This is a genomic window from Vibrio sp. TBV020 (assembly GCF_046056895.1).
GTDB lineage: Bacteria > Pseudomonadota > Gammaproteobacteria > Enterobacterales > Vibrionaceae > Vibrio.
This window is the reverse complement of the sequence record NZ_JBEEAQ010000003.1, coordinates 1-115,343: the sequence shown is the minus strand read 5'-3', so window position 1 is coordinate 115,343 and position 115,343 is coordinate 1. Positions and strand designations below refer to the sequence as shown.

General features: G+C 44.8%; 96 protein-coding genes, 11 tRNA genes, 6 rRNA genes, 1 pseudogene and 1 riboswitch (1 of these 115 running past the window's edge). Of the genes and pseudogenes, 76 read left to right on the top strand and 38 right to left on the bottom strand.

The annotated features are described in order from the left end of the window. Window positions 1-420, top strand: partial view of a ketol-acid reductoisomerase gene (gene ilvC / locus AAFX28_RS08410; RefSeq protein ID WP_004745409.1) — the 3' portion only. 1,065 nt of this gene lie to the left of the window's left edge; only the last 420 of its 1,485 coding nucleotides appear in the window; its start codon lies off the left edge, out of view; its stop codon occupies window positions 418-420. Window positions 421-821: 401 nt separating this feature from the next. Here the strand turns inward: ilvC and ubiK are convergent, their stop codons facing one another. The 4 genes from ubiK to AAFX28_RS08390 form a co-directional block, all read right to left on the bottom strand. After that, complete coding sequence (gene ubiK / locus AAFX28_RS08405) at window positions 822-1,073, bottom strand: ubiquinone biosynthesis accessory factor UbiK (protein ID WP_126575583.1); 252 nt, start codon at window positions 1,071-1,073, stop codon at window positions 822-824. Window positions 1,074-1,220: 147 nt separating this feature from the next. Next, window positions 1,221-4,343 (bottom strand): multidrug efflux RND transporter permease subunit, encoded by a 3,123-nt coding sequence (locus AAFX28_RS08400; protein ID WP_408687048.1) that lies wholly within the window; start codon window positions 4,341-4,343, stop codon window positions 1,221-1,223. A gap of 11 nt (window positions 4,344-4,354) precedes the next feature. Next, window positions 4,355-5,461, bottom strand: a complete 1,107-nt coding sequence (locus AAFX28_RS08395) for an efflux RND transporter periplasmic adaptor subunit (RefSeq protein WP_408687047.1) — start codon at window positions 5,459-5,461, stop codon at window positions 4,355-4,357. Window positions 5,462-5,479: 18 nt separating this feature from the next. After that, window positions 5,480-6,046: a TetR/AcrR family transcriptional regulator gene (locus AAFX28_RS08390; protein ID WP_408687046.1), complete on the bottom strand. Its 567-nt coding sequence runs from the start codon at window positions 6,044-6,046 to the stop codon at window positions 5,480-5,482. A gap of 221 nt (window positions 6,047-6,267) precedes the next feature. Here AAFX28_RS08390 and rep point away from each other — a divergent pair, with 221 nt between their 5' ends. Beyond that, the gene (rep, locus tag AAFX28_RS08385; RefSeq protein WP_408687045.1) at window positions 6,268-8,286 is read left to right on the top strand and encodes a DNA helicase Rep; all 2,019 of its coding nucleotides are present in this window, start codon (window positions 6,268-6,270) and stop codon (window positions 8,284-8,286) included. 101 nt (window positions 8,287-8,387) lie between these two features. On the opposite strand, the gene AAFX28_RS08380 is transcribed toward rep, so the two are convergent. Next, window positions 8,388-8,801, bottom strand: coding sequence for a c-type cytochrome (locus AAFX28_RS08380; RefSeq protein ID WP_408687044.1), 414 nt, complete (start codon window positions 8,799-8,801; stop codon window positions 8,388-8,390). Between the two features lie 308 nt (window positions 8,802-9,109). Here AAFX28_RS08380 and AAFX28_RS08375 point away from each other — a divergent pair. From AAFX28_RS08375 to AAFX28_RS08330, 10 genes are all read left to right on the top strand, one after another. Continuing rightward, a tRNA-Arg gene (locus tag AAFX28_RS08375) sits at window positions 9,110-9,186 on the top strand. Window positions 9,187-9,221: 35 nt separating this feature from the next. Then, window positions 9,222-9,297 (top strand) — tRNA-His (locus AAFX28_RS08370). A gap of 54 nt (window positions 9,298-9,351) precedes the next feature. Further along, window positions 9,352-9,428, top strand: a tRNA-Pro gene (locus AAFX28_RS08365). Window positions 9,429-9,470: 42 nt separating this feature from the next. Further along, window positions 9,471-9,546, top strand: a tRNA-His gene (locus tag AAFX28_RS08360). 54 nt (window positions 9,547-9,600) lie between these two features. Then, window positions 9,601-9,677 (top strand) — tRNA-Pro (locus AAFX28_RS08355). Between the two features lie 711 nt (window positions 9,678-10,388). Continuing rightward, window positions 10,389-12,104 carry a dipeptide ABC transporter ATP-binding protein gene (locus AAFX28_RS08350; protein ID WP_408687043.1) on the top strand — a complete coding sequence of 572 codons (1,716 nt, stop codon included), beginning with the start codon at window positions 10,389-10,391 and terminating at the stop codon, window positions 12,102-12,104. Window positions 12,105-12,197: 93 nt separating this feature from the next. After that, on the top strand, window positions 12,198-13,751 hold the full coding sequence (locus tag AAFX28_RS08345) for an ABC transporter substrate-binding protein (protein ID WP_408687042.1): 1,554 nt from the start codon (window positions 12,198-12,200) through the stop codon (window positions 13,749-13,751). A 131-nt stretch (window positions 13,752-13,882) separates the two neighbouring features. Next, on the top strand, window positions 13,883-14,860 hold the full coding sequence (locus AAFX28_RS08340) for an ABC transporter permease (RefSeq protein ID WP_408687041.1): 978 nt from the start codon (window positions 13,883-13,885) through the stop codon (window positions 14,858-14,860). Between the two features lie 2 nt (window positions 14,861-14,862). After that, window positions 14,863-15,801, top strand: a complete 939-nt coding sequence (locus AAFX28_RS08335; protein WP_408687040.1) for an ABC transporter permease — start codon at window positions 14,863-14,865, stop codon at window positions 15,799-15,801. A gap of 213 nt (window positions 15,802-16,014) precedes the next feature. Beyond that, entirely contained in the window at window positions 16,015-16,923 is a 909-nt protein-coding gene (locus AAFX28_RS08330; RefSeq protein WP_408687039.1) for an SPOR domain-containing protein, read from the top strand. 66 nt (window positions 16,924-16,989) lie between these two features. Here AAFX28_RS08330 and gorA read toward each other — a convergent pair whose 3' ends face one another. Next, window positions 16,990-18,345, bottom strand: coding sequence for a glutathione-disulfide reductase (gorA, locus tag AAFX28_RS08325; protein ID WP_053440754.1), 1,356 nt, complete (start codon window positions 18,343-18,345; stop codon window positions 16,990-16,992). A 312-nt stretch (window positions 18,346-18,657) separates the two neighbouring features. Beyond that, the gene (locus AAFX28_RS08320) at window positions 18,658-19,497 is read right to left on the bottom strand and encodes a 23S rRNA (adenine(2030)-N(6))-methyltransferase RlmJ (RefSeq protein WP_408687038.1); all 840 of its coding nucleotides are present in this window, start codon (window positions 19,495-19,497) and stop codon (window positions 18,658-18,660) included. 218 nt (window positions 19,498-19,715) lie between these two features. Here AAFX28_RS08320 and prlC point away from each other — a divergent pair, with 218 nt between their 5' ends. Continuing rightward, entirely contained in the window at window positions 19,716-21,758 is a 2,043-nt protein-coding gene (prlC, locus tag AAFX28_RS08315) for an oligopeptidase A (protein ID WP_408687037.1), read from the top strand. 69 nt (window positions 21,759-21,827) lie between these two features. Here the strand turns inward: prlC and AAFX28_RS08310 are convergent, their stop codons facing one another. The 4 genes and pseudogenes from AAFX28_RS08310 to AAFX28_RS08295 form a co-directional block, all read right to left on the bottom strand. Continuing rightward, a complete protein-coding gene (locus AAFX28_RS08310) occupies window positions 21,828-22,283 on the bottom strand; it encodes a DoxX family protein (RefSeq protein WP_408687036.1) in 456 nt (151 codons plus the stop codon). An 11-nt stretch (window positions 22,284-22,294) separates the two neighbouring features. Then, window positions 22,295-23,059 carry a DNA-binding domain-containing protein gene (locus AAFX28_RS08305; RefSeq protein WP_408687035.1) on the bottom strand — a complete coding sequence of 255 codons (765 nt, stop codon included), beginning with the start codon at window positions 23,057-23,059 and terminating at the stop codon, window positions 22,295-22,297. Further along, window positions 23,056-23,912: pseudogene (locus tag AAFX28_RS08300) on the bottom strand (DUF692 domain-containing protein). The gene AAFX28_RS08305 and the pseudogene AAFX28_RS08300 overlap by 4 nt, the downstream one beginning before the upstream one ends. A 79-nt stretch (window positions 23,913-23,991) precedes the next feature. Further along, window positions 23,992-24,252: a DUF2282 domain-containing protein gene (locus AAFX28_RS08295; RefSeq protein ID WP_408687034.1), complete on the bottom strand. Its 261-nt coding sequence runs from the start codon at window positions 24,250-24,252 to the stop codon at window positions 23,992-23,994. A 323-nt stretch (window positions 24,253-24,575) separates the two neighbouring features. On the opposite strand from AAFX28_RS08295, the gene uvrD reads away from it, so the two are divergent. Beyond that, entirely contained in the window at window positions 24,576-26,747 is a 2,172-nt protein-coding gene (uvrD, locus tag AAFX28_RS08290; RefSeq protein ID WP_408687033.1) for a DNA helicase II, read from the top strand. 66 nt (window positions 26,748-26,813) lie between these two features. On the opposite strand, the gene tpx is transcribed toward uvrD, so the two are convergent. The 5 genes from tpx to rarD all read right to left on the bottom strand — a co-directional run bounded on the left by tpx (window position 26,814) and on the right by rarD (window position 32,485). After that, the gene (gene tpx / locus AAFX28_RS08285; RefSeq protein WP_408687032.1) at window positions 26,814-27,311 is read right to left on the bottom strand and encodes a thiol peroxidase; all 498 of its coding nucleotides are present in this window, start codon (window positions 27,309-27,311) and stop codon (window positions 26,814-26,816) included. Window positions 27,312-28,103: 792 nt separating this feature from the next. After that, on the bottom strand, window positions 28,104-29,852 hold the full coding sequence (gene ggt, locus AAFX28_RS08280) for a gamma-glutamyltransferase (protein WP_408687031.1): 1,749 nt from the start codon (window positions 29,850-29,852) through the stop codon (window positions 28,104-28,106). A gap of 111 nt (window positions 29,853-29,963) precedes the next feature. Continuing rightward, window positions 29,964-30,632, bottom strand: coding sequence for a LysE family translocator (locus AAFX28_RS08275; RefSeq protein WP_408687030.1), 669 nt, complete (start codon window positions 30,630-30,632; stop codon window positions 29,964-29,966). 72 nt (window positions 30,633-30,704) lie between these two features. Then, the gene (locus tag AAFX28_RS08270) at window positions 30,705-31,499 is read right to left on the bottom strand and encodes an AraC family ligand binding domain-containing protein (RefSeq protein WP_408687029.1); all 795 of its coding nucleotides are present in this window, start codon (window positions 31,497-31,499) and stop codon (window positions 30,705-30,707) included. A gap of 71 nt (window positions 31,500-31,570) precedes the next feature. Continuing rightward, a complete protein-coding gene (rarD, locus tag AAFX28_RS08265) occupies window positions 31,571-32,485 on the bottom strand; it encodes an EamA family transporter RarD (RefSeq protein ID WP_408687028.1) in 915 nt (304 codons plus the stop codon). Between the two features lie 162 nt (window positions 32,486-32,647). Here rarD and recQ point away from each other — a divergent pair, with 162 nt between their 5' ends. From recQ to AAFX28_RS08250, 3 genes are all read left to right on the top strand, one after another. Further along, window positions 32,648-34,486, top strand: a complete 1,839-nt coding sequence (gene recQ, locus AAFX28_RS08260; protein WP_408687027.1) for an ATP-dependent DNA helicase RecQ — start codon at window positions 32,648-32,650, stop codon at window positions 34,484-34,486. Continuing rightward, window positions 34,479-34,799 carry a DUF3630 family protein gene (locus tag AAFX28_RS08255; protein WP_408687026.1) on the top strand — a complete coding sequence of 107 codons (321 nt, stop codon included), beginning with the start codon at window positions 34,479-34,481 and terminating at the stop codon, window positions 34,797-34,799. Before recQ ends, AAFX28_RS08255 begins: the two co-directional genes overlap by 8 nt. Before the next feature lie 199 nt (window positions 34,800-34,998). Further along, window positions 34,999-35,670: a 7-cyano-7-deazaguanine/7-aminomethyl-7-deazaguanine transporter gene (locus tag AAFX28_RS08250; protein ID WP_408687025.1), complete on the top strand. Its 672-nt coding sequence runs from the start codon at window positions 34,999-35,001 to the stop codon at window positions 35,668-35,670. A 75-nt stretch (window positions 35,671-35,745) separates the two neighbouring features. Here the strand turns inward: AAFX28_RS08250 and AAFX28_RS08245 are convergent, their stop codons facing one another. Next, a complete protein-coding gene (locus tag AAFX28_RS08245) occupies window positions 35,746-36,330 on the bottom strand; it encodes a mechanosensitive ion channel domain-containing protein (RefSeq protein ID WP_408687024.1) in 585 nt (194 codons plus the stop codon). Between the two features lie 375 nt (window positions 36,331-36,705). Here AAFX28_RS08245 and AAFX28_RS08240 point away from each other — a divergent pair, with 375 nt between their 5' ends. Next, window positions 36,706-37,476 (top strand): TerC family protein, encoded by a 771-nt coding sequence (locus AAFX28_RS08240; RefSeq protein WP_408687023.1) that lies wholly within the window; start codon window positions 36,706-36,708, stop codon window positions 37,474-37,476. Here AAFX28_RS08240 and AAFX28_RS08235 read toward each other — a convergent pair. The 3 genes from AAFX28_RS08235 to rhlB form a co-directional block, all read right to left on the bottom strand. Further along, window positions 37,460-38,917 (bottom strand): winged helix-turn-helix domain-containing protein, encoded by a 1,458-nt coding sequence (locus AAFX28_RS08235; RefSeq protein ID WP_408687022.1) that lies wholly within the window; start codon window positions 38,915-38,917, stop codon window positions 37,460-37,462. The genes AAFX28_RS08240 and AAFX28_RS08235 overlap by 17 nt on opposite strands. A gap of 159 nt (window positions 38,918-39,076) precedes the next feature. Beyond that, window positions 39,077-40,567 carry a guanosine-5'-triphosphate,3'-diphosphate diphosphatase gene (gene gppA, locus AAFX28_RS08230; protein WP_408687021.1) on the bottom strand — a complete coding sequence of 497 codons (1,491 nt, stop codon included), beginning with the start codon at window positions 40,565-40,567 and terminating at the stop codon, window positions 39,077-39,079. A gap of 7 nt (window positions 40,568-40,574) precedes the next feature. Next, complete coding sequence (rhlB, locus tag AAFX28_RS08225; RefSeq protein ID WP_408687020.1) at window positions 40,575-41,879, bottom strand: ATP-dependent RNA helicase RhlB; 1,305 nt, start codon at window positions 41,877-41,879, stop codon at window positions 40,575-40,577. Window positions 41,880-41,991: 112 nt separating this feature from the next. Between rhlB and trxA the strand changes: the two genes are divergently transcribed. The 18 genes from trxA to AAFX28_RS08135 all read left to right on the top strand — a co-directional run bounded on the left by trxA (window position 41,992) and on the right by AAFX28_RS08135 (window position 59,249). Beyond that, complete coding sequence (gene trxA / locus AAFX28_RS08220; RefSeq protein ID WP_138971474.1) at window positions 41,992-42,318, top strand: thioredoxin TrxA; 327 nt, start codon at window positions 41,992-41,994, stop codon at window positions 42,316-42,318. Window positions 42,319-42,516: 198 nt separating this feature from the next. Next, entirely contained in the window at window positions 42,517-43,776 is a 1,260-nt protein-coding gene (gene rho / locus AAFX28_RS08215; protein ID WP_038209963.1) for a transcription termination factor Rho, read from the top strand. A 108-nt stretch (window positions 43,777-43,884) separates the two neighbouring features. Further along, window positions 43,885-44,880 carry a hypothetical protein gene (locus AAFX28_RS08210; RefSeq protein WP_408687019.1) on the top strand — a complete coding sequence of 332 codons (996 nt, stop codon included), beginning with the start codon at window positions 43,885-43,887 and terminating at the stop codon, window positions 44,878-44,880. Between the two features lie 91 nt (window positions 44,881-44,971). After that, window positions 44,972-46,828 carry a 4-hydroxy-3-polyprenylbenzoate decarboxylase gene (gene ubiD / locus AAFX28_RS08205; RefSeq protein WP_408687018.1) on the top strand — a complete coding sequence of 619 codons (1,857 nt, stop codon included), beginning with the start codon at window positions 44,972-44,974 and terminating at the stop codon, window positions 46,826-46,828. Continuing rightward, a complete protein-coding gene (locus AAFX28_RS08200; protein WP_408687017.1) occupies window positions 46,825-47,094 on the top strand; it encodes a 2Fe-2S iron-sulfur cluster-binding protein in 270 nt (89 codons plus the stop codon). The genes ubiD and AAFX28_RS08200 overlap by 4 nt, the downstream gene beginning before the upstream one ends. A 13-nt stretch (window positions 47,095-47,107) precedes the next feature. After that, window positions 47,108-47,821, top strand: a complete 714-nt coding sequence (fre, locus tag AAFX28_RS08195) for an NAD(P)H-flavin reductase (RefSeq protein ID WP_408687016.1) — start codon at window positions 47,108-47,110, stop codon at window positions 47,819-47,821. 514 nt (window positions 47,822-48,335) lie between these two features. After that, a 16S ribosomal RNA gene (locus AAFX28_RS08190) occupies window positions 48,336-49,888 on the top strand. A gap of 65 nt (window positions 49,889-49,953) precedes the next feature. Continuing rightward, window positions 49,954-50,030, top strand: a tRNA-Ile gene (locus tag AAFX28_RS08185). A 39-nt stretch (window positions 50,031-50,069) separates the two neighbouring features. Beyond that, window positions 50,070-50,145, top strand: a tRNA-Ala gene (locus tag AAFX28_RS08180). Between the two features lie 277 nt (window positions 50,146-50,422). Next, a 23S ribosomal RNA gene (locus AAFX28_RS08175) occupies window positions 50,423-53,312 on the top strand. A gap of 81 nt (window positions 53,313-53,393) precedes the next feature. After that, window positions 53,394-53,509, top strand: a 5S ribosomal RNA gene (gene rrf, locus AAFX28_RS08170). Window positions 53,510-53,824: 315 nt separating this feature from the next. Beyond that, window positions 53,825-55,377, top strand: a 16S ribosomal RNA gene (locus AAFX28_RS08165). Window positions 55,378-55,465: 88 nt separating this feature from the next. Then, window positions 55,466-55,541 (top strand) — tRNA-Glu (locus tag AAFX28_RS08160). Between the two features lie 2 nt (window positions 55,542-55,543). Next, a tRNA-Lys gene (locus AAFX28_RS08155) sits at window positions 55,544-55,619 on the top strand. Between the two features lie 30 nt (window positions 55,620-55,649). Beyond that, window positions 55,650-55,725: transfer RNA gene (locus AAFX28_RS08150), tRNA-Val, on the top strand. Window positions 55,726-56,054: 329 nt separating this feature from the next. After that, window positions 56,055-58,944: ribosomal RNA gene (locus AAFX28_RS08145) — 23S ribosomal RNA — on the top strand. An 81-nt stretch (window positions 58,945-59,025) separates the two neighbouring features. After that, window positions 59,026-59,141 (top strand): 5S ribosomal RNA (gene rrf / locus AAFX28_RS08140). The 16S, 23S and 5S rRNA genes sit together here with 6 tRNA genes alongside, the layout of an rRNA operon. Before the next feature lie 31 nt (window positions 59,142-59,172). Next, window positions 59,173-59,249, top strand: a tRNA-Asp gene (locus tag AAFX28_RS08135). Between the two features lie 368 nt (window positions 59,250-59,617). On the opposite strand, the gene AAFX28_RS08130 is transcribed toward AAFX28_RS08135, so the two are convergent. The 5 genes from AAFX28_RS08130 to hemC form a co-directional block, all read right to left on the bottom strand. Beyond that, a complete protein-coding gene (locus AAFX28_RS08130) occupies window positions 59,618-59,953 on the bottom strand; it encodes a c-type cytochrome (RefSeq protein WP_408687015.1) in 336 nt (111 codons plus the stop codon). A gap of 142 nt (window positions 59,954-60,095) precedes the next feature. Further along, window positions 60,096-61,283, bottom strand: coding sequence for a heme biosynthesis protein HemY (locus tag AAFX28_RS08125; RefSeq protein WP_408687014.1), 1,188 nt, complete (start codon window positions 61,281-61,283; stop codon window positions 60,096-60,098). Then, entirely contained in the window at window positions 61,283-62,503 is a 1,221-nt protein-coding gene (locus AAFX28_RS08120; RefSeq protein ID WP_408687013.1) for a uroporphyrinogen-III C-methyltransferase, read from the bottom strand. Before AAFX28_RS08120 ends, AAFX28_RS08125 begins: the two co-directional genes overlap by 1 nt. A 3-nt stretch (window positions 62,504-62,506) precedes the next feature. Continuing rightward, the gene (locus AAFX28_RS08115; protein ID WP_408687012.1) at window positions 62,507-63,250 is read right to left on the bottom strand and encodes a uroporphyrinogen-III synthase; all 744 of its coding nucleotides are present in this window, start codon (window positions 63,248-63,250) and stop codon (window positions 62,507-62,509) included. A 6-nt stretch (window positions 63,251-63,256) separates the two neighbouring features. Continuing rightward, window positions 63,257-64,195, bottom strand: a complete 939-nt coding sequence (gene hemC / locus AAFX28_RS08110) for a hydroxymethylbilane synthase (RefSeq protein WP_408687011.1) — start codon at window positions 64,193-64,195, stop codon at window positions 63,257-63,259. Window positions 64,196-64,529: 334 nt separating this feature from the next. Between hemC and AAFX28_RS08105 the strand changes: the two genes are divergently transcribed. Continuing rightward, on the top strand, window positions 64,530-67,058 hold the full coding sequence (locus AAFX28_RS08105) for a class I adenylate cyclase (protein WP_408687010.1): 2,529 nt from the start codon (window positions 64,530-64,532) through the stop codon (window positions 67,056-67,058). A 61-nt stretch (window positions 67,059-67,119) separates the two neighbouring features. On the opposite strand, the gene cyaY is transcribed toward AAFX28_RS08105, so the two are convergent. After that, window positions 67,120-67,434, bottom strand: coding sequence for an iron donor protein CyaY (gene cyaY / locus AAFX28_RS08100; protein ID WP_408687009.1), 315 nt, complete (start codon window positions 67,432-67,434; stop codon window positions 67,120-67,122). 75 nt (window positions 67,435-67,509) lie between these two features. Between cyaY and lptM the strand changes: the two genes are divergently transcribed. The 7 genes from lptM to AAFX28_RS08065 all read left to right on the top strand — a co-directional run bounded on the left by lptM (window position 67,510) and on the right by AAFX28_RS08065 (window position 74,671). Next, the gene (lptM, locus tag AAFX28_RS08095; protein WP_408687008.1) at window positions 67,510-67,629 is read left to right on the top strand and encodes an LPS translocon maturation chaperone LptM; all 120 of its coding nucleotides are present in this window, start codon (window positions 67,510-67,512) and stop codon (window positions 67,627-67,629) included. A gap of 29 nt (window positions 67,630-67,658) precedes the next feature. After that, window positions 67,659-68,912, top strand: coding sequence for a diaminopimelate decarboxylase (gene lysA / locus AAFX28_RS08090; protein WP_408687007.1), 1,254 nt, complete (start codon window positions 67,659-67,661; stop codon window positions 68,910-68,912). Between the two features lie 10 nt (window positions 68,913-68,922). Beyond that, complete coding sequence (gene dapF / locus AAFX28_RS08085) at window positions 68,923-69,753, top strand: diaminopimelate epimerase (protein WP_408687006.1); 831 nt, start codon at window positions 68,923-68,925, stop codon at window positions 69,751-69,753. A 34-nt stretch (window positions 69,754-69,787) separates the two neighbouring features. Beyond that, window positions 69,788-70,492 carry a DUF484 family protein gene (locus AAFX28_RS08080; RefSeq protein ID WP_408687005.1) on the top strand — a complete coding sequence of 235 codons (705 nt, stop codon included), beginning with the start codon at window positions 69,788-69,790 and terminating at the stop codon, window positions 70,490-70,492. Beyond that, a complete protein-coding gene (xerC, locus tag AAFX28_RS08075) occupies window positions 70,464-71,396 on the top strand; it encodes a tyrosine recombinase XerC (protein WP_408687004.1) in 933 nt (310 codons plus the stop codon). The genes AAFX28_RS08080 and xerC overlap by 29 nt, the downstream gene beginning before the upstream one ends. Beyond that, window positions 71,393-72,115 (top strand): 5-amino-6-(5-phospho-D-ribitylamino)uracil phosphatase YigB, encoded by a 723-nt coding sequence (gene yigB / locus AAFX28_RS08070; RefSeq protein ID WP_408687003.1) that lies wholly within the window; start codon window positions 71,393-71,395, stop codon window positions 72,113-72,115. The genes xerC and yigB overlap by 4 nt, the downstream gene beginning before the upstream one ends. A 93-nt stretch (window positions 72,116-72,208) precedes the next feature. After that, window positions 72,209-74,671, top strand: a complete 2,463-nt coding sequence (locus AAFX28_RS08065; RefSeq protein WP_408687002.1) for an EAL domain-containing protein — start codon at window positions 72,209-72,211, stop codon at window positions 74,669-74,671. On the opposite strand, the gene AAFX28_RS08060 is transcribed toward AAFX28_RS08065, so the two are convergent. Both AAFX28_RS08060 and AAFX28_RS08055 read right to left on the bottom strand, forming a co-directional pair. Beyond that, entirely contained in the window at window positions 74,655-75,299 is a 645-nt protein-coding gene (locus tag AAFX28_RS08060; protein WP_408687001.1) for a tRNA-uridine aminocarboxypropyltransferase, read from the bottom strand. The genes AAFX28_RS08065 and AAFX28_RS08060 overlap by 17 nt on opposite strands. After that, on the bottom strand, window positions 75,296-76,831 hold the full coding sequence (locus tag AAFX28_RS08055; RefSeq protein ID WP_408687000.1) for a COG3650 family protein: 1,536 nt from the start codon (window positions 76,829-76,831) through the stop codon (window positions 75,296-75,298). The genes AAFX28_RS08060 and AAFX28_RS08055 overlap by 4 nt, the downstream gene beginning before the upstream one ends. Window positions 76,832-76,869: 38 nt before the next feature. Between AAFX28_RS08055 and AAFX28_RS08050 the strand changes: the two genes are divergently transcribed. Beyond that, window positions 76,870-77,340 carry an EVE domain-containing protein gene (locus AAFX28_RS08050; protein WP_408686999.1) on the top strand — a complete coding sequence of 157 codons (471 nt, stop codon included), beginning with the start codon at window positions 76,870-76,872 and terminating at the stop codon, window positions 77,338-77,340. Between the two features lie 53 nt (window positions 77,341-77,393). On the opposite strand, the gene AAFX28_RS08045 is transcribed toward AAFX28_RS08050, so the two are convergent. Together AAFX28_RS08045 and AAFX28_RS08040 are read right to left on the bottom strand one after the other, a co-directional pair. Next, window positions 77,394-78,215, bottom strand: a complete 822-nt coding sequence (locus AAFX28_RS08045) for a Cof-type HAD-IIB family hydrolase (protein WP_408686998.1) — start codon at window positions 78,213-78,215, stop codon at window positions 77,394-77,396. 110 nt (window positions 78,216-78,325) lie between these two features. Then, the gene (locus AAFX28_RS08040; RefSeq protein ID WP_408686997.1) at window positions 78,326-79,312 is read right to left on the bottom strand and encodes an alpha/beta fold hydrolase; all 987 of its coding nucleotides are present in this window, start codon (window positions 79,310-79,312) and stop codon (window positions 78,326-78,328) included. Window positions 79,313-79,398: 86 nt separating this feature from the next. On the opposite strand from AAFX28_RS08040, the gene rhtB reads away from it, so the two are divergent. The 7 genes from rhtB (at window position 79,399) to AAFX28_RS08005 (ending at window position 85,682) form a co-directional block, all read left to right on the top strand. Beyond that, window positions 79,399-80,016: a homoserine/homoserine lactone efflux protein gene (rhtB, locus tag AAFX28_RS08035; RefSeq protein ID WP_408686996.1), complete on the top strand. Its 618-nt coding sequence runs from the start codon at window positions 79,399-79,401 to the stop codon at window positions 80,014-80,016. Between the two features lie 30 nt (window positions 80,017-80,046). Next, window positions 80,047-81,273 carry an EAL and HDOD domain-containing protein gene (locus AAFX28_RS08030; protein ID WP_408690843.1) on the top strand — a complete coding sequence of 409 codons (1,227 nt, stop codon included), beginning with the start codon at window positions 80,047-80,049 and terminating at the stop codon, window positions 81,271-81,273. 110 nt (window positions 81,274-81,383) lie between these two features. After that, on the top strand, window positions 81,384-81,725 hold the full coding sequence (locus tag AAFX28_RS08025) for an ArsR/SmtB family transcription factor (protein ID WP_408686995.1): 342 nt from the start codon (window positions 81,384-81,386) through the stop codon (window positions 81,723-81,725). 18 nt (window positions 81,726-81,743) lie between these two features. Continuing rightward, entirely contained in the window at window positions 81,744-82,745 is a 1,002-nt protein-coding gene (locus AAFX28_RS08020) for an ArsJ-associated glyceraldehyde-3-phosphate dehydrogenase (RefSeq protein WP_408686994.1), read from the top strand. Window positions 82,746-82,757: 12 nt separating this feature from the next. Next, complete coding sequence (locus tag AAFX28_RS08015) at window positions 82,758-83,249, top strand: cyclin-dependent kinase inhibitor 3 family protein (protein WP_408686993.1); 492 nt, start codon at window positions 82,758-82,760, stop codon at window positions 83,247-83,249. A gap of 99 nt (window positions 83,250-83,348) precedes the next feature. Further along, on the top strand, window positions 83,349-84,569 hold the full coding sequence (gene arsJ / locus AAFX28_RS08010; protein WP_408686992.1) for an organoarsenical effux MFS transporter ArsJ: 1,221 nt from the start codon (window positions 83,349-83,351) through the stop codon (window positions 84,567-84,569). A 99-nt stretch (window positions 84,570-84,668) separates the two neighbouring features. Then, window positions 84,669-85,682 carry an acyltransferase gene (locus tag AAFX28_RS08005; RefSeq protein WP_408686991.1) on the top strand — a complete coding sequence of 338 codons (1,014 nt, stop codon included), beginning with the start codon at window positions 84,669-84,671 and terminating at the stop codon, window positions 85,680-85,682. On the opposite strand, the gene AAFX28_RS08000 is transcribed toward AAFX28_RS08005, so the two are convergent. Next, window positions 85,679-86,008, bottom strand: a complete 330-nt coding sequence (locus tag AAFX28_RS08000) for a DUF2500 domain-containing protein (RefSeq protein WP_408686990.1) — start codon at window positions 86,006-86,008, stop codon at window positions 85,679-85,681. The two genes, AAFX28_RS08005 and AAFX28_RS08000, sit on opposite strands and share 4 nt — an antisense overlap. Window positions 86,009-86,272: 264 nt before the next feature. On the opposite strand from AAFX28_RS08000, the gene AAFX28_RS07995 reads away from it, so the two are divergent. The 4 genes from AAFX28_RS07995 to AAFX28_RS07980 all read left to right on the top strand — a co-directional run bounded on the left by AAFX28_RS07995 (window position 86,273) and on the right by AAFX28_RS07980 (window position 89,192). Continuing rightward, entirely contained in the window at window positions 86,273-86,638 is a 366-nt protein-coding gene (locus tag AAFX28_RS07995; RefSeq protein WP_408686989.1) for a DUF4145 domain-containing protein, read from the top strand. Between the two features lie 916 nt (window positions 86,639-87,554). Further along, the gene (locus AAFX28_RS07990) at window positions 87,555-88,178 is read left to right on the top strand and encodes a lysoplasmalogenase (protein WP_408686988.1); all 624 of its coding nucleotides are present in this window, start codon (window positions 87,555-87,557) and stop codon (window positions 88,176-88,178) included. 62 nt (window positions 88,179-88,240) lie between these two features. Continuing rightward, the gene (locus AAFX28_RS07985) at window positions 88,241-88,477 is read left to right on the top strand and encodes a YecH family metal-binding protein (protein WP_408686987.1); all 237 of its coding nucleotides are present in this window, start codon (window positions 88,241-88,243) and stop codon (window positions 88,475-88,477) included. A gap of 130 nt (window positions 88,478-88,607) precedes the next feature. After that, a complete protein-coding gene (locus AAFX28_RS07980) occupies window positions 88,608-89,192 on the top strand; it encodes a YhgN family NAAT transporter (RefSeq protein WP_053441660.1) in 585 nt (194 codons plus the stop codon). Window positions 89,193-89,226: 34 nt separating this feature from the next. On the opposite strand, the gene AAFX28_RS07975 is transcribed toward AAFX28_RS07980, so the two are convergent. Beyond that, complete coding sequence (locus tag AAFX28_RS07975; protein ID WP_408686986.1) at window positions 89,227-89,493, bottom strand: DUF1145 domain-containing protein; 267 nt, start codon at window positions 89,491-89,493, stop codon at window positions 89,227-89,229. Window positions 89,494-89,506: 13 nt separating this feature from the next. Further along, window positions 89,507-90,106, bottom strand: coding sequence for a 16S rRNA (guanine(966)-N(2))-methyltransferase RsmD (gene rsmD, locus AAFX28_RS07970; RefSeq protein ID WP_408690842.1), 600 nt, complete (start codon window positions 90,104-90,106; stop codon window positions 89,507-89,509). Window positions 90,107-90,315: 209 nt separating this feature from the next. Between rsmD and ftsY the strand changes: the two genes are divergently transcribed. From ftsY to glpG, 6 genes are all read left to right on the top strand, one after another. Beyond that, window positions 90,316-91,548, top strand: a complete 1,233-nt coding sequence (gene ftsY / locus AAFX28_RS07965) for a signal recognition particle-docking protein FtsY (RefSeq protein ID WP_408686985.1) — start codon at window positions 90,316-90,318, stop codon at window positions 91,546-91,548. Between the two features lie 54 nt (window positions 91,549-91,602). Further along, window positions 91,603-92,277 (top strand): cell division ATP-binding protein FtsE, encoded by a 675-nt coding sequence (gene ftsE / locus AAFX28_RS07960; RefSeq protein WP_408686984.1) that lies wholly within the window; start codon window positions 91,603-91,605, stop codon window positions 92,275-92,277. Then, on the top strand, window positions 92,267-93,235 hold the full coding sequence (ftsX, locus tag AAFX28_RS07955; protein WP_408686983.1) for a permease-like cell division protein FtsX: 969 nt from the start codon (window positions 92,267-92,269) through the stop codon (window positions 93,233-93,235). The genes ftsE and ftsX overlap by 11 nt, the downstream gene beginning before the upstream one ends. Window positions 93,236-93,417: 182 nt before the next feature. Further along, a complete protein-coding gene (gene rpoH, locus AAFX28_RS07950) occupies window positions 93,418-94,275 on the top strand; it encodes an RNA polymerase sigma factor RpoH (RefSeq protein ID WP_408686982.1) in 858 nt (285 codons plus the stop codon). 411 nt (window positions 94,276-94,686) lie between these two features. Continuing rightward, the gene (gene glpE, locus AAFX28_RS07945) at window positions 94,687-95,013 is read left to right on the top strand and encodes a thiosulfate sulfurtransferase GlpE (RefSeq protein ID WP_408686981.1); all 327 of its coding nucleotides are present in this window, start codon (window positions 94,687-94,689) and stop codon (window positions 95,011-95,013) included. A 4-nt stretch (window positions 95,014-95,017) separates the two neighbouring features. Further along, on the top strand, window positions 95,018-95,854 hold the full coding sequence (gene glpG / locus AAFX28_RS07940; RefSeq protein ID WP_408686980.1) for a rhomboid family intramembrane serine protease GlpG: 837 nt from the start codon (window positions 95,018-95,020) through the stop codon (window positions 95,852-95,854). Between the two features lie 53 nt (window positions 95,855-95,907). Here glpG and AAFX28_RS07935 read toward each other — a convergent pair whose 3' ends face one another. Further along, window positions 95,908-96,315: a flagellar basal body-associated protein FliL gene (locus AAFX28_RS07935; protein ID WP_408686979.1), complete on the bottom strand. Its 408-nt coding sequence runs from the start codon at window positions 96,313-96,315 to the stop codon at window positions 95,908-95,910. 165 nt (window positions 96,316-96,480) lie between these two features. On the opposite strand from AAFX28_RS07935, the gene AAFX28_RS07930 reads away from it, so the two are divergent. Beyond that, window positions 96,481-97,020 (top strand): chorismate lyase, encoded by a 540-nt coding sequence (locus AAFX28_RS07930; RefSeq protein ID WP_408686978.1) that lies wholly within the window; start codon window positions 96,481-96,483, stop codon window positions 97,018-97,020. Beyond that, entirely contained in the window at window positions 97,021-97,875 is an 855-nt protein-coding gene (ubiA, locus tag AAFX28_RS07925) for a 4-hydroxybenzoate octaprenyltransferase (RefSeq protein WP_408686977.1), read from the top strand. 54 nt (window positions 97,876-97,929) lie between these two features. Here ubiA and plsB read toward each other — a convergent pair whose 3' ends face one another. Then, the gene (plsB, locus tag AAFX28_RS07920; RefSeq protein ID WP_408690841.1) at window positions 97,930-100,371 is read right to left on the bottom strand and encodes a glycerol-3-phosphate 1-O-acyltransferase PlsB; all 2,442 of its coding nucleotides are present in this window, start codon (window positions 100,369-100,371) and stop codon (window positions 97,930-97,932) included. Window positions 100,372-100,574: 203 nt separating this feature from the next. Here plsB and AAFX28_RS07915 point away from each other — a divergent pair, with 203 nt between their 5' ends. The 7 genes from AAFX28_RS07915 to AAFX28_RS07885 all read left to right on the top strand — a co-directional run bounded on the left by AAFX28_RS07915 (window position 100,575) and on the right by AAFX28_RS07885 (window position 106,746). Beyond that, window positions 100,575-100,937 (top strand): diacylglycerol kinase, encoded by a 363-nt coding sequence (locus AAFX28_RS07915; RefSeq protein ID WP_408686976.1) that lies wholly within the window; start codon window positions 100,575-100,577, stop codon window positions 100,935-100,937. 86 nt (window positions 100,938-101,023) lie between these two features. Next, complete coding sequence (gene lexA, locus AAFX28_RS07910) at window positions 101,024-101,644, top strand: transcriptional repressor LexA (protein WP_408686975.1); 621 nt, start codon at window positions 101,024-101,026, stop codon at window positions 101,642-101,644. Window positions 101,645-101,730: 86 nt separating this feature from the next. After that, window positions 101,731-102,543 (top strand): class I SAM-dependent methyltransferase, encoded by an 813-nt coding sequence (locus tag AAFX28_RS07905; protein WP_408686974.1) that lies wholly within the window; start codon window positions 101,731-101,733, stop codon window positions 102,541-102,543. Window positions 102,544-102,584: 41 nt separating this feature from the next. Continuing rightward, window positions 102,585-103,922 (top strand): MATE family efflux transporter DinF, encoded by a 1,338-nt coding sequence (gene dinF / locus AAFX28_RS07900; protein WP_408686973.1) that lies wholly within the window; start codon window positions 102,585-102,587, stop codon window positions 103,920-103,922. Between the two features lie 216 nt (window positions 103,923-104,138). Continuing rightward, window positions 104,139-105,287: an S-(hydroxymethyl)glutathione dehydrogenase/class III alcohol dehydrogenase gene (locus AAFX28_RS07895; RefSeq protein ID WP_408686972.1), complete on the top strand. Its 1,149-nt coding sequence runs from the start codon at window positions 104,139-104,141 to the stop codon at window positions 105,285-105,287. A gap of 189 nt (window positions 105,288-105,476) precedes the next feature. Continuing rightward, entirely contained in the window at window positions 105,477-106,316 is an 840-nt protein-coding gene (fghA, locus tag AAFX28_RS07890) for an S-formylglutathione hydrolase (RefSeq protein ID WP_408686971.1), read from the top strand. 97 nt (window positions 106,317-106,413) lie between these two features. Then, window positions 106,414-106,746 (top strand): DMT family transporter, encoded by a 333-nt coding sequence (locus AAFX28_RS07885; protein ID WP_408686970.1) that lies wholly within the window; start codon window positions 106,414-106,416, stop codon window positions 106,744-106,746. Between the two features lie 67 nt (window positions 106,747-106,813). On the opposite strand, the gene sthA is transcribed toward AAFX28_RS07885, so the two are convergent. Further along, a complete protein-coding gene (sthA, locus tag AAFX28_RS07880) occupies window positions 106,814-108,244 on the bottom strand; it encodes a Si-specific NAD(P)(+) transhydrogenase (protein WP_408686969.1) in 1,431 nt (476 codons plus the stop codon). Window positions 108,245-108,499: 255 nt separating this feature from the next. Between sthA and fabR the strand changes: the two genes are divergently transcribed. After that, a complete protein-coding gene (gene fabR / locus AAFX28_RS07875) occupies window positions 108,500-109,141 on the top strand; it encodes an HTH-type transcriptional repressor FabR (RefSeq protein WP_408686968.1) in 642 nt (213 codons plus the stop codon). Then, window positions 109,141-109,527 (top strand): YijD family membrane protein, encoded by a 387-nt coding sequence (locus tag AAFX28_RS07870; RefSeq protein ID WP_408686967.1) that lies wholly within the window; start codon window positions 109,141-109,143, stop codon window positions 109,525-109,527. Before fabR ends, AAFX28_RS07870 begins: the two co-directional genes overlap by 1 nt. Window positions 109,528-109,589: 62 nt before the next feature. Here the strand turns inward: AAFX28_RS07870 and trmA are convergent, their stop codons facing one another. Then, a complete protein-coding gene (trmA, locus tag AAFX28_RS07865) occupies window positions 109,590-110,699 on the bottom strand; it encodes a tRNA (uridine(54)-C5)-methyltransferase TrmA (RefSeq protein ID WP_408686966.1) in 1,110 nt (369 codons plus the stop codon). 199 nt (window positions 110,700-110,898) lie between these two features. Further along, window positions 110,899-111,102, top strand: a riboswitch (cobalamin riboswitch). Window positions 111,103-111,156: 54 nt separating this feature from the next. Here trmA and btuB point away from each other — a divergent pair. The 3 genes from btuB to murI are packed head-to-tail and all read left to right on the top strand — an operon-like array spanning window position 111,157 to window position 114,554. Further along, window positions 111,157-112,992 (top strand): TonB-dependent vitamin B12 receptor, encoded by a 1,836-nt coding sequence (btuB, locus tag AAFX28_RS07860; protein ID WP_408686965.1) that lies wholly within the window; start codon window positions 111,157-111,159, stop codon window positions 112,990-112,992. Between the two features lie 49 nt (window positions 112,993-113,041). Beyond that, entirely contained in the window at window positions 113,042-113,722 is a 681-nt protein-coding gene (locus AAFX28_RS07855; RefSeq protein ID WP_408686964.1) for an ATPase, read from the top strand. A 37-nt stretch (window positions 113,723-113,759) separates the two neighbouring features. Beyond that, entirely contained in the window at window positions 113,760-114,554 is a 795-nt protein-coding gene (murI, locus tag AAFX28_RS07850; protein WP_408686963.1) for a glutamate racemase, read from the top strand. Here the strand turns inward: murI and AAFX28_RS07845 are convergent. Continuing rightward, entirely contained in the window at window positions 114,520-114,969 is a 450-nt protein-coding gene (locus tag AAFX28_RS07845; protein ID WP_408686962.1) for an RNA recognition motif domain-containing protein, read from the bottom strand. The two genes, murI and AAFX28_RS07845, sit on opposite strands and share 35 nt — an antisense overlap. Window positions 114,970-115,343 lie beyond the last annotated feature (374 nt).

Sequence of the window (115,343 nt, the reverse complement as noted above, 5' to 3'; positions counted from 1 at the left end):
GACAACGGTATCCTACTAGTAGCAATGGTTCGTGCAGGTGTTGAACTAGCATTCGAAGCAATGACAGCATCAGGCATCATCGATGAGTCAGCGTACTACGAGTCACTACACGAGCTACCACTAATCGCAAACACAGTAGCACGTAAGCGTCTATACGAAATGAACGTAGTAATCTCAGACACAGCGGAATACGGTAACTACCTATTCGCTAACGTAGCAACTCCGCTACTACGTGAGAAGTTCATGCCTTCAGTAGGTACAGACGTTATCGGTAAAGGTCTAGGCGAAACGTCTAACCAAGTAGACAACGCAACGCTAATCGCTGTGAACGATACTATCCGTAACCACCCAGTAGAGTACATCGGTGAAGAGCTACGTGGTTATATGACGGATATGAAGAACATCGCAGTAGGCGGCTAATTACTTGTCTTAAGGTTCCATTTCGGTGTCGAAGGTGCTCATTTACTATCGTAAACTCCGCGCCTTCTCCTAGAAATGAAACCTTAATCCCACGTAATTCACTAACCTAAATAGTAGGTTAGTAAGAACTCCAGACAGACTGGGGTTATAAATACAAAATAAAACACAACATCTAATTAAAAGGCTTGGTCTCCGTTGACCAAGCCTTTTTTGTTTTGCATTTGAGCCAAAGTGATCAGCGTTATTCCATAGAGTGACGAAGGAGCGAGTAGGGAATCTCCAATAGTTCTAAAGCTGCTGTAAGAAAACCCCAACTCATTCACTCCTCGTTCTTGAGGAGCATGGCAATAAAAAAGGCCGACGTTTTTACGTCAGCCCTTAGGGTTCTCTAGCTTCTCAGCTTATTTGTCCGCTAGCTTCTCTTCAAGATCTGCTAGTTTCTTTTCCATCTCTGTTAGCTTTTGACGAGTGCGCAGTAGAACCTGAGTCTGTACGTCGAACTCTTCACGGCTTACTACATCTAGCTTGTTCAGTTGGCCTTGGATAACTTGACGAACTTTTTGGTCTACGTCTGAACCAAGCTCTTTTACTGGCGCAGGCATAGAATCATGAATTTGTTTAGCAATTTGCTCTAGTTTCTTTGGGTCAAACATGTGACTAAAACTCCTTTCGATTTGTCCTCATTCTATGTAATTGATACGGGAAAGTCGCTACTTTGAGAGTAAAAATTCGAAGCTAATAGCGACAAATGACAGGCAATAAAAAAGGCCACCGAAGTGACCTTTTCATTTTCTCGCAAATTATTTGTTGTCTGCTAGTTCACGATGAGCCGCTTTAGCTTCATCAACGCGTGCAAGCTTTTCCAAATCTTTGTCTTCTACAAACACTGGTAGTGGCTTGTGTTTCTCAGCTAAGTAGCTGTAAATCACAGGCAGTACGAACAGTGTGAAGATAGTACCAATTGCAAGACCAGCAACGATTACGATACCGATACTAAAGCGCTGAGCAGCACCTGCACCAGTTGCGTACATTAGCGGGATAAGACCAGCGATCATTGCCGCAGTTGTCATTAGGATAGGGCGTAGACGAACTTTCGCCGCTTCCATTACCGCTTCTGTCTTACTCAGTTTATTGTGTAGCTGCTCTTCTTTTGCAACTTCACAGATCAGGATACCGTGCTTGGTGATAAGACCAACCAGAGTAATCAGACCAACCTGAGAGTAGATGTTCATAGACGCTGCGCCCCATGCTAGAGCAATTAAGGCACCACAAATTGCCAATGGTACAGATACCATGATAACCAGTGGGTCTTTCACCGACTCGAACTGAATAGCCAGTACTAAGAAGATGATCGCTAGTGCTAGACCGAACGTTGCGTATAGTGCGCTACCTTCTGTTACGTACTGACGGGCTTCACCCATGTAGTCATGGTTGTAGCCGCTTGGTAGTTTGTTTGATGCGATGTCTTCAAACCATGTAATTGCATCACCCATAGCTGCGCCTGGAGCTGGTACAGCACCGATAGTTGCAGAGTTTAGCTGGTTGAAGTGAGGTAGAGAGCGAGGCTCTGCTACAACATCAATCGTAATCAAGCTACCTAGAGGAACCGCTTTGCCATCTGCAGCGCGAACGTAGTAGTTGTTCATCGACTCAGGGTTTAGACGCCATTTACGCTCAACTTGAGGGATAACTTCGTACGAACGGCCATTTAGGTCGATACGGTTTACGTAGCCATCAGCCATCATCGTCGATAGCGTAATACCAATGTCTTGCATGGTTACGCCATACGCACCAGCTTTATCTTTGTCGATGTTAATTTTCATCGTTGCCGAGTCGTAGTTCAGATCAAGGTCTGAGTAAACGAACATTGGGCTCGATTTAACTTCAGTCAGTACATCTGTCGCGATAGAGAATAAGCTCTCAAACGCATTCGGTGTAGTGATAACAAACTGAATTGGAAGACCTGAACCTGCACCTGGTAGTTCTGGCATCTGGAATGCTGTTACTGCCATTCCCGGTACGTTAGAAACTAAACCACCAACACGGTTTGCTACTTCAGACTGGCTCGCTTCACGTTCACTCCATGGCACCATGGACGCAATACCAAATGCTTGGTTTGAGTTAGGTACACCAGTAAACACCTGAGCAAACGCGACTTCTGGTTGATCTGACAGAATCTTGTTCACATCATTCATGGTGTTCTGCATGAAGTCTAAGTTTGCGTTTGATGGCGCAGTACCCATTAGCATGATTACACCTTTATCTTCAGAAGGTGCAAGCTCACTTGGGATGAACTTAAACAGCATCGGTAAGCTACCGAATACGATAACAGCGAAAGCAATAACTACAGGGCGATGATTCATAACAGCGCCAAGCATTTTCGCATAGCGGTTAGTCATTCCATCCAGTACGTGGTGAACTTTCTGCTCAAATTTGCTTGGCTGTTCGTTAGCCTTAAGCATTTTTGAACACATCATCGGTGATAGCGTTAGTGCCACGATACCGGATACAAATACCGAACCTGCTAGGGTTAACGCGAACTCTTTAAATAGTGAGCCAGTAATACCACCCATTAACGCGATTGGTGCATATACCGCACCTAGCGTCAGTGTCATAGCAATAACTGGTACCGCGATTTCACGTGTACCGATAATCGCTGCGCGGAATGGTGATTCACCCAGTTTGATGTGGCGGTCGACGTTCTCAAGTACAACGATCGCATCATCTACTACCAGACCGATCGCCAGTACCATTGCCAGTAGCGTCATCAAGTTCCAAGAGAAGCCCATTGCTTGCATTACCATTGCCACACCAATCAAAGAGAGTGGGATAGTAACGATAGGAATGATTACCGCACGGAACGAGCCTAGGAACAATGTGATCACTACAAGTACGATAAGAGCCGCTTCAACAATGGTTTTAACAACTTCATTGATTGACTCGTTGATCGCGATAGTAGAGTCGTACATCACATTCATCTTGATCGTGCTTGGCAGGTTACGCTCTAGCTGAGGTAGAAGTTCAAGTACGTCTGCGGCAATGTTGATCGGGTTAGCACTTGGCGCGGCGTTAATCGCTGCAACCACGGCTTCTTGACCGTTCGCACTTGCACGGTAAACATCGTGACTCTTCTCTAGTGTTACCTTAGCGATATCACTTAGACGAGTAATGTCACCTTCGTCAGAACTTACGACTAAGTTTTCTAGTTCAGCAACGTTTGATACCTGGGTATCAGCACTACCGTTGTAAAGTACGAATTCACCCACAGCCTGACCAGTTGCTGACTGGTAGTTGTTGGCATTCAACACGTTCATTACGTCAGTCGCCGTTAGGTTTAATGCCGCCATTTTGGCAGGATCAAGCCAGATACGTAGTGCGTATTTCATACCACCGTATAGATCAACTTTAGAGACACCGTTTACGGTGAATAGCTGCGGGTTGATTACACGCTCTAGATAGTCAGTAATTTGGCTAGATGAAAGCTCATCACTGGTGAAACCGATGTACAGTACCGCTGTTGTTGAACCTGTCGACATAGTTACAGTTGGATCTTCAGCCTCTTTAGGTAGCTGTGAACGAACCGAGTTTGTCTTGGCCAGAATGTCAGACAGCGCTGCATTTGGATCGGTATTCAACTTCATGTTTACGGTAATGGTAGAGCTACCAAGCACCGATGATGAGGTCATGTAGTCGATATTATCTGCTTGCGCGACGGCTTGTTCCAAGGGCTGAGTAATAAAGCCTTGGATCAGGTCCGCACTAGCACCGTAGTAACTGGTCGTAACCGTTACTACTGTGTTTGTCATTTCAGGGTATTCTCGAACCTGCATCTTGAACACCGCTTGTAAACCAAGCAGGGCAATCAAGAAACTGATCGATACCGCTAAAACTGGACGTTTAATAAAAACATCAGTAAAGCGCATGAGGCCTCCAATTACAGCATTGGTGTTTCAGCTGGTGGAGTAGTTGCATCGCTTTCTACTACACGAACTTTAGCGTGGTTACTTAGACGTACCTGACCAGAAGTTACGATCACATCACCAGGTTTTACTCCCTCAAGGATGTGCGCAATATCTTGAGTACGTTCACCCACTTTTACCACTTGCTGCGTTACACGCTTCTCGCCATCTTTTTCAGATACGATGTAGACGTTGTCGCCGTATAGAGTAAATGTGATTGCCGTTTGTGGCAGAGTTACTTGGTTCTCAAGCTTAGGTAGGATGATGTTCGCACGTGCAAACATACCACTACGTAGCTGACCGTCACTGTTAGGGATGTCTGCTTGAACCTGAATTAGACCACTTTGGATGTTAACTGCAGGCTCAATTGCTGAGATAGAACCTTTAAATGGCTTCTCTGGGTAAGCATCAACAAAGATATCAACTTCTTGGTCAAGGCTGATGCGAGAGATATCTGTTTGAGGAACAGTAAAGCGCAGGCGCATAACTGTTGTATCTTCAAGGCGAACGATATCTGTACCCGCTTGTAGGTACTGACCTAGGTAAACGTTACGAATACCAACAACACCAGCAAATGGAGCTTTGATTTCACGACGGTCGATAGATGCTTTTAAGCTTTCAATATCAGCTTGAAGAGAGAAGTAGTTTGCTTCTGCTTCATCGAAAGCTTCTTTTGAAATAGAGCCTTTCTTGTATAGACCTTGGTAACGCTTGTACTTCGCTTGTGCTGCTGGCAGCTTAGCTTGTGCGCTTTTTAGGTTTGCTTTCTCAACTTCAGAATCAAGCAGCACAAGTGGCTGGCCTTCTTCTACTTGAGTACCCGAATTGAATGAAATCTTATCGATGACACCGCTAGTTTCGTTTGCAACCGTTACACCTTGGTTTGGCTCAATGAAACCGATCGCTTCAATAACAGGCACCCAATCAACGGCTTGAACCTCGGTTACCGTAACCGGGAACTCAGGCTCAGGTCGATTCGCCATGTATTCAGCGATCTTCTGTTGTTTAAATAGATTGAAACCTATCACGCTGCCAAATAGCAGTACCGCGATAAGTAACATAAAGAAAGTCCACTTTTTCATTCTAATTAGAACTCCAAGTTAATGTGTAATGATTGCATCCCAGCTGGCTTCAATTGCCGCGTCGATGGCATTTTGATCCAGTTGGTAATATCCAAGCGATTGTTTACGAGCCAGAGTGACACTGACTTCTAAACTAAGTGCAGCCAACACTGGGTTGTCTAAGGGTTTAAATACCCCAGTCTCACGCCCTTCCGTGAAAAGTTGATCTACCTTGCTAAACATCTTTCGCTCAATCTCTTTCGTCTCATGGCTACGAACACAAGGTAAAGAGTCGTATTGCGCACGATTCTTTAAATTGTCGATGTTCGACACCGAGAGATCGAAAATGTTTAACCACATTTTGCGAAAACGTTCCTTTATTGGCATTGATTCGTCAACGTCACGCTGAATAGCTTCGGCATTGCGTTGAGCAACCTCTAAACGAACCTGTTGCAGTAAATCTTCTTTGTCAGAGAAGTAGCGATAAATCGTTCCTGCTGCGACCCCAGCTTCTTTGGCCAACTTATGCATCGAGAGTCCTTGAAAGCCTGATTCTGCAATCAGAGTTTCTGCGGCATCTATGATTTTTTGTCTTTTATCTTTCATTGAAACAGAACCAGACAGTAAGCATATAGCGGGTTGATGAATGAACGTTCATTCATTATAGCCTAAAGAGTCGCCACTTATGCAACAAACTATTGCATTATTTAGGCAAAAAAATTGTGAATAAGGCTCACTGATGACCGTTTAGCTTTTTGAGTAAACATAGCAATCTGAGTGTTGCACTATTATTATATGCGCCACCTTTTTGTTCTTCAGAGATAGCCATGAAGCTGAACCCCAATCAAGACGAAGCAGTCAAGTACGTATCAGGCCCATGTTTGGTGCTTGCAGGCGCTGGCTCGGGTAAAACACGTGTAATTACCAATAAGATCGCTTATCTGGTTCAGCAGTGTGGTTACAAGGCTCGAAATATAGCAGCGGTAACCTTTACCAATAAAGCAGCTCGAGAAATGAAAGAGCGTGTTGGACAGACTCTAGGCAAAAATGAATCGAAAGGCTTGATGGTTTCGACCTTCCATACACTAGGTCTTAACATTATTAAGCGAGAGTATAAGTCGCTTGGATTAAAGTCGGGCTTTTCATTATTTGATGACCAAGACCAGATGGCGCTGTTGAAAGAGCTGACAGAAAAGCAGCTTGATGGTGATAAAGATTTATTGCGCCAGCTGCTCAGTACTATTTCTAACTGGAAAAACGATATGCTGACCCCTGACCAAGCGAAAGCTCAGGCGAAAGGGGAACAACAGCAGCTATTTGCATTCTGTTTTGAAATGTACCAAAAGCAGATGAAGGCATATAACGCATTGGATTTTGATGACCTTATCTCTCTGCCGGTATTACTGCTTAAAACCAATGAAGAAGTGCGCCAGCGTTGGCAAAACCGTATCCGTTATCTATTGGTCGATGAGTACCAAGACACCAACACCAGCCAATATGATTTAGTTAAGCTTATTGTTGGGGAACGTGGCCGTTTAACTGTAGTTGGCGATGATGACCAGTCTATCTATTCATGGCGTGGTGCAAAGCCGCAAAACCTAGTGTTACTTGGTGAAGATTATCCAAATTTGCGTCTTATTAAGTTGGAACAAAATTATCGTTCAACCAGTCGTATTCTGCGCGCAGCGAATATCCTGATTGCCAATAACCCACACGTTTATGAAAAGTCACTGTTTTCAGAGATCCCAGATGGTGAAAAGCTGAAGGTGTTGTTGGCGAAAAACGAAGAGCACGAAGCAGAGCGTGTTACTGGTGAGTTGATTGCTCATAAGTTCCTTAACCGAACTGAGTACAAAGATTATGCCGTGCTTTATCGAGGAAACCATCAATCTCGCTTAATTGAAAAGTCATTGATGCAAAACCGTGTGCCTTACAAATTATCAGGCGGTACTTCTTTCTTCGCGCGAGCTGAAATTAAAGACATCATGGCGTACTTGCGTGTGTTGGTGAATCCGGATGACGACAATGCCTTCCTACGTATAGTGAATACACCGCGTCGTGAAATTGGCCCAGTGACGCTAGAGAAGCTAGGTAGTTATGCCAATATGCGTGGTAAGAGTTTGTTTGAAGCCAGTTTTGAAATGGGGCTTGAGCAGACACTTTCAGGCCGAGGATTAGAGAACCTACGTCGCTTTACAGCTTGGTTGGTAAAAATAGCAGATCAAGCTGAGCGTGGAGACACGGTTGAAGCGGTTCGCTCGCTTGTGCGTGATATTAACTATGAAGATTGGCTGTACGAAACCTCCTCTAGCCCAAAAGCGGCAGAAATGCGCATGAAGAATGTGTCGGATTTGTATTCATGGATTGTGGCTGACCTTGAAGGGGATAACTACGACCAAGAAGAGAAAACCATTAAAGAGGTTGTTCAGCGCTTAACCTTGCGTGACATGATGGAACGTGGTGAGGAAGATGAAGACAGTGATGCCGTTCAATTGATGACATTGCATGCTTCCAAAGGTCTTGAATTCCCATATGTTTACTTGATTGGTACAGAAGAGGGCATCTTGCCGCACCAAACCAGCATTGACGAAGACAATGTTGAGGAAGAGCGTCGTCTTATGTATGTGGGTATAACTCGAGCTCAACGTGAGTTGACCTTCACTATGTGTAAAGAGCGTCGTCAGTTTGGTGAGTTGATTAAGCCGACACAAAGTCGATTCTTAGATGAACTGCCATTTGATGATGTTGAATGGGAACAAGTGAAAAAGCCAGTAACGCAAGAAGAACGTATGGCAAAAGGCCAAGCACATATTGCGAACTTGAGGTCTATGTTCAACAAGAAATAGTGACTAAAAGTTAGCGGATGATTTAGGTTGCCCACTATCAAAAAGACAAAAAAAAGAAGGGCTTGGTCACTGACCAAGCCCTTCTTCTATATAAAGAGGAGTTACAGGCCTTCAATCATGTGCTGAATAGCGGCAATGATTTCATCATCTGAACAGTCCATACATGAACCTTTCGCCGGCATTGCGTTGAAGCCGTTAATCGCGTGGTTGTTCAACACATCTTGACCTTGAGCAATACGAGGAGCCCAGTCGTCAGCGTTACCTGTCTTAGGCGCACCGCTCACACCAGATGCGTGACAAGCAATACAGAATGTGCCGTAAACAGTTGCACCATCACGTGGGCCAGTTGGCTCTGCTTTAACTGGTTCTGCACCTGCTAGGTAAACATCACCAACAGGCTTAATACGTTCTGCAATTGCATCATATTCTTCTTGGCTTACGCTTGCTGCAAAAGAGGCGCTAGAAAAAGTGATTGCAGCGACCAAAGCGGTTAACATTTTTCGAGACATATCCATTAAACTCACTTTACATTCCTGAAGGTAAGTTCGTGCTTACCCATTATTAGAGTGTGATTTGATTTAGGGTGACAAATGACGCTAAAAGCGAAACTTGCTGTTAAATCAATGTAAATAATGGGTGATTATATCCTGTTAACTTGTTGCAATAAACAGCAAGTTACCTCCTTCATATCAGTTATCTAATGGGAAATAGGGGTTTATCACACTTTAATTGTCGAAAAAGGCGCCAAACGATAAAAAAAGTTGAAAAAGTACTAGACGGCATAGTGTGATATACGTATTATTCCACTCCGCCGATGGGGCATGCGCCCGTAGCTCAGTTGGATAGAGCGTTGGCCTCCGGAGCCAAAGGTCGAAGGTTCGAATCCTTTCGGGCGTGCCATTCGTCTTAAGGTTTGTCGGTAAAAAATATCAGTGGTGGCTATAGCTCAGTTGGTAGAGCCCTGGATTGTGATTCCAGTTGTCGCGGGTTCAAGTCCCGTTAGCCACCCCATTATTCAGGTAGCTTTGCTCCCTTTCTTGATTAAGTTCGAGATAAAACATAAGTCGGTGAATAGCGCAGCTTGGTAGCGCATCTGGTTTGGGACCAGAGGGTCGGGGGTTCGAATCCCTCTTCACCGACCACTATTTCGTTTAACGCAATAGCGGTAAACAACAAAGTTAGCGGTGGCTATAGCTCAGTTGGTAGAGCCCTGGATTGTGATTCCAGTTGTCGCGGGTTCAAGTCCCGTTAGCCACCCCATTATTCAGGTAGCTTTGCTCCCTTTCTCGATTAAGTTTGAGATAAAACATAAGTCGGTGAATAGCGCAGCTTGGTAGCGCATCTGGTTTGGGACCAGAGGGTCGGGGGTTCGAATCCCTCTTCACCGACCACTATTGAAGCCCTAGTCGAAAGACTAGGGCTTTTTGCATCTGGAGTTCTAAACTAGGGCTTCAGAAAAGCCTCAACTAGCCGTCCGCGTCAGAAATGACGAGGCCTTTTGCTTTCTAACGCCTGTTAATACTTTCCTATAACAGCAGATTCGTCTAAATCGATGGCTCATTAGTCTTGGCTTTTAACCTTCGATCTTGTTGATTCTCTCTCTTCATACTTACGCACTGCATTTAGAACTGGCGAGACTATTTGTCAGAATTATCTCTAGGTAATTAATCTAAATTTTTTATTCTTCATGTTGGTTAAATTCTATCTAGTAGTCTATTTTTAAATTAATCGACCATTTTGTGGTTTTGTGATGGTTGTTTGTTTTAAAATTGTTAACTCTATCTTTGCTTTGGTATGTGAATTTATATTCATTTTGCTTATTGTTAAAAGTTGTATGAAATAGCCAGAAGTTTAGTTTCTGCTTGGTTTTTCTGGTGCTTTTCATCAGGTTAGACCAAACGATGATCTAACCTTATTGCATATTTATTTTGATAAGCTGCTTGGTTTTTGCTCGAATTCAACTTTTTCCCCTATATTTGTTGCTTTTCTGTGAATTTTTTGCCAAATTGATGAGCTTATAAATTACCAGAACGATATTCTGGTAAGAATGGATTCACTTTTCAGACAGGGCAGAAAGCTGCCGAAGCAGTAGAGGTCTGGTAATGTCACTTTTAGAAGTTAAAAATCTTCGAATAGAGTACCCTTCGCGTCATGGTGTTCATGCCGCAGTAAAGTCGCTTTCTTTTAATATTGAGCGTGGAGAGATCGTTGGTGTTGTTGGCGAATCTGGTGCAGGTAAGTCAACCGTTGGTAATGCCGTGATCGATCTACTTAGTCCCCCTGGTCGAATTGCTAGCGGTGACGTCTATTTGGATGGCGAGCAGATCTCGGGTCTTACTCCGGAGCAGATGCGCAGTGTGCGTGGCTCAAAAATTGGATTTATCTTCCAAGATCCAATGACCTCCCTAAATCCACTATTCACAGTAGAGCAGCAATTGAAAGAGACGATTCATGCCAATATGAAAGTCTCTGATGAAGAAGCGTATAAGCGTGCGTTGTCACTGATGGAGCAGGTGGGGATTCCTCAACCAGAGAACCGTTTAAAACAGTATCCACACCAGTTTTCAGGCGGTATGCGCCAGCGTGTCGTTATTGCGATTGCACTAGCAGGTGAGCCGGATCTCATCATTGCCGATGAACCAACGACTGCACTGGATGTATCGATCCAAGACCAAATTCTTAGCTTAATCCGCGAACTGTGTATTAAGAACAATGTGGGTTGTATGTTGGTTACCCACGATATGGGTGTGGTGTCGAACGTAACTGATCGCGTTGCAGTTATGTATCGTGGTGATTTGGTAGAGTTTGGTCCTACGGCGAAAGTACTTGGTGATCCAGACCACTCTTACACACGCAGCCTAATTTCTGCGGTTCCGCGTTCTGATATGAAGCTTGAGCGTTTCCCACTAGTTAGCTACATCGAAGAAGCTCACGAGATGGAACCACTGGATGTGAAAAACCACTGGTTAGGTCAGAGCCAAGATCATCGTGACTACACGGGTTCTCTGCTGAATGTTGAGAACGTCAATCTGCGCTTCGTGACCAAAGATTCTCTATTTGAAAGCCGCCGTGAATATGTTCAAGCATCGAACAACGTCAGCTTTGAGGTATTTGAAGGTGAGACGTTTGGTCTCGTAGGTGAATCTGGTTCGGGTAAATCGACTATTGCACGAGTGATTGCAGGTCTGTATGCGCCGAACTCGGGCAAGGTAACGTTTGAAGGCATTGATTTGACGTCATTGAAGTCAGAGAAAGAACGTCGCCCGCTTCGCCGTCAAATGCAGATGGTATTCCAAAACCCATATACTTCGATGAACCCGCGTATGAAAATTTTCGACATCATCGCGGAGCCGATTCGTTTCCACAAATTAACCAATAGTGAAGCAGAGACTCGGCAGATCGTTAACGATCTACTTGATCATGTTGGTTTGGGCAAAATGGCGGGTGTTAAGTACCCACATGAATTCTCGGGTGGTCAGCGTCAACGTATTTCGATTGCTCGTGCATTGGCAACACGCCCACGTCTACTTATCTGTGACGAACCAACATCAGCATTGGATGTTTCGGTTCAGGCTCAGATTCTTAACTTGCTGAAAGATCTACAAGATGAGTTAAATCTCACCATGTTATTTATCAGCCACGACTTACCGGTTATTCGCCAAATGTGTGACCGAGTGGGTGTGATGCAGATGGGTACGTTGCTAGAGGTTGCACCAACAGAGCAACTATTTACAGCACCACAGCATGAATACAGTAAGCAGCTTATTTCCCTAATGCCTGAATTTACGGGCTTAAGAGAAGAAATAAAAACGGCGTAAAGTCGTAACCTTTCCTGACACAAGTAGAGTCAGGTGTTTAACAGACGCAAATACAACAACTAGGGATAGAAATCCCGCATAAGGAGTTATGCAATGAAAACCATGAAAAGCAAACTAGCAGTGGCTTTAATGGCAGCTGGCCTTAGCTTTGGCGCAGCGGCAGCAGATATTACCGTCGCTTATGACGCAGACCCAGTGTCACTTGACCCGCATGAGCAACTGTCTGGCGGTACACTGCAAATGTCTCACATGGTATTTGATCCGCTAATCCGTTTTAACCAGAAGATGGAATTTGAACCACGATTGGCTGAATCTTGGGAACGTATTGATGGCGAAACGATGCAATTTAATATTCGCCAAGGTGTTAAATTCCACTCAGGTAATGCACTAACTGCAGATGACGTAGTGTGGACATTTGACCGTCTGAAAAGCTCACCTGACTTCAAAGGTATCTTCGGTCCTATCGTTTCGATCACTAAAACTGGCGATTACACAGTTGAAGTGAAAACGGAAGGTGTTTACCCACTAGTAGAAAACGTAATGACTTACCTGTTCCCAATGGACAGCAAGTTCTACTCAGGTAAGACAGAAGATGGTAAAGACAAAGCTGAGCTAGTTAAGCACGGTAACTCTTACGCATCGACTAACGTATCTGGTACAGGTCCTTTCATCATCACTCAGCGTGAGCAGGGCGTAAAAGTAACGTTTGAGCGTTTCAACGATTACTGGGACAAAGAGTCTGACGGTAACGTAGACAAACTAACGCTAGTGCCAATCAAAGAAGACGCGACTCGTGTTGCTGCACTTCTTTCTGGCGACGTAGATATGATTGCTCCTGTTGCTCCAAACGACTACAAGCGTATTAAGAAAGCAGACAGTGTTGACCTATACACTATGCCTGGTACGCGCGTAATCACGTTCCAAATGAACCAAAACAGCAACCCTGCATTGAAAGACGTACGTGTACGTCAAGCGATTACCTACGCAATCAACAACGAAGGTATCACTAAGAAAGTAATGAAGGGTGCGGCAACAGCTGCAGGTCAACAGAGCCCAGTTGGTTTCGTTGGTCACAACGCAGACCTTAAACCTCGCTACGATCTTAAGAAAGCTAAAGAGCTGATGAAAGAAGCAGGTTACGAGAATGGCTTCACGCTAACTATGATGGCGCCAAACAACCGTTACGTGAACGATGACAAGATTGCTCAAGCTTCTGCAGCAATGCTGTCTAAAATCGGTATCAAGGTTGATCTGAAGACAATGCCTAAAGCTCAGTACTGGCCTGAATTCGATAAGTGTGCAGCAGATATGCTAATGATCGGTTGGCACCCAGATACAGAGGATTCAGGTAACTTTACTGAGTTCCTAGCAATGACGCGTAATGCTGAAACAGGTAAAGGTCAGTACAACTGTGGTCACTACTCAAACGCTGAAGTTGATAAGTTGATTGTAGAAACTAACACGATGACTGATCTAGAGAAGCGTAGTGCATCGCTTAAGAAGGTAGAAGAGATTCTATACAACGAAGCAGCATTCGTACCTCTACACTGGCAAGATCCATCATGGGCAGCAAAAGGTAACGTTGAGATTGGTCCAATCATCAACGGTATGAACTTCCCATACTTCGGTGACCTAGTGGTTAAATAATCACAAGTGAACTAGACCAAGTATTCATGCTTGTGTGAGTACTTGGTCGATTTTTGGTGCTTAGCTTTGTTTCAGTCGGGCTAAGTACCATTTTTAAGACTGAAATCTATGGAAAGTTTAAGGGGCAAGGAATGTTTTCGTTTCTGGTCAAGCGCCTGTTTCAGGCACTGATAGTGATGTTTGTGATCAGTCTAGTGGCGTTTGCCATTCAGGATAACCTAGGCGACCCATTACGAGAGTTGGTTGGTCAGTCGGTTTCAGAAGCCGAGCGACAAGCACTGCGTGATGATCTAGGTCTGAATGATCCCTTCATTACAAAATACACTCGCTTTGTCGGCAATGCGCTACAAGGTGATTTAGGTACATCTTACTTCTTCAAGCGCCCAGCGGTTGAAGTGATTCTTGATAAATTAGTAGCAACACTTGAGCTGGTATTTGGTGCCACGCTAATTATTGTGTTCTGTTCGATTCCTCTTGGCGTTTACTCAGCAATTCATCCAAAAAGCTTCTTCACTAAAATTGTAATGGCAGGCAGCAGTATCGGTATTTCGATTCCTGTTTTCTTAACCGCTATCATGCTGATGTATGTGTTCTCTATTGAGTTAGGCTGGCTACCATCTTATGGCCGAGGCGAAACCGCCAATGTATTTGGCTGGGAATCTGGGTTCTTTACTCTTGATGGTTTAGCTCACCTTGTTCTGCCATGTATTGCTCTGGCATCTATTATGTTGCCGCTATTTATCCGCCTAGTACGTTCTGAGATGCTTGAAGTGTTGAGCTCTGAGTACATTAAATTCGGTAAAGCAAAAGGCTTAGCTCTAAACAAAATTTATTACCAACATGCTTTGAAAAACACTTTACTGCCAGTACTGACGGTAGGTGGTGTTCAGATTGGTACTATGGTGGCTTATACCATCCTGACTGAAACGGTTTTCCAGTGGCCAGGTACAGGCTTCCTTTTCCTTGAAGCAATCAACCGTGTAGATACTCCACTGATCACGGCTTACGTTATCTTCGTTGGTCTGATTTTCGTGGTAACCAACACGATTGTTGACTTGCTATACGGCATCATTAACCCGACCGTAAATCTAACAGGTAAAGGAGCATAATCATGAGTCAAACAGCAGCAGCTCCTTCTCGTTGGGAGCGTTTTAAACAGTCGGATTTCTTGTATTACTTCAAGCGCGATAAAGTCGCGATGGCAAGTTTTACTGTGTTCATGCTTTTCTTGGTCATGGCACTCGCGGCTCCAGTTTTATCACCAACTGACCCATATGACTTATCATCGATTGATATTATGGACTCAGAGCTTCCACCATCATGGATGGAAGATGGTGATGAGCGATTCCTACTTGGTACGGATGAGCAAGGCCGTGATATTTTATCGACCATTCTTTACGGTTCGCGTCTATCACTAACGATTGGTTTCCTAGCGGTTGGCTTACAGCTAATTCTAGGTATCGTAATTGGCCTGTCTGCAGGTTACTTCGGTGGCCGTATCGATAGCTTCCTGATGCGTTTTGCCGACGTACAACTGTCGTTCTCAACTATGATGGTTGCGATCATTGTTTCAGCTATCTTTAAAGCCAGCTTTGGTAGTGACTTTTACAGTCAATATGCAGTTGTTATGCTGGTGGTGATCATTGGTGTTGCAGAATGGCCTCAGTATGCACGTACTATTCGTGCTTCGGTACTGGCTGAAAAGAAGAAAGAGTATGTTGAGGCGGCGCGTGTGATGGGCTTTAAGGCACCTCGCATTATGTTCCGTCACATTCTGCCAAACTGTTTATCACCAATCTTGGTTATTTCGACGGTACAGGTGGCAAATGCCATCATGTCTGAAGCGGCACTTTCTTTCCTAGGTTTAGGTTTACCAGTAGACCAACCATCACTAGGTGCTCTAATCAGCATTGGCTTTAACTACATCTTCTCTGGTGCTTGGTGGATTACCGCCTTCCCAGGTATCGTATTGGTAACATTAGTATTAGTTATCAATCTGTTGGGTGACTGGTTACGTGATGTATTTAACCCGAAAATCTACAAAGGGTGATCCAAGCCTAAGATTTGATTAGCAAACTATCACTACACTAAGAGCCGTACATTGTTACGGCTCTTTTTTTGCATTCACTTTTTCTCAACAGTGAACCAGTAATAATGTCACTATATTTGTTTATATCAGCCGGGATAGATAGGCGGTCAAATATTTATCATGGTTGGTATGTTAGGCAGATAAAAGAATGAAGTTTAAGGAATGGGTATCGATATGGCCTTAAAGCCAAAGCAATCTTCTTTAACCAAGTTGGGTATGCTCGCACTATTAGCATTGCCAGTTTGGTCTGCGCCAGCTATGGCTGAAGAATTTCTGTGTGATGCAACGCAAGCCTCTAGTAACGAATTGCCTTTATTAGATAAAGCCTGTCCTATCGGAAAGGGGCTATGGGGCAACTCTAAGCCTCGTGGTACTGAGTCAACATTTTGGATTCAGTGTGGTGTCTTTAATAAGCCGCTTTCGCTGGAAAAAGCGAAACAACTTTATAAGCATATTGGTACCGATGTCTGGGCCAAGCCTGAAGCAAAAGGCACGCGCTGTTTGATTGGTCCATACACTGACTTCTCAGAAGCTAAACAAGACCTTGCTAAAGTGAAAACAGAAAAAGGTTACAAGGAAGCGTTTATCCGTGAGGTCGTTGGTGGGGCTCCTGCACGTACGTCGTCACCAGCTGCGAAGTCTAAACCGGTCAAACAAACAACCACTCAATCTACAACGGTTATCCCAGCACCGGTTAAAGCGTCCCCTCAGCCAGCGCCGATGAAAACGTCAAAACCGAAAGCGGCGCAGCAAGAGATCGCCATTCGTTTGGCGACCAGCATCAATGGTGTGGAATATAAAGTCCCTTATGTGATGTTTGCCGATGACCAGTTCTATATGGAACACTCTCTGCCGTGGAATCGTATGGATTATGAGGCGGCATACAAAACCTGTTATCGCCTAGGGATGAACCTTGCTACTCGCGAGCAATGGCAAGCGTTGCTTGATTCCGGTGAAATGGAAAAATCCCAATGGCCAATGCATCTACCATATTGGGGTACTAACAAGGTGGGGCTATTTACCAGCGGTAAAACCAACCAATTGAAAGGAACCTCATTACTGAATGTGATGTGTGTGAAGTAAGATTTTCATTGTTCCAAAAACAAAAAAAGGATGCCGAGGCATCCTTTTATTTAATATCGCAATTGCTTAGCGCATTGTCACAAACTCTTCAGAGCCTGTTGGGTGGATAGCAACAACAGAGTCGAAGTCTGCTTTAGTTGCGCCCATCTTCATTGCTACGCCGAAGCCTTGAATCATTTCATCAACCGTGAAGCCGATACCGTGTAGGCCGACTACTGTTTCTTCTTCGCCAGCACATACTAGCTTCATCTTACAAGGTTGACGGTGCTTAGTTACCGCTGTGTACATTGCAGTAAAGCCAGACGTGTAAACTTTCACGTTGTCTTTGCCGTACTTCTCTTCAGCTTCTTGAGTCGTTAGACCGATAGTGCCGATAGGTGGGTGACTAAATACAACAGTTGGAACTAGGTTGTAGTCCATTTTTGCGTTTGTTTTACCGTTGAACAGACGCTCAGAAAGTTGACGACCAGCTTTAACCGCTACAGGAGTCAGTTCGATACCGCCTTCCATGATGTCACCTACACAGTAGATGCCTTTCACGTTAGTTTCTTGGTACTCGTCTACTTTGATGTAACCACGGTCATTAGTTTCAACGCCTGTTGATGCAAGGTTGATAGCGTCAGTTGCAGGGTGACGACCGATCGCCCAGATAAGTTGGTCAACGTTTTGCGTGTTGCCGTTTTCTAGGTGAAGAGTCAGGCTGCCATCCGCTTCTTTAACGATCTCTTTTGGAATTGATTGCGTGTGAAGTTTAGGGCCTTCAGCGTCCATTACTTCAACTAGCGTTTCAATGATCATTGGGTCAAAGCTACGTAGCGGAGATTCTTTACGTACAAAAAGGTGAGTCTCAGTGCCAAGTGCGTTTAGTACACCTGCAATTTCAACGGCAATGTAACCTGCACCAATAACCGCAACGCGTTTTGGCTGCTCGTTTAGCTCGAAGAAACCGTTAGAGTCGATGCCGTACTCTGCACCTGGGATATTAGGGATAGTAGGACGACCACCCACAGCGATTAGGATGTGATCCGCTGTGTAGTGTTCACCGTTAACTTCAACCGTCTTCTCATCAACAAACTTAGCAAAGCCTTTGATGACGTTTACTTTGTTGTTACCCAGAACACGATCGTAAGATTGGTGGATACGACCAATGTAAGCTTGGCGACTTTCAACCAGTTTGCTCCAGTCAAAGCCTTTTACATCTACATCGAAGCCATAGTCTTCAGCGTAAAGGTTCATTGCATCCGCAATTTGAGCACCATGCCACATCACTTTCTTTGGTACACAGCCAACGTTTACACACGTGCCGCCCAGATCCTGAGCTTCAATCAGTGCTACTTTTGCGCCATACATAGCTGCACGGTTAGCTGATGCGATGCCGCCAGAGCCGCCGCCGATACAGATGTAATCAAAATGAGTCGCCATTACTTTCTCCGAGCTTATTAATTTATTTGATTGCTTCTGAATATAGGGATGAATTTGAGTAAACTCAATCCGCTACCCAGAGCTGTCCTTGTTGTCTATCATAAATCGACTCTGACTGATTTCCCAATGGGAAAAAGTGAGGTTGGTTATGACAAATAGCGATAATAGCCGTCATATTTGAAGCTGCAGCGTTGTTGACTGCATAAATCCACCGGATCGCCGGCCGCCCTAATTACATAGAACACCTATGCGCATAGGGCTGGATTTACTTGTCGCCTAGCTGCAACTCCAACTATTTAGGCTAGAGTAATCTTACTCCGGTACTATCCATTTCACTTTAAAGTGACCGGTTGCAGGAGCAATTGCTTCTTGCAGGAATGGAAGAATTTCTTTCATCTGGCTTTCTAGCTTCCACGGTGGGTTAATCACGATCATACCTGACGCTGTCATGCCGCGTTCATTGGTGTCTGGTGATACGCCCAATTCGATTTGCAGAATCTTGCGAATGCCCAAGCCTTCCAGCCCTTCAATCATGTCTTCGATGTCACAGCGGTTAACTACTGGATACCAAATTGCGTAGATGCCGGTTGCCCAGCGCTTGTGGCTTTGGAAGATTGCTTGCACTACATCGCGGTACTCTTTCGCCAGTTCGTAAGGTGGGTCAATCAGCACTAAGCCACGACGCTCTTGTGGTGGCAGGCTTGCCTTAAGTCGTTTAAAGCCATCTTCTTTGTAGATACTGACTTGGCGATCACGATGAAACTCTTGCTCTAGCAGTGGGTGATCAGCCGGGTGAAGCTCTGTCAGAACCATACGATCTTGCGGGCGAATCTGAGCGCGAGCAACACGAGGTGAGCCTGGGTAGTAGCGCAGTGCATCACCATTATTCAGCGTTTTAATCGACTCTAGGTAGCTTAGAATATCTTGTGGGATGTTTGCTTGGTCCCAAATACGAGCGATACCTTGTTTGTACTCGCCAGTTTTTTCTGACCACTCGTGAGTCAGGTCATAACGACCTACACCTGAGTGGGTATCGTGGTAAACAAATGGCTTATCTTTTTGTTTTAATGAATCAAGGATAAGGCTTTGAACGATATGCTTAACCACGTCGGCGTGGTTACCAGCGTGAAAACTGTGGCGATAACTTAACAAAATGACTCTCTCGAAATGGTCTTGCAACCATACTGAAGTTAATACGAACGATTCGCTGATTATATACGCAGTGGCTTTGTGATGCTCGCATTTAGCAACAACTTAGCTGTATCTCTCTATTGAAAAATGCTTATCGCACCTATATTTAATCTTTAAGACGTTGAATATACTCAATAGACGAACCCGTAGTTCGCTTTGGCTAACAAAAGGAATGATTTATGTCGAATCCACTTCTTAGTTTTACCGATTTGCCCCCGTTTTCAGAAATTAAACCAGAACATGTAAAGCCAGCGGTAGAGCAGGCGATTGCTGACTGTCGAGCTAAAATCGAACAAGTTCTAGAAGGTGATATTACACCGACATGGGACAGTGTCGTGGCGCCAATCGAAGAGGTGGATGACCGATTAAGTCGTATTTGGTCACCGGTGAGCCACATGAACTCTGTGGTCAACAGTGATGAGTTGCGTGATGCTTATGAAAGCTGTTTGCAACTGCTGTCTGAATACGGCACTTGGGTTGGTCAACATAAAGGCCTATTTGAAGCGTACAAAGCGCTTAAAGCTGATGATAGTTTTGAATCGTTGACTCAGGCACAAAAGAAAACCATCACTGATTCGCTACGTGACTTTGAACTATCTGGCATAGGTCTACCTGCGGATGAGCAGCACCGTTATGGTGAGATCAGCAAGCGCATGTCTGAGTTAGGCTCTAAATTCTCTAACAACGTACTTGATGCCACTATGGGCTGGAACAAGCATGTAACAGATGAAGCAGACCTTGCAGGTATGCCAGAGTCAGCATTAGCTGCAGCGAAAGCGGCCGCTGAATCTAAAGAGCTAGACGGTTACTTGCTGACACTGGATATTCCATCTTACCTACCAGTCATGACCTACTGTGATAACCAAGACTTACGTAAAGAGCTCTACGAAGCGTACGTGACGCGCGCATCTGACCGTGGTCCAAAAGCCGGTGAATGGGACAATACTGAGATCATCAACGAGCAGCTAAAACTGCGTTTTGAGATCTCTCGTATGCTTGGTTTCAACACTTACAGTGAAAAGTCACTCGCAACCAAAATGGCTGAGAACTCTTCACAGGTATTGGGCTTCTTGAATGACTTAGCAAGTAAAGCCAAGCCTCAAGGTGAACGCGAAGTTGAAGAACTGCGCCAATTTGCTAAAGCTGAGTTTGGTGTAGAAGAACTAAACCTATGGGATATTGCTTACTACAGCGAGAAGCAAAAACAACACCTATTCCAAATTTCAGATGAAGAGCTGCGCCCTTACTTCCCAGAAGCAAAAGCGGTGAGCGGCTTGTTTGAAGTACTTAAGCGCGTGTTTGGTATGACAGTACAAGAGCGTGAAGGTGTAGATACTTGGCACGAGTCAGTGCGTTTCTTCGATATCTTCGATGCGGATAACAACCTACGTGGTAGCTTCTATCTAGATTTGTACGCTCGTGAACATAAACGTGGCGGTGCTTGGATGGATGAGTGTCGAGTTCGCCGTATTAATGAGTCTGGTGAGCTGCAATCGCCAGTGGCATACCTAACGTGTAACTTTAACCGCCCAGTCGGTGATAAGCCTGCGCTATTTACTCACGATGAAGTAGTAACTCTGTTCCACGAATTTGGTCATGGTATTCACCACATGCTGACTCAAGTCGAGTCTGGTGCAGTATCTGGTATCAATGGTGTGCCGTGGGATGCGGTTGAGCTACCAAGCCAGTTCCTAGAAAACTGGTGTTGGGAAGAAGAAGCGCTGGCGTTTATTTCTGGCCACTTTGAAACTGGTGAAGCGTTACCAAAAGAGATGCTAGAGAAAATGTTAGCAGCGAAGAACTTCCAGTCTGCGATGTTTATCTTGCGTCAGCTAGAGTTTGGTCTGTTTGATTTCACGCTCCACACGGAGTTTGACCCTGAAGTCGGTCCGCGTGTACTTGAAACGCTTGCGGAAGTGAAATCAAAAGTCGCTGTATTACCAAGCCTAGAGTGGAACCGATTCTCGCACAGCTTTAGCCATATCTTTGCTGGTGGCTACAGTGCAGGTTACTACAGCTACCTATGGGCAGAAGTGTTGTCATCAGATGCGTTCTCTCGCTTTGAAGAAGAAGGTATCTTTAACACAGAAACTGGCCAAAGCTTCTTGAATAACATCCTTGAGATGGGTGGTAGTGAAGAGCCAATGGAACTGTTCAAGCGCTTCCGCGGCCGTGAGCCACAAATCGATGCTCTGCTTCGCCATTCTGGTATTAGTGCCTAAGACTTCAGTCGATAAGTGAAAACGCCCTCAAATTGAGGGCGTTTTTTGTTTTGGAAGGGGTTGGAAAGATCAACTCATCAGTTTGTTTTTAATGATTTTATCCAATGATAGCGGTCCTGGTCCCCAAACAATCACAATCAAGATCATTAACCCCCACAGCTGGTGGTCAAAGAAGCCTTGCTCCCAAAGCACCGGATATGACACAACGGCGATGATATTAAATACAAACAAGACCGCAGCCATCGGACGGGTTAATAGACCAAGTGCGAGAAATATAGGCAGTATTAGTTCAGCTGCGGTGCCCATATATGCGGCCATTTGCCATGGTAAAATCGGTACTTGGTACTCGTATTCAAATAGAAATAGGGTGCTGTCCCAGGTGGCAATTTTGGTTAGGCCTGAATTGAAGAAAACCCAAGCAACCCAAAGGCGACAAAGCAGTAGCAAAATAGGAACAAAGGCGCTTTGGCTCTTTTCGATGATGCTGTCATAAGTATTGAGCATAGTTTTGATTGAGTCAGACATGCCGGTCCCCCTTAATCTGCAAGTGTAAATCCAGCAATAATGTTGCTGTCAAAAATTGAATTGATATGTTGTAGTTGTTCTGGTGGTATCTCACCGAGTGTGCATCCGGAGTGCAGGTATTGCAGCAAATCAAATGCACAGCTTTCTATCTTTTGTGTCCAAACTTCCCCTTGGGACGAGCAAAAAATGAAGCCTTGTTCTGCTTGGTTTAATTGCAAATCATCAAACTGGTTATCGGCAATGGCTTTCTTCAATGAGAAAACAGCATAGTGCGAGTGAAAGAGCACGACGCCAGTATGAAGGTGAAGATGGATAGAGGCTTGTTGTTCAGGTTCCACTTCCGCAATTTTAGCGAGAGGCATGAGCGCCAGAGGCTGGGAAATATGACCTTGATGCTGTTGGGCCACGTCAATATACCACTCAAAACGTGCAACTTCGGGTGCATACGGCGCAGCTTCGATAACGGCAGGGAAGCGCTCTATCGAATCGTTGAAGTGTTCGCCGTAGTACGTCACATCACCTGATTCGAGTGGGTAATCGAGCACATGCTGACGCGCGAGTTGGTCAAAACATTCTTCACCGACTAGGGCAGAAACCATAGGGTAGGTGGCGGCCAATACTTCACTTAGACTAACAACGAAATTGTTGCGGTAAATCTGTATTCGTTCTTCAGCAGTGAAGTTGTCGCTGCTTATATCACAGGCTTCTCCACTAGCTTGATAATGCAACGCGCTGGCAAAGGTTTGTTGAAGTTCGATCAGAGAAGGTCCATTCATGAGGCTTTCCTTTGTTTATCGAGCTCACTCTGCAGGTATTGCGTTGCTTTGGTTGCTTCGTTTAACAAAACCTCCGGCTCAGGAATATCCAAATCCCATTCGATAAGTGTGTGCCGTTCACCATACTTCTCTAACCAGTATTGATAGAGCTGCCAAACTTCGTCACTCACTGGGCGACTATGGGTATCAATCCATATCTCCCCCTTATCGAGCTGCTTAACGGTGAAGCCTGCCAAGTGAATCTCATCAACCGCATGTTCTGGGATCGCATTAATGTATTCCATGCTATCGAAGCCATGATTAAACGCAGAGACATGAATGTTATTCAAATCGAGCAGTAACCGACAATCCGTTCTCTTTTGTACTTCGGCTAAGAACTCCCACTCTTTAATTGTGGAATGGTTGAACTTTAGTAGCTAGATGGGTTCTCGATCAGTATTGGCCGTTGTAGAGCCTCTTGAACCTCATCGACGTTGCGACAAAACACTTTGAGGGCTTCTTCGGTGTAGGGCAGCGGTAGTAGATCATTAAAGTAGTGGCCGCCAGTTTGACTCCAACTCAAATGGTCGGAAATCAAAAACGGTTCAATATCCTTGATAAGGTGTTGCAACTGCTTGAGATGTGCTTTGTTTACTCGCTCTACACTGCCAAGGGATAAACCAATGCCGTGACAGCTGATTTGGTATTGATCAGCCAGAAGCTCTAGCTGTTGTCTCGCTTTAGAGTAGGGTTGGAAATAGTTTTCGCTGTGAACTTCTAACCAAGAGATAGCTGGCTTGTTTTCGACAAAATAGTTGAGATGCGGGGAACGCAATCCAACGCCGACATGAGGGTGGTAAGAGTTTGAACTCACAATCGCTATCCTTGAAAACTGATGAGATGAAAGCGGGGCGGTCGGTTGAGCCTAGACCGCCCATTGATGTCGGTAGAAATTATGATGATTGAGTGCTACCGCCAGACAATTTGCCACACAGACCTTTAGGTACGACTACAAACGCATCAGATTGGTTATCTTCTTTTGCTGTACCTGCACAAGAACTGGTTTTAGTTGCGCAGTCATTTTTACCTGCTTTTGCTACGCCGTAGCATTTTTCTTTCTCTGCAGCGACAGCCGGTGCAGCGGTTAGAGCAGTACCTCCAAGAGCGATTAGACCAGTTACAGCAGCAGTGATAGCAAGATTAGACTTTTTCATAATAATTTCCTCAGACTTTATTCCTTTACTTATGTGGGCAAGTGAATCATGAAGTAATTCATCAACTTGCTTAGTTAAAAGGATAGAGAAGGAGGCAGAAAACTTTCAGGAAATTTATAGAAAATGCAGTATTTATTAAAAATAAATATCTAACTAGTTGTTTTAACAAAGAAATAACATTTAAGTTTTTTTCTGATTTTTTACTGGTCGAGTCCGATAATGTTTCACATTGCTCTTGAGCAGGTGTGTTTCGCACCTAGCATCTTAAGGTCACTCGGGTATAATGCCTTTTCATGTATAGATAAACAGTAGCTGAGCCCCGAATGGATCCTTCATTACTTCTCGATGGTCTGAATGACAAGCAGCGTGAAGCTGTTGCCGCCCCACTAGAAAACTCACTTGTTTTAGCGGGTGCAGGTAGTGGTAAAACGCGTGTGCTGGTGCATCGTATTGCGTGGTTGATGTCGGTGGAGCAAGCCTCGCCATTCTCAATCATGTCAGTAACCTTCACTAACAAAGCGGCAGCTGAAATGCGTGGCCGTATTGAAGAGATCATGATGGGCAGTGCGTCAGGAATGTGGAATGGTACTTTCCATGGTATTTGTCACCGTATCCTACGCGCGCACTACCTTGATGCTACGCTACCAGAAGATTTTCAGATCATTGATACCGATGATCAGGTTCGTCTACTACGCCGTTTAATTAAAGCGCAGAATTTAGACGAGAAGCAGTGGCCAGCGAAGCAAGTTGCTTGGTGGATTAACGGTAAAAAAGATGAAGGGCTACGTCCGAAGCATATCGATGCTTACCATGACCCAGTGACGAAAACCTATCTGCAGCTCTATACCGCTTATCAAGAGGCTTGTGACCGTGCAGGTTTGGTCGACTTTGCTGAAATTCTGCTTCGTGCTCACGAGCTACTGCGTGATAAAAAGCATATTCGTGAACATTACCAAGCACGCTTTAAGCACATTCTGGTCGACGAATTCCAAGATACCAACAACATTCAATATGCTTGGCTACGTATGATGGCTGGACCAGAGTCTCACGTCATGATTGTTGGCGATGATGACCAGTCTATTTATGGCTGGCGAGGCGCCAAGATCGAGAATATTGAGAAATTTACTCAAGAATTCCCAAGCGTTAATACTATTCGCCTTGAGCAAAACTACCGCTCGACAAAAACTATCCTAGAAGCGTCAAACACTCTGATCGCCAATAACACTGAGCGTATGGGTAAAGAGCTCTGGACTGATGGCGCAGAAGGTGAGCCAATTTCTGTCTACTCAGCTTATAACGAACTTGATGAAGCGCGCTTTGCGGTGAACAAGATCAAAGAGTGGCAGGACAAAGGCGGCGTATTGAATGATGCGGCGATGCTGTATCGAAACAATGCCCAGTCTCGTGTGCTGGAAGAAGCGTTAATCCAAGCGGGCCTGCCGTATCGAATCTATGGTGGTATGCGATTCTTCGAACGCCAAGAGATCAAAGACGCGCTAAGTTATTTACGTTTGATGTCGAATCGTAATGATGATGCCGCGTTTGAACGTGTAGTGAATACGCCAACTCGTGGTCTGGGTGATAAAACACTAGAGACGATTCGCTTTGCAGCGCGCGACCAAGGTAGCACCATGTGGCAAGCAAGTATGCACTTGCTAGAGAATAAGGTACTCGCGGGGCGAGCAGCTAGCGCACTAAGTCGCTTTATTGAACTTGTGAATGCGCTAGAAGATGACACTCATGAATTGTCTCTGCATGAGCAAACTGACCATGTGATTAAATACTCTGGTTTGTTTGCGATGTACGAACAGGAGAAAGGTGAAAAATCTAAGGCACGTATTGAGAACTTGGAAGAGTTGGTAACGGCAACTCGCCAGTTTGAAAAGCCTGAAGAAGCAGAAGATATGACGTTGCTGACGGCATTTTTGACGCATGCTGCACTTGAAGCGGGTGAAGGACAAGCTGACGAATTTGATGATGCAGTGCAGTTGATGACGCTGCACAGTGCGAAAGGTTTGGAATTCCCTCTAGTGTTTATGGTGGGTGTCGAAGAGGGGATGTTCCCAAGCCAAATGTCTGCTGAAGAGGCTGGCCGTTTAGAAGAAGAACGCCGCTTATGCTACGTAGGTATGACCCGTGCGATGGAAAAACTCTACATCACTTATGCGGAAATGCGTCGCCTGTATGGCCAAGATAAATACCATAAGCCATCACGCTTTATTCGTGAACTTCCAGAGAAGTGTCTTGATGAAGTGCGCATGAAAGCCCAAGTGAGTCGCCCGACAAGTTCAGGTCGCTTTAGCCAAACGGTGGTTAAAGAAACCTTTAATGAAACTGGCTTTAGTTTAGGTTCTCGCGTTATGCATCCTAAATTTGGTGAGGGTACTATCATCAACTTTGAAGGTAGTGGCCCGCAAAGTCGTGTGCAGGTTGCCTTTAATGGTGAAGGTATTAAGTGGTTAGTCACGGCTTATGCCAAGTTAGAGCAGCTTTAACTGTACCCAATTAATAAAAAAAACGGCGCTTAATAGCGCCGTTTTTTTTATTGGAATGCTGTGATATTACAGTGCGGAAAGTGCGGCTTCGTAATTAGGTTCTTCGGTAATTTCCGAGACAAGCTCAGAGTGAGTCACTAGACCTTCTTCATTGATACACACAACCGCTCGAGTTGTTAGGCCTGCCAGTGCACCTTCTTTAATAGCGACACCGTATGCTTGAGCAAATTCTGGAGAACGGAATGTAGAAGCGTGTTGCACACCTTCAATCCCTTCTACTTCACAGAAGCGACCTGCAGCGAATGGCAGATCAGCTGAAATACAAACGACCTCCACGCCTTCTTTTTCCGCAGCTTTTTGGTTAAAAGCACGAACACTTTGCGCGCATACTGGTGTATCGATACTTGGGAAAATATTCAGTACGACTTTTTTCCCTGCTAGGGACGCTTGCGTCAGCTCTGATAGATCGCCAGCAGTCAGCGAGAATGCTGGTGCTTGAATACCTGCTTGTGGAAAAGAGCCAGAAAGGGGTACAGCAGCGCCTTGAAAAGTTACATTTGACATGATAATAGTCCTTATTATGTGTGTGGTTATGAAACTGGTTGAGCCTCATGGAAACTACACTACATAGAGATGGCGAGGAAGTGAACCGTGAAAATGTGAATTTTTATGCAAGAGAGGGGATTTATCCTATTTTAGTTGGATAGATATACAAAGGGATAAGGATGAGTAGGATAAAAAAGAAAAACCCCGAGGGCAAAAGCCCATCGGGGTTATAGTCTTACTCGCAGCAATCCGGCTACTATAGGTGCTCCATGCATCTAATCCTTGATAGTATGCTGATGTCCTTCAGCTCAATCCTTTACTCGCCATCCTAGCGGTGTCCGTATGACCTTATCCTGGTCTGCTAACAATCCTCGTTAGCTCACGTCGCTTGTTCCTTGAGCGGTGTCCTTTTCATCTTCCTGATGATAAGTCCTTTCCTCGTCCAGAGGTGTCCATTTTCCATCCTTAGTAGCAACCATCCTAGTTACTAATGAGTCCGTTCAATGTCCAATTCGCTTTCCATGCCGACTATTCATCCTGAATAACCGTATCTTCTTCCTGAAGATTACCTAATCCGTGGTAATTTCCTGTTCCGTGTCAGTATCCTTCCGACAGGGTTAATATTACGCTTTTGCAGACTTTCAGCAATATGACGCAAACGTTATTTTGCATAATGATTCGAGCGATAATTATACGAATCATTTAAAAACAATAACTTACTGGTTGTTGTTTACATTTGTCTCAGCGAAAAAGCTATATTTACTCACTTGCCTGTGAGAGATCTCGCACAAGCAAGTGAGGAGATCTGCACTATTGGCCAATAGCTGCACCTTCACGGCGTGGATCAGCAGCCCCTTTGAGCTCGTCACCTTCAATTAAGATGGCGTGTAAACCTGAGTTTAAGTCTCGTACATTGACCTTAAATCCCATCTTTTCTAGCTCTGGTTTGAACGTTTCAGCTTGTGTACCTTGCTCGATATCTAGGGTTCCAAAGCGATTCAACAGATGAGGCTGATCGATCGCTTGTTGTAAATCCATACCCCATTGGGTGTGAGCGATAATCGCTTGCGCAACATACCCAATAATGCGGCTGCCACCCGGAGAGCCAATTGCCATGTATGGCTCATCGTCTTGCATGATAATCGTTGGCGCCATCGATGAACGCGGGCGTTTGCCTGGCTCTAAACGGTTAGCGATAGGTTTGCCGTCTTTGTGAGTTCTGAATGAGAAGTCGGTTAGCTCATTATTGAGTAGGAAACCGTTCGTCATTAAGCGCGAGCCAAATACGTTCTCAATTGTGGTGGTTATTGAGACGACATTTCCCTGTTTATCGACAATGTTGAAATGGCTGGTGGAAGGTAATTCAATAGACTCATCTTGGCTTTGATTGTAGGCATAGCTCCACGGGGGTGTTCCCGCTGAGGTAGACTCTAATGCTTTGCCCGGTTGGATAAGTTTAGCTCTTTGCTTGAGATAAGATTTATCCAGCAACCCTTGAGTTGGCATTGGGATGAAATCTTCATCGGCCATATACATGCCACGATCAGCAAACGCTAGGCGAGATGCGTCTGCGATTACTTGCCAAGACCTAGCATCTTCAGCCCCCCATTTCTTCAAATCAAATTGTTCAGTTATCGACAGTATTTGCCCGACAGTTAACGCTCCTGAGCTAGGTGGCCCCATGCCACAGACATCATAACTCTGATAAGCACTACACACTGGTTGACGTTGTTTGATTTGGTAAGCATCGAAATCTTTTTGCGACAGCACACCTGGATTACCTGTCGCGCTTTGCACCGTTTGAATAATATCGCTGGCGATATCACCTTGATAGAACGCTTTTTCACCTTGGTTAGCTATGGCTTTCAATGTCGCTGCGTATTGAGGGTTTTTTAATAGAGTACCGGCGGTTTTTGGTGAACCGTCAGAGTTAAAGAAATAAGCTTTTGTTGTCTCGAAACGGCTGAGGCGTTCTGCGTCTTTTTCTATTAATGTTGCTAGTCGAGGGCTGATCTCAAAGCCTTTTTCTGCGACTTCAATGACCGAAGTGAATAGCTTTTTCCACTCCAACTGGCCGTATTTTTGGTGGGTATCCCAGAGCAGCTTTATCGTGCCAGGTGTCCCGACTGAGCGACCGCCTACGACAGCATCATAGAACTTTAAGGGTTCGCCGTTCTCGTCTTGGAACAAGCGTGGCGTCGCATCAAGAGGGGCTGTTTCTCTACCATCGTAGGTTGTGAGTTTGCTGTTCTCTGCATCCCAATAAACTAAAAATGCGCCACCGCCTATACCAGACGACTGTGGTTCGACTAAACCTAACATCAATTGGGTTGTGACCATGGCATCTATGGCATTACCACCTTGAGCAAGAATATCGGCACCAGCTTGGGTTGCGAGCGGGTTAGCTGCTGTTACCATCCAATCTTTGGCAGTAACCAGCTGTTTTTGTTCGAGTCCACTACTGTATTCAGGTGCGACTGAATCGGCGGCTTGATTAGCGAAGGTGCTTGCTGACGTAAGCAGTAAGCTTGCGGTAAGGCATGTAACTTTCCACTGCATGTTTTTCTCCTTATTGTTTTTGCAACGATAAGAGTGACAGTGGAAAGTAAGTAGGTCTAAATGTTTTTGGTCAAAATTTAATCTTGAATCAAACTTAATACCGTCAAGTACTTAAAACTGTGTGATGAGTGCCGTTGTCGACTGCCACAGAATACTCAAGCCGATAAAACTAAATAAGATGCCACAGAGCCCGTCAATGTAGATGGCGAGTGATTTAATTTTACGTTGCATACGCTTGGTCGATAGAACCCAGGCAAGAAATGAAAACCATAGCAGCGATAAGCTCCAAAGGATCACTAAAGCGATTCCTTTGCCGCCCAATGACATCGTTGCAGGTACTAAGCTCGACATGAGACTAACAAAAAAGACCAATGCTTTAGGGTTGAGAATATTGGTGGCAAAACCGCGAGAAAATGCCTGACGCTTATTACTCAATAGCAAACTTGGTTGTTCATTTTCTGTTTCATCGCGTGTGGGAGTTTTGAAGCTATTCCACGTCCCCTTAAGTGCCCCGTAGCCGAGGTAAAACAGGTAGCTACCCCCTGCAAGTTGCAGCAGAGCAAACAGAGAAGGTTGCTGGTGAACTAAATAGCTAACGCCAGTAAGACTGAATATTGAGTGAAGTAAGATGCCACATGATAGGCCAAGTGCAATATACAGACCTGTTTGGCGCCCATAACGTGTTGCGTTTTGCACGACTAGCGCAAAGTCGGGGCCTGGGCTCATTAATGCGATGAAGTGAACCACCGCAAGGGTAGTAAGGATAGTTAACTCGTTCATGATGATATTGATAAATGACTAATCACTAAATTGTGCCAGTAGTGTCTAACAAAAGATTGTAAATAATCGACACTAGTTGATGTGCGATGGGCTGACACCGTAGACCGCTTTGAAGGCTTTACTAAAATGCGCTTGATCGTAGAAGCCTACTTGATGGGCAACATCAGTACCTTTCATTCCGGCTTTTAAGAGCTTCATGCCTTGCTCCATGCGTAAACGACTCAGCCAAGCATAAGGGGTAAGGCCAATCTTAGCCTTGAAGTGGCGTTGGAACTGAGTAGGGCTAAGTTGGCATAGCTGAGAGAGCTCTTCCAAGCGAACAGGCTGATCGAGGTGGTGTAGCAAATACTCTTTCAGTGTTGCGACGGATTGATTACCCAGTGGAACCGCTCGCGTTTGTGCCGAGCTACCGTAATGGCTAAACAATCTTTCGAACCCTTCATAAGGTAAGCAGTCTTTAGCTAGTTGGCTGAGGTCATCTTGCACTAATCGTTGGTGGAGCTGCGTCAATGAACCAAAGAGTTTCTGGTCTGAAATGACCAGTTGATTGAAGTTAATTTGATTATGCGGCTGTTTGAGCTGAGCCAGTTCACTCAACCACTTTGGCTCTAAAGAGAAGACACGAACCTGATAACCGGACTTTTGCATCGACTGGCCATCGTGCAGTTCGTCAGGAGGCATGATGACTAATTGTCCTTTACCTACATGGTGGCTAGCGCCTTTGTAGTGAAACTTCTGTTCACCCGATGTGATAAGACCAATATGAAAATCAAGATGATAGTGGCGTGAAAAAGCAAACGACTGATAATTCGCTTCGATCAGACTTATCTCTTTATTTTCTGTGGTGTGGTAATTGACCTTATCCATAAAACAAAAAAGCTTGGTGAATATTCCACCAAGCTTAGCGTGACTAATTCTGCATGTCTTGTAAAAAACGATCAGTCGTTTGTTGTGGCCTTCTTCGACTTCTTATTATGGCTTAAACCATCGAAGCTAAATACGACCAGCGCTCCCCATATAAATGCGAAAGTAATGGCTTTATCTGTTGTGAAGGCTTCACCGTAAACTAACACTGCTAACAAGAACATTAGACTTGGTCCAATGTACTGGAAGAAACCGAGTGTTGAGAGCTTGAGTCTCGTCGCTGCACCAGTAAAGCAGAGCAGTGGCAATGTCGTAATGATACCTGCTGAAATGAGCAATAGATTGAGGCTTAGCGGATTCTCAGTGAAGTTTGAAGTTGGAGTATCTGCAATCCACATTAGGTAGATCGCTGCAGCAGGTAGCAGCACTAATGTTTCAATGAATAATCCTGTTTGGGCTTCTAAGCTCACTTTTTTGCGCAGCAACCCATAAAAACCGAAACTTAGCGCTAAGGCGATAGCCACCGTAGGGATAGAACCAAAGACAAACAGCTGGACTAAAACGCCGCAAGCCGCCAATACAACGGCAAACCACTGTAGTTTTCGCAGCCGTTCGCCAAGAAATAACATGCCGAGCAGTACATTGATGAGCGGGTTGATGTAATAACCTAAACTCGCATCCAGCATATGGTCAGAATTGACCGCCCAAATAAAAATCAGCCAATTTGCCCCAACTAATATTGCGGTGGTGATGAGGTACATCAATTTCTGTTTTGACTTCATTACATCCCGCACATTGCGCCAGCGGCGACCGAAATGCAGTAAAGCAGCTAACAAGAAGAACGACCAAACGACACGGTGGCTTAAAATTTCTAACGGAGATACATCACCGAGAGCTTTGAAGTATATTGGTGCAATCCCCCACATGGTGTAGGCACCGATAGCGAGAAGGACACCTTGCTTGGCTCGCTGTTGTTCTTCTGGAGTCATAGTTGTGTGCTCAGATTAAATAATTTACAAATTGAGAGGGCAGTATACGAATGACACTAAGAATCACCTAACAATTTGCGGTTTTATTCACCTCTAAACCCCTCTACAATGTGCCCCTTGCGTTTACCTCGCAACCGAACCCCAATCCTACTGAGAAAACTCATGACCTCGACACTTTTAGCACAACAACCGACGGAAGCATTGCCTGCGCCACAAAGCATTTTAGAAGATGTTTTTGGTTACCAGAGCTTCCGAGATGGTCAGCAAGAAGTGATAGAGTCAGCGGTTGCTGGTCAAGATAGCTTGGTGATTATGCCAACAGGTGGTGGTAAGTCACTCTGTTATCAAATTCCAGCACTGGCACGTAATGGCCTTACTTTGGTTATTTCTCCTCTTATCTCTTTGATGAAAGACCAAGTCGATCAGCTTAAAGCCAACGGTGTTGCGGCTGAATGTGTTAACTCGACTATGCCACGTGAAGAGCTTATTTCTGTCTATAACCGCATGCATTCTGGCGCTCTTAAATTAGTGTATGTGTCACCAGAACGTGTATTGATGCGTGACTTCATCGAGCGTTTAGAAAGTTTACCGCTGTCTATGATTGCCGTTGATGAAGCGCACTGTATTTCTCAGTGGGGACATGACTTTAGACCAGAGTACGCGTCTTTGGGCCAGCTAAAGCAGCATTTTCCTCATGTCCCTGTGATGGCACTAACCGCGACAGCTGATGACGCAACTCGTAAAGACATCATGCAGCGTTTACAGCTTAATGAGCCGCATACCTATTTAGGCAGTTTCGATCGCCCGAATATCCGCTACACCTTGGTTGAAAAACATAAACCAGTTTCTCAGGTGGTTCGTTTTCTTGAAAACCAGCGGGGCAGCTGCGGCATTATCTATTGTGGTAGCCGTAAGAAAGTCGAAATGGTGACCGAGAAGCTGTGTAATAACGGCTTGCGTGCTGCTAGCTATCATGCAGGTCTTGAGGCGGATGAGCGTGCTTACGTTCAAGAAGCTTTTCAACGTGACGATATTCAGATCGTGGTTGCGACAGTCGCGTTTGGTATGGGGATAAACAAACCTAACGTGCGGTTTGTAGTTCACTTTGATATTCCACGCAATATTGAATCTTACTACCAGGAAACTGGCCGCGCAGGGCGTGATGGACTGCCTGCGGAAGCGATGATGCTTTATGACCCAGCGGATATTGCTTGGCTGCGCCGCATGCTTGATGAGAAAGACGATGGACCACAAAAGCAGGTCGAAGCACACAAGCTCAATGCGATGAGTGCGTTTGCAGAAGCGCAGACATGTCGACGTCAGGTTCTACTCAACTACTTTGGAGAATACCGCGAAAAGCCATGTGGTAACTGCGATATCTGCTTAGATCCACCAAAGCATTTTGATGCTACCGAGCAAGCACAGAAAGCCCTTTCATGCGTATATCGAGTCAACCAAAGCTTTGGTATGGGCTATGTGGTTGAGGTGCTGCGCGGCATGCAAAATATTCGTGTGCGAGAAAACGGTCACGACAAGCTATCGACGTACGGCATTGGCCGCGAAAATAGTCATGACTATTGGGTGAGTGTGTTCCGTCAGTTAATTCATAAAGGCTTACTGTTCCAGAACATTACCCGTAACTCGACTCTGCAGCTGACTGAAGAAGCGCGTCCACTATTGCGTGGTGAGATGAGTTTAGAATTAGCTGTGCCGCGTTTAGATACCGCAGCACGCGCCGCCAAGTCAGATAAACTATCGAGCAAAAATTACGATAAGAAGCTGTTTGCTAAATTACGTAAGTTGCGTAAAGCGATCGCTGATGAAGATGGGTTGCCACCATACGTAGTATTCAGTGATGCTACCTTGATTGATATGGCGGAAATTCTCCCAACCTCTTACGGTGAAATGTTAGCCGTAAGTGGAGTAGGGCAACGCAAGCTAGAAAAATACGCTGATCCATTCTTAGATTTGATTCAGGAGCACATTACTACTCATGGTTGATTCAACGCAGCAAACAGAATTTGGTCTTGTTGAGTACCAAGCTCAAGAAGGGCGTATCATCATTCGAACTCCTCGCTTCGATTTTGACAGTTTCCCTCAATTAGCAGAAAAACTAGTTAAGTTGTTATCCGCCTCAGTGATTGAAAAACAGTGGGATGCGGATATTCACTCGTGGCTAATTGATTTTGAAGGCTGCCAATTGTTCCTAAAGTCAGAGCATTACAGTGAAAGTGTTTGGTTTGAAGCACTTGCTATTGATGATTCAAAAGAAGAATTAGCCTTCCTCGCTTCTCTTTTTCAACGTGGTTTCTAAATAGAACCATTCACGCTAACGATTGCTTCAAATTCCCCTATTGCAGGTGAAATTGGTTAATGTATAATCGCCCGCCGCGATATTTGTCATAAAATATTGCGGCTAAATTCATTTAACATTGTTGGTAAGGCTTTTTCCTTGGCTTGGAAAGAGTCGATTTGGGTTCCCTCACCCCCAAACCAAACTAAAAAGGTATCGCATGAGTAACTTTACCCCTGCGCAGCAGCGCAAAGCCCTTTTTCTATTAGTTCTGTTCCACCTGATCATTATTGCATCAAGCAATTACTTGGTTCAGCTTCCTTTTACTGTCTTTGGTTTCCACACTACGTGGGGCGCATTTACGTTTCCTTTTATCTTTTTGGCTACTGACCTAACGGTACGTATCTTTGGTGCTCAGTTGGCGCGTCGTATCATCTTCTTGGTGATGCTGCCTGCGTTAGCGGTCTCGTATGGTCTATCAGTTTTGTTTTACGAAGGAGCGTTCCAAGGTTTTGCCCAACTAGGTGAATTCAACCTATTTGTAGCACGCATCGCAATTGCGAGTTTCATGGCTTACCTATTGGGTCAGATTCTTGATGTGCATGTGTTTAACCGCCTGCGTCAGTTGAAGCAATGGTGGGTAGCTCCAACATGTTCAACGTTGTTTGGTAATGCGCTAGACACCATCGCATTCTTTGCCATTGCCTTCTACCAAAGCCCAGATCCATTTATGGCAGAGCACTGGACTGAAATTGCGCTGGTGGACTACGGCTTTAAACTTGTAATCAGTTTAGGTCTGTTTGTTCCAATGTACGGTGTTTTGCTGAACTTCATCGTTAAGAAAATTACCTCAGTGAATCCGAGTTTCAAAGCCTCAGGTGTTAGTGCTTGATTGCTGATATTTAAGTAACTTTTCTATCAGTTTGAATGCCCCTTGGTTGTTACCAGCCAAGGGGCATTTTTGTATCTAACTCTCTTTTTCGAGCTGAGTGTGTTTGCGGATCTCAGCATTCTTTATCGTGGTAGTCATGTTTTTATGCATTACCTTTGTCACGCTCTTTTGTAACAGCAGTGAATTTGGATAGGTAATGATGTTGTCACCTGGGTGGCGAATTAAGGTATGGAACATGCGTATTTCAAGAATTTTCCCTTCAATGCCATCTCCATCGGCGACCACAATGAAGTCTCCGATTCGGTATGGGAAGACAAAGAAAATTAAAAAGCTGGCGGTGATGTTACTTAAAATCGACCACTGTGCGATGAAGCCGACACCAAACACAGTAAAGACAGAAGAGATAAAGATAGAGAAGTTACCGTAACCGATGCCACTGACAATGATGTAGCTGGCCGACAGAAACACAAAGTAGGTGATATTAAAGCAACGAATAATGAATGCGCTGCGTGTTGATGAGACCGCTTTCTTATGTGCCAACGCGGTAATGGTCTTATCGGTAAACCGTTTAAGTAGCCAAAATACGAGGTAAAAAAGTAAGCCAAGTAATATGTCATATTCTCGCAGTGTGGCAAAAACAGAGTAAATAGTGTCTAGCATAACGCCCCCTAAGTGAATGAAGGGGCATTGTCTAAATCTACGCCATTCTCGGCATCATCAAACGCTTATCTTTTTATCATTTCGACTGTACGTCACTCTACCTGCGCCTTCTCTGTTCGATAGTTCTTTGTTCTTTTGATGTTTAAGTTATTGAAAATATGCGCTTTATATTTTGTTTATATTCTGTTTATTGATAGGTAACGCTTTGCTGATGTCACAAAATGATTGATTTGTAGAATGGCCGACCTTTTTACTTTCAGGTGGGACAACCATGATATTTATTGCAATCAAACTAGTCTGTGTATGTGTTTATAAATGGCGTAATCGTCAGTCAAGCTTCTCCTCTTTCGTTCTTAAGCGACAGGGGGCTAAGTAATGGTTACCGACTATTTGGTTGCATTTAGTACCTTGTTATTACTCGAGGTCATCCTTGGGGTCGACAACGTGATATTTATTTCGATTTTGGTTGAGCGATTACCTACTGGCTTACAAAGGAAGGTGCGCAACTTGGGGATAGGCTTGGCAGTTGTATCTCGTATTGCACTGGTATTTTCGGTCTCTTGGCTTATGTCATTAACTGAACCAGTGATGAGTATTTCGAAGTGGGCGTTCTCAGGTAAAGATCTAATTTTGATATTTGGCGGTGCGTTTCTGCTATTAAAGAGTTTAAAGGAACTATTGGCGTGGTTGCAGTCGAAAGGACAGGCTGAAAAAGGAGCGGTAACGGCAAGTGTGACACTGGTGGTACTACAAATTATAGCGATTGATGCGGTGTTCTCGTTTGATTCGGTCATTACCGCAGTTGCTCTGGTTCACGATGTAGAAATCATCGTCGCAGCCATTGTCATTTCAGCCATCATAATGCTGGCATTAGCAGAAAAGATTCAGCTTACCATCGCTGCTTACCCTGGGCTCAAGCTGCTAGCTTTGCTGTTCCTTATTTTGCTAGGTGCAATGCTTGTATTTGAAGGAACTGGCTTTGAAGTGGATAAGAGCTATACCTATGTTGTACTCGCGTTTGGTTTAACCTTGGAAATACTGCACATTATTCTTGATAGGCAGCAGAAAAAATCCAGTCAAATGACCCCAAATTGGACGCATGATGAACATATTCGTCAACGATTGGAAACTACTCAAATTCTTTAAGTAGTGGGTCTAAGTTACTGTCAAAGAATAGTGGGGAAGCAAACTGCACCGCTCTCAATGAAGAGTTACTTTGTGTCGCTTTGAGGTAAAGCTCTTTTGCCGCCCCTCCATTTCCTCGAGCTTCCTCTGCTTTTGCTAGCAGTAAGTAAGACAAGATTGAATGTTTCTGATCGGGCAGGGACAGCAAGATACGCATGGCTTTTTCTGGGTTGTCTTCAGAGAGAGCCATCATTGCCATTGCATCAAAAGCACGTGGCATTTCCCCTTGCTCAAGTAAACGAGTAAGTCGATCACGGTACTCATCATTGATCGCAGCAATCGTCTTTTGTTTATCTGAATCGTTTGAGTTGAAGGTACGGAACATTTCACCGATGTAATTTACGGTATAAGTAAAGTCATGATCTGGAGCTAGTTGCTTGGCTAATGCTAGGTTCTGTAAAGCCTTCTCCATTGGTTCTCCGTTATACAAGAAGCCAATTCCAGTAAGAATATGCTCTAGTGCAGCCTCATTATCTGGCAGTTGTTCGAGCAGTTGCATCAGCTCTTGCTTTGGTGGCGATATATACAATGCTCCTAACATATCATCCAGCATAGAAAACAGAGTCTGACGGATAGATGACAGCTCGGTTGGGTAACGGCGGCTCAGGTGGCCTTGGTTGGATACTCGATTATGGTAGTGCATGGTCAATCGTGTATGTTTGCCATCTCGGCTTGGAGAGGTCGCAAACTTAAGCTCTATCGCGGCGATTTTTTGTAACTCAGGGCTATGGACGATACGGATATTGCTGTAATAGCCCACATATTCAATAAACTTGGTGACCACGCCGAATAGCACTGGATTCTGCTGAATATCATCACTGATCTCTAACACTACGTAGCGGGACTCAAAATTGCCGATTCGAACGGGTTGATTGGTCGGTTGCTGAGTTTGATTGTTCAAGGCGGAGTATAAAATGTAGCCAGTTTCAAAGCAGACAATGGCTGCGAGCAATATGAGCAACGGACGTTTGGTTTTATCGCTAGAAGCCTGTGGGGAAGGTGTCTTCTTTTCGGTATTTACAGTTAGGGCTTTTGGCTGCGGGGAGTCATTGGCAACACTAGTGTTAGTGTCATAACTAACACCCACTTCAGCAAAGAATTTATATCCTCGCTTAGGAACAGTGATGATATAACTTTCATTCTTCGTTGAGTTTTGCTTTAGGACTTTTCGTAACTCGAATACAGCTTGGGTAACGACTTGATCAGTCAAAATCATGCCATTCCATACGTTCTCGATTAGTTCATCACGAGTGTGTGTCTGCCCAGGATTCTGACAAAAGAATTCCAGTAGTTTACTAAGACGTTTGTCGATGTTGATGGTCTTATTGCTAAACACAATCTGTCCTTCATTGGGAATGAAAGACCATTCATCAATATTAAAGCTAGTCGCTTTATCCACCATGCACCTGACTCCTTAGTACTGAACTCCATCAAAAAACAGTATATGGCATAATGTGATGATTTTTATGATGTTGTTTGAATTTCTTCACTCAATCTTGTTATTAATAATTAAGTCAATAATTCTGGTTGGGCAATAAAAAACCCTCCGAAGAGGGTTTCTTTAGTATTCGACAATCGACAAGGGCCAACCAATATCACTCTGACGGTTAGCTTCGATTTCAAGTTCAGCTGCAGTCAGTGGGTTTGCATGTAGCCACTCAGACTTGATCGTCAAGGTTAGCTTGTCATCGGCTGAGCCTAAACTAATGTTCGGTTCTAGCTCTGGGTTACGACGATGAGTAAGCAATACTGCGAGGCGTAATAAGCGCAGAACTCGTTTCGCACTAGTACTCGAAAGAGCATGTTGCTCAGGCAGAGACGTTAACTGCTCTCTATATCGACGAGCCAGTTCACCTAGAAGATGTTTTTGCGCGCGAGTGTAACCTGGCAGATCGAGATGCTGAAGCAGGTAAGCACTGTGTTCTCCACCTTTCTTAAAATCGATGGTTAAACCAATCTCATGCAGTTTAGCTGCCGTTTCAAGTAATACGTCACCTTGAGATTCGGCAATCCAATCATCCTGACACTCAGACAGTAGTTTAGCGGCCATATTAGCCACTTGTTCACCATAAATTGCATCGATCTGATAGCGACTTTGCACGCTAGCGATAGTACGAGCACGGATATCGTCTTGCTTTAACTCATCAACCATCTCGTAAACTAAACCTTCACGCAGAGCACCGCCCGCTAAGGTCATCGAGTCAATCTCTAACAGCTCAAAGATAGCAATCAGAATCGATAAACCACTTGGGAACACTAAAGCTCGCTCTAGCGTCAGGCCTTCAATTTCTAGCTCTTCTAAGTGGTCGGCTAGCATCGCCTGCTTTTGTAGACGCTTAAGTTTGGCATGAGTAATGACCTCATCCATCCCTTGTGCCAGCATGATCTCTTGCAGAGCCTGAACGGTTCCAGAAGCACCGACACAAACATCCCAACCAATTGACGTGTATTGTTCCAAGATCGGCTGAAGTGTTTCTTTCGCTGCTTGAATGGCGTTGTTGAAGTTGGTTACCGTAAGTTGACGGTCTTTAAAGTGACGTTCTAACCAAGTAACACAACCCATTTTTAGGCTGGTTAAGGCCTTAGCTTCAAAGCCTTCGCCAATAATGAGTTCAGTACTTGCACCACCAATATCAACCACCAAACGGCGGCCACTACCACCAGAAGTGTGAGCGACACCTTTATAGATGGTCGCAGCTTCTTCTTCACCACAAATCACTTCAATCTTGTGGCCAAGAATTTGGTTCGCTTTCTCGAGGAAAACATCCACATTGGTTGCGGTACGCAAAGTCGCCGTACCCACAATGCGAATGTTTTCTGTCGGAATATCTTGCAGTCGTTCTGCGAATAGACTTAAGCAGTCCCACCCGCGTTGCATGGCTTCTAGGCTTAGCGCGTTATTTTCGTCTAAACCTGCCGCAAGGCGAACTTTGCGTTTAATTTTAGCCATAGTTTGGATGCTGCCATCAATGTGACGCACAACGAGCATATGAAAACTGTTCGACCCGAGGTCGATGGCTGCGTAAAGCGGAGATGAAACTGCTTGGCTCATAGACGACTTAAGAATCCTTTTGTTGACGTGGACGAGAGCGATGGTTCGAGCGACGATTATTTCCTGAACGTGACCCGCCAGTATTGGTACGACGTTGTTGCGGACGGTTAGAACGCATACGAATCGGTGCTGGTAGATCTTCGATCAGTGCACTTGGGTCGTAGTCAGATACTGGAATAGCGTGCTCGATGTACTCTTCAATCGGCGGTAAGTTGATTGCGTAATCTTCACAAGCAAAGCTGATTGAGTGACCACTTGCACCAGCACGGCCTGTACGACCAATACGGTGTACATAGTCTTCACAATCATCTGGTAGATCAAAGTTAAATACGTGCGTTACCTGAGGGATATGTAGGCCACGAGCAGCAACGTCGGTTGCAACCAATAGATCGACTTCACCTTTAGTGAATTGCTCTAGAATGCGCTCACGTTTTTTCTGTGGAACATCACCAGTTAGTAGGCCAACGCGGTGACCATCGGCAGCTAGGTGTCCCCAAACTGACTCACACTTATGTTTAGTGTTGGCAAAAATGATCGCGCGATCTGGCCATTCTTCTTCAATAAGTGTCTGAAGTAGAGACATCTTATGTTCATTAGAAGGGTAGAACAGTTCTTCTTGAATGCGATGACCTGTTTTCACTTCTGGTTCTACGACAACATGCTCTGGGTTGTGCATATGTTCGAAGGCTAGCTCTTGAACGCGGTAAGAAAGCGTTGCTGAGAACAGCATGTTCAAACGCTCTTTTGGTTCAGGCATGCGACGGAACAAGAAGCGAATGTCTTTAATAAAGCCAAGATCGAACATACGGTCAGCTTCATCAAGTACAACAGCTTGAATGTGGTTGAGGTTAAATACCTTTTGTTTATAGAAGTCGATAATACGACCCGTTGTACCAATCAGTACATCCACACCGTCTTCTAGCTTAGCCAATTGCTTATCATAGCTTTCACCGCCGTAAGCAAGTGCCGCTTTGATGCCAGTGCTCGCGATTAGTGGTTCAGCATCGTTAAAGATCTGAATCGCTAGCTCACGAGTTGGAGCCATAATAATGGCACGTGGCTGGTTTGGCTTACGACCTTCATGTTCAGAAGTGGTCAGTAAGTGGTTAAAAGTAGCAGTCAGGAAGGCTAATGTCTTACCTGTACCCGTTTGGGCTTGACCTGCGATGTCTTGGCCGGTGAGCAGTACCGGCAACGCCAAGGCTTGGATTGGGGTACAAAATTCGAACCCTTTTTTCTCCAGACCTTCAGTAATTTGAGGGTGTAAACCCAAATCGGCGAACTTTTGCTCTGTGATATGCGTCTTTTTCATTGCTATAGAATATCAGCTTAAGCTTGCAATACGAAAGTAAATACATTCCAATAGGGCATCTAAATACTGGTTATCATCCAACCAGTTCCGAAAAAACACATTGGAGTGGAAGATGAGTGATAAGATTTTGCAGCTAACTGATGACGGTTTTGAAGCCGACGTAATTAACGCTGCAGGCCCAGTTCTTGTTGATTTTTGGGCAGAATGGTGTGGTCCTTGTAAGATGATTGCGCCAATTTTGGACGAAATTGCAGACGAGTACGAAGGCAAACTCACTATCGGTAAATTAAATATCGACCAAAACGCAGGTACTCCACCTAAATTTGGTATCCGTGGTATTCCAACGTTGCTTCTATTTAAAGACGGTAACGTAGCAGCAACTAAAGTAGGTGCGCTGTCTAAAACTCAACTTAAAGAGTTCCTAGACGCTAACCTATAATAGTTAGATAAGACCGTGCTGTTTCTATAGCACGGTTTTGTTTTTTGAATACCAACAAAATCTAGACTAGGCTACTATTTAGTGCTAGTTTATCGCACGTTAAATAAACAAGTTTTCTCTTCTTGGTCGATCCTGTGACCAAATCCATCTTAACCAAAAAAACAGATCCTTATTTTGACTAAACAAGTATCCACCACTATGAATCTAACAGAACTGAAGAACAGACCTGTGTCTGATCTTGTCAAACTTGGCGAAAGCTTAGGCTTAGAAAACCTAGCACGTCTAAGAAAGCAAGACATTATCTTCTCCATCCTAAAAGCGCATGCGAAAAGTGGTGAAGATATTTTTGGCGACGGGGTTCTGGAAATACTTCAAGACGGCTTTGGTTTCCTACGTAGTGCGGACAGCTCATACCTTGCTGGCCCAGATGATATTTACGTTTCTCCAAGTCAGATTCGTCGCTTTAACCTACGTACAGGTGACTCAATTGCCGGTAAGATTCGTCCACCAAAAGATGGCGAACGATACTTTGCGCTTTTAAAAGTCAATACAGTTAATGATGACAAGCCAGACAACGCGCGTAACAAGATTCTATTTGAAAACTTGACGCCACTACACGCTAACGAGCGTATGGTGATGGAGCGTGGTAATGGTTCGACAGAAGATATTACTGCACGTGTTTTGGACCTTGCTTCACCGATTGGTAAAGGTCAGCGTGGTTTGATTGTTGCTCCGCCAAAAGCGGGTAAAACAATGTTGCTACAGAACATTGCTCAAAGCATCGCTTACAACCACCCAGAGTGTGAGCTAATGGTACTTCTTATCGACGAACGTCCTGAAGAAGTAACAGAGATGCAGCGTCTAGTTAAAGGTGAAGTTGTAGCATCTACGTTTGATGAGCCAGCATCTCGCCACGTGCAAGTAGCTGAAATGGTTATCGAGAAAGCGAAGCGTCTTGTAGAACACAAAAAAGATGTAGTTATCCTGCTTGACTCAATCACTCGTCTTGCTCGTGCATACAACACTGTTGTTCCTTCATCAGGTAAAGTTTTGACTGGTGGTGTGGATGCAAACGCACTTCACCGTCCTAAGCGTTTCTTTGGTGCAGCTCGTAACGTAGAAGAGGGTGGTAGCTTAACTATCCTTGCAACTGCTCTAGTTGATACTGGTTCTAAGATGGACGAAGTTATCTACGAAGAGTTTAAAGGTACAGGTAACATGGAAATTCACCTGAACCGTAAGATTGCAGAAAAACGCGTATTCCCAGCGATTGATTTCAACCGTAGTGGTACTCGTCGTGAAGAGCTTCTAACTAAGAATGAAGAGCTACAGAAAATGTGGATTCTGCGTAAGATTGTTCACCCAATGGGTGAGATCGACGCGATGGAATTCCTGATTGATAAGCTAGCAATGACGAAGACCAATGATGAGTTCTTCGATGCGATGCGCCGTCAGTAAATTCTGAAAAAATTCGTTTTATAGAATGCCACCGTTATCGGTGGCGTTTTTGTTTGCATTATCCCAGTAGAACGAGCACAATGGGGCAAATGTTACAAGGAGGTTAACATGCAACAAGGAATGTTGTCGTCGGTACTCCTATCAGCAACGCTACTCTTTGGTGTACCAGTCGCTACTGCAACGGAAATGCAGCCCCAGCAAGTTGAGCAATGGCTTCAAGAAACACAAGTTCACGACAAGGTCGCTGAGCTGCTTCAGTTTGTCGTGGAAGATGATATTGATGGACTCAATTTCGCCCTACAAAGACTCTCTTTACCTGTCCAAGAAGTCTCACGCTATCTATTACTAAAGAAAATTGAAGACCAGAACCTGATCTTAACTCCAAAGATGGCCCTGTTTGTTGAACAGCAGAAGTCTATGGTCCCTACTTATCAAGTATTGGAAAGAGGTGATGGTTATGAGTTTTCCGTTCCAGCCTTTAATTACCCAGCAATCGCTCATCGCTTACTGAAGCAATGGCACCAAGATCAGTCTACACTAGCGTTTGTGCTAGATGCTGAGCGTCAAGAGCTCATTCTTAAAGATTGGCTCAAGGGGACGGAATATCAGGTACAGGCTCGAGAAGCGTTATTGATTAGAGAACTAGACAGTCTGTCTCCAGAAGCTGTTAAAGGGTTAACTGATCAGTTGACTCAAGAGGCGGTGACCAGTTGGTTACCTTCATCGGAAGTCATGGTCAGACTGGCACAAGTGAGTGAAAGCGCTGAAGTATATAAACTGCTGTGGTTAATGAAAGCAGACTTTAACAGTGAACGTGAGTTGGTCCGTTTAGCGAGAGTGGGGAATGAGTTTTCACTTAACCAAGTCATGCAAGCTGCGAATAATCCAAGTCTTAAAGAGCGGGCAATTACTGAACTAACCAAAGTACGCCCAATGTCTCCAGATATTAAAGATTTCTTAGTTGCACGAATGGCAGCTTCTGATGATGCTAGGTTTATTGCTGGTGAGCTTGCACGCCAAGGCTACTCGTCTTGGCTAGAAGAACTAGCAAGCAGTAATCAACGAGTGAATAGCCGTGCTATTTTGAGCGTACTCAGTCAGTAATACTTGGCTATATCCATAATAAAAAGAGGGATCGGACGATTCCTCTTTTTTGTTATACTGCGTGTAGATTAACCAGCCCATGATTAGGTCTATGAGTTTTAAGGATTTACGCGATTTCATCGCACACCTAGAAAAAGAAGGGAAGCTCAAGCGCATCTCTTATCCTGTCGATCCTGATTACGAAATGACAGAAATTAGCGATCGCACACTTCGTGCAGGTGGCCCTGCATTGTTATTTGAAAATCCCATTGGCTACAACATGCCCGTTTTGACCAACTTGTTTGGAACGCCAGAGCGAGTAGCGATAGGTATGGGACGACAAGACGTTAAAGAGCTGCGTGAAGTAGGTAAATTACTCGCTTATTTAAAAGAGCCAGAGCCACCAAAAGGCTTCAAAGATGCTTTGGATAAATTGCCAGTGTTTAAGCAGGTATTAAATATGCCAGCTAAGCGACTGCGTAAAGCATCTTGCCAAGAGGTTGTTTGGCAAGGTGATGAGGTCGATCTTGATAAAGTCCCGGTAATGAGTTGTTGGTCTGGTGACGTTGCACCTCTGCTTACTTGGGGTTTAACTGTCACTAAAGGGCCAAACAAAAAACGCCAAAATCTCGGTATATACCGCCAACAGAAAATCGGTAAGAACAAAATCATTATGCGCTGGTTAGCTCACCGAGGTGGCGCATTAGATTTACGTGATTGGATGGAAACCAACCCTGGCAAACCATTTCCAGTGTCGGTGGCTTTTGGTGCTGACCCAGCGACTATTCTTGGTGCGGTAACACCGGTACCAGATACGCTTTCAGAATATGCCTTTGCAGGTTTACTGCGTGGGAGCAAAACAGAAGTAGTTAAATCTGTTAGCAATGATCTTGAAGTTCCAGCTAGTGCTGAAATTGTCATGGAAGGTTATATCGATCCGAATGAATTTGCGGATGAAGGACCTTATGGTGATCACACAGGTTATTACAATGAGAAAGAAAAGCACCATGTGTTTACTATTACTCATATCACCATGCGTAAAGACCCTATCTATCACAGTACCTACACTGGTCGTCCGCCAGATGAGCCAGCAGTGTTAGGCGTTGCACTCAATGAAGTGTTTGTGCCTATCCTGCAAAAGCAGTTTCCTGAGATAGAAGATTTTTATCTACCGCCTGAAGGATGTTCTTACCGAATGGCCGTAGTGACGATGAAGAAACAGTACCCTGGTCATGCTAAGCGTGTGATGATGGGTGTGTGGTCTTTCTTACGTCAGTTTATGTATACCAAGTTTGTTATTGTTTGTGATGAAAAGGTCGATGCCCGTAACTGGGATGATGTTGTCCAAGCTATGACAGACAATATGGAACCTGTGCGTGATACCTTATTTATCAACAACACACCAATTGATTCGCTCGACTTTGCTTCTCCTGTAGTAGGCTTAGGCTCAAAGATGGGGCTAGATGCCACGATAAAGTGGGAAGCCGAACTGGTTGGCTCTCAAGATTCAGCCAACTCTTCAGTTCAGATTGAAGATACTGAGCTGAAAGCCTTTATTGACCGAAATCCAGAAGTGAAAGATATCTATATTCCTTCTACAGCGAGCAACAACAGCTTTGCTATCGTTACGATGAATAAGGAACGAGCTGGCCAATCTCAGCAGCTAGCTGAAAAAGTCGAACAGTTCCTTTCTGAGCGTGGAGAACCTAAGTTTGTGGTGCTTTGCGATGGCGATGTCGATGCAAAAGATTGGAATGACATCATTTGGGCAATCACGACTCGAATGGATCCTGAGCGTGACACGAAACAAGTGAATGCTTTTGACGGGCAATCATCCCGATTGGTTCTCGATGCAACGAATAAAGTTGAAGGCGAGGAAGTCAGTCGTGAATGGGGTACCCCAATTGAGAAAGATCCGCAATTGGTAGCGAAAATCGATGCGTTCTGGGATAAGTTGGGTATCCTATGAGCAATACAGTCATCTTGCAGCCAGCAAATATAGAATTTGAGGTGCAAGAAGGACAAACGGTGTTGGAAGCTGCGCTCAACAATAATATTAGCTTTCCACACCGCTGCCAGGTTGGTGCATGTGCAGCCTGTTTATGTCGTAAACTAGAAGGGAAAGTTTCTTATCACCTTGAGCCAATGCTGACAGAAGAAGAGCAGCAACAAGGTTGGATATTTGCTTGCCAAGCCTTCGCAGAAAGTAAATTAGTGCTTACTTTGGAAGAGTAAGTAAGAGGAAATCATGACTATTCAATGTAAAGTAAAGTCCATTCAGCCGTTGGCTTGCAATACTTACCAAATTTTATTACACCCAGAAAGCCCAGTAGACTTTAAAGCCGGTCAGTACCTAATGGTCGTGATGGGTGAGAAAGACAAGCGTCCGTTCTCTATTGCTAGCAGCCCGTGCCGCCATGAAGGTGAGCTAGAACTACATATCGGTGCTGCTGAGCAAAATGCTTATGCCCTTGAGGTTGTCGAGGCAATGAAAGCAGCACTAGAACATGATGGCGAAGTTACGATTGATGCGCCACACGGTGATGCGTGGATAAAAGAAGAGAGTGAACGTCCTCTATTACTTATCGCTGGTGGTACTGGCTTTAGTTATGTACGTTCAATCTTGGATCATTGTGTTGCACAGAAACTAGAAAACGAAATTCACCTTTATTGGGGTGGTCGAGATGAGTGCCAACTATATGCAAAAGCAGAACTTGAAGAGATTGCTGCTAAATACAGTAATGTAAGCTTTGTTCCTGTAGTAGAAGAAGCGCCAGCTGATTGGACTGGTAAGGTTGGTAATGTGCTTCAGGCAATTGAGCAAGACTTTGACTCATTATCTGAATATGACATCTATATAGCAGGTCGCTTCGAAATGGCAGGTGCTGCAAGAGAACAATTCACCTTAAATAAACAAGCGCAAGCAGAAAGAATGTTTGCTGATGCTTACGCTTTTATTTAAAAGCGGCCGTATTTGGTGAAAAAGGGAGCGTTTAGCTCCCTTTTTGTTAGGTTTTGAATATAAATTCATCGAACGCTTATTTTTTTCAATTTTTTTTGAAAAAGGGCTTGCGCTTAAGTCTGAACTCCCTATAATGCGCTTCCACTGACACGGCAGACGCCACAAGGCTTCAGCGACGAGTCGGTAGGATGAATAAGACAATTTAGCTACTTAACTTCTTCTAAAAAGAAATTGAGAAAAACTTCAAAAAAGTGTTTGACACTGAAGTCTGAATCGCTAAAATGCACGTCCACTTTGAGAGAAAGCGCTAACGCTTAGCTCTTAAAGGAATGTTCTTTAACAATATAAACCTATCAATCTGTGTGGGCACTCGTTGATGATAATCCAATTAGAAGCTTCGGCTTCAAATTAGGTTTCAATGAAACGAAGTGACCAACGAGTCGAAAGACTCAGCACAGTCAATTCAAACATTACTTTATGTAGTGTTCAGTATTCATTGAGCCGACAAAATCTTAAATTGAAGAGTTTGATCATGGCTCAGATTGAACGCTGGCGGCAGGCCTAACACATGCAAGTCGAGCGGAAACGAGTTATTTGAACCTTCGGGGAACGATAACGGCGTCGAGCGGCGGACGGGTGAGTAATGCCTGGGAAATTGCCCTGATGTGGGGGATAACCATTGGAAACGATGGCTAATACCGCATAATAGCTTCGGCTCAAAGAGGGGGACCTTCGGGCCTCTCGCGTCAGGATATGCCCAGATGGGATTAGCTAGTTGGTGAGGTAAGGGCTCACCAAGGCGACGATCCCTAGCTGGTCTGAGAGGATGATCAGCCACACTGGAACTGAGACACGGTCCAGACTCCTACGGGAGGCAGCAGTGGGGAATATTGCACAATGGGCGCAAGCCTGATGCAGCCATGCCGCGTGTATGAAGAAGGCCTTCGGGTTGTAAAGTACTTTCAGCAGTGAGGAAGGCGGAGTCGTTAATAGCGGCCTCGTTTGACGTTAGCTGCAGAAGAAGCACCGGCTAACTCCGTGCCAGCAGCCGCGGTAATACGGAGGGTGCGAGCGTTAATCGGAATTACTGGGCGTAAAGCGCATGCAGGTGGTTTGTTAAGTCAGATGTGAAAGCCCGGGGCTCAACCTCGGAATTGCATTTGAAACTGGCAGACTAGAGTACTGTAGAGGGGGGTAGAATTTCAGGTGTAGCGGTGAAATGCGTAGAGATCTGAAGGAATACCGGTGGCGAAGGCGGCCCCCTGGACAGATACTGACACTCAGATGCGAAAGCGTGGGGAGCAAACAGGATTAGATACCCTGGTAGTCCACGCCGTAAACGATGTCTACTTGGAGGTTGTGGCCTTGAGCCGTGGCTTTCGGAGCTAACGCGTTAAGTAGACCGCCTGGGGAGTACGGTCGCAAGATTAAAACTCAAATGAATTGACGGGGGCCCGCACAAGCGGTGGAGCATGTGGTTTAATTCGATGCAACGCGAAGAACCTTACCTACTCTTGACATCCAGAGAATTTTCCAGAGATGGATTAGTGCCTTCGGGAACTCTGAGACAGGTGCTGCATGGCTGTCGTCAGCTCGTGTTGTGAAATGTTGGGTTAAGTCCCGCAACGAGCGCAACCCTTATCCTTGTTTGCCAGCGAGTAATGTCGGGAACTCCAGGGAGACTGCCGGTGATAAACCGGAGGAAGGTGGGGACGACGTCAAGTCATCATGGCCCTTACGAGTAGGGCTACACACGTGCTACAATGGCGCATACAGAGGGCAGCAAGCTAGCGATAGTGAGCGAATCCCAAAAAGTGCGTCGTAGTCCGGATTGGAGTCTGCAACTCGACTCCATGAAGTCGGAATCGCTAGTAATCGTGGATCAGAATGCCACGGTGAATACGTTCCCGGGCCTTGTACACACCGCCCGTCACACCATGGGAGTGGGCTGCAAAAGAAGTGGGTAGTTTAACCTTCGGGGGGACGCTCACCACTTTGTGGTTCATGACTGGGGTGAAGTCGTAACAAGGTAGCCCTAGGGGAACCTGGGGCTGGATCACCTCCTTATACGATGATTATTGCGATGAGTGTTCACACAGATTGATGGTTTATGTAGTTTAAGAGACGATACTGGGTCTGTAGCTCAGGTGGTTAGAGCGTTCGCCTGATAAGCGAGAGGTCGGTGGTTCAAGTCCACTCAGACCCACCAATTTCCTTTGGAGATTGGCACACAGTATCAACACCTGATGGGGCTATAGCTCAGCTGGGAGAGCGCCTGCCTTGCACGCAGGAGGTCTGCGGTTCGATCCCGCATAGCTCCACCATCTTTAAGTGTTCTTTCACAAGAATCTTTAAACATGGTTTTCATTAGAAAATCTGCTCTTTAACAATTTGGAAAGCTGACAAATCAACAATTTATTGTTGATTGTAAAGTTCTCAATGTTTGTCTTTATAGACAAACACCAATACAACACATTCAAGTGTTCTTGGAATTTGAGTCCGGCAAAATCGAGTCTGCATCATGTATAAAAATTGCAGACAACTTTGGTTGTTTAAACAACATCCTCAAGATTCGCTTCGCGAAACTCTTTGGGGTTGTATGGTTAAGTGACTAAGCGTACACGGTGGATGCCTTGGCAGTCAGAGGCGATGAAGGACGTATTAACTTGCGATAAGCCCAGATTAGGCAGTAAAAGCCACTTGAGTCTGGGATTTCCGAATGGGGAAACCCACGTGCATAAGCACGTATCATTAACTGAATACATAGGTTAATGAGGCGAACCGGGGGAACTGAAACATCTAAGTACCCCGAGGAAAAGAAATCAACCGAGATTCCGAAAGTAGCGGCGAGCGAAATTGGACTAGCCCTTAAGCTTTATATGCGTTAGACGAACGGTCTGGAAAGTCCGGCGATACAGGGTGATAGCCCCGTAGTCGACAACGCACATTCAGTGAAATCGAGTAGGGCGGGACACGTGATATCCTGTCTGAATATGGGGGGACCATCCTCCAAGGCTAAATACTACTGACTGACCGATAGTGAACCAGTACCGTGAGGGAAAGGCGAAAAGAACCCCTGTGAGGGGAGTGAAATAGAACCTGAAACCGTGTACGTACAAGCAGTAGGAGCACCTTCGTGGTGTGACTGCGTACCTTTTGTATAATGGGTCAGCGACTTATATTCAGTAGCAAGGTTAACCATCTAGGGGAGCCGTAGAGAAATCGAGTCTTAACTGGGCGTCGAGTTGCTGGATATAGACCCGAAACCAGGTGATCTAGCCATGGGCAGGTTGAAGGTTGAGTAACATCAACTGGAGGACCGAACCGACTAATGTTGAAAAATTAGCGGATGACTTGTGGCTAGGGGTGAAAGGCCAATCAAACCTGGAGATAGCTGGTTCTCCCCGAAATCTATTTAGGTAGAGCCTCGGACGAATACTACTGGGGGTAGAGCACTGTTAAGGCTAGGGGGTCATCCCGACTTACCAACCCTTTGCAAACTCCGAATACCAGTAAGTACTATCCGGGAGACACACGGCGGGTGCTAACGTCCGTCGTGGAGAGGGAAACAACCCAGACCGCCAGCTAAGGTCCCAAATTATAGCTAAGTGGGAAACGATGTGGGAAGGCTTAGACAGCTAGGATGTTGGCTTAGAAGCAGCCATCATTTAAAGAAAGCGTAATAGCTCACTAGTCGAGTCGGCCTGCGCGGAAGATGTAACGGGGCTAAGCTATAAACCGAAGCTGCGGCAATGACTTTTAGTCATTGGGTAGGGGAGCGTTCTGTAAGCCGTTGAAGGTGTGTTGTAAAGCATGCTGGAGGTATCAGAAGTGCGAATGCTGACATGAGTAACGATAAAGGGGGTGAAAAACCCCCTCGCCGGAAGACCAAGGGTTCCTGTCCAACGTTAATCGGGGCAGGGTAAGTCGACCCCTAAGGCGAGGCCGAAAGGCGTAGTCGATGGGAAACGGGTTAATATTCCCGTACTTCTTACAATTGCGATGGGGGGACGGAGAAGGCTAGGTGGGCCTGGCGACGGTTGTCCAGGTTCAAGTGCGTAGGCTTAAGAGTTAGGTAAATCCGGCTCTTTTTAAGGCTGAGACACGACGTCGAGCACCTACGGGTGTGAAGTCATTGATGCCATGCTTCCAGGAAAAGCCTCTAAGCTTCAGATTGTAAGGAATCGTACCCCAAACCGACACAGGTGGTCGGGTAGAGAATACCAAGGCGCTTGAGAGAACTCGGGTGAAGGAACTAGGCAAAATGGTACCGTAACTTCGGGAGAAGGTACGCTCTTGACGGTGAAGTCCCTTGCGGATGGAGCTATTGAGAGTCGCAGATACCAGGTGGCTGCAACTGTTTATTAAAAACACAGCACTGTGCAAAATCGTAAGATGACGTATACGGTGTGACGCCTGCCCGGTGCCGGAAGGTTAATTGATGGGGTTAGACTTCGGTCGAAGCTCTTGATCGAAGCCCCGGTAAACGGCGGCCGTAACTATAACGGTCCTAAGGTAGCGAAATTCCTTGTCGGGTAAGTTCCGACCTGCACGAATGGCGTAATGATGGCCACGCTGTCTCCACCCGAGACTCAGTGAAATTGAAATCGCTGTGAAGATGCAGTGTACCCGCGGCTAGACGGAAAGACCCCGTGAACCTTTACTACAGCTTGGCACTGAACATTGACCCTACATGTGTAGGATAGGTGGGAGGCTTTGAAGACGGTACGCCAGTATCGTTGGAGCCGTCCTTGAAATACCACCCTTGTAGTGTTGATGTTCTAACGTTGACCCCTGAATCGGGGTTGCGGACAGTGCCTGGTGGGTAGTTTGACTGGGGCGGTCTCCTCCCAAAGAGTAACGGAGGAGCACGAAGGTGGGCTAATCACGGTTGGACATCGTGAGGTTAGTGCAATGGCATAAGCCCGCTTGACTGCGAGAATGACAATTCGAGCAGGTGCGAAAGCAGGTCATAGTGATCCGGTGGTTCTGTATGGAAGGGCCATCGCTCAACGGATAAAAGGTACTCCGGGGATAACAGGCTGATACCGCCCAAGAGTTCATATCGACGGCGGTGTTTGGCACCTCGATGTCGGCTCATCACATCCTGGGGCTGAAGTCGGTCCCAAGGGTATGGCTGTTCGCCATTTAAAGTGGTACGCGAGCTGGGTTTAGAACGTCGTGAGACAGTTCGGTCCCTATCTGCCGTGGGCGTTGGAAGATTGAAGGGGGCTGCTCCTAGTACGAGAGGACCGGAGTGGACGAACCTCTGGTGTTCGGGTTGTGTCGCCAGACGCATTGCCCGGTAGCTAAGTTCGGAATCGATAACCGCTGAAAGCATCTAAGCGGGAAGCGAGCCCTGAGATGAGTCTTCCCTGACCCCTTGAGGGTCCTAAAGGGTTGTTCGAGACTAGAACGTTGATAGGCAGGGTGTGTAAGCGTTGTGAGGCGTTGAGCTAACCTGTACTAATTGCCCGTGAGGCTTAACCATACAACACCCAAAGGGTTTTGATGGACTCAAATAAGAACATTGAATGTGTAAGAACTTCAGCTTTTCAAATTAAAGAATTTGCTTGGCGACCATAGCGATTTGGACCCACCTGATTCCATGCCGAACTCAGAAGTGAAACGAATTAGCGCCGATGGTAGTGTGGGGCTTCCCCATGTGAGAGTAGGACATCGCCAGGCTTTAACTCTGCACTTGCTTAAGATTTAAGCAAGTCACCATAAAGTTTTAAATTATTTTAGAATTTTATGTTGACTTATAGAGTCAGTAGCGTATTATACGCATCCGCTTCGGTGCTAAAGCATTGAAAGCAAAGCTCTTTAACAATATAAACCTATCAATCTGTGTGGGCACTCGTTGATGATAATCCAATTAGATACTTCGGTATCAAATTAGGTTTCAATGAAACGAAGTGACCAACGAGTCGAAAGACTCAGCACAGTCAATTCAAACATTACTTATGTAATGTTCAGTATTCATTGAGCCGACAAAATCTTAAATTGAAGAGTTTGATCATGGCTCAGATTGAACGCTGGCGGCAGGCCTAACACATGCAAGTCGAGCGGAAACGAGTTATCTGAACCTTCGGGGAACGATAACGGCGTCGAGCGGCGGACGGGTGAGTAATGCCTGGGAAATTGCCCTGATGTGGGGGATAACCATTGGAAACGATGGCTAATACCGCATAATAGCTTCGGCTCAAAGAGGGGGACCTTCGGGCCTCTCGCGTCAGGATATGCCCAGGTGGGATTAGCTAGTTGGTGAGGTAAGGGCTCACCAAGGCGACGATCCCTAGCTGGTCTGAGAGGATGATCAGCCACACTGGAACTGAGACACGGTCCAGACTCCTACGGGAGGCAGCAGTGGGGAATATTGCACAATGGGCGCAAGCCTGATGCAGCCATGCCGCGTGTATGAAGAAGGCCTTCGGGTTGTAAAGTACTTTCAGCAGTGAGGAAGGTGGTGTAGTTAATAGCTACATCATTTGACGTTAGCTGCAGAAGAAGCACCGGCTAACTCCGTGCCAGCAGCCGCGGTAATACGGAGGGTGCGAGCGTTAATCGGAATTACTGGGCGTAAAGCGCATGCAGGTGGTTTGTTAAGTCAGATGTGAAAGCCCGGGGCTCAACCTCGGAATTGCATTTGAAACTGGCAGACTAGAGTACTGTAGAGGGGGGTAGAATTTCAGGTGTAGCGGTGAAATGCGTAGAGATCTGAAGGAATACCGGTGGCGAAGGCGGCCCCCTGGACAGATACTGACACTCAGATGCGAAAGCGTGGGGAGCAAACAGGATTAGATACCCTGGTAGTCCACGCCGTAAACGATGTCTACTTGGAGGTTGTGGCCTTGAGCCGTGGCTTTCGGAGCTAACGCGTTAAGTAGACCGCCTGGGGAGTACGGTCGCAAGATTAAAACTCAAATGAATTGACGGGGGCCCGCACAAGCGGTGGAGCATGTGGTTTAATTCGATGCAACGCGAAGAACCTTACCTACTCTTGACATCCAGAGAACTTTCCAGAGATGGATTGGTGCCTTCGGGAACTCTGAGACAGGTGCTGCATGGCTGTCGTCAGCTCGTGTTGTGAAATGTTGGGTTAAGTCCCGCAACGAGCGCAACCCTTATCCTTGTTTGCCAGCGAGTAATGTCGGGAACTCCAGGGAGACTGCCGGTGATAAACCGGAGGAAGGTGGGGACGACGTCAAGTCATCATGGCCCTTACGAGTAGGGCTACACACGTGCTACAATGGCGCATACAGAGGGCAGCAAGCTAGCGATAGTGAGCGAATCCCAAAAAGTGCGTCGTAGTCCGGATTGGAGTCTGCAACTCGACTCCATGAAGTCGGAATCGCTAGTAATCGTGGATCAGAATGCCACGGTGAATACGTTCCCGGGCCTTGTACACACCGCCCGTCACACCATGGGAGTGGGCTGCAAAAGAAGTGGGTAGTTTAACCTTCGGGGGGACGCTCACCACTTTGTGGTTCATGACTGGGGTGAAGTCGTAACAAGGTAGCCCTAGGGGAACCTGGGGCTGGATCACCTCCTTATACGATGATTATTGCGATGAGTGTTCACACAGATTGATGGTTTATGTAGTTTAAGAGATGGAACACCCCCCAAGGTGTTCAGATTAGTGTCCCGTTCGTCTAGAGGCCTAGGACACCGCCCTTTCACGGCGGTAACAGGGGTTCGACTCCCCTACGGGATACCATTGGGTCGTTAGCTCAGTTGGTAGAGCAGTTGACTTTTAATCAATTGGTCGCAGGTTCGAATCCTGCACGACCCACCATTCTTCTCCACGAAGAATTAAAACTTATGTGGGCGATTAGCTCAGTTGGGAGAGCACCTGCCTTACAAGCAGGGGGTCACTGGTTCGAGCCCGGTATCGCCCACCATTCTCTAAGTATTTTTGGATAGGAATTCCAAACCACTTCAGTAAAGCGTATGTGGTTGGATTTTTTGACGCCGAAAGTCTTTAGAAAATGACCTTCTTCGGAAGAATCATGCTCTTTAACAATTTGGAAAGCTGACAAATCAACAATTTATTGTTGATTGTAAAGTTCTCAATGTTTGTCTTTATGACAAACACCAATACAACACATTCAAGTGTTCTTGGAATTTGAGTCCGGCAAAATCGAGTCTGCACATGTATAAAAATGCAGACAACTTTGGTTGTTTAACAACATCCTCAAGATTCGCTTCGCGAAACTCTTTGGGGTTGTATGGTTAAGTGACTAAGCGTACACGGTGGATGCCTTGGCAGTCAGAGGCGATGAAGGACGTATTAACTTGCGATAAGCCCAGATTAGGCAGTAAAAGCCACTTGAGTCTGGGATTTCCGAATGGGGAAACCCACATGCATAAGCATGTATCATTAACTGAATACATAGGTTAATGAGGCGAACCGGGGGAACTGAAACATCTAAGTACCCCGAGGAAAAGAAATCAACCGAGATTCCGAAAGTAGCGGCGAGCGAAATTGGACTAGCCCTTAAGCTTTATATGCGTTAGACGAACGGTCTGGAAAGTCCGGCGATACAGGGTGATAGCCCCGTAGTCGACAACGCACATTCAGTGAAATCGAGTAGGGCGGGACACGTGATATCCTGTCTGAATATGGGGGGACCATCCTCCAAGGCTAAATACTACTGACTGACCGATAGTGAACCAGTACCGTGAGGGAAAGGCGAAAAGAACCCCTGTGAGGGGAGTGAAATAGAACCTGAAACCGTGTACGTACAAGCAGTAGGAGCACCTTCGTGGTGTGACTGCGTACCTTTTGTATAATGGGTCAGCGACTTATATTCAGTAGCAAGGTTAACCATCTAGGGGAGCCGTAGAGAAATCGAGTCTTAACTGGGCGTCGAGTTGCTGGATATAGACCCGAAACCAGGTGATCTAGCCATGGGCAGGTTGAAGGTTGAGTAACATCAACTGGAGGACCGAACCGACTAATGTTGAAAAATTAGCGGATGACTTGTGGCTAGGGGTGAAAGGCCAATCAAACCTGGAGATAGCTGGTTCTCCCCGAAATCTATTTAGGTAGAGCCTCGGACGAATACTACTGGGGGTAGAGCACTGTTAAGGCTAGGGGGTCATCCCGACTTACCAACCCTTTGCAAACTCCGAATACCAGTAAGTACTATCCGGGAGACACACGGCGGGTGCTAACGTCCGTCGTGGAGAGGGAAACAACCCAGACCGCCAGCTAAGGTCCCAAATTATAGCTAAGTGGGAAACGATGTGGGAAGGCTTAGACAGCTAGGATGTTGGCTTAGAAGCAGCCATCATTTAAAGAAAGCGTAATAGCTCACTAGTCGAGTCGGCCTGCGCGGAAGATGTAACGGGGCTAAGCTATAAACCGAAGCTGCGGCAATGACTTTTAGTCATTGGGTAGGGGAGCGTTCTGTAAGCCGTTGAAGGTGTGTTGTAAAGCATGCTGGAGGTATCAGAAGTGCGAATGCTGACATGAGTAACGATAAAGGGGGTGAAAAACCCCCTCGCCGGAAGACCAAGGGTTCCTGTCCAACGTTAATCGGGGCAGGGTAAGTCGACCCCTAAGGCGAGGCCGAAAGGCGTAGTCGATGGGAAACGGGTTAATATTCCCGTACTTCTTACAATTGCGATGGGGGGACGGAGAAGGCTAGGTGGGCCTGGCGACGGTTGTCCAGGTTCAAGTGCGTAGGCTTAAGAGTTAGGTAAATCCGGCTCTTTCTAAGGCTGAGACACGACGTCGAGCACCTACGGGTGTGAAGTCATTGATGCCATGCTTCCAGGAAAAGCCTCTAAGCTTCAGATTGTAAGGAATCGTACCCCAAACCGACACAGGTGGTCGGGTAGAGAATACCAAGGCGCTTGAGAGAACTCGGGTGAAGGAACTAGGCAAAATGGTACCGTAACTTCGGGAGAAGGTACGCTCTTGACGGTGAAGTCCCTCGCGGATGGAGCTATTGAGAGTCGCAGATACCAGGTGGCTGCAACTGTTTATTAAAAACACAGCACTGTGCAAAATCGTAAGATGACGTATACGGTGTGACGCCTGCCCGGTGCCGGAAGGTTAATTGATGGGGTTAGACTTCGGTCGAAGCTCTTGATCGAAGCCCCGGTAAACGGCGGCCGTAACTATAACGGTCCTAAGGTAGCGAAATTCCTTGTCGGGTAAGTTCCGACCTGCACGAATGGCGTAATGATGGCCACGCTGTCTCCACCCGAGACTCAGTGAAATTGAAATCGCTGTGAAGATGCAGTGTACCCGCGGCTAGACGGAAAGACCCCGTGAACCTTTACTACAGCTTGGCACTGAACATTGACCCTACATGTGTAGGATAGGTGGGAGGCTTTGAAGACGGTACGCCAGTATCGTTGGAGCCGTCCTTGAAATACCACCCTTGTAGTGTTGATGTTCTAACGTCGACCCCTGAATCGGGGTTGCGGACAGTGCCTGGTGGGTAGTTTGACTGGGGCGGTCTCCTCCCAAAGAGTAACGGAGGAGCACGAAGGTGGGCTAATCACGGTTGGACATCGTGAGGTTAGTGCAATGGCATAAGCCCGCTTGACTGCGAGAATGACAATTCGAGCAGGTGCGAAAGCAGGTCATAGTGATCCGGTGGTTCTGTATGGAAGGGCCATCGCTCAACGGATAAAAGGTACTCCGGGGATAACAGGCTGATACCGCCCAAGAGTTCATATCGACGGCGGTGTTTGGCACCTCGATGTCGGCTCATCACATCCTGGGGCTGAAGTCGGTCCCAAGGGTATGGCTGTTCGCCATTTAAAGTGGTACGCGAGCTGGGTTTAGAACGTCGTGAGACAGTTCGGTCCCTATCTGCCGTGGGCGTTGGAAGATTGAAGGGGGCTGCTCCTAGTACGAGAGGACCGGAGTGGACGAACCTCTGGTGTTCGGGTTGTGTCGCCAGACGCATTGCCCGGTAGCTAAGTTCGGAATCGATAACCGCTGAAAGCATCTAAGCGGGAAGCGAGCCCTGAGATGAGTCTTCCCTGACCCCTTGAGGGTCCTAAAGGGTTGTTCGAGACTAGAACGTTGATAGGCAGGGTGTGTAAGCGTTGTGAGGCGTTGAGCTAACCTGTACTAATTGCCCGTGAGGCTTAACCATACAACACCCAAAGGGTTTTGATGGACTCAAATAAGAACATTGAATGTGTAAGAACTGCAGCTTTCCGAATTAAAGAATTTGCTTGGCGACCATAGCGATTTGGACCCACCTGATTCCATGCCGAACTCAGAAGTGAAACGAATTAGCGCCGATGGTAGTGTGGGGCTTCCCCATGTGAGAGTAGGACATCGCCAGGCTTTAAATTTAGACTTTAAGTCTAACCAGTGCGGAGCGGTAGTTCAGTTGGTTAGAATACCGGCCTGTCACGCCGGGGGTCGCGGGTTCGAGTCCCGTCCGCTCCGCCACTTATTTAGAAACCCAGTCTTCGGACTGGGTTTTGTCGTTTTAGGCGAAATGATTTTCTCTATTAGGTGACTAGTCTTAGTTAGCTGGAAGTCCAATCGTAGTTATACATATTTAGAAAAAGCCCTAGTAGCAATGCTAGGGCTTTCGCGTATCTACTATTAATTAACACTGATCGCTCTAGATTAGATTAAGCTACGCTCCGATCGATTATTTGCATAGACTCTTAACTAAGAACACTCAACAGCAACGGTCCTATTAGGTCATTACAGCCGAAAATGAACTTGCAGTGTTACCTATTGTTCATTCAGGCAAAACAAAGGGGTTGATGCTTTCGCATCAACCCCTGTTAGTTCGAGTGTTTTAGTTGCTATGATTTATTCACTTTTTCAATGTAGGCGAAGATATCTTTAACATCACTTTCAGTGAGAACCGCTCCCCATGCTGGCATACCTTCGTTCCCGTTTAGCACTGTATCAATTAACTCAGCTTCACTTTCAAACCATGAATTTAAGCCTGCATAGATGTTTGACGGTGCTTCTGAAAGAGTTTTACTTGCAAAGCCATCACCATGCCCTTTGTCTCCATGACACGACATGCAAAGCATCTTGTAATTACTTTCTCCTTTCTCAATGTCGATTGGCTTTGCTTGAACTGCAGCGCACAATGATAAAGAGACTAGTGAAATTAAAGCTACTTTCTTCATGTTCTAAATCCTATATATGCTTAACTAAGTTAATAGTACTCCGTACTACATTAACGTTAGGTGAACATAATCTTCATTTTTGTATGAAATAAAAAAGCCACCCTAAAGAGGGTGGCTGAATGATAGGAGAGAACTCTTGAGCTTAAGCTGCAGGTTCGTTAATAAGTGTCAGTGCCTTCTTAGAAACTTCGTGAGCTGCTTTGGTTAGATTTTGCTTTTCTAGCGCATCTGATAAGTAGCCATAATCAGCAACATTCGAACGTACTGATAGTGCTTTTTCAAAGTGAGTTTGAGCTTCAGACCATTTCTCGTCACGCAAGTAGAACTGAGCTAATGCGCTATGAGCATCTGCATTGTTACCATCTTTACGGATTACGCTTTCAAGGAAGGTAACTACAGGATGGCTATCTGCTAGTTTCAGTTCAGGTAGTAGAGTGTATAGGTTAGAGTTTGGATGCTTTTTCAGTGTTTCCTTAATCAAGGTAAATGCTTCGTTATCAGCTTGTCGAGAGATCAATTGCTTAGCAAAACATTCGATTAAGTGACTATCTGCTTTCACCTTGCGTGGTAGTGAATTCCAATGAGCAACAAGGCCTTCACTGCCTTTCTGTGTCGCGACTTCATTCAGAAGCCCACACTGTGCTCGTTGAACTAATGGCTCCTGATCTTCCTTCGATACAATCTTATGTTTCACTAGCTTCGGTAGCAGATCCAATAGTGGCTGCCATAACTTAAGTTCGATATACACTTGTTTTAGAAGATCTAACACAATCGTGTTGCTTGGGTACTGACCTTTCAATGTTGATAGCGTATCAAAGGCAGCAGTATAGTTTGCCTCACGAATCTGCTGTTTTGCACGAGTTAGTTCAACTGCCAGTGTTGAGTTCTCTTGCTGTGCAGCCAATTCAAGGTAGCGATCTCGTTGCTCATCATTACCCATCCCTTGTGCTGCTTCTGATGCGACTAGGTAGCAGAGTAGTGGCATATCATGATGGTTTGCCCAGCGTGTTACTTTTTTCTCGGCTTGTTTAAAGTCGCCTTCTAGTAACTTAATGATGCCTTCGTTTGTGTAACGACGTGAACGGCGCATTTTACGCACACTAAACCAGTTCCAAGTTGCAGAACTCGCATAAAGGGCTCTTTTAACGAGATATTCAAGGCCGAATAGAGCTGCTAGCGTGGCGATAACAAAGATCACTAGCGTTGTCACACTCATCTCAATTGTCTTACTTGCAACAGAAATGAGTACATAACCTTGTTGACCAGCGTATTGAGTTCCTGCAAAAAGGCCGAGCCCCAGAATGACAAAAAGGAAAATCAATCGAAACATTATTTATCCTCCGTCACTAGAGTTGTTACCTCTCGGCGAAGTCGATCACGAATCACATCAGATAAATCTTGTTGTGTTTCAAGTTTAACCGGGTACTCCACCTGGACCGTCTGTTTGCTTAATAGCTCTAGCGCTTTATTGAACTCTTTTACCTCATTTGAGTCTTGATTAAAGAAAGTGGAAGACCACTTATCAGCGGTTGTCAGTGCAGTTGAGTAAATCTCTTGTTGTTCAACGTATACCGCTTTAATTGCTGTTTCTAGCTTCGCTTTAATGTTCTCTTTCAGATAGAAATGCTGCTGAGGAGATAGCAATGGAATGACGTTACCATCGCGAGTTCTAAAGGTGATGAAGTTCTCAGAGAAGTCCTTCAGTGACGTCATTAGGTTATCTTTCCAGTCATACACGTCTTGAGAAACGACGTGCTTCTCTTCTTGTTGTGCTTCTGGAAGTAGGGCGTTCGCTAGAGGTAACGTATCGACTTGTTGTTGAAGGGCTGTAATTCTTAGGACTAGGCCTTCTCTATCAATAAGCGGGATAGTTTTAAGCTTAGTAATATCATTTGCCATTGCTTTACGCAGTGGCACTAGGCTCGGATCGTTCAGTGCAGCGATACGTTGGTCGGCGCTTTCCATCAATTTGGTTGCGCTGACTGCATCATGCTCAAGGAAAAGCTTACGCCCAGCAAGTTTGACTAAGTAGTCTGCCTCTGCCAGTAACCAGTCATTTGGACGACGGCCTTTTACATCCGCCATAGCAACTTGAAGACTTTCGATGCTTTTCTGTTGTTGTGCTAAAACTGTTTCAGCTCGGTGGGTAATTTCAGTAGCTTTCGCAATCGCTTGTTGCTGCGTCGATTCTAACTCAGATTGTACGTTGGTTTGAGTTTGCTTGAGTTGTGCTTGAAGCGCATTAATTTGAGCTTGGTATTCGGCATTCTTTTGCTGCATTTGCAGAGTAAGGCCACCGCCAAATAGAAGTGAGATGATTATTGCGACGGCACCTAATTTCACGCCTCTTTTGCCTTGTTTTTCTTCGAATTCTGGCGGCGTCTTTTCTTGTGCTGTTTTAGGTGCTTTTGTCTCAGTCTCTACGGTGCTTTCTGCAGCCATCGATTCTTGTTTAACGTCAGAGGCGGTTGATTCAACTTTGTTGTTATCCTCTGCCGTCGATTTGTCTTGGTCAGGGGCAATGTTTTCGTTTTTATTTTTGCTTGTCATTACTTATTGTCCTGTTTTATCTGGCTGGAGAGCAGCCAATAACACTGGGTTAGAGGCACTTAAGGTGTTGGTGACAACTTTAAAACCAGCCTCACGTGCATGTTGTGCGATACGCTCACTAGGAACAAATAGATGGAGCGTATATAGCCAGTTCAGCTCAGTGACTGTTAACTGAGAGATAAAATAGTCGAGTTGACCTGAACTGGTGATGACTAATTGGGTTATTTGTTTATCTTGCCAGATTGGAACTAACAAATCTGAGCGGAAAGCTAGGTTTTCTCGTTTGTAGACTTCCCGATATTCGACCTTAGCGCCACGCTTGCTAAGGGTGTCGAAGATCAGTTCTCGGCCACCATTACCACGCAAGATAAGTATTCTTTTATTGGTGACATGCTTGAGAGCGTCTAGTTTCAGTAGGTGCTCACTGTCACTGATGTCGGGGTAGTGTACTTTTTGTTGGGTGACTTTGCTTAAAACATGTGCAGTTTTTTGACCAACGGCAAGATAGACGACGTTTGAAGGCCAACTTTGACACGTTTGTGCAAGATAATCGCTAGTTTCGCTCACCGCATGTTGGCTAACCGCGATAATGATGTCGAAAGAAAGGATGTGATTTTCCAACCCAGAGAGCTGGTCTCCGGATTGAATTTCAATCAGAGGATGGTGATGGCTTGCGATCCCCACCTCTGATAGTTGTTGGCATAGTGAAAGGCCTTGGTTTCCCGGCCTAGTGACCAGAACTGCCATGCATGATTACTCGTGATCAGCGTATAGCTTGGTTAGGATCTCTTTTGCGCCATCGTCTAGTAATTGATTCGCTAGTTCAACGCCTAGTTTTTCGGCATCGCTGCGAGAACCACGGATTTCACCACGTACAATCTTAGAACCGTCTGGCTCACCAACAAGAGCACGTAACCAAATGTTATCGCCATCGATAAGTGAGTAGCTACCAATTGGTACCTGACAGCCACCTTCTAGCGTTAGGTTCATTGCGCGCTCACATAGAACACGGTCAGCTGTTTCTTTGTGGTTTAGTGGTTCTAGCAGTTTAATTAAACGTTCATCATCAAGGCGACACTCAATGCCGACAGCACCTTGACCAACTGCTGGTAGCGATTGTTCTGGTTCGATAAAGCTCTTGATACGCTCTTCTAGTTCTAAGCGTTTAAGACCAGCAGCGGCAAGAATGATTGCGTCATATTGGCCGTCGTCTAGTTTTCCTAGACGGGTACCAACGTTGCCGCGAAGTTCTTTAATCACTAGGTCTGGGCGGTATTCTTTCAACTGACACTGACGACGCAGGCTACATGTACCTACTACTGCACCTTGAGGTAACTCATCAATGTTGTTGTAAGTATTAGAGACAAACGCATCACGTGGATCTTCTCGCTCACAGATAGTGACAAGACCTAGCCCTTCAGGGAAATCAACAGGGACATCTTTCATCGAGTGAACCGCTAGATCAGCTCGACCTTCCAGCATTGCTACTTCTAACTCTTTAACGAATAGACCTTTACCACCTACTTTTGCCAGTGGAGTATCTAGAATGATATCGCCTTTAGTGACCATCGTTACTAGCTCAACTTCTAGGCCTGGGTGGGCCGCTTTAAGTGCATCTTTAACAAAATGAGCCTGCCAAAGAGCAAGAGGGCTTTTACGTGTTGCGATTCGAATAGGAGTTGATTGAGTCATAGCGTTCTACTGAAAACAAAATAATGGGCTAATCCTACCACTGTCGGTTAAAAAAGCATTATTGGTTATCAAATCGGGCCTAAGTTTGATGTTCGCTAGCATAAAATCATTAAAAGAGTGTGATAAATGTCTCGTTTGTAAAATAGGCTATTATTATTAATAGAAGTTACGTACCACACTAAGAGCGACAATTTCAGGTGGGCAAAATTGTGTCGAATCGATCGTACATTTCTTTACCAACTCAAAGAAAAATGTTAGATTGATCACGTTTTGTTGGTGCTTTAGAACAATTAATAGTCAGGCACTATCTAGGATATGAACCAAGGAAGCTCTCTTGCAGGCTTACACCAAGACGCTAACTAAAAGACTTGATAACCTTAACCAGCAACGTATTGAACGTGCGCTGGCGCTTATGGATTTATCAAGTCAGCGTGTATTCCATCTAATTCCGACCCTGCTTCATTTTAATCACCCAGTTATGCCTGGTTATTTCGACGCGCACGTACCTTTTGGTATTTGTGATTTCGAACTTAATGATATTCAGCGACAGTTTGTAGAAGATACACAGTTAACGATTGGTCAGCCTCTTATTGCATCGGATAACCCAGCGATTTTGGGCTTATATACGATGGGCAGTACATCTTCTATTGGTCAGAGTACATCAAGTGATTTAGATATCTGGGTGTGCGTTTCTCCTGATATGAGTGCTGACGAGCGTGAAGTTTTAACCAACAAATGTTTGCTGATCACCGACTGGGCGCAAACCCAGGGTGTTGAAGCGAACTTCTTCTTAATGGATGAACAGCGATTCCGTTCTAACCATTCTGAAGAGATGACGGGTGATAACTGTGGTTCATCTCAACACCTCCTTCTACTCGATGAATTCTATCGCAGTGCCGTTCGCCTAGCGGGGCAACGTCTATTGTGGCAAATCGTGCCACCTGAGATGGAAGAGTGCTACGACGAATATGTGAAAGACCTTTGTAGTAAAGGATATATTGATTGTTCTAAGTGGATCGATTTCGGTCAACTCAATCGTATTCCAGCAGAGGAGTATTTTGGCTCGAACCTATGGCAGTTGTACAAGAGTATCGACTCGCCATATAAATCGGTTCTCAAAGCTATTTTGCTTGAAGCCTATTCGTGGGAGTACCCAAATACCCAACTTCTAAGTTTAGATACTAAACGTCGTTTCTTTGCTCATGAGCCAGATCTCTATGGGATGGATGCGTATTATCTAATGCTAGAGAAAGTAACACGCTATCTTGAGCGTATTGGTGATACCACGCGTTTGGACTTGGTTCGTCGTTGTTTCTATCTCAAAACCCATGAAAAACTATCACGTGAGCCTAGTGTTGGTTCGGTTGCTTGGCGCCGAGAAGCACTAACTGACATGGTAGAGAAGTGGGACTGGTCTGATTCTGTGGTCGCTGAATTAGATGATCGCCGTAATTGGAAAGTTGAACAAGTTAAGGTTGTACACCATGCACTGCTTGATGCATTGATGCAGAGTTACCGTAACTTGATTCAGTTTGCACGCCGTAATGACATCACTTCTGCAATCAGCCCACAAGATATCAGTATCTTAGCTCGTAAGCTGTATGCTGCTTTTGAAGTGCTGCCAGGTAAAGTGACGCTATTAAATCCGCAGATTTCACCGGATTTGCATGAGTCAGACCTGACCTTTATTGAGGTTCGCCCAGGTCGCACGAATAAGTCAGGCTGGTATCTATATAAGCAACCGCTGACTCCACATCGTATTCTTGGTCAGGCACCGCTTGAGCACAATGAGTATCTTAGTAAGCTGGTCGCTTGGTCATTCTTCAATGGTTTGATTACCGAATCGACGCGTTTGCACTCGGTTATTCGAGATGCACACTTGGATATCGATAAGTTCTACCAAATGGTCAGCGATCTGCGTAATACCTTCTCACTGCGTAAGCGCCGTCCGACGATGCAAGCATTAGCGAGTCCATGTGAGATTAGCCAGCTAGCGATGTTTATCAACTTTGAAAATGACCCGACGGCAGAGCTAAGTGGTAAGTCACTGAAACTGGATCCTAAGAGCACAGATATTTTCAGCTTTGGTCCTGAGCAGAAATGCTTAGTTGGCAGTGTTGATTTGGTTTATCGCAATTCATGGCATGAAGTACGTACTTTACACTTTAAAGGTGAGACTGCGATGCTTGATGCTCTAAAAACGGTACTGGGTAAAATGCACCAAGATGCGATTCCGCCAGAATCAGTGGATGTGTTCTGTTACAGCAAGAACCTTCGCGGTGTGATGCGTAATATGGTTTATCAGCTGCTCGCTGAATGTATTGACCTACGTTTGAAACCTGTTGAACAGGAAAAACGTCGTCGCTTTAAAGCTTTACGTATTGGTCAGCAGACATATGGCCTGTTCTTTGAACGTCGCGGTGTATCTGTTCAAATGTTAGAAAACTCGGTGGACTTTTACCGCAGTATCTCGACCAACAAGCTTAAAGGTTCTCCATTACTGATGCTCGATAAAGAGCAAGATTACCAACTGCCAGAAGTCGTTGATGGGTTTGCTAGTGAAGGCTTGATCCAATTTTTCTTTGAAGATAGTGAGCAAGGGTTCAATATCTACGTGCTTGATGAAGCAAATCGTGTTGAAGTCTATCACCAGTTCAAAGGTGAGAAAGATGAGATGATTGCGAGTGTGAATAGCTTCTACACCTCAGTACAGGATGAGAATCCACTATCGTCGAAGCTAATCAACTTCAACTTACCTCAGTATTACCAAATTGTTCGCCCTGAAGATGATGAACCTTACATCGTCCCTTACCGAAATGATGGGGCGAGTTATTCAAGACCGAGTAAAACGGTTAATGCCTAACGAGTAGACAATAAAAAAGAGCATCATAAATGCTCTTTTTTGTATCTGTTGGGAAGACTAATTATACCCACTCAATCTCTTCATCACTGTGCTTTTCACACTCTTGCTTAACCATAGCAATCAGTTCAAGGTGAGTTTTAGAGCATGTCCATTGACCGTCAATCATTGAGAAATGGAAACCACCTGATTTAGACGCCAACCAAATTTCTTTCATTGGTTCTTGGCGGTTAATGATGATTTGGCTACGGTCTTCAAACTCTAGTGTCATTACGTTGCCAGAGGTCTCGTAGTCGATGTCCGCTTCTGAATCATCAATCATTTCCTCGATGATTTGCATTTGAACATCTACTAACTGATGAAATTCAGTATCGTTCATCCAATCTATCCTATTGCTTTTCCTGAGTGTGGTGCGATTATAGGGGGCATTGAAAGAATAATCACGATACAACCGATGAAAAAATCAATCTTAGTACTATTTATCTTTTCGCTTCTTGGCCTCGCTGGCTGTGGTCAAACTGGACCTCTTTACATGCCTGAAGACGCTCAACAGAACGAGCAGCCTTCGCAATAAAATAGAATCAGAATATAAGGGAAAGAATTTTGGATTACTTCAACTATCAGGACGATGGCCAGCTTTGGGCTGAGGATGTCTCACTAACGGAACTAGCGCAACAATTTGGCACTCCACTTTATGTTTACTCACGCGCGACTCTAGAGCGTCATTGGCATGCTTTTGATAAATCGGTCGGCGAACATCCTCATTTAGTGTGTTACGCAGTGAAGGCGAACTCAAACCTTGGCGTTCTGAACACACTTGCTCGTTTGGGCTCAGGCTTTGACATTGTATCTGGTGGTGAGCTAGAGCGTGTTATTGCTGCTGGTGGTGAAGCCGCAAAGGTAGTGTTCTCTGGCGTAGGTAAGACTGAAGCTGAGATGAAGCGTGCGTTAGAACTCGGTATTAAGTGTTTCAACGTAGAATCAGAACCGGAACTAGAGCGTCTAAACAAAGTGGCTGGCGAACTTGGTGTTAAAGCGCCTATTTCGCTGCGTATTAACCCTGATGTTGATGCAAATACTCACCCTTATATTTCTACTGGTCTGCGCGATAATAAATTTGGTATCGCTTTCGACCGCGCACCTGCGGTTTATCAGTTTGCACAAAGCTTAGATAACCTAGACGTGAAAGGTATCGACTGTCACATCGGCTCTCAGCTAACGGATATTGAACCATTTATTGATGCAACAGACCGTTTATTGGCTTTGATTGATGACCTTAAAGCACAAGGTGTGACGATCGAACACCTTGATGTCGGCGGTGGACTTGGCGTTGTATACCGTGATGAACTTCCACCAGAACCGTCTGATTACGCAAAAGCGTTGTTAGGGCGTCTAGAGAACCATCAAGACCTTGAGCTTATTTTTGAGCCAGGACGCGCGATTGCCGCTAACGCTGGCGTACTGCTGACTAAAGTTGAGTTTCTAAAACATACTGAGCATAAGAACTTTGCCATCATTGATGCGGCAATGAATGACTTAATGCGTCCCGCCCTTTACCAAGCTTGGCAAGATATCGTGCCTGTTTCTCCTCGTGAGGGTGAAGCGGTTACTTATGACCTAGTGGGCCCTATCTGTGAAACAGGTGACTTCCTGGGTAAAGACCGAGCGCTAGTGTTAGAAGAAAATGATCTTCTAGCGGTACGTTCTGCTGGTGCCTATGGTTTTGTTATGTCATCGAACTACAATACACGCTCTCGCGCTGCGGAAGTGATGGTCGATGGTAAGCAAGCTCATTTAGTTCGCCAGCGTGAAGAACTCTCTAGCCTATGGGCACTTGAAAACGTACTTCCGGAGTAATTGAAGTCTTATGCATTTCCACTTCTCAAAAATGCACGGTTTGGGTAATGACTTCATGGTTGTTGATTGCATTACCCAAAATATTTTCTTTTCCCCTGACCTGATCCGCCGTTTGGCGGATCGTCATACCGGGGTTGGTTTTGACCAATTGCTGGTGGTCGAAGCTCCATACGATCCTGAAACAGATTTCCACTACCGTATCTTTAATGCTGATGGCAGTGAGGTTGAGCAGTGTGGTAATGGCGCTCGTTGCTTCGCTCGCTTTGTTCGTATGAAAGGTTTAACCAATAAATACAGCATCAGTGTCAGCACTAAGAAAGGTAAAATGGTGTTGAACATCGAAGAAGATGATCAAGTCACGGTCAACATGGGTGTACCCGAGTTTGAGCCGAGTAAAATTCCTTTCAAAGCTAAGCAAACTGAGAAAACCTATATTCTACGTGCTGAAGATAAAACGCTCTTCTGTGGTGCAGTCAGTATGGGCAACCCACATGTGGTCACTGTGGTTGATGATGTGGCGACAGCAGATATAGACAATTTAGGTCCGCTTTTAGAATCCCATGAACGTTTCCCAGAGCGAGTGAATGCAGGGTTTATGCAAGTGCTGGATCGCAACGAAGTGAATTTGCGAGTTTACGAGCGCGGTGCAGGTGAAACGCAAGCGTGTGGTAGCGGTGCATGTGGCGCGGTTGCCGTTGGGATTGTGCAAGGGCTGCTTGATGAGCGCGTTAAAGTGAACTTGCCTGGTGGCTCACTGAACATTCAGTGGCAAGGTCCAGGTAAACCACTTTATATGACTGGCCCAGCTACGCATGTCTTTGATGGCCAACTAAGCTGCTAATATACCCTGCATATAATAATAAAAAGGAACAATTGTGTCGCATATCGAAGCAGATGCACTGACGGCAGAAGTCGTCGCTGAATACCTGCGTGACAACCCAGATTTTTTTACTCATCGTCGTGATTTGGTGGATCGCTTAGCGCTACCTCATCAGGAGCAAGGTGCGGTTTCATTAGTTCATGTTCAGATGAATCGCCAACGTCAGCGTATTGAAGAACTTGAAGAAGAGATCACCACGTTGATGTCATTGGCAAAAAGCAACGACCAAACCTTTCATGAGTTTATGGATTTGCAAGAGCAGATCCTTAGAGGTGATGCACTACTGTCGGTGATTAAAGCGATTGAAGAGAAAGCGAAGACATTGGGCTTAGTCGCTTATATTCGCTTGTTAGACAGTGAATCTAGTTATTACTCATTGGATAAAAGCAGCTATCAACGCTTCGCTACTAACCACCTTAATGGCAAAAGTGCTTACTTAGGTCGTATGCGTAAAGTGGACCGAGAACTGCTATTTGGTGATAACTCACGAGCTCCAGAAATGGGCTCTTACGTGGTTCTGCCTTTAAACAACAAAGGACTACAAGGTATTCTGGCTTTTTCTAGCAGTGACGGCGGGCATTTCCAACCGCATATGGATACTCTGTTCCTACGCCATTTGGCTCTTGTCCTTTCTCACCTTATTGAAACCCTTCCTTGGCAGTGCGAGTCGAATGAACGAATCAGCAGTACCTCTGCCTAAAGGTATACAGCAGCCTCTAGAGCGTTTCTATGAATATCTAAGAAGCGAAAAGGGGCTGAGCCTTCACACTCAGCGTAATTACAAGCAACAACTCGAAACGATGGCGGGTCACTTAGCTCAGCTTGGTTTAAAAGAATGGCAGCAAGTGGATGCTGGTTGGGTTCGTCAGTTAGCCAGTAAAGGCATGCGTGAAGGCATGAAGCCAAGCAGTTTAGCGACGCGACTTTCTTCTTTGCGTAGCTTCTTTGATTTTATGATGCTGCGAGGGGAAATGAATGCTAATCCTGCGAAAGGTGTTTCGGCTCCTCGTAAAAAACGTCCTCTACCAAAAAACCTTGATGTTGACGAAGTAGGTCAGTTGTTGGAAGTCAATGAAGATGACCCATTGGCAGTACGTGATCGAGCAATGATGGAGTTGATGTATGGTGCGGGCCTACGTTTGGCTGAGCTTGTCAGCATTAATATCAAGGATGTTGGTTTATCTTCTGGTGAGATTCGTGTCATTGGTAAAGGAGATAAAGAGCGTAAAGTGCCTTTTTCTGGCATGGCGGCTGAATGGGTTGGTAAATGGCTAAAAGTGCGTTCAAGCTTAGCGAATAGTGATGAACCTGCGTTGTTTGTTTCTAAATTAGGTGTGCGAATTTCCCATCGAAATGTACAGAAACGTATGGCTGAATGGGGGCAGAAACAAGCGGTTGCAAGTCATATCAGCCCGCATAAATTACGCCACTCCTTTGCAACTCATATGCTTGAGTCGAGTAATAACTTACGTGCCGTTCAAGAGCTATTAGGGCACGAGAATATATCCACTACACAAATCTATACCCACTTAGACTTTCAACACTTAGCTGAGGTATACGATCAAGCTCACCCAAGAGCAAAAAAGAAGGGCAGTGACTCATGAAATTCTTTCGCCATTTGAAGCCTATTAAAGCGATGACGTTTGATTTGGACGATACGCTCTATGACAACCGACCAATCATCCGTCAGGTTGAGGCGCAAATGGCGCAATGGATTCATCACCATCACCCTGTATCAGCGACTAAGCCACTAGGCTGGTGGCACGAGCTTAAAATGCGTTTAGCGCAGCAAGATGACTGGCTGCTTAATGATGTCACCTTATGGCGCTTCAAGCAGATTGAATGCGGGTTAAGAGAACTTGGCTATAGCGAAGAACAGGCGAAACAGGCAGCCCATGATGCAATAGAGCAAGTGCACCGCTTACGCAGTGATTTTACAGTGCCACAGGAAGCTCATCAGGTACTAAAGCAGTTAGCGACACATTTGCCTTTGGTTGCGATTACTAATGGTAACGTTGATGTCGAAAAAATTGGTTTAGCGCCTTACTTTTCATTGGTACTTAAAGCGGGCCCTGATGGTTACGCAAAACCTCATTGCGATTTGTTTGATAAAGCGCGGAGTTACCTAGCGTTACCCGCAGAAAATATTCTTCATGTAGGCGATCATTTAGTCTCTGATGTTGTTGGCGCTAAGCGTAGTGGTATGCAGGCATGTTGGTTTAACGACCAAGGCAAAGATATCTATGCATGCTCTAAAAGCCGTACATTGCCAGACGTTGAAGTAAACCGTTTGCATGAGTTGTTGTTATTGAGTGAGAACTAAATAGCAACCGGCAAAATCAACACTTTTCATATGGGTGCACATCGATTACGGTATAGAAAAAATATATAAATACTAACGTCTCAGGCTAATAGAATGCGCACCTATTCCGCACTGATTACAAATAGTCAGCAACTACAATCGTTTCTGCAGGATATTCCTAGTGGAAATTCAGCCTCGTATTTGGTCCAGATCTTGTCGACCGATACAGAGCAAGTAGCTTGTTCCTATGCTGACCTTTTGTTGCTACACCTACCTCACTGCCAGATTATTGGTCACAGTACTCGTCATACGATGTTTGATGGACAAATCCATCATGAAGGCAGCCTAGTTTTGCTGTCTTACTTTGAACATTCTTTAGTTACCTCTACGAGTGTCCAGCTCGACAATAACTTAGAATCTCTGGTTGAAGAGGTTCTAGCTAAGTTAGAAATAGGCTCGACATCTAAATCGATTATTAGCTTTTCTGCTCATGCAAATGGACTTTACCAAGCATTAGGTGCTGCTATTGAGACGCCAATGAGTGGTGGCCTAGCGAGTAGTGTTGATGGGCGAGAAGAGTGGGTTTTGTGGGGCAATCAAACCTATCACAACGCGGCTGTTTTAGCAGGGCTACATGGTGAAAAGTTGATGGTCTATCGCAACGCGTTTTCTGAGTGGACGCCAATTGGCGGTACGTTGAGAGTGACAGATGCGCAAGGGACAATATTAAAAAGCCTAGATTATCAGCCGACTTATTCCATTTATCAGCAACGTCTAGCTGACGATTGTCCCATCACGTTAGAACAGATGTACAGCTTTCCTTTGAAAGCGAGCGGCGGTCAAATCAGTAGTCTGAGAGAAATCTACCTCGATGGTTCTATTCGGCTCGACAACGCGATCAGTATCGGGGACGAAGTTCGTATCTGCTACAACCACCCATCATTGACGTTAGAACAAGTCCGCTATGATGTGGTTCAGTTAGCTCGTCATAATCCAGAGTCAGTATTTATTTACAACTGTGAATCTCGCTTAGAGTTTCTTGAAGGCGTGAGTGAAACTAAGCCTTTTGACCACCTCGAAAGTAGCAATGGCTCTTACTGCATGGGGGAATTGTATCGCGGTGATATTCAAGAGACGCTCCACCACAGTATGACTTACCTAGCGCTCAGCGAAGATAGTGAGCGCCCTGAGATTGTGATTGACGAGCACAGTGAATTCCCAGTGTCACCACTGTTTCATTTGATTCGCCATTCTATTGATGAGCTCAATCAAGCTCAGAAAGGAATGGAGCATAAATTAGCTAAACAGGCAGAAAGGCTAATTGAAAGCTATCGATTAGATAAGCACACCGGCCTTAAAAATCGCGTCGCCCTGCAAGAACGATTAAAAGTGTTCAAAGATCATGAGCATGTTATTACCATCAAGTTATCTAACTTCCACCAAGTGAACGAGAAGTATGGCTATCAAGTGGCTGATGAGTTGATCCGTGATTTGAGTGATCACTTCATTGACCGCTTGTCACAGCGTCGTGGCAATGAGTTCGTTAAAAACCTTTACTATATTGGTACGGCCGAGTGGGCGATTGTGTTTAGTTCTGATGTGACAAGCACCAAAATCCAGCAAGACTTCTCTACATTTGCCGATCAAATTGAAAGAATTAATTTTGAACCCTACGGTTTACCAGAAGTTGATTACTTGTCGGTTTCGATTACCGGCGGTATAGCCAGTGCTTGCGACTTTCCTGATATTCCAGGAGACGAGTTGCTGTTGAAGTCCATTGATGCGAGACGAACAGGTAAAGAACGTAATACACATTTCTTCAATGCTAAAGACTGTTCAATGAGTGTCGAACAACAGCAAGATAAAATTGAGTTAATGGGTATTGTCAGTCGAGCGATTCTTAAAAAGCGTATTATTACCTACAGCCAGCCAATATTTGCAGCTAATACCCGAGAGCAAAAGTCTCAGGAGTGTTTAGTGCGAATTGAGGACGAAGGTAGCATTATTGCGCCGGGTCGATTCTTACCCATCATTGAAGGCACTCATCTTTATACCCGTTTGAGCCGTTATATGCTCTCTTCAACACTCAACTATATGGCGGATAAGCAGGACTCATTTTCTATCAATCTATCGCCACAAGATATGTTGAGCGACAAGACGCTTTATCTTCTCGAAGAATCGATCGCAAAGTTAAATGACCCTTATCGTTTGGGGATTGAGGTGTTGGAGTCCGAACAAATTAAAGACTTCGGCCGTATGTCTGAGATCTGCAGTCACTTCAAAAACATGGGTGTACGCTTGCTGGTGGATGACTTTGGCTCTGGTTACTCAAATATCGATGAAATTATTCGCTTAGAGCCAGATATCATCAAATTGGATGGCAGTTTGATTAAGACCATTGACCGCGATGTAAAACAGCGCCAAATCACAGGTCAGCTGGTCAAGCTGTGCCAAGTACTAAATGCCAAAACAGTCGCAGAGTTTGTCCATAATCGAGAAGTATGTGAAATTGCCGAGGATCTCGGCGTCGACTACCTGCAAGGCTTCTATCTAGCAGAGCCTACCCGTCTGTTTTAATCTTTAAAGCATGACCACTTTTGTCAGCTTTAAACGCTTGCATGTAGTGGTCAAAGAAAGTTAGCAGGTGCTCAGCCTGCTGCTTTTCTCCTATTGCTCTGAGTACTTCGCTACCCACTTCGAGAGTGCATAAGTGCCCCTCTTCTTGATTACGACGCAGCTGATAGTTGGATGCGTGACTTGTAATGATGTGGGCGAGAGGCAAGTCTTTAAGCCAAGCGCTTTTACGCAGCATTTTTTTCGCTTCTTGCCAGGTTCCATCGAGAATAATAAAGAGCGGTGTTCGTCCTTCGCTGCTCGTAAGGCGAAAGGCTTGGCTTACAGGCACACTGTCTTCACTCGGAAACAATAAATAAGCTTGATAGTGCTTATCATTGAGTAGGGCAAGCAGTTTCGAGCAAGGCTCGGTTCGTTGCCAGGTATGCACGCTAGTGGAAGAGGGGAGGCTTTTCAGTAGCCATTGACCGGTGTTGGTATCACGGCGTTGCTCGTTCTCATGCATTAGCAGGGCAATATGTGCTGCAGAGGTGAGTGACGGTAGGTGTTCACAAATACACTGATAGCGAAGCTGACATTGAGGGCACACACTTGGTAAGCCCTCATTTTTATTCTGTGTTGCTAGCGTCACAGAGTGATACCTTCTTGGTGAGGGGTTAACCCGTCAGAGAACAGCTGAACTTGGCTAATCTCATCGTAGTTAGCAACGGGCGCAGTGCTTGGATTTAGTGGGTAGCTGACACCATCATACTTCATAATATGTTGATTGGGTGCTGCGCCGCCGCCACTAACAAAAAAGATCAAGTCCTGCCAGCCTTCACTGCTATTCACCCCAAGATTAAGCGGGGTGTTAACGAGTGTAATTCGGCTGTTAAAACGCCAATTGTTCTGATGGTTTTCAAAGACTAGGAGTGTACAACCACCTGAACCGCACCAATCTAACTGAGTAATGAGCTCTTTATTGCCATCACCATTTAAATCGTAAGTTAACCAGCGATAACGAGTACCTGCTGGGTCTGTTTGGTTAATTGTAAAGTAGTCGCGTATAGCTTGGTCTACCTTAGGGTTAAACTCTGCAAAAGATGGGATTGCGTTCTCAGATAACGGTTTAGTGTGCTGTTGGGCTTGTTGTGACTCGGGTTTAGTTTTAAATAGAGTGACACCGCCATCTGCAATTGGATAGATGACATTACCGACTTTTTCTTGCGTTGCAGTCAGCTGGTAACCGTCACGGCTAAAGAGGCGTTCAGAAAGCAAAGGCTGCTGTTGGTGGTGCGTCATTACAACTTGGACCTGTTCAGGACTGAGTTGTTGCCAATAACCACGCTCAACTGAGTCAGATTCGCCATTGTTATAGCTGTAAGAGGTAACCGCTGTGTGGTCTGGGTTGATTTGTAACGAGACAGAGAAGTCGCTGCTTTTTGTCGAGGCTGCTTGATAGAAACCAGTCCAGTCTTGAGAACCATCTTGGTTTGAGAGAGTTGCACACCCTTGATAATCCTGTCCGTTTAGCAGCAGAGTTGCACTCCATCCATAAATAGAATCGCTCATGCCGTCGACACAGCTGCGCTGATTCAGTTCTAACGAGCCACCTTCAAATAGATAACGACGTCGATCTGCTTCAATTCGGCTTGAGCGAAGCCCCAACACTTGCTTATCTTCCCCCATTTTCTGGAAGGCGAGTTGGTTGCTTTCAAAGCTCATTGACCAAAATGGCTCCGTACCAAAAGCGCGTGTTGGCTTGGTTGGTTGATCGCATCGCTTAGGGTTCTCGGCGGTGAGCAGATTGATGGAGTCAACAACAAAACGAGCGGTATAGTCAGAAACAAAGCCATCAGCTAGCCCCGTTTCTAGGTGGCCAATAACTTCGCCATACATAGGCTCATAAGGAGCACGAACTAAAGACAAAGCTTGCTGGAAGCGGTCATTGGGTAGGTCGAGCCAATATTGCTTTTGACTCCCGCATGGCCGAATAGAACGCACTTCATGACCAAGAATTACTTCACCACGCATGATAAACGTTTGAGGTTTGATGCTCGCAGGCTTATCTAAACTGGCAGCAGGTATGGTTGATGTTGACTCGGAGCTTTGCTGTGTTGAAGTAGAACACGCTTGTAATGCAAGTAATGTCATTACAGCGACTGGGTTTCGAAGCGCCTTCATGCTATATCTTCCCTATTCAGAAACTGGCGGATTCTATTATGGCATATTGGTTATTCAAAACTGAACCAGACACCTTCTCTATTGACACTCTTAGAACACAAAACAGTTCTTGTTGGGAAGGCGTTCGCAATTATCAAGCACGCAATATGATGCGAGATGAGGTGAAAGAAGGCGATTTGGTGCTTATTTATCATTCATCGTGCAAGAAAGTTGGTGTAGCAGGTATCGCTAAGGTGACGAAAGAAGCCTACCCTGATCATTTTGCATTTGATCCAGGGAGTGATTATTACGATCCAAAATCAAGCCCAGAGAACCCTCGTTGGGTCATGGTGGATATTGAGTTTGTGCGAAAAACCGATCGACTTATACCACTTACGGTAATGAAAGCGATGCCAGAGTTAGAAAATATGCCGTTGGTGAAGCGTGGAAATCGGCTTTCAATTATGCCGGTGACGGAACAAGAGTGGCAGGCGATTTTGGGGAAAGAGAAATTACCAAGTCAGCGTTAACTCATAAAAAATCAGGCAGCACTACAGGCTGCCTGATGATAAGAAAAACGCACTTATAGTAGGTTATCTTGTAGGTAGTGAGCGACGGCATCATCAGCATTGCTACCAATGACTTCATTGTTTGGTAGCGCTTCTTTAACTTTGTGATGAGACGTTCCCATAACTAAGCCTTTACCCGCCATCGCAAGCATCTCTGCATCGTTCATACCATCACCAAACGCAATACAGTTCTCAAGCGTTAAGTTAAGTGATTTAGCGACAGCTTCTAATGCATGACCTTTCGACACTTCTGCTGCCATCACTTCAAGACACCATGGTGTAGAGAATGCGATGTTCAATTTATCACCAAAAGCTTCACGCAATTTTTGCTCAAACGTTACCAGATGGTCATGGTCGTGCTCTGGATGAGTGAAGAAGATTTTCGCAATACCATTGGTAGGAGCAGCATCAGCTTCGAAACGTTTGTAGCTGAAGTCTTCATGAAACTCAGCCAATGTTTGGTCTTCTCTATCTAACAACCAATCTTCATTTTGGTACATGTGGATAAAAATGTTTGGATCCTGTCGGATCATGTCGATCACTGGCTGGACTAGTTCTTCAGGAACGTTCTTGCTGTACATGAGTTGATCATTCTGGTCATGTACGCGCGCGCCATTAGAGGTGATCATGTAGGCAGGAATGCCGGCAATTTCACGGATACCAGCAACGTCGACATGGTGACGACCTGTAGCAAATATAAATGTAAATCCTTTTTCGTGCAGTGTTCTTAACGTCTCTTTTGAAAAAGTACTCAGCTGGTGGTTTGGTGCTAGAAGAGTACCGTCGAGATCAGAGGCTACAATGTGAAAAGGAGTATCTTTGCGTGCTTCGGTCATATCACCCTCGTATGTACAGCGATTAATTTCCCATGCGGGTAGAGAGTGTAGTTTACTTGAACAGAAAGGGGAAAAAGAGGGTAAAGATCACCCTCTAAGATTTCCTGTTTTTAGTATTGCTCGAAGAAGTGGAGAACGGCATCGAGTGTTTGATTACGATACTCATCTTTTTCAAACAGCAGCTCATGCTTAGCATCATGAATAATCTTAAAAGCGCACTGGCTATGTGTCTTAGCTAGTTTTTTCATAAATTGAACTTGAGCTTGGTTAGATACGATTTGGTCATTTCCTGCTTGCAGTACAAGAAATGGAACCTGAATATGTCGAGTCATTAGATAGCATTGTTTGCAGGCCATCAGTCCTTGCCATACCCACTGAGTGCTCGCCCCGCCAATTTTTAATTCTGGATGTTGTTCATACCAATCTCTGAACCAGTGATAACGAGCATCACTTTGACTTAGCAGGTTGTTCTCAAAAGGTTTTGGGTAATACGCGACTTGGCCAGGAGCAAAAGTCGGTTTTGGGTATACCGCTGTGAGCACTTGGCCTAGCAGTGTTGCTATTGGTTTTAAGTGCCAAGGTAAATTTACGCCAAACATCGGGGCGCTAAGAGCCACAGCGTCAAATTGCGCATCATAGGTTTGGAGGTAGCGCGTGGTGATGTTACCTCCCATTGAGTGCCCAAGCAGATAACGTTTTTCATACCCAGATAAATCAAAGTGCTGAATGAGCTTATCGAGATCTTTAACGTAGTCTTCAAACTCTCTGACAAAGCCCATTTGTTTGTCTTCAATGAGGCGGTCAGATAGACCTTGACCACGATGGTCAAAAGAGTAAATGTCGTAGCCTTGCTGAAACAGATCGTAGAAAAGCTCTTGGTATTTTGATGTGCACTCTATACGGCCGTTGACGACGACAATTGCTTTTGTATGTTCTGGTGAGGTGAGTTTCATCCAGTAAAGCGAGGTCTTATCAAACGATTTCAGGTACCCTTCTTCGCGAGAGCGCCATAAGTTAGCAATATTGCCATTGATTGCTTGCTCAAAATTGGACTCTTGAGTATAAGAAGGACTAATGTTGGAGCGTGAATCATTCATGGTGTAATAAAGCCTGATTATGGTTTCAGTTTTGCGACAGAATTAGATTATGTGTGGCTAAGAGCGTTTAGTCGAGAGGAAATACTATGGATATGCATGTTTGGCTCGCTTATGTGGTAACGGCAATTGTTTTCAGTCTTGCACCAGGTTCAGGTACGGTGAACTCAATCAGTAATGGCTTGAGTTACGGCACAAAACGCTCTCTTTCTGCGATAGCTGGCCTACAGATTGGCTTAGCGATACACATTATGCTTGTTGGCGCGGGTATCGGTGCTCTGGTTGCACAATCAGCGTTTGCTTTTAGCGTGATTAAGTGGGTCGGGGCTGCCTATCTGATTTGGTTGGGTATCCAGAAATGGCGCGACCGTTCTAGTTTGGCAACCGCCGACACAGACACTCATCTATCAAGTATGAACTTAATGCGCAACGCCATTTTGATTAACTTAACCAACCCTAAATCTATCGTGTTTTTGGTCGCTCTATTTCCTCAGTTTATTGACCCAATGAAAGACCAAATGACTCAACTATTGGTGCTTGGCGTAACAACGGTATTTATCGACTCTGTGGTAATGCTTGGTTATACAAGTTTGGCTTCACAAATGGGCCGCTTCATTCGCTCAGATAAGATTATGTCTAAAATCAACAAGGTTTTTGGCTCAATGTTCATGGGTTGTGGTGCATTACTCGCAGCCGCTAAAGCCTAAGCTAATTGTACCGTCACGATGCCGCAACGAATTAAAGAAACCTACGTCGCTCGCCAGCCTATCTTGAACGCGAAGCGACAGACTCTGGGTTATGAGTTGCTGTTTCGTGACGGTGAAAAGAATGCTTACCCCGCACATATAGAGGCGAACCGAGCGACTTATCGCCTGATCGTTGAAAACTTCTTGTCTGTAGGTACGAACCCAGGTTTATCTACCTCTCGCTGCTTTATCAACTTTCCTCATGAGAGTCTGATTCGACTATTACCACTTTCTCTGCCGAGAGAGCGAATCGTGGTTGAAGTTTTGGAAACCTGTATTCCAAACGATGAGTTACTTGATGCGATTAAACAGTTGCATGCCCAAGGTTATCTCATCGCGTTAGACGACTTTATTTATACGCCTGAGTGGGAGCGTTTTCTCCCTTTTGTTCAAATCGTAAAAATCGACATCATGGCGGTGGGTTTAGAGCAAGCTTGTGCGATGGTGAAAGAACTGCAAGCAAAAAGCTCCAAACGAAAGTTTCTTGCAGAAAGAGTAGAAACAGAACAAGAGTACCTCGCTGCACGCTCAGCTGGATTTAGTTTTTTCCAAGGCTACTTTTTTAGTAAACCTGAAATTGTACGCCAACGTTATTTGAGCCCTGAACAACTTATTGCAATGGAGTTGTTCCGAGAAGTTTGCCAACCCGAAGTGGATTTCCTTAAAGTCGAATCTATTGTCGCTAAAGATGTCGCGTTGTCTTATAAGCTATTGCGATTCGTTAATACGATGTCTGATCGTTTGGAAGTACCGATTTCTTCATTTAAACAGGCGCTTGTCTATTTAGGGCAAGACAAGCTGAAAATGTTTGTCTCACTGGCTGTTGCATCATTCGTGTCGGCGAACAAACCGAAAGAACTTTATACCTTGTCATTACAGCGCGCCCAGTTTTTTATGTTAATGGCGCGCGAAAATCCATTTAGCCAATTTCGTGATCAGGCTTTTTTGATTGGCCTATTTTCTTTACTTGATGCTCTGTTGGATGTTTCCCTAAAAGAACTGGTGGAGCAACTCCCACTCTGTTCTTCGATTAAAGTGGCATTGCTTGAGCGTGAAGGCCCTTATGGTGTGTTATTGCACTTAGAAGAGTGTTATGAAAATGCTGACTGGAATGGGGTAGAGACGGCTTGCCAACAGCTTAATTTATCGGTCAACGATGTCATGCCACGTATCTCCCAGGCTCAGCGTTGGAGCCAAGATTTGAACGCCATTATTTAACCCTCGCTCAATTTAACTTCATTAAACTTTTATGACAATGAGTATATATGGCTTGACGTATATGTTCTTTCTTCTAATATATACGCATATCCATATATGAGTATGTAGTTATGCTTCCTCACCAATTTTTTAAGCTTCTATCTGATGAAACTCGCGTTCGCTGTTTAATGCTAATCGTTCGCCAAGAGTGTCTATCTGTCGGTGAGCTGACTGAAGCACTGCAAGAGAGTCAGCCGAAAGTGTCTCGCCATTTAGCGCAATTGCGCTCAAACGGGATCCTAACGGACGTTCGTCAAGGGCAGTGGGTCTTCTATCGCCTAGCACAAGATTTACCCGGTTGGATGCTAAAGTTAATTGACGACCTTATCGCATCGAACTGTTTGAAAACTGAATATCAGCAAGATATTGAGCGCTTAGAAGCGATGACTTCACGTCCTCAATGTTGCGTTTAAATAGTTAAGGAAAAAGACATGACAGTTAAAGTAGGTATTAATGGTTTTGGTCGTATTGGCCGTCTAGCACTTCGCGCAGCTTTTGATTGGGAAGAGTTAGAGTTTGTGCAAATTAACGATGTAGCGGGTGACACAGCAACGCTTGCACACCTTCTAGAGTTCGATTCAGTTCAAGGTCGCTGGAACCATGAAGTAACGGCTGAAGGCGATGAGATGATCATCAATGGCCAGCGTATCAAAACAACCCAAGAGCGTGATATTGATGCGATTGATTGGTCTGGCTGTGATGTTGTGATTGAAGCGACCGGTGTTCACCGTAAGACTTCTTTCCTAAACAAATACCTAGAGCAAGGTGTGAAACGCGTTGTGGTTTCTGCTCCAGTAAAAGAAGATGGCGTAGCGAATATTGTGGTCGGTGTTAACGACAACATCTTTGACCCAGCAGTGCACAAAATCGTGACAGCGGCTTCTTGTACTACTAACTGTATCGCACCAGTCGTTAAGGTGATCAACGAGAAACTTGGCATCGAGAATGCGTCATTCACCACTATTCACGATCTAACCAACACACAAACTATCTTAGACGCGCCGCACAAAGACCTTCGTCGTGCACGTGCTTGTGGTATGAGCTTAATCCCAACAACCACAGGTTCTGCTAAAGCGATTGTTGAGATCTTCCCTGAGTTAGAAAACCGCATCAACGGCCACGCAGTACGTGTACCTTTAGCGAATGCGTCTTTAACTGACATCATCTTCGAAGTGAAACAAGACACGACAGCTGAAGAAGTAAACGCACTTCTAAAAGAAGCGTCAGAGAATGAACTACAAGGCATTCTAGGCTATGAAGAGCGTCCATTAGTTTCTATCGACTACAAAGGCGACCAACGTTCAACAATCGTAGACGCGCTTTCTACCATGTTAGTGGGTAAGCGTATGGTGAAGATCTACGCTTGGTACGATAACGAAATGGGTTACGCAACACGTACGGCAGAGCTAGTACGTAAAGTCGGCTTAGCATAAGGGGAAATGACAATGACACATCCAACCTGGCAACTAGACCTTACGAATGGCGCACTTATCTTGACTCCGTGCCCAGGTACAAAAGAGGCGGACCTAGATTCATCTCTAGCACAGCTTAAAGAGCAAGGCGTTGAAGCAATCGTAACGGCACTTGATGATACAGAGCTTGCAAGCAAAGACGTTGCAGCACTTGGTGAGAAAACTCGTGCGCTTGGCATGCAGTGGTTCCAAATCGAAATTGAAGACGATTGTGCACCAGGTGCTGAGTTTGCTGCTAAGTGGCAAGCAGCAAGCCCTGAGTTACACAAAATCGTAGATAACGGCGCAAAAGTAGCAATGCACTGCATGGGCGGTTCTGGTCGTACAGGTCTATTTGCAGCGCATCTACTGTTAGAGAAAGGCTGGGATCTAGACAAGATCGTTCAAGAGGTTCAAGCACTTCGCCCAGGAGCGTTTACGAAGCCGATTCAAGTTGAATATATTCAAGACATTGCTGCTCAGTAATTTATAGTCAAACAGCGATTCGAGCTTTTGGATCACCATGATCCAAAAGCTTAATTTACTCCCCTTTTCGCTTTTCCCTGATTTAATCGGTGTGATGTTATGTTCTCAAACCTAAGTAAAAGCGTTCGCCAATATATGTTGGTGACTTTCAACTATTGGAATTTCACGATTACCGATGGTGCGTTACGCATGCTGGTGGTTTTGCACTTCCATGGCCTTGGCTATAGCTCATTAGAAATCGCTTCGTTGTTTCTCTTTTATGAGTTCTTTGGCGTCGTGACCAACCTCATTGGTGGTTGGCTTGGTGCGCGACTGGGGCTGAATAAGACCATGAACTTAGGGCTAGCAATGCAGATCATTGCACTCTCAATGTTGGCAGTGCCAAGCGCGATGTTAACGATCCCGTGGGTGATGGCAGCTCAGGCGCTATCGGGTATTGCGAAAGACCTGAATAAGATGAGCGCGAAAAGCTCAATCAAAACCTTAGTGCCTGACGAGCAGCAAGGCGCTCTTTATAAGTGGATTGCGATTCTTACCGGCTCTAAAAATGCACTCAAAGGTGCAGGTTTCTTCGTAGGTGGTTTGTTACTGTCTTTAATTGGTTTCAAATATGCTGTGTTAGCGATGGCGGGTGTATTAACACTGGTCTTCATCGGTAGCCTACTGAGCCTTGAAGCGGACATGGGTAAAGCGAAAACTAAGCCTAAATTTAGTCAGCTGTTCTCTAAGTCTGAATCAATCAACATCTTGTCTGCGGCACGCATGTTCCTGTTTGGTGCGCGTGATGTATGGTTTGTGATTGCTTTACCTATCTACCTAGGCACCGTCTTTGGTTGGGATCACTCTATGGTTGGGGGCTTTTTGGCGGCTTGGACAATAGCGTATGGTTTTGTACAAGGTGTCGCGCCTAAGATCACTGGTAAGGCTCAAGGCAAAGTTCCTGATGGTCATGCTGCACTGTTATGGGCGGGCGCTTTGGCTGTGGTTACGGCCGGTATTGCATACGCTGTTCAAATTGGTTGGCAACCGGAACTGGTCATCATTGGCGGATTAATGTTGTTTGGTGCCATCTTTGCAGTTAACTCTTCGCTGCACTCTTATTTAATCGTTAGCTATGCCAAAGGTGATGGCGTCTCATTAGACGTAGGATTCTACTATATGGCTAATGCGATGGGACGTTTGATTGGGACGATCTTGTCAGGCTGGGTATTCCAGATGGCAGGACTAGCAGCTTGTTTGTGGGTGTCGTTTGGCTTCCTTACTCTGACTACTTTGATTTCTTTGAAGTTGCCTAAGATAAAACAAAGCGCGATCGCCTAACTAGGTAGCATGATTTATTGACTAAAAGCTGACCAAGTAAATAACGCGGTCAGCTTTTTTATTGCTATATTCAATAGGTTATTGTTTAAAGGTGGTGATATGAGAGAAAGGGTTCTGTTTTTTGATTTGTTACGCTGCGTCGCAGCGGTAGCCGTAATCGCGATCCATGTGCTTGCACCATACCGACATGAACTTGGTGTCATCCCTTTTGGTGAATGGGCTACGGCCGTCGGGGTCAATAGCGTTACCCGCTGGGCGGTTCCAGTCTTTATCTTGATCACCGGCGCTTTGATGTTGAGTGATAACAGACCATTTGATGCTAAGTATTATGTCAAACGGAGACTTGGCAAAGTCTTGATCCCGTTTCTTGTTTGGTCTCTCTTTTATGCATTTCTCTCTGGTGTAACAAGTAGTGGTTATGATGTATCGGTAACCCAGCAGGTGCTCGCTGATAGCCCATCTCATGCTACCTATTACCACCTTGGCTTTTTCTATTACTTCATTCCGCTCTATTTTGTGATCCCGTTTTTTCAAATAATGGTGAAAAAGTCGGGACCTAGTGCGCTCTATGCTTTTGTCGCTGTATGGTTATTTACCTCGCTTTTGTACTTAATGAAAATCGATGGTCCGTGGAGTCATGAACTTTGGCTCTACAGTGGGTATTTACCTTTGGGCTACCTTCTTTACCAACGCGTTCCCTTAACTAAGGCAATGGTAGCGGTATTTGTAGCGCTAGGAGGTCTAGCTCTGTTTACTACAGCGTATATGGTCATAAGTAATAGCGTTGCCGCTGAGCAATACACTGTGGGACGCTGGCTATCCTACAAGACACTCAATGTGATTTTAGCTGCGAGCATGATATTCATGCTGTGTCGCTACTTTGGGGAAGGGCTTTCTGCGCAAGCAAATAAAGTCATTGGCTTCATTAGCCAACATAGCTTGGGTATTTATATCCTACACCCGATTTTCTTATGGCCAATGAAAGAGTTTGGTTGGCATCAGGGACACCCGGCTTGGGTTATCCCTGTTTGGATTGTTTTAAGTGGTGGTGGGGCGTTAATGATGAGTTGGATGCTGTCCAAGTCTGAAAAAGCTCGCTGGCTATTGCCTTAACGCTTGATTGCAAAATGGAGAAACTTATCACCCTGATAAGTTAGCGTGCCCTGATCGCCAGGATTAAGGGCATGAAAGTAGTGAACACCGACTTGGAACTCTCGTTTTGGTCCAAGGCGGCCTCGTTGTACGTAAATCCAATATTCTTGGTCATCTTGTCCTGGCTGCGCGTTATCAATGTCGATGGATTGTTTATCCAGTACGGTCACTTCTGCCGTTTGCTCAGGAGCATTCTCGCCTTGAATATGCTTACGGTAGAAATGGACAAAGGCCCAGCCGCTAACAAGGGCAAAAAGAATGACAGCGATGAAGAGCGTTATAGGCATGGTTGATGGCCTCAAATGGGTTTAGCCTAATGATAGCGAGATTTTAGACTCTATTCTGGGTATGAGTCTTGCTATGTAGAGAAAATACTCAAGGACGAAAAACTATTCGAGCGATATCACACCAATCTTGCTAGATAGAAGTTGGAGCCATGGCTTAAGTATTGATTCTAAAGTACAAATATTCTTGCAACTTAAAGAAAAAGTGGGAGAGTAGGTAGTAGAAGGATCAAATACCGCTAAACTTAGTAGTAGTGGAGGGAAACTATGTCAGATATTGAAAAAGTGGTCACACGCACTCGTCGTATCGAGAAGCTTCTCCGTACTCAATATCATGCAGATGGCCGAGGGTTGCATCAGCTTATTACGAGCTGTGAAGAGCGGCTCCCACATGATGTGATCGGTAAGCTAAGATATATTGCAACCATACGAAATAAAGTCGTACATGAAGAAGATTTCAAGTTAGATAGTCGTAGAGACTTCTTAACCACGTGTGATGAATGTGAAAAAGAGCTCACGCCAAGAAGTAGTCGCTTTGTCTGGCGAGCAGCTATCACGCTAATGACGCTAATAACGTTAGCAGCGCTTCTATTCTATTATGCTCATTGGGACGTTTTATCAAAGCATCTCTAGTCTAAAGGTTAAAACTGGCACTTTTCGTGGCTGTGTCAAAACTAGACATGTCGCTGATATTTAAATCAAAAAACACTATTTCAATGATTGGAAAAACAAAAAGGGACGCATCTGCGTCCCTTTTTGTTTCTGAATTTGACTTAGTACATCATCGGCAGTGTCATTAGGCCTACGACTACTGCGATCATTACAAGTCCTTGTTTTTGTGAAGAAGAAATCATAGCACTGCTCCTTTAATGTGATGTTTGATTCTATGTTTTTTAGAATAGCAGTATTTTGATGCTTTGATCAAGCGATTTGTTGTCTAAGCCTTAAAAATATAAGTTTTCTTAAATATATTAGTCGATATTTCAGGGGTTGTTTGTGATCTATAAAAAATAAACTTGTCTATTATCTAAACTAAATAAGCATCGGTATTTTTGTAAGTTGTTGATTTTTATTTGAGTTTACTATGTTTTTATAATGTTAATGATAGTTTTGTTTTAGTTTTGGTGTTTTGGATCTCCTCTGTCTTGTGGGTCTTTGTTTTCTTGGTAATGCACTCTTCGTTGACGATGGTTTCCTGACAATGTCGGTCTTTTGTCAGAGTGAAGTTAAAAACTAGACCGTAAAAGTTTTATTTATCATCTCATTTTTTTAGTTTAAGTATTGTTTAAGTTATTGTTTTTGATTTGTTTATTCTTTATGTTTTGTTTTTGGTATGGTGTTTTTGTTTATTTGAGATCTCTAGTGGGAACAGTTGAATGAAACTACAAAACTTTTCTCTCAGCCAATAATGCAATTAATGGAGTGGTGTTCTTTTTATTAAAAGGGTGTCGAAAGATAAGTCATATCAAGATCCAAGTTTTGCTTTCTCTTAGTAGACATCTAATGAAGTCTGCCTAAACTGGCAGCTCATTTTTATTGAGGTGTTCGAATGTGGAGCTGGCTATCGGTTGCCCTTTCTGGGTATATCAGTATTTCCGCCAATGAAAATAACCATGTGAAGCAAGCTGCAATGTTTAAAACAATGTCGCTGCTTATGCTGTTAGTGATGCTATGGAGCCAAGGCGCGCTAGTGAATGCGGCTGCGTGGTGGGTGTCGCTAGGATTGGTGATTTCAATAGTGGCTGATGGACTCTACTTATTTAAGAAGCACCTTAAATTAAGCTTTGCTGGTTTTGTGGCGGCTCAGCTTTGCTACAGCGCATCATTCTGGTTCAAACTTTCAGGTGACATGGTCTTGTGGTTGCCTGCATTACTTTTAGGTATTGGGGTGGTGAGCTTCTTCCTTCTTTTGCCTAAAATTGACCAACTGATTTTTCCTGTCGTGATCATGGGGATTGTCTTACTGCAGCTAAATTGGGCGGCAGGGGAGGTCTGGTTGATTAATGGTGGGATTGCCAGCGTGATTGGCTTTATCGGTTCCCTGACTCTGACGTTATCGGCAGTCTTACTGGCTATTCATGACTATAAACATCCTTTGCATCAAGGCCGTTATCTGATTTCGGGTAGTTACCTTCTTGCTCACAGCCTAATAACTGCATCTCTGCTTATCTAAAATCAAAGAAAAAAATCATTGATTGATTATCCTCACTAGACCCAATTTGTTGAGGAAATATCATGTCGACTGAAATTCATGCCCATAACGTTCTAAACTTGTTGAGAGAGCGCCCTATGTCCAAACTTGAGTTGGAAGCGGCGGTGAATGAAGAATTTGGTGAACAAGCCCGTTTCCGTACCTGTAAGTGCAATGGCTTTTCGTTAGATACGCTATTAGAGTTCTTTATTGAACGTGAAAAAGTGATTGTTCAAGATGGTATTTGGCAGATTAATGCTGAGCGAGTGTGTAGTCATTAACTGAAAACGCGCATTAATCTTTAAATCACAAAGATTAATTTTTGCCACGCCTCCAAATCACAGGATGAGATTGTTATACTTCGCCGACTTTTTTGCGCGCTTGATTTATAACACTTTGGAGGCTTAATTCATGGACATTCTTTCCGCCGCAACCATGATCTTTCTAATCATGGATCCGCTTGGCAATTTACCTATCGTCCTATCGATATTAAAGCATTTAGATCCTAAGCGCCGTCGTATAGTACTAGTACGTGAACTCTGCTTTGCCCTCGGCATTTTGTTGTTGTTCCTTTTTGCAGGCAAAAGCATCCTTAACTTCCTACATGTACAACCTGAAACCTTGAGCATTTCAGGCGGTATCATTCTATTTATTATCGCGATTAAGATGATATTCCCAAGTGGTGGTAGCATTGTTGGCTTAGCGGCAGGTGAAGAACCATTCTTTGTGCCAATGGCGATTCCTATGATTGCTGGTCCTTCGGTTATTGCGTCGATCTTGCTGCTTTCTAGTCAACATCCAGATAAGTTACTTGAGCTATCAGGCGCGGTGATGCTGGCATGGGGCGCGACCTTCTTTATTTTGATGTTCTATAACTTCTTCCACCGAATTTTGGGTGAAAGAGGCTTAAAGGCGGTGGAAAGGTTGATGGGCTTATTGTTGATTATGATTTCTACCCAGATGTTCCTAGATGGAGTGAAAGGGTACCTAGCTTAAAACAGAAAACGCCGCTCAGTTGAGCGGCGTTTTTTTACATCATGTATTTACGTCGGATATCGAGCAACGCAAAAATACCAAATATTAGAATGGACCACTTTTCCCAGCGGCTCATACTGATCTTGTCACCAAATGCTCCGATAAAGATAAGCATCTGCAAACCATGCATGATGAACAAAAATGCTGCCATGATATAAAGAGCAATCGCCGCATTGCCTGGAAATGGGCTAAAGAAATTAAGAATCAAAATAAACCACACAAAACCAATCGCGGCCTTTGCGAGTAACAATAATGCTTTCATAACGACTTCCTATTTAGTCTTGTTGTCGTTCAAACAGTCGGTAGCAAACTTGTCCGGCTGTTTTTTCTCTGTGCTGGTGCCAGTGTGCCGGAATGCCTTCCAAAGCCAACTCTTTTTCTGTTTCAATATAAATCATAGCGTCTTCTGCGAGCCAGCCATTACTCTCTAACAAAGCGATGGTTTCGTCGAGTAGGCCTTTACGAAAAGGAGGGTCGATAAACACCACATGGTGAGGTGTCCCCGGCTGCTTTAGGTAACTTAAAGCATCACTGTTGATCGCTTTTAGATTATCTGCTTTTAAAGACGCAATATTGGTTTGCAACTGTTTAAACGCTTGGGGGTTTAGCTCAATTAGAGTCACCATTTCCGCTTGTCGAGAAGCAGCTTCAAAGCCTAAGCCCCCCGAACCTGCAAAAAGGTCAAGACACTTTGCTCGTGGCACGTCTTGAGCAATCCAGTTAAATAAGGTTTCTTTTACGCGATCCGTCGTAGGTCTTAGACCTTCCGCGTCGTGAACAGGCAGTTTTCTACCTCTCCATAAGCCGCTAATAATACGAACAAAGCCCGTCGATGGCTTTTTTTGTGATGTGTTTTGCTGGCGACGTCTTACCATAGATTTTTTGACCGCTAATAAAGTGATACTATAGCCAGTCGCTCTGCTGTTGAGCGCTAACATACAGCCCAAATTTGTTGATAACAAAGTGTATACCATCGCCTTATCGGTGAAAACTTTTCACTTTGTTGTCATTTGTCTTTTCTAAGTAGTGATAATACCTACCGAAAAGAGTCTGATTTAATTAAGACGATCTAGGATAGCCCCAGATGACGGAAAAAAAGAAGCGCGGATTACTCTCTTGGCTTGGCTTTGGTGATGAAGAACAAGCGAAACAACCCGTTGAAGAAACACAACAAACTGCGGAAGACGCTGAGCAACAACCGCTTGAATCTGTTGACGAACAATTAGAAGAAACGAAAACTTTGCCAGCAGAAGCAGAAGCAGAAGCAGAAGCAGAAGCAGAAGCAGAAGCAGAAGCAGAAGCAGAAGCAGAAGCAGAAGTAATTGTTGAAGTTGAAGAAGAAGTTGCTCCACCAGTAGAGACTGAGCCTCGTGTTGTCGAACAAGAAAAACCAACAGAAAGCTTCTTTGCTCGCCTTAAACGCAGCCTAGCGCGCACCAAAGCAAACATTGGTGCAGGTTTCTTTGGTCTATTTAAAGGCAAGCAGATCGACGACGAGCTATTTGAAGAGCTTGAAGAGCAACTGCTGATTGCCGATGTGGGTATGGATACCACGCTAAAAATTATTGATAACCTGACAGAGAAAGCTTCTCGCCAGGATCTAAAAGATGGCGAAGCATTATATGGTCTGCTTAAAGAAGAGATGGCAGAGATCCTATCTAATGTTGAGAAGCCACTTGAAGTTGATAGCAGCAAAGCGCCTTACGTTATTTTAATGGTAGGTGTGAACGGTGTTGGTAAGACTACGACGATCGGTAAGCTAGCGAAGCAATTCCAAGCTGAAGGTAAAAAAGTGATGTTGGCTGCAGGTGATACATTCCGTGCAGCAGCAGTAGAGCAGCTACAAGTTTGGGGTGAGCGTAATAATGTTCCAGTAGTGGCTCAGCATACCGGTGCTGACAGTGCCTCTGTTATTTATGATGCAATTGAATCAGCGAAGGCGAAAGGCGTTGATGTTGTTATTGCAGATACTGCTGGTCGTTTGCAGAACAAGTCAAACTTAATGGAAGAGCTGCGCAAGATTGTACGTGTGATGCAAAAAGTCGATGGCTCAGCACCTCATGAAATCATGCTAACGCTAGATGCGGGTACTGGCCAGAATGCAATCAGCCAAGCGAAACTATTTAGTGATGTAGCACCGCTGACAGGTATTACTTTGACTAAGTTAGACGGCACCGCAAAAGGTGGTGTGATCTTCGCGCTAGCGGATCAATTCCAAATCCCTATCCGTTACATTGGTGTCGGTGAAGGTATTGATGATCTACGTCCATTTGAAACTCAAGAATTTATCGACGCACTATTTAGTCGAGAAGATTAACCCAGTCATTAATCTAACAAGCAATTGAAGAAACTCAGTTAAGAGGGATTTCGAGTGATAAAATTTCAGCAAGTGAGTAAAGCGTATCGAGGTGGTCGACAAGCTTTACAGAAGGTTGATTTTCATCTCCGCCGAGGTGAAATGGCCTTTCTCGGAGGCCATTCGGGCGCCGGGAAAAGTACGCTGCTAAAGTTGATTTGTGCCATTGAACGTCCAACTGATGGAAAGATCAGTTTTAATGACCATGATATCACTCGTATCCCTAGCAAAGACATTCCATTCTTACGTCGAAACATCGGGATTGTTTTCCAAGACCATCGACTACTTATGGACAGAAGTGTCTTTGATAACGTCGCATTACCTATGCGAATCGAATCTATTTCAGAAAGTGAAATTAAACGTCGAGTTTCAGCTGCATTAGATAAGACCGGCTTGCTTGATAAAGCCAAGTGTTTGCCAAGTCAGCTATCGGGCGGTGAGCAGCAGCGTGTTGGGATTGCCCGCGCAGTCGTAAATAGACCAACATTGCTTTTAGCGGATGAGCCAACAGGTAACTTAGACCCAGAGCTATCGAATCGAGTACTGAAGTTATTTGAAGAATTTAACCGTGCCGGTGTGACTATCTTACTTGCGACGCACGATCTCGGGTTAGTGAATACTCGCCCACAATATCGTCACTTAGAGTTGAATCAAGGTTTCTTGAGTGAGGTTGAAGACTATGGCCATTAATCCTCGCAAGAAAAACACCAATTCAAGTCGTGCGAAAAATCGAGTCAAGCGTGACAGTTTCTTCGCTGTCCACTTTAAGCAAGCTAAAGCCTCACTGGGTGAGTTTTGGTTGCGTCCGATGGGTAATATATTAACGTTAGCTGTGATTTCGATGGCACTTGCTATGCCGTCGGCGCTCTATTTGCTGGGTAAGAACATCTCTGCTGCTTCAACCAATGTGACAAGTCCTTCGCAAGTAAGTGCTTACTTAAAAGAGCAGACTCCAGAAGCACGTGTAATGGTGCTGAAAGATCAGCTAGAAAGTGCATCCGATGTTGCTAAAGTAGAATATGTCTCTCCTCAGCAAGGGCTTGATGATCTCAGTCAGTATTCAGGTTTTGAGCGTGCACTGACAATGCTGGATGACTATGCTTTGCCTGGTGTGTTAGTGATTACGCCAAGTAAAGAAGATAAGGCGTCAATCAAACAGCTTGCAGCGCGTGTGGCCCAAGAAGATGGTATTACTGATGTCAGGCTAGATGAAGATTGGCTTACTCGACTGGATGCAATCAAGAATTTGGTTGGCGGTATTGTCGTGACTCTATCGGTGCTTATGCTTGGCTCGGTCTTTCTCATAGTAGGTAACACGTTGCGATTTAACGTACTTGCGAATAAAGAAGAAATCCAAACTATGAAGCTTATTGGTGCGACCAACAGCTATATTTTACGTCCTTATCTCTATTCTGGGATGTGGTTTGGTTTACTTGGGGCGACGATAGCTTGGGTTTTGACTGCGTTAATCACAGTTTTACTCAACAACAGTGTTGAGCAGTTGGCGCTACTGTATGATAGCCGCTTTAGATTGGTTGGCCTTAGCTGGGATGAGTCCTTGCTGCTGTTGATGCTAGGTACCTTCTTAGGTTGTCTTGCGGCGAAGGTTTCGGCGCAGCGTCATCTAAAGGAAATAGAACCAGTTTAAATTGAACCTGTTTATTATGCTGCTGTCATACTATTGAAAAAAGTACACGCTACCGTGTACTTTTACCTTGTATAGACAGTTTGTTTATGCATAATAACTTTCCCCTGCTTGAAACCTGTTCACTTTAGGTTCAAGATTGGTGGGTTAAAAATACTCCAGATCAGAGATTGATGAGGACCTGAATGACAAATCAAGCATACCCAATGGCAGCTGTAACGCAAGATAGCTTAGATAGCTACATTCGCTCGGTAAACAGCTACCCAATGCTAACTCCTGAAGAGGAGCGTGATTTAGCAGAGAGATTGCACTACGACGGTGAAATTGAGGCGGCTAAAGGATTGATCCTTTCGCACCTACGTTTTGTCGTGCATGTTGCTCGTGGTTATTCAGGTTATGGCCTACCAATGGCTGACCTTGTTCAGGAAGGTAACATCGGCCTAATGAAAGCAGTAAAACGCTTTAACCCAGAAGTGGGTGTGCGCCTTGTCTCTTTCGCTGTTCACTGGATTAAAGCTGAAATTCATGAATACGTACTACGCAACTGGCGTATTGTGAAAATCGCAACAACCAAAGCGCAGCGTAAATTGTTCTTTAACCTACGTAAGTCTAAAAAACGTCTAGGTTGGTTCAATAACGGTGAAGTAGAAACGGTTGCACGCGAGCTAGGTGTAGAGCCATCTGAAGTTCGTGAAATGGAATCTCGACTAGCGGCACAAGACGCTACATTTGAGATGCCAACGGATGATGATGACACCGGCACGTCTTATACAGCACCTATGGTGTACCTAGAAGACAAAGCTTCTGATGTAGCAGACAGTGTTGAAGCAGCAAACTGGGAAGCTCATACTAACAATCGCCTAAGCCTAGCACTAAAAAGCTTAGATGATCGTAGTCAGCACATTGTTCGTTCTCGTTGGTTAGATGACAATAAGTCAACGCTACAAGAACTTGCTGAAACATACAGTGTATCTGCTGAACGTATTCGTCAGCTTGAAAAGAATGCGATGAAAAAGCTTAAAGCGGCGGTTGGCGAATTTTAAGCTCCCCACCTTTTGAATTTTATGAAGCCGAGATCTTTTGATCTCGGCTTTTTTATTGCCGATCATAAATCGATTTCAAACACGATATTGCGATCGAGTTAGGAGTACCTAGCCTGTGGGTAAGTCTGTGATAAATTTCTTTGCTATCTGTCAGAAAGCAGGGTGAATAAAGGCATTCAAGGCATATTGTCGATGGGGATAGTTTCCTCTTTACACACAATCAAATAAGGATCATCACTATATGTTGTGGATCCATGATCATTAAAACACTTTATCAACGCAATCCACAGTTTTATCCACAGATGGTCGAATTATGATCGCTGGTGGATAACCTTACTCCCCCCGTGTACTTGTTAACCACTGGATAGGTTACAATAGTGCTCAATAATTAAGACTGAAAAGAGAATATTGATGGACCAGTTTAAACATATTGATGTTGAAGGCGCACAAGGCTTACTGGAGCAAGGTGAAGCAAGAATGGTCGATATCCGAGACCCACAATCTTTTGCCGTTGCTCATGCAAAAGATGCCTTTCATCTAACTAACGACACTATGGTTTCTTTTATGGATGAAGTGGAGTTTGAACAGCCAGTCTTGGTGATGTGTTACCACGGTGTGAGCAGTCAAGGTGCTGCGCAGTATTTGGTTAACCAAGGCTTTGAGCAGGTGTATAGTGTGGATGGTGGCTTTGAAGCTTGGCAAAGAGCCCAATTACCAACACAATCCAATCTAGGATAACCTTATGCATAGACTCATCTCTCTCAATAATCCTCGGATGGCTCAGGCCTTTATCGATTACATGGCCTCACGTCAGATAGATATTCAAATGATGCCAGAGGGAGAAGGGCAGTTTGCATTGTGGTTAACGGATACTCAGCATCAAGTCGAAGCTCAAGCTGAGTTGGAACACTTTCTTGCCAATCCAAGTGCCAGTAAATACCAAGCGGCTTCTTGGGATATGGCAGAATCACGTAAAAATAACTTCACCTATCATTCACCTAGTATGTTGGCGATGATCAAAGCCAAAGCTGGTCCTATGACCTTGTTGGTTATGTTGGTGTGCTCTGGCATTTTTATCATACAACAACTGGGGGCTGGAGATGCAATTTTCTCGGCGTTACATTTTCCTGCATTCTCTGGCCAAGAGTGGCAGCTATGGAGATGGTTTAGTCATGCGCTCTTACACTTTTCTGTTATGCATGTGGCATTCAACTTACTGTGGTGGTGGCAGCTTGGTGGTGACATTGAACAAAGGCTAGGTTCCGTTAAGCTGATTCAACTATTCTTGGTTTCTGCTGCACTATCGGGCGCTGGGCAATATTGGGTCGAAGGAGCGAACTTTGGTGGTTTGTCTGGTGTTGTTTATGCGTTAGTCGGTTATTTATGGATGCTTGGCTACAAAGCGCCGCAAGTTGGGCTAAGTATGCCTAAGCCTATTATTGGTTTTATGCTGGTGTGGTTAGTGCTTGGCTTTGTGCAGCCTTTCATGGCTATTGCCAATACTGCTCATTTAGTCGGTTTATTATCGGGTATCGCATTTGGCTTAGTCGATGCAAACCGAGCCAATGCTAAACGATAGACAACAAAAAGCGGCGATTTACGCCGCTTTTTAGTTTCAGATAGTCGTTACTGTTATTGATACAAGTATTTGGTAAACAGCAAGTCGGCAATGATGGTCTTGCCAGTTTCTGGCAGTAATGTTTCATTGAGTTGGGTAACCAGTGTTTTACGCAAGTCTTCCCGCCCAGCTAATGAGGTAATGGTATCTTCTGATTGTTTGCCAAGTAACTCAATGACCGCATCACGAATCAATGGCTGGTGCAGTTCAATCACCTGCAAGTCCGCTTCACTCGCCACCATGATATCAATACGAACTTGAATGTAGCCGAGTTTTTTCCCTTTAGTATAAAAGTTGGTCGTTAAATCTGGCTCTAAAGTGAAGTAAGCTAACTTGGGTACAGACTCTTCTTCAGCAAACGTAGGCAAACTGACGAGTAGGCCTAAAACGCAAAATATTTGGGCTAGGTAACGTTTAATCATATTTATAACTTTTCTTTCTTCCAATCACGATATTCGAATCGCCTGAGTCTTGTTACAATGGAGCATCTATTTGTAATGAAAATGCGTTAAGCACTCGAAGTAGTGGTTAACATCAGAGATCGAAGCTTTATTGTACGATGATAAAGCTACTTATTGAATACTAGTATGAATCAATCGACTGCGCTTTATTTATCAGCCCTGCGTCAAACTGAGTGGCAAGACCCTGATAATTTTAGCTTTCCTACACAAAGTGCAAAAAAATGGTTATTGGAACAGGGCTCATTATCACGTTTATTGGAGTCTTACTGCCAATCTTTGAATGTAGATCTAATCCATAACAAAATTGTCAAAGCAGAAAAGCTCAATGATCAAGAAGTATCGTTGTTAGCTCAAGAAGCCTGTCTACTGCGAAAAGTTGTACTTAAAGGTGATGGTCAGGCTTGGGTTCTTGGCCGAACGCTGATTCCTCAGTCATCAATGCAAGGGCAAGAGTTCGATCTTGCTCAGCAAGGTGAGATCCCCCTTGGACTCACTGTTTTTAGTGCCAATGATGTTAAGCGCGATGCACTGCAGGTGGGCATTGTGGAAGTGAATAATGAAACCTTACTTGCTCGTCGTTCACGTTTGTGGATGAACCATAAACCGATGTTAGTTGCGGAGTTGTTTTTACCTACCGCCCCCATTTATACACAGGAGAGTATGTAAATGACCTCGGAGAAGGCCGTGGCGTATTGGCAGTTAATGCGTATGGACAAACCCATCGGTACTTTATTGCTGCTTTGGCCGACATTGTGGGCGCTGATAATTGCTGCTGAAGGAATACCGAATATCAAAGTACTTATTGTCTTTGTTCTTGGGGTTATCTTTATGCGAGCAGCCGGTTGTGTGATTAATGACTTTGCTGATCGTAAAGTTGATGGGCATGTCAAACGTACTAAATTACGTCCACTGCCGTCAGGCCGCGTCAGTTCGAAAGAGGCAATTGGCTTATTCTTAGCTCTAGCCGTTAGCTCATTTGTTCTAGTGCTCAGCATGAATGCGCTTACCATTCAGCTTTCTTTTGTTGGTCTTGTGCTTGCCTTTATTTACCCATTTATGAAGCGCTTTACCCATCTCCCTCAGCTGTTTTTAGGCTTGGCGTTTAGTTGGTCTATTCCAATGGCATGGGCAGCTCAATCGGGTGAAGTGCCGATGATGGTCTGGTTCATCTTTGCAATTAATGCTTTATGGACGATTGCTTACGACACCCAGTATGCAATGGTAGATAGAGATGATGACCTAAAGATTGGTATTAAATCGACTGCGATTTTATTTGGCCGCTTCGACAAAATGGTGATTGGTGTATTGCAGCTTGTCACTCTCGCGATGCTGATGTTTGTCGGTACTTGGTATCAGTTAGGTGCGAGCTATTACTGGAGCTTGTTGATGGTTGGAGCGCTGTTTGTCTTTCAGCAGCATTTAATTCGTCATCGTGATCGTGACTTATGCTTCCGAGCTTTTCTCAATAACAACTATGTTGGAATGATTGTTACCTTCGGATTGTTTATCGCATTCTGGTAATAGAAAGGGCATCCATTGGATGCCCTTTTTTGTACCTAAGTTTGACCAAGCTAGTTATGACTGCTTAGCTTCTGCGGTTTGGTGAATACTCTCTTCTATCGTCAAGCGAACTTCAGGGTACAGCGTTGAGTAGAGTAGATTTGCAAGCTGCTCACTCTTAGCGGTATCACAGTTACCATCAACATCAAGATACGCTTGCTGCTTCAAGGTAGTAAATAGCGCCGAGAACACTCCTTTATCGAAGAACTCTGGGGCATTAATTCCATGCAGACGACCTAGGCGCTGGGCAATATCTTGACTCTTAAGCTCTAGGTCAGACTTACCGAACTCTGGGTTAGCAACTAGTAGATTCAACGCAATTGAGTAACGTTGCAGAGTTTCAGTGATCGTGCGACCAAGTAATACCAATACTTGGCTGTTTGCAGGATTAATTGAAACGTTTTGATCGCTGCTGATTGTTACCAGCCCTTGGCGCGCTATCTCTTCAATGTAAGATTCTGTCAGCTGACCTAGGTTTTCTTCGGCCACACTTAAGAACAGCTCCTGCTTAAGGAACGGGTAAATCAGTGCGACATTATCTTTGATCTGTTCAAGCGATAGCTGTTGGTGACGAACCAACATTTGTGCGATCAACGACGGTAGCGCCAGCAGGTGAATAATGTTGTTGCGGTAGTAAGTCATCAGAATCGATTGGTTACGATCGAGAGATACAATATCACCCATGCTATCGGCTTCGAGCATGAACTTGTCCAGTGACTCAGCATGCGTAACCAATGCCTCAGCATCATCTTGTGGCACAGTATAGGTTGATGAGTAAGGGACATTTTTCAAAATCGAAAGATAACAGTCGATTTGATTGACTAAGCTGTCACGAGACAAAGCACGTTGACGGGATGCGAGTAGTGCCGTGGCACAGAGGGTCAGAGCATTGGTCGCTGCTGCATCGTTGATGTGAGTCATCATCTTAGTCGCAAGATCGTTAACCACAGGGTTTAACCATTGTGGCTTACTTGAACCCATAGGATCGATATCTTTCGTCCATTCAGGTGCTTGCTCATTAAGGTATTGATTAAGAGGAATTGGCTCACCGAAGTTTACGTAGCCTTGACCAAAGTTACGTAGTTTACGAATAGTGCGCAGTACTAAACTTGCGTTCTCTTTCTCTTTACGTTTTCCGCGTAGCTCTTTCGCATACGTTGCAACTTCCATGACGTGCTCGTAGCCAATGTAGACAGGAACGAGAGTCACCGGGCGGTTAAGACCACGAAGCATTGCTTGAATAGTCATAGCAAGCATACCAGTCTTCGCTTGTAGTAGACGACCGGTACGAGAGCGGCCACCTTCACTGAAGTATTCTACAGAGTAACCTTTCGCAAATAGCTCTGCTAAGTACTCACGGAATATCGTTGAGTATAACTTGTTGCCCTTAAAGCTGCGGCGAATAAAGAACGCACCGCCACGGCGGAAAATTGGTCCTGCTGGAAAGAAGTTAAGGTTAATACCGGCTGCGATATGCGGTGGTACCATACCTTCACGGTAAAGAACGTAAGACAGCAGTAAATAATCCATGTGACTACGGTGACAAGGTACGTAGACAATTTCATGGCCATCTTGAGCAAGCTTACGCACGGTCGCAGCGTTGGTGATATTCAAACCTTGGTAGATTCGATTCCAAAGCCAACCAAGTATACGCTCGCCGTTTTTGATCAACGAGTAAGAAAAATCCGCTGCAATCTCATCCATGATCGCTTGTGCTTCTTTACGCGCTTTTTCTATCGAGATATTTTTCGCTTTTGCTTCATCTTCAATCGCTTTCTCGATCGCTTTTGACTTCATCAAACGATTAAACAGCGCTTGGCGATTCGGCAGGTTAGGCCCCGATGCAGCGAGTTTTTGACGAGAGAAATGGATACGAGCGACGCGAGCAAGTTTGTGCGCAATTGAAGCATCTGTACCATGAGAGTCCGCCATATAACGCAGCGAAACGACAGGGCTAATACGTACCAGACAGTCACGACCAGCTAGCAACATTGCTTTAGCCTTCTGCGGCCCATTGAGTGACTGCAAGTATGGCTTTTGCTGAGACTCTTTCCCTGGCTTACGCCCCCATAGGACAGTAGTTGGGATAACTTGTACATCCAACTCAGAATCAAATTTGTGCAGTTCCAGCAGATCTGAAAATTGCGTAATTGAGTCGCTTGGTACGTCTTGGTCATTCCCCATGACGGTTTGGCGAGAAGAGGTGAAAACGTAGCGGTTGAATTGCTTACCATTGATTTCCACTGGCTCAAGTGGATCTGGTAGCCCTAGTTTGCTGACTTGAGCTTGCAGAGCGAGCAAGTCCACATCCGAGCGATATGGCAAAGCGTAGATAATAGGCTTGTTTATATCAATGCTATGATCTTCAATAGGGTTTGAAGGAATTGTGGTTCCTTTCACTAGTACTGACATTGGCAGTTTTAGTAGGGAACGCGATAACATTCGTCCAGAAGACATAAGGTTCTTAGCCTCGAAATAGATGTTTTGCATAAGCGTATTTCCATTTCTTTAACTATAGAAGTGGGAATGCACCCAAGCGGGTATTTTTATAGCCGGCAAGGATAACAGAAACTGGTCGAACCTTTTACTTATTATTGATTATGAAAACATCAATTTTTGTTCTAGATGGGCGGTTTGCTAAATAAGATAGAGAAAATACTTTGAAGCCAAAAACGACGCACGGATTTAAACGACTGAAAAATGCCACACGCTATTCATGTCAGGGATTAAAAGCCGCGTTTAAACATGAGCCCGCCTTTCAAGAAGAAATTGTTCTAGCCGCATTAATGATTCCAGCTGCGTTTTTTATTGCTGATGGTCAGCTTGAGCGGATGCTCTTGATTGCCACCGTCGTGCTGGTTTTAGTTGCGGAGCTATTTAATAGTGCGATAGAAGCGGTGGTTGATCGTATTGGGGAAGAGCTACATCCACTTGCTGGTCGAGCAAAGGATATTGGCTCTGCAGCGGTGATGGTCACCATGTTATTGGCGGGTTACACCTGGATAGAAATCTTGTTTTTCTAAACTCGCTAAAAAACAATCAATTGGCTTTTCATTTAACCAATTACTGGATATACTCACAGTTAACTGTATAAAAAGACAGGTGACTTATGAAGCCGTTAACGCCCCGCCAACAACAAGTTTTTGACCTGATCAAAAACAAAATTGAGCAGACTGGTATGCCGCCAACTCGTGCAGAGATCGCACGTGAACTCGGCTTCCGTTCAGCTAATGCAGCTGAAGAACATTTGAAAGCGCTTGCACGTAAAGAAGCGATTGAGATTATCCCTGGTGCTTCACGTGGTATCCGAATCTTGTTAGAAGATGCGGCAAATGATGAAGAAGGCCTACCATTAATTGGTCAAGTTGCTGCTGGTGAGCCGATCCTTGCTCAAGAGCATGTTGAGACGCACTATCAAGTTGATCCAGGCATGTTTAAACCGCAAGCGGACTTCTTATTGCGTGTTAATGGCGAAAGTATGAAAGACATCGGTATTATGGATGGCGATCTACTGGCAGTTCATAAAACTCAAGATGTTCGAGATGGGCAGGTTGTTGTAGCGCGTGTTGATGATGATGTAACAGTGAAGCGCCTAGAACGTAAAGGCTCAACGGTTTTACTGCATGCAGAGAACGAAGAGTTCGCACCAATCAAAGTTGACCTAACTAGTCAGCACCTTGCGATTGAAGGTTTGGCTGTTGGTATCATCCGCAACACAGATTGGATGTAATCTCTCATTGAGATAAGTTCTCATCTGTTGATTTTGTAATTGATATTCATTATCATCTACTTTCTGGCTACAGAAGGAAGATGATAATGGCCGCCAATCAGACATCAGCAAAGCATCGCTATCAAATACCGAGCAATTTACTAAAACCGTTATGGCTTCGTAGTCGTGAGAGCTTAGTAGATAATGGCTTGGTTTATGACCCGATTGCAGCCCGAGCATGTCAGCGTTGCCAGCTAGCACCAGAATGCTTTTCTGGTGACATTGACCAAAAGCAACTCCTTCACGCTACTCTTACCCAATTGTGCGACAAGCACGTTTCAGATTTTATCAAACGCAACCCTGATGGCTGGATAGTCAATGTTGGTGCTGGGTTAGATACACGCTTTTACCGAGTCGACAATGGCCGTTGTCATTGGCTAGAACTCGATGTCACTGAAAATCTACTTTGGCGTCAGAAGCTATTTCATAACAGTGAACGTTATCACCACGTGTGCGGCAGTGTTGATGATCTTAGCTGGTTAGAATTGTTACCCATTCCAGAAAAAACGCCGGTAATGATTGTTTGCGAACATGCATTGCTGGATTGTTCTGAGAAACAAGTTGCTAAATTTATTCAAGCATTGGGATGCCATTTTGATAGTGCTCGAGCGTGTGTAGTTCTGGCGGGAGATCTTTCTCATTCGATGCTTGGGCAGAAGTTAGGTTCTGACCAATATGGTCATGGCTATAGTGCCCCTGGGGATGCCATGCTTGGTTATTTGCCATGGGCTCGCTGGGCAAAGACTTATCAACCGATTGAACAAAACTGTGGTCGATGGAAACTTTGGCAGCGTTTACTCAATAAAGTTAACTTTCTAAAACAGCGTTTAACACCAGTAGTGGTTCAGCTTCGCTGGTGATCCCGTTACACTTGTCACTCAATTGATTATCGAGTGGCAACGTGCAAATACTTCAAACCCTTTCCAATCGTGACGTGCACAAACAGGTGTTCTTGCTCGCGATCCCAATGGTTCTCTCCAATATCACAGTCCCATTACTTGGATTAGTTGATGCGGCGGTAATTGGTCATCTCGAACATGCTTGGTATTTAGGCGGTGTAGCTCTCGGTAGTACCATGATTAGTGTAACTTTTTGGCTACTTGGCTTTTTACGTATGTCGACAACAGGCCTCGCGGCTCAGTCATACGGTGCAGAGAATAAACAGCAACTGGGTTTGGTTTTCACACAAGGTATGGCGATGGCTCTCGGCTTTGCTGGACTGTTTTTGCTATTCCACCAAGTCGTTGCCGATTGGGTCTTTAGCTTCAGTGATGCCAGTGACCAGGTGAAACACTACGGCGAGCAGTACTTCTCCATTCGGGCATGGAGCGCTCCAGCGGCGTTAGCTAATTTCGTATTGCTGGGCTGGTTACTCGGGACACAAAATGCCAAAGCGCCAATGTGGATGGTGATTATTTCAAATGTCACCAATATTGCTCTAGATGTGCTTTTTGTCATCGGTTTCGGCTGGAAAGTTGAAGGTGCCGCGCTTGCGTCGGTAATCGCAGATTATACGGGTATGAGCTTTGGCTTATGGTGTGTATGGCGTAAGTGGCATCAAGATAATCTACCGCCACTAATCGAGCTGATTAAAGATACGACCAATGGACTAAGCCGTTTTGTGAAGCTCAATCGCGATATTTTTCTTCGTTCACTCTGCCTGCAAATGACTTTTACCTTTATGACCTTCCAAGGTGCGAGCTTTGGAGACGAAATCGTTGCGGCTAATGCGGTACTCATGAGTTTCTTAATGATGATTTCCTACGGCATGGATGGTTTTGCCTATGCAATGGAAGCTATGGTGGGTAAAGCGATAGGAGCTAAAGACCGTAATCAGCTTAACCAATCTTTGGTTGGCACTTTCTTCTGGAGTTTGATGATCTGTATTGGCTTAACGGTTGTGTTTGGTTGGGCAGGATCAAGCCTGATCAGTCTGATCACTGATATAGAGCATGTTCACTCAATCGCTTTAGAGTATTTACCGTGGTTGGTAGCCATGCCATTGGTTTCGATGTGGTGCTTCTTATTAGATGGCATTTTTATTGGTGCAACGAAAGGTAAAGAAATGCGCAATAGTATGTTTTTGTCTACTTGTGCCTTCTTCACTATCTTCTACTTCTCTATGGGCTGGGGAAATCATGCGTTGTGGTTTGCGATGTTGAGCTTTATGGCTATGCGGGGGATTACGCTTGCACTGATACTCACTAAGCAATGGCGTAGAGGGGAGTTTCTCGCTTAGTTGAGAATAGATAAGCATTAGCCGGGCTCGAAGTTCGGCTTTTTATTGTTTCAAAATCATTATTACGTATGTGTAAAAATGATTTTCTATTTAATGGGATTATCATTTTTAGAGAAATACCTAAAATAGCCACCAACAAAACGACGCAGCGCTGAGATAAATCCTCGACTACGCTTATGACGTCACTCCCTATACTGAGAATTAAGGAAACATCCAATGACACTTGAACTCAAACCAGGTCAAACTCATATTCAATCTAAAGCAATGGTTGCTTGGGCAGCTGGCGAACCTCTTAAGCGTGAAACGGTAGATGTTGAACTACCTAAAGCAGGTGAAGTTCTGGTTCGTATCGTTGCAACTGGTGTTTGTCACACTGACGCATTCACTCTTTCAGGTGACGATCCAGAAGGTATCTTCCCTTCTATCCTTGGTCACGAAGGTGGCGGTATCGTTGAAATGGTTGGCGAAGGCGTAACAAGCGTTGAAGTTGGCGACCACGTTATCCCACTTTACACAGCAGAATGTGGCGAATGTAAGTTCTGTAAGTCTGGTAAAACTAACCTTTGCCAAGCGGTTCGCGAAACTCAAGGTAAAGGCCTAATGCCAGATGGTACAAGCCGTTTCTCTATCAACGGTGAGCCAATCTTCCATTACATGGGCTGTTCTACTTTCTCTGAGTACACGGTACTTCCAGAAATCTCTCTAGCGAAAGTAAACAAAGAAGCGCCACTAGAAGAAGTTTGTCTTCTAGGTTGTGGTGTAACCACAGGTATGGGTGCAGTACTCAACACAGCTAAAGTTGAAAAAGGCGACACTGTTGCTGTATTCGGCCTAGGCGGTATCGGTCTTTCTGCAATCATCGGTGCACGTATGGCTGGTGCAAGCCGTATCATCGGTGTTGATATCAACGAAAGCAAATTCGAGCTTGCAAAACAACTTGGTGCGACTGACTGCATCAACCCAATGAAATTCGACAAACCAATCCAAGACGTTATCGTTGAGATGACAGACGGTGGTGTTGACTACTCATTCGAATGTATCGGTAACGTAAACGTGATGCGTCAAGCACTTGAATGTTGTCACAAAGGTTGGGGTGAATCAGTAATCATCGGTGTAGCTGGTGCAGGTCAAGAGATCTCAACTCGTCCATTCCAGCTAGTAACTGGTCGTGTATGGCGTGGCTCTGCTTTCGGTGGCGTTAAAGGTCGCTCTGAGCTTCCAGAAATCGTAAACCGTTACATGGCTGGTGAGTTTGGTCTTCAAGAGTTCATTACTCACACAATGGGCCTTGATGACGTAAACGAAGCATTTGAACTAATGCATAAAGGTGAATCTATCCGTACTGTTCTACACATGGATAAGTAATTCACTTAGGTCTCTTATTGTCTAACTGTCCTGTCGATAAGAGGCCGTCTGTTCACTCAGACAAAGTCTTTCACCACCTTTCGCCCGGGAGGTGGTGGGATTCATTTTGTTTAGAGCGACTGTACTACCGTGCTTTAACCAAAGTGAATGTTTTTTTGTATTTAACCGTCAGCCTTATGGAGCACTATCATGACTATCGAAAATATTAGCCAAGCCAAGGTTGCTGGTGGTTGGCATAAGCAATACAGCCACGACTCTTCAACGCTTAACTGCAATATGCGCTTTGCGATTTTCTTACCGCCAAACGCTTCTAAAGCGAAGCCAGCTCCCGTTCTTTATTGGCTATCAGGCTTAACTTGTACTGACGAAAACTTTATGCAGAAAGCAGGCGCTTTTCGCCGTGCTGCTGAGTTAGGTATTGCGATTGTTGCTCCAGATACGAGCCCGCGTGGTGAAGATGTCGCCGATGATGAGGGTTACGATCTTGGTCAAGGTGCAGGTTTTTACCTTAATGCGACGCAAGAACCTTGGTCACGTCACTACCACATGTATGACTACGTGACAGAAGAGCTACCTGCATTGATCGAAGCTAATTTTCCTGTATCAAACATTAAGTCTATCTCTGGTCATAGCATGGGTGGTCATGGAGCTTTAACGATTGGCCTTAAGAATGCTCAGCGTTATCGTTCAATTTCAGCATTTAGCCCGATCAGTAATCCAATGCAATGTCCTTGGGGGCAAAAAGCATTTAACGCTTACTTAGGTAACGATTTTGAAACGTGGAAGCAGTACGACGCTAGTGAACTGCTTAAACAAGCGGAAGCGAAATTGCCAATTTTGGTTGACCAAGGTGATGCAGACAATTTCTTAGTCGAGCAACTTAAGCCTGAAATGCTACAAGCAGCGGCTAAAGAACATGATTCAGATGTTGAAATCCGTATTCAACCTGGTTACGACCACAGCTACTACTTCATCTCAAGCTTCATTGATGATCACTTAGATTTTCATGCGGCTTACTTAAATCAATAACTCTTTTTTGTTGACGAGCCTGTGCTGTGTCAGTGCAGGTTTTTTTGTGCCTTAAAAACAGCTTTTCCATTCAATTTTAATAATAGGAAGTCTTACAATGAGTTGGTTTTTCTTACTGATGGGCGTGATGGCTGAAGCGCTTTCTCATGTTGCTTTAAAGGCAACGGATGGCTTTAGTCTTTCTAAGCCATTGCCAGCCGCTATGGTTATTGCAGGGCACTTAGCCGCTTTTCTGTTTTTAGGTCAAGCGATGAAAGATTTACCGGTAGGCATAGTACATTCGTTGTGGGCGGGGCTTGCCATTGTCACAGTGAGTTTGATTTCAACCTTTGTTTATCGTCAGCACCTTGATACGACGGTATGGATTGGAATGTTGATGATTGCTGGTGGAGTGGTATTGATCAATCTGTCTCAAGGTCATAGTCATTAATTGGATGTGAAAGATAATAAAAAGCCGCGCTCTATTTAGAGCGCGACTTTTTCATATGCGTGCAGATTTAAAACAGGCGATTTAAACCGTTTAGCGCTGCAACACGGTAGGCTTCAGCCATAGTTGGGTAGTTGAAAGTGGTGTTAACGAAATATTCGATGGTATTCGCTTCACCTTTTTGTTCCATGATCGCTTGGCCGATGTGAATGATTTCCGCAGCACGTTCACCGAAACAGTGAATGCCCAAAATCTCTTTGGTTTCACGGTGGAATAGAATCTTCAAACTACCAATATCTTTGCCAGCAATTTGCGCGCGAGCTAGGTGTTTAAAGGAAGAACGCCCAACTTCGTATGGCACTTTTGCTGCTGTAAGTTCTTGCTCAGTTTTACCCACGGAGCTGATTTCTGGAATGGTGTAGATCCCTGTTGGAATATCTTCGATAAGGTTGCCATCTGCTTGACCTTTATTGATCGCTTGAGCAACGAATCGGCCTTGGTCATAAGCCGCACTAGCAAGACTTGGGTAGCCAATCACATCACCTACTGCGTAGACATGATCTACTTCTGTCTGGTAGTTACCATCTACTTTTAGCTGACCACGAGAATCTGCCTCTAGACCAACCGCTGAAAGATTTAATTTATCGGTATTACCTGTGCGTCCATTAGCGTAAAGAATACAGTCAGCACGCATCTTCTTACCTGACTCTAGGTGAACAATTACACCATCTTCTGTGCCTTCAATCTTCTCAAACGTTTCATCATTACGAATCACGACACCGCTGTTCCAGAAGTGGTATGAAAGTGCATCTGATACTTCGTTATCTAAGAATGCTAGTAGGCGGTCACGAGTATTGATTAAGTCTGTTTTTACCCCTAAACCTCGGAAGATTGACGCGTACTCACAACCGATTACGCCTGCCCCATAGATAATGATATGTCGAGGGTCATGTTTAAGGTTTAAGATTGAGTCGCTGTCGTAAATACGTTCGTGGGTGAAGTCGACGCCTTCAGGCTGATACGGACGGGAACCCGTCGCAATGACAAAGCGGTCTGCACTGTAGGTCTCTTCCGTTCCGTCGCTTTGCATAACAGCAATGGTGTATTTATCGATAAAACGCGCAGTACCAAAAATCAAAGAACATTGGTTACGATCATAAAAGCCCTGGCGCAGTCGAGTTTGTTTATCGATGACAGACTTAGCATGTCCAAGGATATTAGAAAACGTTGAGTGTAGACTGGTATTGTTATGACAGAAGAGAGGGTTGTTGTTGAATTCGATAATACGGCTCACGGCGTGACGTAGTGCTTTTGAAGGAATTGTTCCCCAGTGAGTACAACCACCACCGACACTGCTCTCTTTTTCCACAATGGCGACATTTAGCCCCGCTTTGGTTAATCCCATCGCTGCCCCTTCACCACCTGGGCCACTACCAATAACGATTACATCAAAGTGGTTACTCTCCACCATAGCTTCTTCCTTGTTATATAGTCTTAACATTGCTGTAGCGAGATTTTAACTGATTCCGCTACGGCGTACACCAAAAGCACACTAGAGAGTCGGCGGGATCACGTAGAATCAAGCAAATAGATTAAAGGGTATGTCGTATGTCTCTAATTGAGAGCGAAAAGATTGAAATATCAACGGAACTCGGTTTAATTGCCACTCGATCGTCAAAGCGAGAGATTTTGGGTTATCTCCTTAAGTCAATCGTTGTATATTAATGACTATCGCAGTACGAAGTAGAAAACGAATATGAAATCCATGGGAATACGAGCACAGCAGAAAGAGAAAACACGTCGTTCTTTGATTGATGCTGCGTTTAGTCAACTCAGTGCTGACAGAAGTTTCTCAAACTTAAGTTTACGTGAAGTTGCACGTGAAGCCGGTATTGCTCCTACCTCATTTTATCGCCACTTTAAGGATATGGATGAGTTAGGTTTGACCATGGTCGATGAAGGCGGCTTACTGTTGCGCCAGTTAATGCGCCAAGCTCGTCAACGCATTGTCAAAGAGGGCAGTGTCATACGCACTTCGGTTGAAACCTTTATGGAGTTCATCGAAAGCAGTCCTAACGTATTCCGATTACTACTACGTGAGCGCTCTGGTACATCATTTGACTTTCGAACGGCGGTTGCGAGAGAAATGCAACACTTTGTTGCCGAGATGACCGAGTACCTGATCAGTACAGGTATGAATCGTGATGAAGCTTTTACCCAAGCGGAAGCTTCCGTCACTCTAGTTTTTAGTTCTGGTGCAGAAGCGCTAGATCTGGATAGACATGAGCGAGATGAACTTGCTGAACGTCTAATAATGCAATTGCGAATGATAGCCAAAGGGGCTTTCTGGTATCGCAAAGAACGTGAACGTAACCGATTAAAAGGTGGGATAGATTAATGTCGAACGAAACAAACCAAGTTAATCGTGGTTCTGAGAAAAAAACGCTAGTACTTGCATTGGTTGCAGGTATGTGTGGTGACGCTATGTTGTCTTGGCTGACTATGAGCGAAGTAACTTTCTCAATTTTTCCACTGATTGCTCTTGTCCTGTCAGTACAAGCTCTTTACCAAGAATACTTAAGTAACCCAGTATCAGAAGATATTCCGCTTGTTGGTCTAGCGTGTTTCTTCGTAGGTGCATTTGGCCATTCTGCATTTGTTAAAGCTCAATACCCAGATGCTGGCTCAAACATGTTAGCGATCTTCATTACTCTTGGCTTGTTGCTATGGGTTGCGAAGAAGTTAGGTTTCCTAACTCCATCGTCAGCAAAAGCTGAATCGTGATTCGCTAAGTTTCAAATATAAAAAAACGAGCCGCTTGGCTCGTTTTTTTATGTCTTTAGCAATTACGCTTTGCGCTCAAGTAACACGCCAGCTTCCATGTGATGGGTGTATGGGAACTGGTCAAACAGAGCAAATCGAGTCACTTTATGAGTTTCACAAAGTACATCTAAGTTCTCTTTCAGTGTTTCTGGGTTACATGAGATGTACATAATGCGCTCATAACCTTGAACCATCTTACAAGTATCGATATCCATGCCTGCACGAGGTGGATCAACGAAGATAGTGTTGCAGTTGTAGCTTTGCAGATCGACACCTGCATCTTTTAAGCGGCGGAACTCACGCTTACCTTCGATAGCTTCGGTAAACTCTTCAGCTGAAAGGCGTAGGATCTGAACGTTATCAATCTTATTCGCTGCAATGTTGTATTGCGCTGAAACTACGGAAGGTTTCGCCAGCTCTGTTGCAAGTACGCGGTCAAAGTTTTGTGCTAGCGCCAGTGAGAAGTTACCGTTACCACAGTAAAGCTCTAACAAATCACCAGTACTCTCCTGAGTACAATCAACGGCCCACTCAAGCATCTTTTCAGCTACCTTACCGTTTGGTTGTGTAAAGCTGTTTTCTACTTGTTGGTAGATGTATGGATTTCCGTTTACATCAAGCTTCTCAATCACATAGTCACGATCGAGAACAATCTTCATCTTACGTGCGCGGCCAATGATATTAAGGTTAAAGCCTTCATCGTTTAGGCGCTGCTTCAATGCTTTCGCATTTTCCGTCCACTCATCATCTAGCTGACGATGGTAAAGCAGTGATACTAGAATCTCGCCACTTAGCGTAGAAAGAAAATCCACTTGGAAGAGTTTACGACGCAGTGAATCATTGTCTTTCATTGCATCGATCAGTAGTGGCATTAGGTCGTTGATTAGGCGACTCGCTGCAGGGAATTGATCAACACGGTATTTTTCACGCGTTTCTTGGTTGAACATGATGTAGTAAAGGTCTTCACCTTCATGCCAAACACGAAATTCCGCGCGCATACGGTAGTGTTGCTCAGGAGATTCAAATACTTCCAATTCAGGTACATTGTAAGATGCGAACATCTCATTAAGACGATCGACTTTATCAGCCAATTGTTCTTGGTAGCTTTGCGGGTTTACATCAAGGTTCGCCATGATTATTACCTTTGGTTTGGTACCTGTGGAAGGTGTATTTAGTTTAAGAGCGCAGATTTTATTCAATCTCAGCGCTATGTCCAGTCTTGTCCGATTATGTGTTAAAGATAGTGTGTAAAGAGACAGTTGTGAGCGCTATGAAATATGGCTCAATAATATAAATCTGCAATATGGGCTAGACAAACTACTGATAGCTGAATAACATCATCGCCAAGCTGGTGCTGTCTAGATGTATAGATGGCTGAAAAGGGAATCTGGTGAAAGTCCAGAACTGACGCGCAGCGGTAAAAGAGAACGAAAGCTCAATATGACACTGCATATAGGTTTATGTGGGAAGTCGAGTGATTAGGTGGTGAATCCAAGCTCTTAAGTCCGAAGACCTGCCAGCAGCTGAGCAAACACACTGGAAGCAAGCGCTCCATGCTCAGTAGGACTTACGCGATTTAGGATTATAAAAATGAACCGATCTATTCTAGCGATGACAGTGGCATCGCTACTTTCACACGCCTCTTATTCGTACGCTCAAGAAGTCTCTGCAGATGAGACTATGGTGGTGACAGCTAACCGTTTTGAGCAAAGCACAGATAGTGTAGTTGCTCAAGTAGAAGTTGTTACCCGTGAGGATATTGACCGCATCCAAGCGAAATCTCTAACGGATGTATTTAAGCGTCTGACGGGAGTACAAGTAACCCAAAATGGAGGCCGAGGTCAGCAAGCTTCCATTCTTGTCCGTGGTGCAAATTCTGATCAGGTATTGGTTTTAATCGATGGTATTCGTTTTGCTCGAGCGGCAAAAGGTGGCGTTGATTTTAGCCAGCTACCAATTACTTTCGTAGATCGCGTAGAGTATGTTCGTGGTGCTCGCGCCTCAATGTATGGTTCTGAAGCTATTGGTGGTGTCATCAACATCATTACGTTAGCGAACTCAACTAATGAAACAACGAAAGTCAGTGCAGGGCTAGGTAGCTTAGATTATGAAGAGTTGAGCTTAGTAACCGGCGTTAAGGTCGGTGAAAATGGTCACCTGAATGTATCCGTTGGATATGATTCTGACGAAGGCTATAACGTACATCCAGTTGCTGGGGTCAATGACCAAGACCGTCATGGCTTTGAGTCGCGTAATGCATTGATCGGCTATGTACACAACTTCGATGCTCAATGGAAAGCCTACGCAAACTTCCGCTTGTTTGAAAACTTCTCTCAATACGACGGGACTTACTTTAGTACAGACTCTAACTCATACGTATACTCATACAAAGAGTCAGAAATTCAAAATGCGACCGTAGCAGTTGGTGTTCAATACTCGGGTGAGAAGCTTGATTCACAGGTTCTCGTTAACTACCAGAACCAAGATAATTGGGACTACAATAAAGACCAAGGTAAGTACTCAGCATTTGCTTCAGCAGATGAATTGGAGCAACTGAACTTTCAATGGGTATCGGCATACGATCTGAATGATGCATTGACACTAAGTGGTGGTGTTGATTGGCGTGATGAAGCTTATATAGTGAAGCCTTCTGATATCGAATATGATCGAACTAATGTTGCCTATTTCGCAGCACTCAATGCAGATTACGAAAAAGCCTTTGGTGAACTAAGTGCTCGTGTTGATGATAATGAACAGTTCGGCACGGAAACGACGTTTAACACCGGTGCTGGTTACCGATTTGCTGAATGGCTAGTTGTAAAAGCTGCTTACGGAACTTCTTTCAAAGCACCTAACCTTTATCAGTTATACAGTTTCTATGGTAATGATGCGTTAGAAGCGGAAAAGGCAGACTCATTTGAATTGACATTCGGCGGTGTTGTACAAGGTGTTGAATGGTCAGTTACGGGCTATGATACGAATGTTGAAGATCTTATCGACTACAGCTTTGTTACCGAGAAGTACTACAACACACCAGGTGAAAGCCAATTACGCGGTGTTGAAATTGTAGCTGCCTTTGATACTGACTTTATCTCTCACCAAGTGAGTGCGGATTTCAAAGATCCAGAGGATCAATCAGGTGAGCAGCTAATTCGACGTGCGAAAGAGATCTACAAATACAATGCTGTTGCAGGCTTTAATGATGTTGATTTCTCTCTAGGCTATCAATATGTTGGTAAGCGACCTGACTTTTCAGGAGAGTTAGCGGCTTACAGCTTGTTTGATATTGCTGTTAACTACTATGCGAATGAACAGTTAACGCTAAATGGCCGAATTGATAACTTGACCGATGAGAAGTACGAAACAGCTGGCGGTTACCCTGCGCCAGAACGAGCTTACTACATCAACGCAACTTACCAATTCTAATTAGATAAACCGCCTTCGGGCGGTTTTTTCTTACCTATACACAATCACTATGAAAAAGAACGTCATTATTAGTTGGTCGAGTGGCAAAGACTCGACACTGACTCTAGAAAGATTGATGGACAGCAGCCAATACAATGTTGTTGGCTTATACACCACCTATGTTAAAGATGAAGTGCCGTTTCAAGCGACGCCTATATCTGTTCTGGATATGCAGGCTGAGCTTTTGGGTCTTCCCCTGATCAAAATAGAAATGCCGGCAGCGTTTCCACCAAACGAAGTGTACCAATCGACCATCATTAAGACCTTAAAGGCCTCAAGCATTAAGATTGACGCCGTGGCTTTTGGCGATATGTTTTGTAATGGTATAGAAGCTTATCGTCGTAGCTATATTGAACCTGCGGGCTGGGACTGCGTATTCCCCCTTTTAGGAGAAGATAGTGTATTACTGGCACAAGAGATTCTCCAACGTGGTATCCAAACCTTGGTCGTGACGACGGATGGTTCGCAATTGAACTCGAGTTACTGTGGTAAGTGGTACACCCAAGAGTTCATTGATAGCTTGCCAAGTGGCGTCGACCCATGTGGGGAGGATGGAGAGTTTCACACCTTGGTTACCCATACTCGCAGTTACTCTGGACGTCTTGAGTTGGAACTGACTCATCTGGATAAAGGAGAGCGATTTAGCCATCAGCGCTATCAGGCGAAGAGATTGCCAAAAGTAGAACAGTGAGTATCATTGCAAAGTCGATAATGAATGAGTGACTCAAGTGTCCAAGCAACAATCTAAAATTTTGATCTTTGATTCTGGTGTAGGCGGATTATCTGTTTATAAAGAAATACAGAGTAAACTGCCTCAACTTGAGTACCTTTATATATTTGACAATGAAGCCTACCCGTATGGTGAGCTTGACCATGATACTCTGATCGATCGTGTCGACAGACTGGTGACTTCACTAGTAGAGAAACATTGTATCGACTTGGTTGTTATTGCTTGTAATACCGCAAGTACAATTGTCCTACCTACGCTACGTGCTAAGTTAGCTATACCGGTAGTAGGGGTTGTCCCTGCTATCAAGCCAGCTTCTAACTTAGCAAATAAAGCTGTTGGTCTTATCGCGACTCCAGCGACGGTTACTCGCCCTTATACACATGAACTCATCCGAGACTTTTCACAAAGCAAGCCTGTAGAACTGCTCGGCTCGACGCGTTTGGTCGATATTGCTGAAGAAAAGCTGCGCGGTAAGGCTGTAGATTTAAATGAGTTAAAGCAAATTCTTTCTTCTATAGATAATAGAGTTGATGTGGCTGTACTTGGTTGTACGCACTTTCCTCTTATTAAAGATGAAATCCAGTCTGTACTGACAGAGCGTGTATTGCTGGTGGATTCTGGAGAGGCAATAGCGAGAAGAGTAGCGGGGCTGCTAGAGTTAACGTCTGTAAGTGATAAGTTGGGGAAAAGAGAGATTTTCTCAACAGCTCCCCCTTGGGAAGAGGGAGCATTAAATAAGGCATTACATCAACTCGGGTTTAGTGCTGTTCAGCATTATCCGATTGCGATTTAGGATCGTTAGCGATGCGCACCTTTAACGTGCGTTGCATATAATCTTTTTCATTTAAAGCATCGATTGCGGTTTGAGCGTCAGTTGCTGCCATAACCACAAATCCGAAGCCTCTTCTTTTACCAGTGCGTTTATCTTTCATTAAACGCACCGCAAAGACTTCACCATGTTTAGCAAACAGCTCTTTTACGTGAGACTCATTTGCTTTGTATGGCAGGTTACCTACATACAATGTTTTTGTTGATGGATCGTTTGGTTGTTCTTGCTCAATATCGGTGTTTGAAAGTTTAAGAATAAAAGCGGAAGCAACAACACCCAGAACAAAGCTTAAAGCAGGAGGCACTGCAACCTGCGAAAAGATGATTCCACCTAAAACTGCTAAGGCGACAATCATTAAGGTCGATTTGTTTGAACTCATATCAGAATACAACTTTTAGGTTTGAAGAAAAATTAGGTCTACTGTTAACAAAATAGACACAGGGATCTTACGTATATGGTTGTTGTTTTTCCAACGTATTGATGTGACATGACTCAAATGTTGAAATTTTATTCTATTTTTAATGATTTGATTTCTTTTTGAGCAAACAAAAATTAATTTCAAAAAAACACTTGTCATCCTCTCAGACCTCCCTATAATGCCGCCTCACCGACACGGAGTGAGACGAACATCACACACCGAGTTGGAAAGAGAGAAAAGAAAGTTTGAAAAAATGCTTGACTCTCAAAATGGGAAGCGTAAGATACGCACCCCTAACGACGAGGCGCTGAGCGCAACGGAAGTTAGAAAAAGCT

Bases quoted from the DNA above. Each gene is read 5' to 3' on its own strand.
- AAFX28_RS08400 (WP_408687048.1), bottom strand. From the start codon at position 4,343: ATGCGCTTTACTGATGTTTTTATTAAACGTCCAGTTTTAGCGGTATCG.
- AAFX28_RS08395 (WP_408687047.1), bottom strand. From the start codon at position 5,461: ATGAAAAAGTGGACTTTCTTTATGTTACTTATCGCGGTACTGCTATTT.
- fabR (WP_408686968.1), top strand. From the start codon at position 108,500: ATGAAATCCATGGGAATACGAGCACAGCAGAAAGAGAAAACACGTCGT.
- AAFX28_RS07885 (WP_408686970.1), top strand. From the start codon at position 106,414: ATGAGTTGGTTTTTCTTACTGATGGGCGTGATGGCTGAAGCGCTTTCT.
- AAFX28_RS08040 (WP_408686997.1), bottom strand. From the start codon at position 79,312: ATGAATGATTCACGCTCCAACATTAGTCCTTCTTATACTCAAGAGTCC.
- AAFX28_RS07985 (WP_408686987.1), top strand. From the start codon at position 88,241: ATGTCGACTGAAATTCATGCCCATAACGTTCTAAACTTGTTGAGAGAG.
- AAFX28_RS07930 (WP_408686978.1), top strand. From the start codon at position 96,481: ATGAATCAATCGACTGCGCTTTATTTATCAGCCCTGCGTCAAACTGAG.
- tpx (WP_408687032.1), bottom strand. From the start codon at position 27,311: ATGTCAAATGTAACTTTTCAAGGCGCTGCTGTACCCCTTTCTGGCTCT.
- AAFX28_RS07845 (WP_408686962.1), bottom strand. From the start codon at position 114,969: ATGAGTTCAAACAAATCGACCTTAATGATTGTCGCCTTAGCAGTTTTA.
- AAFX28_RS08255 (WP_408687026.1), top strand. From the start codon at position 34,479: ATGGTTGATTCAACGCAGCAAACAGAATTTGGTCTTGTTGAGTACCAA.
- AAFX28_RS07980 (WP_053441660.1), top strand. From the start codon at position 88,608: ATGGACATTCTTTCCGCCGCAACCATGATCTTTCTAATCATGGATCCG.
- AAFX28_RS08380 (WP_408687044.1), bottom strand. From the start codon at position 8,801: ATGGATATGTCTCGAAAAATGTTAACCGCTTTGGTCGCTGCAATCACT.
- ggt (WP_408687031.1), bottom strand. From the start codon at position 29,852: ATGCAGTGGAAAGTTACATGCCTTACCGCAAGCTTACTGCTTACGTCA.
- rpoH (WP_408686982.1), top strand. From the start codon at position 93,418: ATGACAAATCAAGCATACCCAATGGCAGCTGTAACGCAAGATAGCTTA.
- AAFX28_RS08115 (WP_408687012.1), bottom strand. From the start codon at position 63,250: ATGGCAGTTCTGGTCACTAGGCCGGGAAACCAAGGCCTTTCACTATGC.
- yigB (WP_408687003.1), top strand. From the start codon at position 71,393: ATGAAATTCTTTCGCCATTTGAAGCCTATTAAAGCGATGACGTTTGAT.
- AAFX28_RS08020 (WP_408686994.1), top strand. From the start codon at position 81,744: ATGACAGTTAAAGTAGGTATTAATGGTTTTGGTCGTATTGGCCGTCTA.
- AAFX28_RS08335 (WP_408687040.1), top strand. From the start codon at position 14,863: ATGAGTCAAACAGCAGCAGCTCCTTCTCGTTGGGAGCGTTTTAAACAG.
- hemC (WP_408687011.1), bottom strand. From the start codon at position 64,195: ATGACTCAATCAACTCCTATTCGAATCGCAACACGTAAAAGCCCTCTT.
- AAFX28_RS08240 (WP_408687023.1), top strand. From the start codon at position 36,706: ATGGTTACCGACTATTTGGTTGCATTTAGTACCTTGTTATTACTCGAG.
- rep (WP_408687045.1), top strand. From the start codon at position 6,268: ATGAAGCTGAACCCCAATCAAGACGAAGCAGTCAAGTACGTATCAGGC.
- AAFX28_RS08310 (WP_408687036.1), bottom strand. From the start codon at position 22,283: ATGTCTGACTCAATCAAAACTATGCTCAATACTTATGACAGCATCATC.
- uvrD (WP_408687033.1), top strand. From the start codon at position 24,576: ATGGATCCTTCATTACTTCTCGATGGTCTGAATGACAAGCAGCGTGAA.
- AAFX28_RS08045 (WP_408686998.1), bottom strand. From the start codon at position 78,215: ATGACCGAAGCACGCAAAGATACTCCTTTTCACATTGTAGCCTCTGAT.
- ftsX (WP_408686983.1), top strand. From the start codon at position 92,267: ATGGCCATTAATCCTCGCAAGAAAAACACCAATTCAAGTCGTGCGAAA.
- AAFX28_RS07895 (WP_408686972.1), top strand. From the start codon at position 104,139: ATGACACTTGAACTCAAACCAGGTCAAACTCATATTCAATCTAAAGCA.
- AAFX28_RS08125 (WP_408687014.1), bottom strand. From the start codon at position 61,283: ATGTTTCGATTGATTTTCCTTTTTGTCATTCTGGGGCTCGGCCTTTTT.
- plsB (WP_408690841.1), bottom strand. From the start codon at position 100,371: ATGTCTTCTGGACGAATGTTATCGCGTTCCCTACTAAAACTGCCAATG.
- AAFX28_RS08340 (WP_408687041.1), top strand. From the start codon at position 13,883: ATGTTTTCGTTTCTGGTCAAGCGCCTGTTTCAGGCACTGATAGTGATG.
- fghA (WP_408686971.1), top strand. From the start codon at position 105,477: ATGACTATCGAAAATATTAGCCAAGCCAAGGTTGCTGGTGGTTGGCAT.
- recQ (WP_408687027.1), top strand. From the start codon at position 32,648: ATGACCTCGACACTTTTAGCACAACAACCGACGGAAGCATTGCCTGCG.
- AAFX28_RS08350 (WP_408687043.1), top strand. From the start codon at position 10,389: ATGTCACTTTTAGAAGTTAAAAATCTTCGAATAGAGTACCCTTCGCGT.
- AAFX28_RS08005 (WP_408686991.1), top strand. From the start codon at position 84,669: ATGAGAGAAAGGGTTCTGTTTTTTGATTTGTTACGCTGCGTCGCAGCG.
- gorA (WP_053440754.1), bottom strand. From the start codon at position 18,345: ATGGCGACTCATTTTGATTACATCTGTATCGGCGGCGGCTCTGGCGGC.
- dapF (WP_408687006.1), top strand. From the start codon at position 68,923: ATGCATTTCCACTTCTCAAAAATGCACGGTTTGGGTAATGACTTCATG.
- xerC (WP_408687004.1), top strand. From the start codon at position 70,464: ATGAACGAATCAGCAGTACCTCTGCCTAAAGGTATACAGCAGCCTCTA.
- ftsY (WP_408686985.1), top strand. From the start codon at position 90,316: ATGACGGAAAAAAAGAAGCGCGGATTACTCTCTTGGCTTGGCTTTGGT.
- AAFX28_RS08210 (WP_408687019.1), top strand. From the start codon at position 43,885: ATGCAACAAGGAATGTTGTCGTCGGTACTCCTATCAGCAACGCTACTC.
- btuB (WP_408686965.1), top strand. From the start codon at position 111,157: ATGAACCGATCTATTCTAGCGATGACAGTGGCATCGCTACTTTCACAC.
- rhlB (WP_408687020.1), bottom strand. From the start codon at position 41,879: ATGAAAAAGACGCATATCACAGAGCAAAAGTTCGCCGATTTGGGTTTA.
- AAFX28_RS08130 (WP_408687015.1), bottom strand. From the start codon at position 59,953: ATGAAGAAAGTAGCTTTAATTTCACTAGTCTCTTTATCATTGTGCGCT.
- ubiD (WP_408687018.1), top strand. From the start codon at position 44,972: ATGAGTTTTAAGGATTTACGCGATTTCATCGCACACCTAGAAAAAGAA.
- AAFX28_RS08120 (WP_408687013.1), bottom strand. From the start codon at position 62,503: ATGACAAGCAAAAATAAAAACGAAAACATTGCCCCTGACCAAGACAAA.
- AAFX28_RS07855 (WP_408686964.1), top strand. From the start codon at position 113,042: ATGAAAAAGAACGTCATTATTAGTTGGTCGAGTGGCAAAGACTCGACA.
- glpE (WP_408686981.1), top strand. From the start codon at position 94,687: ATGGACCAGTTTAAACATATTGATGTTGAAGGCGCACAAGGCTTACTG.
- fre (WP_408687016.1), top strand. From the start codon at position 47,108: ATGACTATTCAATGTAAAGTAAAGTCCATTCAGCCGTTGGCTTGCAAT.
- AAFX28_RS08000 (WP_408686990.1), bottom strand. From the start codon at position 86,008: ATGCCTATAACGCTCTTCATCGCTGTCATTCTTTTTGCCCTTGTTAGC.
- trxA (WP_138971474.1), top strand. From the start codon at position 41,992: ATGAGTGATAAGATTTTGCAGCTAACTGATGACGGTTTTGAAGCCGAC.
- arsJ (WP_408686992.1), top strand. From the start codon at position 83,349: ATGTTCTCAAACCTAAGTAAAAGCGTTCGCCAATATATGTTGGTGACT.
- AAFX28_RS07905 (WP_408686974.1), top strand. From the start codon at position 101,731: ATGGCCGCCAATCAGACATCAGCAAAGCATCGCTATCAAATACCGAGC.
- AAFX28_RS08025 (WP_408686995.1), top strand. From the start codon at position 81,384: ATGCTTCCTCACCAATTTTTTAAGCTTCTATCTGATGAAACTCGCGTT.
- ubiA (WP_408686977.1), top strand. From the start codon at position 97,021: ATGACCTCGGAGAAGGCCGTGGCGTATTGGCAGTTAATGCGTATGGAC.
- AAFX28_RS08330 (WP_408687039.1), top strand. From the start codon at position 16,015: ATGGCCTTAAAGCCAAAGCAATCTTCTTTAACCAAGTTGGGTATGCTC.
- AAFX28_RS07935 (WP_408686979.1), bottom strand. From the start codon at position 96,315: ATGATTAAACGTTACCTAGCCCAAATATTTTGCGTTTTAGGCCTACTC.
- AAFX28_RS08055 (WP_408687000.1), bottom strand. From the start codon at position 76,831: ATGAAGGCGCTTCGAAACCCAGTCGCTGTAATGACATTACTTGCATTA.
- AAFX28_RS07990 (WP_408686988.1), top strand. From the start codon at position 87,555: ATGTGGAGCTGGCTATCGGTTGCCCTTTCTGGGTATATCAGTATTTCC.
- AAFX28_RS08200 (WP_408687017.1), top strand. From the start codon at position 46,825: ATGAGCAATACAGTCATCTTGCAGCCAGCAAATATAGAATTTGAGGTG.
- AAFX28_RS08235 (WP_408687022.1), bottom strand. From the start codon at position 38,917: ATGGTGGATAAAGCGACTAGCTTTAATATTGATGAATGGTCTTTCATT.
- AAFX28_RS08245 (WP_408687024.1), bottom strand. From the start codon at position 36,330: ATGCTAGACACTATTTACTCTGTTTTTGCCACACTGCGAGAATATGAC.
- rsmD (WP_408690842.1), bottom strand. From the start codon at position 90,106: ATGGTAAGACGTCGCCAGCAAAACACATCACAAAAAAAGCCATCGACG.
- AAFX28_RS08275 (WP_408687030.1), bottom strand. From the start codon at position 30,632: ATGAACGAGTTAACTATCCTTACTACCCTTGCGGTGGTTCACTTCATC.
- rarD (WP_408687028.1), bottom strand. From the start codon at position 32,485: ATGACTCCAGAAGAACAACAGCGAGCCAAGCAAGGTGTCCTTCTCGCT.
- gppA (WP_408687021.1), bottom strand. From the start codon at position 40,567: ATGAGCCAAGCAGTTTCATCTCCGCTTTACGCAGCCATCGACCTCGGG.
- AAFX28_RS08270 (WP_408687029.1), bottom strand. From the start codon at position 31,499: ATGGATAAGGTCAATTACCACACCACAGAAAATAAAGAGATAAGTCTG.
- lexA (WP_408686975.1), top strand. From the start codon at position 101,024: ATGAAGCCGTTAACGCCCCGCCAACAACAAGTTTTTGACCTGATCAAA.
- AAFX28_RS08295 (WP_408687034.1), bottom strand. From the start codon at position 24,252: ATGAAAAAGTCTAATCTTGCTATCACTGCTGCTGTAACTGGTCTAATC.
- glpG (WP_408686980.1), top strand. From the start codon at position 95,018: ATGCATAGACTCATCTCTCTCAATAATCCTCGGATGGCTCAGGCCTTT.
- AAFX28_RS08345 (WP_408687042.1), top strand. From the start codon at position 12,198: ATGAAAACCATGAAAAGCAAACTAGCAGTGGCTTTAATGGCAGCTGGC.
- AAFX28_RS08305 (WP_408687035.1), bottom strand. From the start codon at position 23,059: ATGAATGGACCTTCTCTGATCGAACTTCAACAAACCTTTGCCAGCGCG.
- AAFX28_RS08050 (WP_408686999.1), top strand. From the start codon at position 76,870: ATGGCATATTGGTTATTCAAAACTGAACCAGACACCTTCTCTATTGAC.
- AAFX28_RS07870 (WP_408686967.1), top strand. From the start codon at position 109,141: ATGTCGAACGAAACAAACCAAGTTAATCGTGGTTCTGAGAAAAAAACG.
- lptM (WP_408687008.1), top strand. From the start codon at position 67,510: ATGAAAAAATCAATCTTAGTACTATTTATCTTTTCGCTTCTTGGCCTC.
- AAFX28_RS07975 (WP_408686986.1), bottom strand. From the start codon at position 89,493: ATGAAAGCATTATTGTTACTCGCAAAGGCCGCGATTGGTTTTGTGTGG.
- rhtB (WP_408686996.1), top strand. From the start codon at position 79,399: ATGGATATGCATGTTTGGCTCGCTTATGTGGTAACGGCAATTGTTTTC.
- AAFX28_RS07995 (WP_408686989.1), top strand. From the start codon at position 86,273: ATGTCAGATATTGAAAAAGTGGTCACACGCACTCGTCGTATCGAGAAG.
- AAFX28_RS08390 (WP_408687046.1), bottom strand. From the start codon at position 6,046: ATGAAAGATAAAAGACAAAAAATCATAGATGCCGCAGAAACTCTGATT.
- prlC (WP_408687037.1), top strand. From the start codon at position 19,716: ATGTCGAATCCACTTCTTAGTTTTACCGATTTGCCCCCGTTTTCAGAA.
- AAFX28_RS08015 (WP_408686993.1), top strand. From the start codon at position 82,758: ATGACACATCCAACCTGGCAACTAGACCTTACGAATGGCGCACTTATC.
- ubiK (WP_126575583.1), bottom strand. From the start codon at position 1,073: ATGTTTGACCCAAAGAAACTAGAGCAAATTGCTAAACAAATTCATGAT.
- AAFX28_RS08250 (WP_408687025.1), top strand. From the start codon at position 34,999: ATGAGTAACTTTACCCCTGCGCAGCAGCGCAAAGCCCTTTTTCTATTA.
- rho (WP_038209963.1), top strand. From the start codon at position 42,517: ATGAATCTAACAGAACTGAAGAACAGACCTGTGTCTGATCTTGTCAAA.
- sthA (WP_408686969.1), bottom strand. From the start codon at position 108,244: ATGTTAAGACTATATAACAAGGAAGAAGCTATGGTGGAGAGTAACCAC.
- cyaY (WP_408687009.1), bottom strand. From the start codon at position 67,434: ATGAACGATACTGAATTTCATCAGTTAGTAGATGTTCAAATGCAAATC.
- trmA (WP_408686966.1), bottom strand. From the start codon at position 110,699: ATGGCGAACCTTGATGTAAACCCGCAAAGCTACCAAGAACAATTGGCT.
- AAFX28_RS08065 (WP_408687002.1), top strand. From the start codon at position 72,209: ATGCGCACCTATTCCGCACTGATTACAAATAGTCAGCAACTACAATCG.